Origin of the sequence: Burkholderia sp. Ax-1719 (genome assembly GCF_011753055.1) — a bacterium.
Taxonomy (GTDB): Bacteria; Pseudomonadota; Gammaproteobacteria; order Burkholderiales; family Burkholderiaceae; genus Paraburkholderia.
The window spans coordinates 1-92,834 of sequence record NZ_VWWJ01000027.1; the positions used below are offsets into that span (position 1 = coordinate 1).

The 92,834-nt window shown below is 64.1% G+C and carries 63 protein-coding genes and 2 pseudogenes; 31 read left to right on the plus strand and 34 right to left on the minus strand.

Features of this window, described 5'->3' with window-relative positions; genetic code table 11:
• From F3J17_RS30660 to F3J17_RS30700, 9 genes and pseudogenes are all read left to right on the plus strand, one after another.
• Window positions 1-769, plus strand: a pseudogene (locus F3J17_RS30660) (hypothetical protein); the annotation flags it as partial.
• The gene (locus F3J17_RS30665; protein ID WP_167068432.1) at window positions 766-1,689 is read left to right on the plus strand and encodes a polysaccharide deacetylase family protein; all 924 of its coding nucleotides are present in this window, start codon (window positions 766-768) and stop codon (window positions 1,687-1,689) included. The pseudogene F3J17_RS30660 and the gene F3J17_RS30665, both read left to right, overlap by 4 nt.
• A 55-nt stretch (window positions 1,690-1,744) precedes the next feature.
• Window positions 1,745-2,965 (plus strand): beta-ketoacyl-[acyl-carrier-protein] synthase family protein, encoded by a 1,221-nt coding sequence (locus F3J17_RS30670; protein ID WP_167068435.1) that lies wholly within the window; start codon window positions 1,745-1,747, stop codon window positions 2,963-2,965.
• A 27-nt stretch (window positions 2,966-2,992) separates the two neighbouring features.
• Window positions 2,993-3,829 carry a beta-ketoacyl synthase chain length factor gene (locus tag F3J17_RS30675; RefSeq protein ID WP_167068438.1) on the plus strand — a complete coding sequence of 279 codons (837 nt, stop codon included), beginning with the start codon at window positions 2,993-2,995 and terminating at the stop codon, window positions 3,827-3,829.
• Window positions 3,826-4,353, plus strand: coding sequence for a hotdog family protein (locus F3J17_RS30680; RefSeq protein WP_167068441.1), 528 nt, complete (start codon window positions 3,826-3,828; stop codon window positions 4,351-4,353). The genes F3J17_RS30675 and F3J17_RS30680 overlap by 4 nt, the downstream gene beginning before the upstream one ends.
• Window positions 4,350-4,661: a hypothetical protein gene (locus F3J17_RS30685; RefSeq protein ID WP_167068443.1), complete on the plus strand. Its 312-nt coding sequence runs from the start codon at window positions 4,350-4,352 to the stop codon at window positions 4,659-4,661. The genes F3J17_RS30680 and F3J17_RS30685 overlap by 4 nt, the downstream gene beginning before the upstream one ends.
• A gap of 298 nt (window positions 4,662-4,959) precedes the next feature.
• Window positions 4,960-5,580 (plus strand): DUF2760 domain-containing protein, encoded by a 621-nt coding sequence (locus tag F3J17_RS30690; RefSeq protein WP_167068446.1) that lies wholly within the window; start codon window positions 4,960-4,962, stop codon window positions 5,578-5,580.
• Complete coding sequence (locus F3J17_RS30695) at window positions 5,577-7,421, plus strand: Hsp70 family protein (RefSeq protein ID WP_167068449.1); 1,845 nt, start codon at window positions 5,577-5,579, stop codon at window positions 7,419-7,421. The genes F3J17_RS30690 and F3J17_RS30695 overlap by 4 nt, the downstream gene beginning before the upstream one ends.
• Before the next feature lie 112 nt (window positions 7,422-7,533).
• A complete protein-coding gene (locus tag F3J17_RS30700) occupies window positions 7,534-10,338 on the plus strand; it encodes an Hsp70 family protein (protein ID WP_167068452.1) in 2,805 nt (934 codons plus the stop codon).
• 72 nt (window positions 10,339-10,410) lie between these two features.
• Here F3J17_RS30700 and F3J17_RS30705 read toward each other — a convergent pair whose 3' ends face one another.
• The gene (locus F3J17_RS30705) at window positions 10,411-11,826 is read right to left on the minus strand and encodes an MFS transporter (RefSeq protein WP_167068455.1); all 1,416 of its coding nucleotides are present in this window, start codon (window positions 11,824-11,826) and stop codon (window positions 10,411-10,413) included.
• A 171-nt stretch (window positions 11,827-11,997) separates the two neighbouring features.
• On the opposite strand from F3J17_RS30705, the gene F3J17_RS30710 reads away from it, so the two are divergent.
• Window positions 11,998-12,147 carry a hypothetical protein gene (locus F3J17_RS30710; protein WP_167068458.1) on the plus strand — a complete coding sequence of 50 codons (150 nt, stop codon included), beginning with the start codon at window positions 11,998-12,000 and terminating at the stop codon, window positions 12,145-12,147.
• Between the two features lie 196 nt (window positions 12,148-12,343).
• Here F3J17_RS30710 and F3J17_RS30715 read toward each other — a convergent pair whose 3' ends face one another.
• From F3J17_RS30715 to F3J17_RS30730, 4 genes are all read right to left on the minus strand, one after another.
• The gene (locus F3J17_RS30715) at window positions 12,344-13,486 is read right to left on the minus strand and encodes a porin (RefSeq protein ID WP_167068461.1); all 1,143 of its coding nucleotides are present in this window, start codon (window positions 13,484-13,486) and stop codon (window positions 12,344-12,346) included.
• Window positions 13,487-13,633: 147 nt separating this feature from the next.
• Window positions 13,634-14,461, minus strand: coding sequence for an ABC transporter ATP-binding protein (locus tag F3J17_RS30720; RefSeq protein ID WP_167068464.1), 828 nt, complete (start codon window positions 14,459-14,461; stop codon window positions 13,634-13,636).
• Entirely contained in the window at window positions 14,458-15,486 is a 1,029-nt protein-coding gene (locus tag F3J17_RS30725; RefSeq protein WP_240161223.1) for an iron ABC transporter permease, read from the minus strand. Before F3J17_RS30725 ends, F3J17_RS30720 begins: the two co-directional genes overlap by 4 nt.
• 77 nt (window positions 15,487-15,563) lie before the next feature.
• A complete protein-coding gene (locus F3J17_RS30730; protein WP_240161221.1) occupies window positions 15,564-16,811 on the minus strand; it encodes an ABC transporter substrate-binding protein in 1,248 nt (415 codons plus the stop codon).
• Window positions 16,812-16,945: 134 nt separating this feature from the next.
• Between F3J17_RS30730 and F3J17_RS30735 the strand changes: the two genes are divergently transcribed.
• Window positions 16,946-17,695 (plus strand): response regulator transcription factor, encoded by a 750-nt coding sequence (locus F3J17_RS30735; RefSeq protein WP_167068467.1) that lies wholly within the window; start codon window positions 16,946-16,948, stop codon window positions 17,693-17,695.
• Window positions 17,692-19,143, plus strand: coding sequence for an ATP-binding protein (locus F3J17_RS30740; protein ID WP_345891270.1), 1,452 nt, complete (start codon window positions 17,692-17,694; stop codon window positions 19,141-19,143). The genes F3J17_RS30735 and F3J17_RS30740 overlap by 4 nt, the downstream gene beginning before the upstream one ends.
• Before the next feature lie 22 nt (window positions 19,144-19,165).
• Here F3J17_RS30740 and F3J17_RS30745 read toward each other — a convergent pair whose 3' ends face one another.
• The 3 genes from F3J17_RS30745 to F3J17_RS30755 form a co-directional block, all read right to left on the minus strand.
• Window positions 19,166-21,556 (minus strand): TonB-dependent receptor, encoded by a 2,391-nt coding sequence (locus F3J17_RS30745; RefSeq protein ID WP_167068596.1) that lies wholly within the window; start codon window positions 21,554-21,556, stop codon window positions 19,166-19,168.
• Window positions 21,557-21,887: 331 nt separating this feature from the next.
• On the minus strand, window positions 21,888-24,797 hold the full coding sequence (locus tag F3J17_RS30750) for a winged helix-turn-helix domain-containing protein (protein ID WP_167068469.1): 2,910 nt from the start codon (window positions 24,795-24,797) through the stop codon (window positions 21,888-21,890).
• Between the two features lie 227 nt (window positions 24,798-25,024).
• Window positions 25,025-26,350 carry an FAD-binding oxidoreductase gene (locus tag F3J17_RS30755; protein ID WP_167068472.1) on the minus strand — a complete coding sequence of 442 codons (1,326 nt, stop codon included), beginning with the start codon at window positions 26,348-26,350 and terminating at the stop codon, window positions 25,025-25,027.
• Window positions 26,351-26,544: 194 nt separating this feature from the next.
• On the opposite strand from F3J17_RS30755, the gene F3J17_RS30760 reads away from it, so the two are divergent.
• A complete protein-coding gene (locus F3J17_RS30760) occupies window positions 26,545-27,276 on the plus strand; it encodes a TetR/AcrR family transcriptional regulator (RefSeq protein ID WP_167068475.1) in 732 nt (243 codons plus the stop codon).
• 69 nt (window positions 27,277-27,345) lie between these two features.
• Here F3J17_RS30760 and F3J17_RS30765 read toward each other — a convergent pair whose 3' ends face one another.
• Complete coding sequence (locus F3J17_RS30765; RefSeq protein WP_167068478.1) at window positions 27,346-28,233, minus strand: LysR family transcriptional regulator; 888 nt, start codon at window positions 28,231-28,233, stop codon at window positions 27,346-27,348.
• A gap of 105 nt (window positions 28,234-28,338) precedes the next feature.
• Between F3J17_RS30765 and F3J17_RS30770 the strand changes: the two genes are divergently transcribed.
• Entirely contained in the window at window positions 28,339-28,938 is a 600-nt protein-coding gene (locus tag F3J17_RS30770; protein ID WP_167068481.1) for a short chain dehydrogenase, read from the plus strand.
• Window positions 28,939-28,941: 3 nt separating this feature from the next.
• On the opposite strand, the gene F3J17_RS30775 is transcribed toward F3J17_RS30770, so the two are convergent.
• Together F3J17_RS30775 and F3J17_RS30780 are read right to left on the minus strand one after the other, a co-directional pair.
• A complete protein-coding gene (locus F3J17_RS30775) occupies window positions 28,942-29,898 on the minus strand; it encodes a DUF3592 domain-containing protein (RefSeq protein WP_167068484.1) in 957 nt (318 codons plus the stop codon).
• A 48-nt stretch (window positions 29,899-29,946) separates the two neighbouring features.
• Window positions 29,947-31,449: a SulP family inorganic anion transporter gene (locus F3J17_RS30780; protein WP_167068487.1), complete on the minus strand. Its 1,503-nt coding sequence runs from the start codon at window positions 31,447-31,449 to the stop codon at window positions 29,947-29,949.
• A gap of 354 nt (window positions 31,450-31,803) precedes the next feature.
• Here F3J17_RS30780 and F3J17_RS30785 point away from each other — a divergent pair, with 354 nt between their 5' ends.
• Complete coding sequence (locus F3J17_RS30785) at window positions 31,804-32,241, plus strand: carboxymuconolactone decarboxylase family protein (protein ID WP_167068490.1); 438 nt, start codon at window positions 31,804-31,806, stop codon at window positions 32,239-32,241.
• A gap of 100 nt (window positions 32,242-32,341) precedes the next feature.
• Window positions 32,342-32,704, plus strand: coding sequence for a cupin domain-containing protein (locus tag F3J17_RS30790; RefSeq protein WP_240161224.1), 363 nt, complete (start codon window positions 32,342-32,344; stop codon window positions 32,702-32,704).
• A gap of 43 nt (window positions 32,705-32,747) precedes the next feature.
• Here the strand turns inward: F3J17_RS30790 and F3J17_RS30795 are convergent.
• Window positions 32,748-33,629 (minus strand): annotated as a pseudogene (locus F3J17_RS30795) (LysR family transcriptional regulator); the annotation flags it as partial.
• 181 nt (window positions 33,630-33,810) lie between these two features.
• Between F3J17_RS30795 and F3J17_RS30800 the strand changes: the two are divergent.
• Window positions 33,811-35,400 carry an MFS transporter gene (locus F3J17_RS30800; RefSeq protein ID WP_167068499.1) on the plus strand — a complete coding sequence of 530 codons (1,590 nt, stop codon included), beginning with the start codon at window positions 33,811-33,813 and terminating at the stop codon, window positions 35,398-35,400.
• Window positions 35,401-35,409: 9 nt separating this feature from the next.
• Here the strand turns inward: F3J17_RS30800 and sfnG are convergent, their stop codons facing one another.
• From sfnG to shc, 5 genes are all read right to left on the minus strand, one after another.
• Window positions 35,410-36,513, minus strand: coding sequence for a dimethylsulfone monooxygenase SfnG (gene sfnG, locus F3J17_RS30805; protein ID WP_167068502.1), 1,104 nt, complete (start codon window positions 36,511-36,513; stop codon window positions 35,410-35,412).
• Between the two features lie 118 nt (window positions 36,514-36,631).
• The gene (locus F3J17_RS30810) at window positions 36,632-37,249 is read right to left on the minus strand and encodes a histidine phosphatase family protein (RefSeq protein ID WP_167068505.1); all 618 of its coding nucleotides are present in this window, start codon (window positions 37,247-37,249) and stop codon (window positions 36,632-36,634) included.
• 222 nt (window positions 37,250-37,471) lie between these two features.
• The gene (locus F3J17_RS30815; protein WP_167068506.1) at window positions 37,472-38,425 is read right to left on the minus strand and encodes a chemotaxis protein; all 954 of its coding nucleotides are present in this window, start codon (window positions 38,423-38,425) and stop codon (window positions 37,472-37,474) included.
• A gap of 226 nt (window positions 38,426-38,651) precedes the next feature.
• Complete coding sequence (locus tag F3J17_RS30820) at window positions 38,652-40,277, minus strand: methyl-accepting chemotaxis protein (protein ID WP_167068509.1); 1,626 nt, start codon at window positions 40,275-40,277, stop codon at window positions 38,652-38,654.
• A gap of 283 nt (window positions 40,278-40,560) precedes the next feature.
• Complete coding sequence (shc, locus tag F3J17_RS30825; RefSeq protein ID WP_167068599.1) at window positions 40,561-42,618, minus strand: squalene--hopene cyclase; 2,058 nt, start codon at window positions 42,616-42,618, stop codon at window positions 40,561-40,563.
• A 52-nt stretch (window positions 42,619-42,670) separates the two neighbouring features.
• Here shc and F3J17_RS30830 point away from each other — a divergent pair, with 52 nt between their 5' ends.
• Window positions 42,671-43,378: a TetR/AcrR family transcriptional regulator gene (locus F3J17_RS30830; RefSeq protein WP_167068512.1), complete on the plus strand. Its 708-nt coding sequence runs from the start codon at window positions 42,671-42,673 to the stop codon at window positions 43,376-43,378.
• 15 nt (window positions 43,379-43,393) lie between these two features.
• On the opposite strand, the gene F3J17_RS30835 is transcribed toward F3J17_RS30830, so the two are convergent.
• Window positions 43,394-44,461, minus strand: coding sequence for a LacI family DNA-binding transcriptional regulator (locus tag F3J17_RS30835; RefSeq protein WP_167068515.1), 1,068 nt, complete (start codon window positions 44,459-44,461; stop codon window positions 43,394-43,396).
• A 243-nt stretch (window positions 44,462-44,704) separates the two neighbouring features.
• Between F3J17_RS30835 and ugpC the strand changes: the two genes are divergently transcribed.
• The 5 genes from ugpC (at window position 44,705) to F3J17_RS30860 (ending at window position 51,123) form a co-directional block, all read left to right on the plus strand.
• Window positions 44,705-45,886: a sn-glycerol-3-phosphate ABC transporter ATP-binding protein UgpC gene (ugpC, locus tag F3J17_RS30840; RefSeq protein ID WP_167068518.1), complete on the plus strand. Its 1,182-nt coding sequence runs from the start codon at window positions 44,705-44,707 to the stop codon at window positions 45,884-45,886.
• A 21-nt stretch (window positions 45,887-45,907) separates the two neighbouring features.
• Complete coding sequence (locus F3J17_RS30845; protein ID WP_167068521.1) at window positions 45,908-47,893, plus strand: beta-galactosidase; 1,986 nt, start codon at window positions 45,908-45,910, stop codon at window positions 47,891-47,893.
• A gap of 25 nt (window positions 47,894-47,918) precedes the next feature.
• The gene (locus F3J17_RS30850) at window positions 47,919-49,172 is read left to right on the plus strand and encodes an ABC transporter substrate-binding protein (RefSeq protein ID WP_167068524.1); all 1,254 of its coding nucleotides are present in this window, start codon (window positions 47,919-47,921) and stop codon (window positions 49,170-49,172) included.
• 63 nt (window positions 49,173-49,235) lie between these two features.
• Entirely contained in the window at window positions 49,236-50,261 is a 1,026-nt protein-coding gene (locus F3J17_RS30855) for a sugar ABC transporter permease (protein ID WP_345891271.1), read from the plus strand.
• A gap of 10 nt (window positions 50,262-50,271) precedes the next feature.
• Window positions 50,272-51,123 carry a carbohydrate ABC transporter permease gene (locus F3J17_RS30860; RefSeq protein WP_167068527.1) on the plus strand — a complete coding sequence of 284 codons (852 nt, stop codon included), beginning with the start codon at window positions 50,272-50,274 and terminating at the stop codon, window positions 51,121-51,123.
• 57 nt (window positions 51,124-51,180) lie between these two features.
• On the opposite strand, the gene F3J17_RS30865 is transcribed toward F3J17_RS30860, so the two are convergent.
• From F3J17_RS30865 to F3J17_RS30880, 4 genes are all read right to left on the minus strand, one after another.
• Entirely contained in the window at window positions 51,181-52,908 is a 1,728-nt protein-coding gene (locus F3J17_RS30865) for a ShlB/FhaC/HecB family hemolysin secretion/activation protein (RefSeq protein ID WP_167068530.1), read from the minus strand.
• Between the two features lie 73 nt (window positions 52,909-52,981).
• The gene (locus F3J17_RS30870; RefSeq protein WP_167068533.1) at window positions 52,982-53,341 is read right to left on the minus strand and encodes a DUF6572 domain-containing protein; all 360 of its coding nucleotides are present in this window, start codon (window positions 53,339-53,341) and stop codon (window positions 52,982-52,984) included.
• Between the two features lie 8 nt (window positions 53,342-53,349).
• Window positions 53,350-53,580: a hypothetical protein gene (locus tag F3J17_RS30875; protein WP_167068535.1), complete on the minus strand. Its 231-nt coding sequence runs from the start codon at window positions 53,578-53,580 to the stop codon at window positions 53,350-53,352.
• Entirely contained in the window at window positions 53,577-63,086 is a 9,510-nt protein-coding gene (locus F3J17_RS30880) for a hemagglutinin repeat-containing protein (RefSeq protein ID WP_167068538.1), read from the minus strand. Before F3J17_RS30880 ends, F3J17_RS30875 begins: the two co-directional genes overlap by 4 nt.
• Window positions 63,087-63,617: 531 nt before the next feature.
• Between F3J17_RS30880 and F3J17_RS30885 the strand changes: the two genes are divergently transcribed.
• The 5 genes from F3J17_RS30885 to F3J17_RS30905 all read left to right on the plus strand — a co-directional run bounded on the left by F3J17_RS30885 (window position 63,618) and on the right by F3J17_RS30905 (window position 70,254).
• Window positions 63,618-64,421 carry a DUF3348 domain-containing protein gene (locus tag F3J17_RS30885; RefSeq protein WP_167068541.1) on the plus strand — a complete coding sequence of 268 codons (804 nt, stop codon included), beginning with the start codon at window positions 63,618-63,620 and terminating at the stop codon, window positions 64,419-64,421.
• 10 nt (window positions 64,422-64,431) lie between these two features.
• Entirely contained in the window at window positions 64,432-67,746 is a 3,315-nt protein-coding gene (locus F3J17_RS30890; protein ID WP_167068544.1) for a DUF802 domain-containing protein, read from the plus strand.
• A complete protein-coding gene (locus F3J17_RS30895; protein ID WP_167068546.1) occupies window positions 67,743-68,420 on the plus strand; it encodes an OmpA family protein in 678 nt (225 codons plus the stop codon). The genes F3J17_RS30890 and F3J17_RS30895 overlap by 4 nt, the downstream gene beginning before the upstream one ends.
• Complete coding sequence (locus F3J17_RS30900) at window positions 68,413-69,048, plus strand: DUF2894 domain-containing protein (protein ID WP_345891272.1); 636 nt, start codon at window positions 68,413-68,415, stop codon at window positions 69,046-69,048. The genes F3J17_RS30895 and F3J17_RS30900 overlap by 8 nt, the downstream gene beginning before the upstream one ends.
• A 105-nt stretch (window positions 69,049-69,153) precedes the next feature.
• A complete protein-coding gene (locus F3J17_RS30905; protein ID WP_167068549.1) occupies window positions 69,154-70,254 on the plus strand; it encodes a linear amide C-N hydrolase in 1,101 nt (366 codons plus the stop codon).
• Here the strand turns inward: F3J17_RS30905 and F3J17_RS30910 are convergent.
• The 5 genes from F3J17_RS30910 to F3J17_RS30930 form a co-directional block, all read right to left on the minus strand.
• A complete protein-coding gene (locus F3J17_RS30910) occupies window positions 70,232-71,233 on the minus strand; it encodes an AraC family transcriptional regulator (protein WP_167068552.1) in 1,002 nt (333 codons plus the stop codon). The genes F3J17_RS30905 and F3J17_RS30910 overlap by 23 nt on opposite strands.
• 54 nt (window positions 71,234-71,287) lie before the next feature.
• A complete protein-coding gene (locus F3J17_RS30915) occupies window positions 71,288-72,361 on the minus strand; it encodes a porin (RefSeq protein WP_167068555.1) in 1,074 nt (357 codons plus the stop codon).
• A gap of 91 nt (window positions 72,362-72,452) precedes the next feature.
• A complete protein-coding gene (locus tag F3J17_RS30920) occupies window positions 72,453-72,779 on the minus strand; it encodes a c-type cytochrome (RefSeq protein ID WP_167068608.1) in 327 nt (108 codons plus the stop codon).
• 59 nt (window positions 72,780-72,838) lie between these two features.
• Window positions 72,839-75,016 (minus strand): molybdopterin cofactor-binding domain-containing protein, encoded by a 2,178-nt coding sequence (locus F3J17_RS30925; protein ID WP_167068558.1) that lies wholly within the window; start codon window positions 75,014-75,016, stop codon window positions 72,839-72,841.
• Window positions 74,997-75,440 carry a (2Fe-2S)-binding protein gene (locus tag F3J17_RS30930; protein ID WP_167068561.1) on the minus strand — a complete coding sequence of 148 codons (444 nt, stop codon included), beginning with the start codon at window positions 75,438-75,440 and terminating at the stop codon, window positions 74,997-74,999. Before F3J17_RS30930 ends, F3J17_RS30925 begins: the two co-directional genes overlap by 20 nt.
• 437 nt (window positions 75,441-75,877) lie before the next feature.
• On the opposite strand from F3J17_RS30930, the gene acnB reads away from it, so the two are divergent.
• Both acnB and F3J17_RS30940 read left to right on the plus strand, forming a co-directional pair.
• The gene (gene acnB / locus F3J17_RS30935) at window positions 75,878-78,463 is read left to right on the plus strand and encodes a bifunctional aconitate hydratase 2/2-methylisocitrate dehydratase (protein ID WP_167068564.1); all 2,586 of its coding nucleotides are present in this window, start codon (window positions 75,878-75,880) and stop codon (window positions 78,461-78,463) included.
• 275 nt (window positions 78,464-78,738) lie between these two features.
• Window positions 78,739-79,791 (plus strand): tetratricopeptide repeat protein, encoded by a 1,053-nt coding sequence (locus F3J17_RS30940; RefSeq protein ID WP_205195041.1) that lies wholly within the window; start codon window positions 78,739-78,741, stop codon window positions 79,789-79,791.
• 177 nt (window positions 79,792-79,968) lie between these two features.
• On the opposite strand, the gene F3J17_RS30945 is transcribed toward F3J17_RS30940, so the two are convergent.
• Entirely contained in the window at window positions 79,969-80,295 is a 327-nt protein-coding gene (locus tag F3J17_RS30945) for a hypothetical protein (RefSeq protein ID WP_167068570.1), read from the minus strand.
• A 125-nt stretch (window positions 80,296-80,420) separates the two neighbouring features.
• Window positions 80,421-80,708, minus strand: a complete 288-nt coding sequence (locus F3J17_RS30950; protein ID WP_167068573.1) for a hypothetical protein — start codon at window positions 80,706-80,708, stop codon at window positions 80,421-80,423.
• A 410-nt stretch (window positions 80,709-81,118) separates the two neighbouring features.
• On the opposite strand from F3J17_RS30950, the gene F3J17_RS30955 reads away from it, so the two are divergent.
• Entirely contained in the window at window positions 81,119-82,978 is a 1,860-nt protein-coding gene (locus F3J17_RS30955; RefSeq protein WP_205195042.1) for an EAL domain-containing protein, read from the plus strand.
• A gap of 5 nt (window positions 82,979-82,983) precedes the next feature.
• Here the strand turns inward: F3J17_RS30955 and F3J17_RS30960 are convergent, their stop codons facing one another.
• The 5 genes from F3J17_RS30960 to F3J17_RS30980 all read right to left on the minus strand — a co-directional run.
• Window positions 82,984-83,757, minus strand: a complete 774-nt coding sequence (locus F3J17_RS30960; protein WP_167068575.1) for a response regulator — start codon at window positions 83,755-83,757, stop codon at window positions 82,984-82,986.
• 44 nt (window positions 83,758-83,801) lie between these two features.
• Entirely contained in the window at window positions 83,802-85,238 is a 1,437-nt protein-coding gene (locus F3J17_RS30965) for an efflux transporter outer membrane subunit (protein ID WP_167068578.1), read from the minus strand.
• Window positions 85,238-88,570, minus strand: a complete 3,333-nt coding sequence (locus tag F3J17_RS30970; RefSeq protein WP_167068614.1) for an efflux RND transporter permease subunit — start codon at window positions 88,568-88,570, stop codon at window positions 85,238-85,240. Before F3J17_RS30970 ends, F3J17_RS30965 begins: the two co-directional genes overlap by 1 nt.
• Window positions 88,567-91,674, minus strand: coding sequence for a multidrug efflux RND transporter permease subunit (locus tag F3J17_RS30975; RefSeq protein WP_167068580.1), 3,108 nt, complete (start codon window positions 91,672-91,674; stop codon window positions 88,567-88,569). Before F3J17_RS30975 ends, F3J17_RS30970 begins: the two co-directional genes overlap by 4 nt.
• A partial coding sequence (locus F3J17_RS30980) for an MdtA/MuxA family multidrug efflux RND transporter periplasmic adaptor subunit (protein ID WP_167068584.1) occupies window positions 91,671-92,834 on the minus strand: 1,164 nt, incomplete at its 5' end. The genes F3J17_RS30975 and F3J17_RS30980, both read right to left, overlap by 4 nt.

Below are 92,834 nucleotides of genomic sequence, written 5' to 3' on the forward strand. Positions count from 1 at the left end.
ACTTCAACTCTCGCCTCCACTCTTCCCCTCAACGACGCTCTCCCGCGGCACCTCGATGGCGCTGGCCGTCGACGCCCTGCTCACGCCGCGCGCGGGCGGCGGCTGGAACGCCATGCTCGCGCTGCGCGCGCCCGACGGCGCAACCCAGGCCGATACCTCAAGCCTGAACACCGCGCCGATCCGCGCCGCCGTCGCGCAAGCGCACGTGCCCGGCGCGCTGTTCGTCGATATGAAAACCGAAGCCGACCGCCTTTACGCCAACTACGTGCGCGAAGATTTGCGTCTGTCGCTGGCGGGTTTTGCGGCGATCGCCGTGCTGCTGGCTTTCGCGCTGCGCTCGGTCAAGCGCGCCGCGCGCGCACTCGCGCCGCTGGTGACCGCCGTGCTCGTGGTGGCAGCGGGCTTTGCGCTCGCGGGCGTGGCGCTCACGATCCTGCACCTGGTGGGCATGCTGCTGATCGTGGCGGTCGGCTCGAATTACGCGCTGTTTTTCTGCAAGCACAAGCCAGACGACGGCCATCACCACGCCATTGCGCCGGGCACGCTGGTGTCGCTGCTGGTCGCCAATCTGGCGACGGTGGCGGGTTTTGGCCTGCTCGCGCTGTCGCATGTGCCGCTGCTCGAAACTTTCGGCCTGACGGTGGGACCAGGCGCGATGCTCGCGCTCGCATTCGCCGCGATTCTCGCGCCCCAGACTGCGCGCGCCGCGCCTGCGGGCGTGTCGGCAGTGGGCGCAGGGCTGAGCGCCCGCGAGGAGAAACGCGTATGAACGCCCCGACGCCGCTCCCGGTCACCGCCGCGCCGCGCCGCTGGAAACCCGCGCCGCTGATTACCGGCACCGCCGCGCTGCACGTGGGCGCGGCGGCGGCCATGCTCGCGCAACCGGCCACATGGCCCTGGGCAACCGGCGGCGTGATCGCCTCGCATCTCGTGCTGACCGCCGCGGGACTCTGGCCGAAGAGCGCCTGGCTCGGCCCGAACTGGCGGCGTCTGCCGCGCTTGCATGACGCGCAAGCCGCGCAGGACGGCATCGCCCTGACCATCGACGATGGCCCTGACCCCGAGGTCACGCCGCGCGTGCTCGACCTGCTCGACGCCCACGGCGTGCGCGCGACGTTCTTCTGCATCGGCGAGCGAGCGCTGCGTTATCCGCACATCGTCGAGCGGATGGCCGCGCGCGGCCATGCCGTTGAAAACCATAGCCAGCGGCATCGTCACAACTTCTCGCTGTCAGCGCCGGGTGCGCTGCGGCGCGAAATCGAAGCCGGACAGCGCACGCTGGGCGAGATCACCGGGGCGCGTCCGCTCTTTTTCCGCGCACCGGCCGGCCTGCGCAATCCCTTCCTCGAACCCGTGCTCTGTGACCTGGGCCTGCATCTGGCGAGCTGGACGCGGCGCGGCTTCGACACGCGCGAGCGCGACGCGACCAAGGTCGCGCAACGCCTGCTGCACGGCCTCGCGCCCCGCGACATCCTGCTGATCCATGACGGCCATGCGGCGCGCGGCGCGGACGGCGAGCCGGTGGTGTTGTCGGTATTGCCGCAATTGCTGCGCGCCGCCGCGCAGGCGCACTTGCGATGGGTGACGCTGCGCGAAGCGCTCGAAGAGAGCCTGCCGCATCCGTCGCACGAACACGCGCCACTCCCCGTCCAGAAGCCGATTGACGCGGCTCCGTTTGATAAAATTTGACACATAACAAACGTATGGCCGTGCAGCCCGGCGGCCCTCAACCCAGACGATATTCGTGAACCCACTCCTGCTCTCGCACTACACCGCCACCAGTTGCCTCGGGCGCGGTCTCGACGCGATGCTAGCCGCCCTGCGCGGCCAGCGCGGCGGCCTCGCGCCGTGCGATTTCGAGCGCGCCGAACTCGACACCTGGATCGGCCGGGTCGACGGCGTGAACGACGTGACGATGCGCGCCGATCTCCAGGATTACGACTGCCGCAACAACCGTCTCGCGCAGCTTGGTCTGGAACAGGACGGTTTCGCCGCGCACGTTGCAGCGGCGGTCGCGCGTTACGGCGCGAATCGCGTGGGCGTTTTCATCGGCACCAGCACGAGCGGCATCCTCGAAACCGAGCAGGCCTATCGCACGCGCGACCCGCAAAGCGGCGCGCTCGCGCCCGGCTTCCATTACGCCGAGACCCACAACCCCTATTCCGTCGCGGCTTTCGTGCGCGCGTACTGCGCCCTGCGCGGACCGGCCACGGCGATCTCGTCGGCGTGTTCGTCGGGGGCGAAGGTGTTTGGCTCCGCGCGCCGCATGATCGAAGCCGGATTGATCGACGCGGCCGTGGTGGGCGGCGTCGATTCGCTCTGCCTCACCACGCTATACGGCTTCAATTCGCTGGAGTTGCTCTCGCGCCAGCCGTGCCGCCCGTTTGACGCGGCGCGCGACGGCATTTCGATCGGTGAAGCGGCGGCGTTTGCGTTGCTCGAACGTCTGCCAGGCGATCAGGCACCCGCCGACGATGCCGTGCTGCTGCTCGGCGTAGGCGAATCGAGCGATGCGCACCATATGTCGTCGCCGCATCCGGAAGGGCTGGGCGCGCGCACCGCCATCGAACAGGCGCTTGCCACCGCGGGGCTCACGCCCGCCGACATCGGCTATATCAACCTGCACGGCACCGCGACGCCCAGCAACGACGCCGCCGAAAGCCGCGCCATTGCCGCGTTGTTCGACGCCACGCCCTGCAGTTCGACCAAGGGCGCGACCGGCCACACGCTGGGCGCGGCAGGCGCGCTGGAAGCCGTGGCCGCCGCGCTGGCGCTGCGCGAGCGCTTCATTCCCGCTGGCGTGAACACCACGCAGCCCGACCCGGAACTGGGCGTGAACTACGTGCTGCAAAGCCGCGATGCGGACATGCGCGCGGTGCTGAGTAATTCGTTCGGCTTTGGCGGGACGAATTGCAGCCTCGTGCTTGGTCGTGCGCCTGGTCGTGCGTCCGGTCGTACGCGCTAACCCCCGCTTCATGTGGACGACATTGCGATGAAACTGAACGCCTGCATCGAAAGCATCGGCCTGATCGGCCCGGGACTGCCCGACTGGCCGCACGCCGCCGAAGTACTCGCGGGCCGCGCGCCCTACGAGAGCGCACGCACGGTGCTGCCGCAGCCCGCCTCCCTGCCCTCCGCCGAGCGCCGCCGCACCGGCCCGGTCGTGCGCACCGCGCTGGCCGTGGGCCACGAAGCCGTAGCCGCGAGCGGGCGCGACGCGAACACGCTCGCAACCGTGTTCGCGGCCTCGGGCGGCGACGGCCAGAACTGTCACGCGATCTGCGAAACGCTCGCGGGCGACGACCGCCAGCTTTCGCCCACGCGTTTTCATAACTCGGTGCACAACGCCCCGGCGGGCTACTGGAGCATCGCGGCGCACGCGCAGGCCACCTCGAACGTGCTCTGCGCGCACGACGGCAGCTTTGCGGCCGGTCTGCTGGAAAGCCTCTGCCAGGTCGCGGTGGACGCCGTGCCGAGCCTGCTGATCGCCTATGACGCCGAATATCCCGAGCCGCTGCGCGCGGTGCGCGCCGTAGAGGACGCGTTCGGCGTGGCGCTCGTGCTGGCGCCGCTGGCCGAAAGCGATGCGCAACGGCCCGGCCTCGCTCATATCGAAGCGCAGCTCACCGACGCGCCCGCCACGAAGCTCGCTTCGCCCGCGTTCGAGGCGTTGCGCGCGAGCAATCCGGCGGCGCGTGCGCTGCCGCTGCTCGAAGCAATCGCGCAGCGCCGCGCGGCCAGCGTGGTGATCGACTATCTGCCGGAAACGCGCGTGCGAATCGATCTGAGCTTCCCGCACGCGCCGACACCGTCGGAGCCCGCGCCGTGAGCGCCGCCCCGCTGAACGCCGTGCTGCTCGATCGCGCCTGGATCGAGGCGCATATTCCGCATAGCGGCGCGATGTGTCTGCTCGACGGCGTCGAGGCCTGGGACGACACGCATATCCGCTGCACGGCGACCAGCCACCGCGATCCGCACAATCCGCTGCGCGCGCGTGGACGGCTCGGCTCCGCTTGCGGCATCGAATACGCGGCGCAGGCCATGGCCGTGCATGGCGCGCTGGTTGGCGCGTGCGACGGCGAAAACCAGCACCCGCGCGTGGGCTTTCTTGCCAGCGTGCGCGGCGTGGAAGCCCACGTCGCGCGGCTCGACACGCTCACCGGGCCGCTCATCATCGAAGCCGAACGCCTGAACGGCGACGGCACCAGCGTGCTCTACGCCTTCACCGTGCGCTGCGGCGCGCAGGCGCTGCTTTCGGGCCGCGCCGCCGTGATGCTCGACGCGTCCGGGCGGCTGCCCGGCGGCGACGTCCCGCCCGCGCCCCCGGCCACACTCAAGGGAGAATCCACATGAAAAATCGTTCGCTCAATCTGCGCGGCTCGCTCATCTTCACGGCGCTGCTGCTCGGCCTCACCAGCTCGGCAGCCCACGCCGACCTTCACGAAGTGAAGGAAGACATCAAGCACGACTCGAAAGAGGCCGCCCACAAGACCGGCGAGGCTGCGCGCGACTTCGGCCACGCCACCGCACATGCGGCCAAAACCGTGGGCCACGGTATCGCGCACGCCTCGCGCGAAGGCTGGGACGCCACCAAGCGCACGACCAAGCGCGTGTTCCACAAGGACGGCAGCCGCGAAGAGACGCACGGCGACGACGCGTGATCTCTGAGGCGGCGTGCTGCCCGCGCCGCTTCGACCGCCTGAATCCCTCCAATATCGGCCCGCCAGACCCACAAAATCCGCGAATTTACGGTTTTGCGGGCCCGATTGCCTCTGCCGAACGGCCAATTTGCCCGTCTCGCGCTCACAACAAGGCAAAATACGGGTTTTCGAGCCCGTGCCGGGCTCCTATTTTTCCTGCCGGTTTGGCCCCCGCCCTTAGCAGACGCCGCCCGAGGACGTATCATCCGGGCCTCGCTTGCCCGGGAGGACCGCGCGCGAGCCCACTGGAGTAGCTTTAATGACCGAACCCAAGATTTCATTCGCAGGCCGCCTTTCGCTCGCCTTCGGATCGTTTTTCGCCATTCTCGGCAATGCCGAACTGGCCGCCGGCGTGCGCCGCCTGCGCAACGGCGAGACGTTTGATGCGCCTGTTTCCGCACCCGTCGCTGCGCCCGTTGCACCTGCTGCACCCGTCGCACCGGTTGCGCCCGCACCGGTAGCTGCGCCCGTGGCGCCCGCCGCCAGCGCCATCGAGGAAGCCAGCCCGCAAGCGGCGCTGCAACTGCTCGGCCTGCTTCAGCGCAACGCGCGCTTCGTCGATTTCGTCGAAGAAGACATCGCGGGCTACGCGGACGCCGACATCGGCGCGGCCGCGCGCCTCGTCCACGAAGGCTGCCGCGCAACGCTGCGCGAGCACTTCACGATCCGCCCGGTGCGCACGGAAGCCGAAGGCAGCCGCGTGAGCATCCCCGAAGGCTTCGACGCCACCGCCATCCGCCTGACCGGCAATGTGGTGGGCGCTGCGCCCTTCAACGGCACGATCAGCCATCGCGGCTGGCGCGTCGAGGACGTGAAACTGCCCAAGCTCGTCAAGTCGCACGACGCCAAGGTTCTCGCACCGGCTGAGGTGGAACTGTGAGCGAAGCCCGTTATTCCATTGGCGTCGACCTTGGCACGACGCACTGCGCGCTTTCCTACGTCGACCTCGCCGGCAGTGACGGCGAAAAGGCCGTGCAAGGCGTGCTGCCCGTCACGCAGCTGACCGCGCCCGGCGCGATCGAATCGCCCGAGCTGCTGCCCTCGTTCCTCTACCTGCCCAACGCGGGCGAACTCACGCCCGGCGACCTGACACTGCCGTGGACGGCCACGCGCGAATACGCCGTAGGCGAAATGGCGCGCAGCCGTGGCGCGGGCACGCCGATCCGCCTCGTCTCCAGCGCGAAGTCCTGGCTGTGCCACCCGGGCGTCGATCGTCGCGCGGCCATCCTGCCGAACGACGCGCCGCCCGAAGTCGCGCGCGTGTCGCCGCTCGAAGCCTCGATCCGCTACCTCACGCACCTGCGCGAGGCGTGGGATGCGGCGCATCCTGACGCGCCGCTGCGCGACCAGGACGTCACCGTGACGATTCCGGCCTCGTTCGATCCGGCCGCACGCGAACTAACCGCCGAAGCCGCTCAGGCCGCCGGTTACACGCGCATGACGCTGCTGGAGGAGCCGCAGGCCGCGCTCTATAGCTGGATCCAGAAGAGCGGCGGCGGCTGGCGCAAGGACGTCAAGGTTGGCGACATCATCCTCGTGGTGGATGTGGGCGGCGGCACGACCGACCTTTCGCTGATCGCGGTGGTCGAGCGCGAAGGCAATCTCGAACTGCATCGTGTGGCCGTGGGCGAGCACATCCTGCTCGGCGGCGACAACATGGATCTGGCGCTCGCCCACGTGGTCGCGCGCAAGCTCGCGGCGCAAGGCACCCAGGCCGATCCGTGGCAACTGCGCGCGCTCACCTACGCGTGCCGCTCGGCCAAGGAAACGCTGCTCACCGATCCAAACGTGGACACCGTGCCGCTGGTAGTGCCCAGCCGCGGTTCGAAGCTGATCGGCGGTTCGATCCGCACCGAACTCACGCGCGCGGAACTCACGCAGATCATCCTCGAAGGCTTCTTCCCGCAGGTGGACGCCGCCGCGCGTCCGGCCGTGCGCACCCGCGTCGGCCTCACGCAGCTTGGCCTGCCCTACGCGCAGGATGCGGGTGTCACGCGCCATCTCGCGGCGTTCCTCGGCCGTCAGGTCGCGGCGCTCGCGGAAGTCGAAGGTTTCGGCGCACCCGCCGAAGGCGCGAGCTTCCTGCATCCCACGGCCGTGCTGTTCAACGGCGGCGTGTTCAAGTCGGAACTGCTCGCCGGCCGCGTGCTTGAGATCGTCAACGGCTGGCTCGCTGCCGAAGGCGCACCTGCGGCACGACTGCTCGGCGGCGCGGATCTCGACCTCGCGGTGGCACGCGGCGCGGCCTATTACGGCTACGTGAAGCAAGGCAAGGGTGTGCGCATTCGCGGGGGCACGGCGCGCGCGTACTACGTGGCGGTCGAATCGGCCATGCCTGCGGTGCCGGGTCTGGAGCCGCCGGTGTCGGCGCTGTGCGTCGCGCCGTTCGGTATGGAAGAAGGCACGGACGCGCCGCTGCCCGCGCAGGAATTCGGCCTCGTGGTCGGCGAGCCGGTGCACTTCCGCTTCTTCGGTTCGTCGGTGCGACGTCAGGATCAGGTCGGCACGATGCTCGATTACTGGTCGGCTGAAGAGTTGCAGGAGCTCGAAGAGATTCAGGCCACACTGCCCACCGAAGGCCGCACGCCCGGCGAAATCGTGCCGGTCAAGCTGCACGCGCGTGTGACCGAAGCGGGCACGCTGGAACTCGAAGCGGTGCCGTCCGGCAGCCACGAGCGCTGGAAGGTCGAATTCGACGTGCGCGGCGGCGTGAGCGCCTGACGCGCTTACCACCCATCGAGCGCATTCACCCGGGCGCCGCCCTTGCCTCGCCACATCGGCGTGGCCTGGGCGGCGCCCGTCTCATTGCCAAGCGAGTCAGCATTTGAGCGCGATGAAGCCATACGTCGTCGGTATCGACCTGGGGACGAGCAATACGGTCGTGGCCTACGCCGAAGCAGGCGGCGACGAAATCCGCGTATTCGATATCGAGCAGCTCACCGCGCCCGGCGAAGTGGGTGCGCAGCCGTTGCTGCCGTCGGCGCGCTATCACCCCGCCGGTGGCGAGTTGCCCGCGGGCGCGCTGCAACTGCCGTGGCCCGCATCGCAAGACGCTACCGCCGATCAAGCCGTCGTCGTCGGCAGTCTTGCCCGCACGCTGGGCGCGCAGGTGCCGGGGCGTCTGGTCGCCAGCGCCAAAAGCTGGCTCTCGCATGCCTCGGTGGACCGGCTCGCGCCGATCCTGCCCTGGGGCGCGCCTGACGACGTCGGCAAGGTTTCGCCGGTGGACGCCAGCGCGAGCTATCTCGCGCACGTGCGCGCGGCGTGGAACCACCGTTTTCCCAACGCGCCGCTCGAACAGCAGGACGTGGTGCTCACCGTGCCCGCCTCGTTCGACGACGGCGCGCGTGCGCTCACGCTCGAAGCCGCGCGCCGCGCGCAACTGCCCAAACTGCGCCTGCTCGAAGAACCGCAGGCGGCGTTCTACGACTGGCTGTTCCATCATCGCGATTCGCTGCAGGCCGAACTCGCGCACACGCGCCTCGTGCTCGTCTGCGACGTGGGCGGCGGCACGACCGACCTCACGCTCATTCAGGTGCAGGTCGATGAAAACGGCGAGCCGCGCCTGACGCGCATCGGCGTGGGCAATCACCTGATGCTCGGCGGCGACAATATGGACCTCGCGCTCGCCCATCTGGCGGAAAGCCGCTTAAGCGGAACGCAAGGTCAAGCGGGCCGGCTGTCCGCTGCGAGTCTGTCGCAACTGGTCGAGCGTTGCCGGGTCGCGAAGGAACAGCTGCTCGACGCGCACGCGCCGGAAGCGGTCGGCGTGACGCTGCTGGGCGCGGGCTCGAAGCTGATCGGCGGCGCGCGCAGCACACAACTCACGCGCGAAGAGGCGTCGCGTATTGTCGTCGACGGTTTCTTCCCGGCGGGCGACGCCAGCGATCTGCCACGACGCTCGCGCGCGGCCATCGTCGAATTCGGCCTGCCCTATGCAGCCGATCCGGCGATCACGCGCCATATCGCGGCCTTCCTGCAACGCTTCGCAGCACAGTCGCGCGAGGCGCTGGGCGAGGCCGCAAGCACCGCGGCGCTGCCCGTGCCCGACACGCTGCTGCTCAACGGCGGCGTGTTCAATGCGCCCGCGCTGTCCGCGCGCCTGCGCGACACGCTGGGCGCCTGGCGGGATGCGCCGCTCACGGTGCTGCAAAACGATCACCCCGACGTGGCCGTCGCGCGCGGTGCGGTGGCTTTCGCGCTTGCGCGCAAAGGCCGCGCGCCGCGTATCGGTGGCGGCTCGCCGCGCAGCTATTTTCTCGTGCTCGACGAAGGCGAAGCCAGCGGTGCCGAAACCGCGCAACGCGGCATCTGCCTGCTGCCGCGCGGCACTGAAGAAGGCCATGAAGTAAGGTTGGACGACCGCACGTTCGCACTGCGCGTCGGGCATCCCGTGCAGTTCCATCTGGTGTCGACAGTGGCGGAAACGCGCTGGCAAGCCGGGGAGATCGCCGATCTGTCGAGCACGCAGGCGGGCGATTTCGTGCGCCTGCCGCCACTCGCTACCGTTGTCCCGGCGGACAAAGCCGGGCGCGAGCGCCCCGTAAAACTCAGCGCGCAGCTAACCGAAGTCGGAACGCTGGAAGTGCGCTGCATCGCCACTGACGATCCCGCGCAGCAATGGCTGCTCGAATTCCAGCTGCGCCGCGACGATCACGCGCGTCCGGACGCGGGTGCGCGCGTGCGTCATCCCGCGCTCGACGAGGCCATCGCGCTGATCGAGCGCGTGTTCGGCGCGAAATCCGCCAAGGTCGATCCCAAGGAAGTGAAGCGGTTGCGCGCGCAACTCGAACACACGCTCGGGCCGCGCCAGAACTGGGATAGTCCGCTGCTGCGCGAACTGTTCGGCGCGCTCTGGGACCGCGCGGGACGACGCCGCCGCTCCGCCGATCACGAACGTCTGTGGCTCAACCTCGCGGGTTATTGCGTGCGGCCAGGCTTCGGGTTTCCGCTCGACGAATGGCGCGTCGAGCAGTTGTGGACGCTGTTCGACGACGGTATCCAGCACATCAACGACAGCCAGGTCTGGTCGGAATGGTGGACGCTGTGGCGGCGCGCGGCGGGCGGCCTGAACACCGGATCGCAGGAGCAGGTGCTCGAAGCGATGCGCTGGCTCGAAGACGCGGCCAGCGCCAAACATCACAAGCTGCCGTTCGACCCGGCGAAGCTCGGCAATGCGGATATGACGCGGCTCTACGCGTCGCTGGAGCAGATCGACGCGGCGCAGAAGGTCGAGATCGGCGCACGTCTGCTGGAGCGTCTGCAAAAGTCTGCGGAGAATCAGCAGAGCTGGTGGGCGCTGGGCCGCATCGGCGCGCGTCTGCCTTTCTACGGCAGCGCGCATGGCGTCGTGCCGCCGGAGGTGGCGGGGCAATGGCTCGACGCGATTCTCGCGCTCGACTGGAAAAAGGTCGAACCCGCGATGTTCGCCGCTGCGCAGATCGCGCGCATGACGGGCGACCGTTCACGCGATATCGCGCCTGAGTTGCGCGAAGCGGTGCTGAAGCGGCTGGAGAGCGCGAACGCACCGCACACGTGGATTGAGATGGTGCGCGAGGTGGTGGAGCTGGATAACGCCGATACGGGGCGTGTGTTCGGCGAGGCGTTGCCGGCGGGGTTGAAGTTGATGGGAGGATGAACCTTCCATCGGCACAACGCGCTCCGGTTCTGCAAACCGGAGCGCGTCATCCATCGGCTCAGTGACCGGGCCTCAATGTCCTGCCTGCGCCTCCACGGCCCGCGCCGTTTGCACCACCGGCACCGCCACCGGTTGCGCCATCAGCACCTCCTGCGACAACGCCCACTCCAGCCAGCGCGCACGATGCGCGACCACCAGCCCGAACGCCACCGCCGCCAGACCGCCGAACGTCGCAAAACCCATCTGATAGCTGCCTGTGCTTTCCTTCGCTATCCCCATGATCACGGGCAGATAAAAACCACCGATGCCGCCCGCTGCGCCCACGATGCCCGACATCAGACCCGTGCGCCCCTGCCAGCGACGCGGCACCAACTGGAACGTCGCGCCATTACCCAGACCGAAGCACACATAGGTCAGCGCCAGCAGCGCGATCCCAGCCGCAAACGGCGGCATCCAAGCAGCGAACGCGAAGTCGCACAGCGAAATCGCCGCAAGCAGCAGCACCAGCGCGCGCACGCCAGAAATACGATCGGCGATCAGACCGCCCACTGGACGCACCATCGCGCCCGTGAGCGCCAGCAGCGACATGATCACGCCCGCTTCCAGCTTAGGCACCTGATAGAGCGACACCAGCAGCGTCGTCACATACGAGGACATGCCGACAAACCCGCCAAACGTGATGCTGTACACGAGCATCACCACCCACGTATCGCCTTCCGCCAGCACGCCGCGATAGTGACGCGGCAGCACTGCGATCGCCAGCAGCGCGCCCATCACCGGCAACAGCAGCACGCCCGTCTTGCCCGCGCCGAACACGCCCGCATGCACAGCCAGCACTAGCGCGAGCAGCCCCGCCAGCGTGATAAAAAATGCGCGCAACGCCTTCGGCGCACTACCCGACTTCTGGCCAAGATCCCGCGCCCAGAAGCACACCGCCAGCGCCGCGATGCCGAGCAGCGGCAGCGCAGCGCCCGTTGCATGCGCCCAGCCGATGTTGTTGGCGAGCCCCGGAAACAGGAAACCGTCGAGCACCGCGCCGATATTGCCCGCTGCGGCCAGCCCCAGCACCAGGCCCTGCACTTTCGGCGGATAGTTGCTGCCCGCCATCGGCAAGGCCACGGCGAAGCTCGCGCCGCCCACGCCCAGCAGCACGCCCAGCACCAGCAGCAGCGTGTACGACGGTGCGCCCGGCATCAGCAGCAGCACGACAGCGGGAATCGCCGAAAGCGCGATGCCCATCAGCGCGACCTTGCGGCCGTCGCAGGCCTGATAGAGATTGCCGAGCGTCACGCGCAGAATGGCCGCGCCCAGCACCGGCACGGCCACCAGCAGGCCGAGTTCGGCCGGCGACATGTGGATGTCCTTCTGGATGAACGGCGCGAGCGGGCCGAACATCACCCAGACCGTGAAGCCGGTGTCGAAATACAGGAAACACGCCAGCAGCGCGCGCCAGTTGCCGCTCTTCAGCGAACTCAAAAGGTCTTTCACGAGGCACTCCCCAGGTAATGGATTCAGATGGGCGAACGATGCTTCGGCGCATCTCATCCGTTTAACTTCGCACTCCGATTTATTCAGCGAACCTTGCTTCGGACCGGCCTGCTTCGCGCCTGCGCGCCGCAAACAAAAAAGCGTCCCGAAGCGCGTTCGCATGGAATCTCCATGGGAATCACGCTTCGGGACGCCGTTGCCCCGCGCTGCTGGCTCCTGCTGATTGCTGTTGATCGCAATCCGCCAGATCCGATCGTCGCGCTTGTCTGGCGCGGCGATGTCAATTCGTCGAGACCGTCATTGGCCTCGCTGCATCACTAAGCAATAGCTATGCCACTCATCGTGCACAGGGGTGTGCTGTCGTCGCAAACCCTTGAAATACAGGGCTTGCGCGCGCGGTTGGTGTGCCCGGCGCACAAAAAGAAGGGGCGCATGCGCCCCACCATTCATGTGCGACGCGTGTCAGCGTCTGGTGCACCGCAGCGATCCAGCGCACCAGACGCGAGCACCCACTCGATCAGAAGCGGTGTCGCAAGCCCACGCCCACCACGGTCTGCTGGTCGCCCGAGGCCGTGGACTGGCCGCTCACGTCGGCGGTCAGGCCCGATCCGTCAGCGGAAATGTGTTGCCAGCTCACCTGCGTGTAGACGTCAGTACGCTTGGAGAGGAAGTAATCGGCCTGCACCGACACTTCATGCCACGTCGGGTGATGCTCGCCGCTCGCGGTCGACAGCGCGCCCTGCGTGTAGGTGTATTCGCCCAGCACGCTGAACGACGGCGTGAAGTGATACGAGGCGTTCACTTCGTAGTTCGAGAAGCTCGCGCCCTGGCCGTTCTGCGTCAGGCCCAGGCTGTTCGCGCCGTTGATGGTGTCGAGGCCGCCCAGTTGCGTGCGCGTCCACACAAAGCCCAGGCGCGCATTGCCCGCCAGCCAGTTCACGCCCGCGCCGTAGACGCGCTGCTGCGAAGCGATGAAGGTGCGTTCCGTGAGCGTGATCGCGCCGCTCGTGTTAGTGGCGCTGCCGCCGTTATTCGCCTGCAGATAACCCGCCGCGAAAATCAGCGGACCCGTCTCATACGACGCGCCAACGCTATACACACGGTTGTCGTCGAAGCCCCCTGCTTCGTTCGAGAAACCGTACAGCGCGCCGAATTTCAGCCCCGCGTAGTTCGTGCTGGCGAACTTCACCGCGTTGTTCACGCGGAACGAGTTATTGAGGTTGTCGTTGTCGTACGGGTGCGCGCTCAGGTTGTTGCCGCCCGGGTGGCGGCCCGTGAAGCTCAGCGGCGCGAGATAGTCGACCACCGAGTCGTACTGGCGGCCAAACGTCAGCGAGCCGTATTTCGCGTTGGTCAGCCCCACCCACGACTGGAAGCCGAACAGGCGGCCGCCCTGACGCATCGTGCCGTTCATCAGCGAAAAGCCGTTTTCGAGCTGGAAGATCGCCGCGGTGCCGCCGCCCAGATCTTCGCGGCCAATGATGCCCCAGTGGCTGCCCGTCACGTTGCCGCTGCCGGCCTGATACGACTTCGCCCCGCCGGCATTGCTGTTGAAGGAAAGGCCCGCATCGATCAGGCCATACAGCGTCACACTGTTCTGCGCATGCGCGCCGCACGCCCACACGGCCGCGCACGCGGCTACCAGGAAAGTCTTCTTCATGGTTTCCCTGCTTGATTCGTTTAGTTTCGAGTTGTTTTGGCGTCACGCGGGCGTGCGCAGTCGCACGACGCCGCGCGGTCAAACGCGGCGTCGTGTTCCCGGCGCGAACCGGTGCGTGACGAATTGAACGGGCGTGGCTGGGACGCGCTACTGGCGGCTGGCTGGGCCCTTCCGATCGGCGAGACCGTCGATCAGAACCTGATGGAAGCCACGCGAGCATGGCTCGATGCGCGCGCGGACTCCGAATACTTCGGCGAGACTGGCGGGCGTGACGACATCGGCGGGAATGCCGAAGTGCGCGATGCGCCCGTTGTGCAGCAGCATGGCGCGATCGCACGCGCGCATGGCCGCGTTGATGTCGTGCAGCACCACCACGGTGGCGATGCCGCGCTCGCGCGTGATGTCGCGCAGCACCGCCATCACCTGATACTGGTGATTGAGGTCGAGCGCGGAAAGCGGTTCGTCGAGCAGCAGGATCTGCGGCTCGCGCACCAGCGCCTGGGCAATGCCGACAAGCTGCCGCTGGCCACCCGACAGTTCGTCGAGCGAGCGGTTCGCCAGCGCGCCGATGTCGAGGCGTTCAAGCGCGTCGTGCGCCGCCGCCAGCACTTGCGCGCTGGTATGCGAGCGCAACGCGGGATCGCGTCCGGCGCGCGCGGCCACCAGCACCGATTCGAGCACCTGCAACTTCACGCCCGCGGGCAAGGCCTGCGGCAGATAGACGACGCTATGCGAACGCGCACTCGCCACGCCGAGCGCGAGCGGCGCGCCGTCGAGCGTGAGCGCACCGGCGCAGGGTTTCGCGAGGCCTGCGAGCGTGCGCAGCAGCGTGGATTTGCCGCTGCCGTTCGGCCCGAGCAGCGCCGTGATTTCGCCGCGCGGCAACGGTCCCGCGCTGAGGTTGCACAGCACGTCGCGGCGGCCGTAACGCACGCCCAGATCGTGAATCGAGAGTCCAGTCGCGGTGGTGTTCATTGCGCGGCTCCTTGCGAGCGCACCACGATCGCCAGAAACAGCGGAATCCCGACCAGCGCCGTGACGATGCCCACCGGAATCAGCACGCCCGGCACGATCAGCTTCGACGCAATCGAGGCGAGCGAGAGCATCAGCGCGCCCAGCAGCAGACTGCCCGGCAGATAGAAGCGATGGTCCTCGCCGAACAGCGTGCGCGCGAGATGCGGCGCGATCAGCCCGACAAAACCAATCGTGCCGACAAACGACACCGCCAGCGCCGACAACACCGCCACGCGCAGCAGCGTGGTCAGGCGCAGGCGCTTGATGTCGATGCCGAAACTCGCCGCGCGATCCTCGCCCAGGCGCAGCGCCGTGAGCGCCCACGCGTTGCGCATCGACAGCGGCAAGGCCACCGCCAGCGCCGCCGCGAGCACGCCGATCTTGGTCCAGTCGGCGCGCGCGAGCGAACCGAGCGTCCAGAACACGAGGCCCTGGAGCGCGTCGGCGGAAGCGATGAACTGCATCAGTTCGGTCAGCGCGTGAAACGAGAACACCAGCGCGATGCCCATCAGCACCACGCCCGCAGTGCTCATGCCGCGCCAGCGCGCGACTAGGTCGAGCGTGAGCGCCGAAGCAAACGCGAACACGAAGGCATTCGCTGAGACCACCCACGTCTGCGCCACACCGGGAATCGCCAGATCGAGCACGATGGCGAGCGATGCACCAAACGCCGCCGCCGCCGATACACCGAGCGTATAAGGGCTCGCGAGCGGGTTGTTAAGGATGGTCTGCATTTCCGCGCCCGACAGGCCGAGCGACGCGCCCACCGCGAGCGCCATCACCGCGTAGGGCAAGCGGATCTGCCAGACGATCACGACATCGGCGGGATCGGCATGCGCGCGGTCGAACAGCGTGTGCACGAGCGTCGCGAGCGGCAAGCCCGACGGGCCCGAACTCGCGTCGATCAGCAGCGACCCGGCGATCAGCATCGCCACCACCACGAGCAGCAAGGCGCGACGCCGCGTCAGGCGCGCGTAGGCGCGCATCTGCGCCTGCGCCTGAACATCGACGTCAGCGGCCTCGCCTGCGCGCCAGCCGGAACCGGCTGGCATACGCATGTCGTTCATCGCGCGGCCTCTTTCTGCGCAGCTTGCGTAAGCGGCGCATCGACCCATTCCGCGCCGCTATCCGGCACGGCCAGGAAGCGTCGATACAACTCGTCCTGCGTCGCCTGCACATTCAAAGACTTGAACTGCTGCGGATAGAACCACTTCGCAAACGCCTCAATCGCGACGATGTTGTACGGCGAGTCGTAGTAATTGTGCGAAATACCGTGCACGCGGCCATCGTGAATCGCCTTGATGGTGTCGAAGCCCGGACGCGCGACCAGTTGCGCGAGGCTCGCCTGCGCATCGTGTTCGCTGGTTTCCGCGCCCACGCGCAGGGAGGCCAGGCCCGGCTTGGTGCGGCTGCCAGTGGCGATGTAGACATCCGGCTTCGACGCGATCACCTGCTCCATGCTGATGTCGCCGAGCACGCCCGGCAGCAGACCGGCGGCGATATTGCGCCCGCCCGCCGCATCGACGAATTCGCCGAAGTTGCCCTTGCCCGCCGTATGGCAGCAGCCGGCGTCCCAGACGCCCGCGAGCATGTCGACGAACACCTTCGGGCGCTGGTTCTCGGGAATCGTCTTGACGACGCTCTCCACCGCCGCGAGATGCTGCTGATAGAACTGGATATAGGCATCGGCCTGCTGCTCGCGATGCAGCACCTGGCCCAGCAGCTTGATGCTCGGCAGCGTGTTCTGCAGCGGATGCACGCGGAAGTCGATGAACACCACCGTCGTGCCGGTCGCTTCCAGTTGCTTCACGAGCGCGTTGTAGCGGCTCGGACCGTGGCCCGCGACGCTGAAAATCGCCACATCCGGCTTGAGCGCGAGGGCTTTCTCATCGCTGATGCTGTCTTCGGTGGCCTTGCCGATCAGCGGAATCGTGCGGATTTCCGGGAACTTGTGCGCGTAGGCATCGTAAGTCTGCGGGTCCATGGTCGGCAGATCGCCTTGCCAGCCGACGATGCGCGCGAGCGGCTTCGGCCCTTCGAGCAGCGCGACGGCGGACAGCAGACGGCTCTCGCCCAGCAGGATGCGGTGCGGATTCGCGGGAATCTTGACGGTGCGGCCCGCGAGGTCGGTGACCGTCAGCGCTGCGGCCGGCGAAGTTGCTGCGAGCGTTGCCGACGTGGCAACATTCGCGTCGGCGGGCGCGGCGGGCGTTGTGGCATAGGCCGCACCGGCCATCAAAACCGCGCCAGCGACGGCGGCGGCGCGCATAAGGTGAACGGAAACGCGGCGCATCGGCATGATAGAATTCATAAATGAGAACGATTGCTATTTGCAGCCGACACTTTAGCGGCGCGATGTAATGGCAATGTGTTGAGAAGCGGCCCTTTTGTAATGGAATGTGTTGGCAGCGTTCGCGAGGGCTGCGGCAAAGAAGCGAATCCACGATGGACCACATCCTCGTCGTCGACGACGACCCCAATATCCGCCAGCTTTTGCGCGACTATCTGCGCGACATGGGCTACGAGGCGAGCGCCGCCTGCAACGGCGCGCAGATGAAGCAGATCCTGCGGCAAACGCGCATCGACCTGATCGTGCTCGACCTGATGCTCGACGGCGAGGACGGCCTCGACCTCACGCGCGACCTGCGCCGCGAAAACGCCGTGCCGATCATCATGCTGTCCGCGCGCGGCGGTTTGCTCGACCGCATTCTGGGTCTGGAAATGGGCGCGGACGACTATCTGCCCAAGCCTTTTGATCCGCGCGAACTGGTCGCCAAGATCAAGGTGGTGTTGCGGCGCACGCGCGCCGTGCCCGAACCCGCGTCGAATACGAACGGTACGAACGCGGCGAAAAGCCGTCATGCCGATGCCAGCGCCTTCGTCACTTTCGCAGGCTGGCGCCTGGACACGCGCATGAAGCAGATGCTTTCGCCCGAAGGTGTAGTGGTGTCGCTCGGCGGCTCCGACTACCGCACGCTGCGCACCCTGCTCGATCATCCCAACCGGCCGCTGTCGCGCGAATATCTGCTCGATCAGGTGTTCGATAAAGGCCACACCCCGCTCGACCGCTCCATCGACGTGTGCGTGAGCCGGCTGCGCCATCACCTGAAGGATTCGGCGCGCAATGCCGCGCTGATCCGCACCGTGCGCAACGAAGGCTACATGCTGGTCGCCAACGTGGCCTACGAAGCGTGATCACGACACTGCGCACGACATTGCGCCGCCTCGTGTGGCCGGACACGCTGTTCGGCCGCCTCGTGCTGATCCTCGCGGCGGGTTTGTTCGCCGGCCAGTTGCTCACCAGCACGATCTGGTTCGACACGCACGACAACCGCACGCTGGAGATTCCCGCGCGCCTGTTCGCGAGCCGTCTCGCCGATACGGTGCGCCTGCTTCAGCATGCGCCCGATGCGGCCACGCGCGACGTGATCCGCGACGAATTGAGCGACTCGCGCTACACGCTGCGCTGGATCGCGGGCACGCCGACGGATCTTCCGCCCTTCGCCACGCCGCGATCGCTCACGCTGCGCGCCACGAGCGGACTCATCTCCGGCGTCATCCAGAAACGTCTTGGCGAACCCATCGAAGTACGTCTGCTCGATGCACAGATACGCGACGACGCCGGGCGGCATCGCGGCATCCTGAGCCTGTTCGATTCGCGCATGCCCACAGGTGATTTCCACGTACTCCTGAACGTTCCGGGACAAGGCTGGCTCGACGTGCATTCGAACGAAGGCCAGGCGGGCATGCATTCCGAGCGCGGCGAACTGGTGTTCGACTATCTGCTGCGGATCTATCTGCTGCGCTTCGCCGCGGTGTGCGCGATCGCTTTTGTTGCCGTGCGCTTCGCGCTCGCGCCGCTGCGCCAGCTCACGCGCGCCGCCGAAGCGCTGGGCCGCAATATCCACCGCGCGCCGCTGCCCGAAAACGGGCCGCAGGAAGTGCGCAGTGCGGCACAGTCGTTCAATGCGATGCAGCAGCAATTGATCGGCTATCTGACCGAACGATCGCGCTTTCTCGCCGCTGTTTCGCACGATCTGCGCTCGCCCCTCACGCGCCTGCGACTGCGCGCCGAAATGTTGCCCGACGCCACATGGCGAGAACGTCTACGCAGCGATCTCGACGATATGGAAGCGATGGTGCGCGCCACGCTCGACGTCGTGCAGGGCGTGGAAATTGCCGAGGCGCGCCAGAAGATCGATCTCGATTCAATGCTCGAAGGACTGGTGGAAGATGCGCGCGAAGCAGGTCTGGCGGCCAGCGTCACGGGCAGCACGCGCGCGCCGGTGAAAGGTTTCGCGCGCAACCTTAAGCGCTGTTTGCAGAATCTCGTCGACAACGCCATTCTCTATGGCGGACAAGCGCGCATTAGCGTGCGCGATGAGGGCCATCAGGTGCGCGTGTGCGTGAGCGACAATGGCCCCGGCATTGCCGATGCCGCGTTGCTCGAACGCGTATTCGAGCCGTATTTCCGCATCTCCGCCCAGCACGATGCAAGCAGGAGCGGCGGCACGGGCCTGGGTCTCACGATCGCGCGCAGCATCGCCGCCGCGCACGGCGGCACGCTCACGCTGAGCAATCGCATCGAGGCCGGCCGCATCGCCGGGCTCGATGCCGAACTGATCCTGCCACGCGACGATTGATGAATCGTCGCGCAAAGCCGCCTTAAAACACGTAGCGGGCGCGCAGATAGTAAAATCCGCCGTCGATGCCGATAGGCGAGGTCGTCGTGTCATACACCGCGCCTGCGTATTGCGCTGCGACCGGCAGTTTGCTGGGATAGGCGTTGAACAGATTGCGCGCGCCCACCGCCACATTGAAATGCTTCGTGACGCTGTAGCGCGCCTCGATATCGGTGGTGTATTCGGCCTTGTTGGTGAAAGGAATAAAGACCGTCACCGATCCCGCATTCGGTCCCGTGCGATACGACTCCTGCGCAGACGTGCTGCCATAGCGCGTTTCATGCAGCGAAAGCCCCCATTTCCCGTAATTCCACACGCCGCCCAGAATGATCTTGTTCTTGGGCGTGCCCGTGGTCAGATAGGCGATCTGCTGCGCATTCAACAGCGGCTTGCCATTCGCGCCCGCCGCCAGCCGCGTGAGCGAAGTGGTGTTGAAATTGATGCCCAGATCCCAGTCGATGCTACCGTACTGGCCCAGATACGTGCGATACGTGGCGGCCAGATCGAGGCCGCGCGTGCGCGTATTTGCGCCATTGGTGAAGTAGCTCGCGGATATCGCCGAAGCGGGAATCCCCAGTGGGGTCGAGAATCCCGCCAGCCCGATTGCGCTGATGGCCGCTGCGCCCGTCTGCGAGCCGCCTTCGACAATACGGTCGCGAATATCGATCTGATACGCGTCGATCGTCACGTTGAGATCGCGCGCGGGCGTGAGCACAAGGCCGATGTTATAGCTGGTCGACTTTTCCGGCTTGAGCGCCTGTGCGCCCAGCGCGCGCGCCGCAGCCGAATTGGCGGCGAGCAAGGCGAATGCCGAAGTGGGCGTCGGGCTGATCGTCGTATAGTATTCCTGAGCAAGTGAAGGCGCGCGAAAACCGGTGCTGACGCTGCCGCGCAAAGCGATCCACGGCGTGAAGTCGTAACGCGTGGCAATCTTGCCGTTGGTCGTATCGCCCACATCGCTGTAGTGCTCGAAGCGCCCCGCCAGATCGATGCGCCATTTGCGCGTGATATTCGTCGAGAGATCGATATAAGTGGCCAGTACGTTGCGCGTATTGTTGCTCTCGCTCGCAGGCGGCAAGCCCACCAGCGCGGGTGTGCCGCCATACAGATACGAATACGGCTCGCCCGCGCCCACCGAATACCCTTCGATACGCTGCTCCACCCCAAACGAAACGTTCAGCGGTGCAGGCAGGAAGCCCAGATTGAAGGGCCGCGTGAGATCGAGGTTATTGGTCCATTGCGTATCCGCCTGGCGGCCGATATAGAACTTCGTGGGCGTTTGGCCCGTGGCCTGATAAAGCCCGATATTCGCCGACGACGCTTGACTGAAATTGGCGTTGTCGCCGCCATAGGTCGAACTCAAATCCCATTTCCAGCCCAGCAGATTGTCGCCTTTCGCGCCAAGCGTGACAGAGAAGTCGTTTTCGCTCAGCAGATCCTGCGGCACGAAGCCGTTCGGATAAACACCGGGCAGCACGCTCGCGCCGCGCACGGTCTGATAGCTGGCCGCATCGCGATGTGCGTAGGTGCCGAAGCCGTACAGCTGCACGTTGTCATTCAGAAAATAGCCCGCGTTGAAGCCCACGACCTGGCGCGTGCTGGCCGGATCGCCGATATATTTGTTGCTGGCTTCGCCGGCCAGCGCGCCGGTATGCGCATATTGCTCGGTGCGATTGGTGTGATTTTCGCGCGACACTTCGGCGCTCAGATTCAGGAAGCCGCCTGGGCCTAGCGCGAAACCATAATTCGCGGACGTGCTCTGGCGCAACCCGTCGCCCTGATACGTCTGCCCCGTGAGACTTTCGATGTAACCGCCCTTGGTATCCGATTTCAGAATGATATTGATGACCCCGGCGATGGCATCGGAGCCGTATTGCGCCGCCGCGCCATCGCGCAGGATTTCCACGTGATCGACGGCGCTCACGGGAATCAGGTCGATGTCCACGCCGGTGGAGCCTTGCTGCGGGCCGGGATTGAGCGAGATTGTCGCGGTCGAATGACGGCGCTTGCCGTTGACGAGCACCAGCACCTGGTCCGGCGTCAGTCCGTGCAGCGTGAGCGTATCGACCAGCGCCGCCTGCGCGCCGCCCATCGCCTGCCGCTGGATCGCGGGCGAAAGCGAGACCAGCGCGTCGCGCAGATCGGTCTGGCCCGTGCTCTGCAATTGCGCGGCCGTAATCACGTCGACGGGCGTAAGACTGCGCGTGGCCTTCGTGGCCGTGCGCGTGCCTGTCACCACGACGCGGTCCTGCACCTGCACGTCCTGCTTCGACGACGTTGCGTCTGCCTGTGCAGCGTTACTCGCGTTGTTGCCGCCAGTGTTTTGCGCCTGCGCTGCCCCTGTCCATGCCACTGCGGCGATGGCTATCGACATCGCCCGATACGGTGTTCTCATTGATGCCCCGACCCGAAGATTAGTAAGAGATGCTTCGCTATCTGGAATATGGAATAGCGCGTCATCTTGTCCGGGCTCGGGCCGCCGCTTCAACTAATTAATTCTGCGAAATTCATGATTAAAGCGCGGGATAGTGTCGATGCGGTTTGCGTAACGCGGCGTTTGTCGGGGTGCTCGTGTGCTGCGGCATCTAAAGCGTCCACGATGCCGGCGTCAGGCGACGCCATGATTGCTGATTCGATGCATCGTGCGCACGAATGCGCGAGGCCAGGAGGCTTGCTCGCCGCTGACGTTGCTGGCTGCGTGAGTGTTAGTAAATGGTGTGATTGAGCGAAGTCAGCAGACTCGCAAGACGCTGCGCCTCGGGCATGCCCGGCTGCCCGACGAATGGCGCGTATGGCGTCAGCAATGCAATCGCTTCGCGTGTCGCGCCTTCCTGCGCGAGCGACGCCGCCAGATCGAGGGCCGCACGCAGCGCCAGCAAACGCGCCCCCTGCTCGTGCGCCAGTTCCATCGCTTCTTTCAAGGTGCGCCGTCCCGCATCGATGTGTCGCGATACGCCTGCCCTACCCGGTTTCGCATGCCGTTGTGCCCGCAACAATTCGATCACACCGCGCACGCGCAGCAACTCCGCCGCGAAACCGCTATCGCCGTGCGTAGTGCCGTGCCGCATTGCGGCTTCAAGCATATTCAGCGCGTCGTCGACACGGCCCGCGTCAGCCAGCGCCTGCGCGCAGACGGTCTCCAGCGGCCCCACCAGACGACGGAAATCGCGTGACGCCAGTTGCGCAAGTCCCGCTTCGAGACGCGCGAGACCTCGTGCTTTGCTGCCGGTTTGCAGATCGAGTTGCCCGGCAAGACATTCGCCATAAGCCTGCCAGCCTTCGAAGCGATGCAGCGCCGCCTGCGAGCGCAGCAGCGTCAGATGGCGTTGCGCTTCGGCGATATTGCCGCATGAGAGATGCAGCGGCACGACCACCACCGCCAGCAGATGGCAGAGCGTCGGCTCCAGCATGTCGGCGCGCACGTGATTGAGGGCGCGCTGGCTCAGTTGCAGCGCGAGCGCAGCGTCGCCTTCGAGCCAGGCGATACGCGCAAGCGTGCCGGTGCCGAAGATGCGCGGATCGACGGACAGGTCGCTATCCTCGCGCTGAGGCAGTCCGTTCGCGTACAGGCGATCGAGTTCGGCCAGCGTGCCTTCGAGCCGCTCCCGTGCCTGCCCAAGCTCGCCGAAGCAATGCAGCGAAGCCGCCAGCATCGCGCTCGCGCAGAGCTTCTGCCAGGCCGTGCCGGAGCGCGCGGCGCAGACTTCCAGCCGGGTGGCAAAGCGCAGCGAGGCGTGGATCTCGCCCGCGTTCATCGCCGCGTTCCAGAGTCCCCAGAGCGCGCGGGCGGCAAACGTATCGTCGCCGCACGCCTGCGCGCGCGCGAGCACTTCGCGCCAGTGACGCGCAGCGTCGGCGGGCGCGCCGCCGGTCAACAACATGGTCGCCGCGAAGGCTGCGCGCACGCGCATGGCGCACACCGGATCGACCTTGGCGGCGGCATCGGCCGCCAGGCCATCGAGCGCGGCCAGCGCGCGTGCGGCGCGTTCGTGGCACTCGTGCACCAGCCCGGCGTCGAGCAGCGTGCCCACGAACGATCCGGCCAGCGCCACGCCCAGTACCGCGTCTCCTTCAGACGAAAACGCCCAGTCCCATGCGCGCCGCGCGTCGTCGAGCGAGGGCCGCGCGCGCACGTGCATCGGATTGGGCGTGCGCGATGGCGCGAGCGCGGCGCGATCTTCGATATGAGGTTGCAAATAGCGCAAATGGCGCTCGCCGACGCTGCGCAACGCGCCTTCTTCGCGCAGCTTGCTCATCGCGTACGCACGCGTGGATTCGGTGAGACGGTACAGCGCAATCGCGCCGCGAAACTCCACCGCGAGCAGCGATTTGGCGACCAGTTCCCCGAGCGAAGCGATCACCGCGGCGACGGGATCGTCCGGCTCGGCAGCCACCGCGCACACTGCTTCGAAGGTGAACGCGCCCGCGAAGAACGCGAGATTGCGCAGCAGCGCACGCGCGTGGACGTCGAGCAGCGCATAGCTCCAGTCGAAGGTTGCGCGCAAGGTCTGCTGGCGTGGCGAGGCATCCCGCGGGCCGCCGCTGAGCAGATCCAGCCGCTCGTCCATGCTGTGATGCAGGCGCGCCGCCACGCCCTCGATGCCAAGCGTCGCCACGCGCGCCGCCGCCAGTTCGATGGCGAGCGGCAGCCCATCCAGGCGGCGACAGATATCGGCCACGAGACGAACGCTCGCCGCGTCGTGGCCGCAGGCGGGCGCATGGCTGCGCGCGCGTTGCAGGAACAGCGCGACCGCGCCGTGCGCGAGCATTGTTTCCACGCTTGCACCTTCGGGCGGCACGGCAAGCGGCTCGACGCGAAAGAGCGTTTCGGCGCGGATCGCCAGCGGCTCTCGGCTCGTCACCAGCACGCGCAGCGCCGCGCAGGTCGCAAGCGTTTCGACCAGCGCAGCCGCGATGTCGATCACATGTTCGGCGTTATCGAGCACGAGCAGCGCGCCTTGCGGAGGCAACAGTTCGCGGATCGCTTGCAGCAGACGCGCTTCGCTGCCGATCGCATGCGGACCGATCTGCCACGCGAGCGCGAGCGCCGCCAGCACGGCTTCGCGCGTTTGCGCCGAAGCCAGTTCGACGAAACGCACGGCTCGTGCGCCCGATTCGCCCATCGCATGCGCCACTCGCACCGCGAGCGCGGTTTTGCCGACGCCGCCCGCGCCTGCCAGCGTGAGCACCGGCGCTTCATTGAGTTGGGCAAGGATGCGCGCGACTTCGTCGTCGCGGCCGATCAGCGGCGTGGCGTAGATGGGCAGATCCGCGCCCAGGCGTGGCTCGCCCTGCGCATTCGGATTATTGAAGGCCGCGGGTTCGCCCACGCGCTTGACGAGCAGATAGCCGCGCCCCGTGACGGTCTTGATGAGTTCGCGATCCTCGCCCAGCGCCTTGCGCAGCGCGGCGATATGCACCTGCAGGCGGTTTTCCTCGACGATCTGCCGAGGCCAGACCGCGTCGATGATGTCGTCCTTGGCGACGATTGCGCCATTGGCGCGATACAGCACCTCGAGGATGTCGAAGGCGCGCGAACTGATGCGCAGCGCACGTCCGTCGCGGCGCATCTCGCGTTGCTCGAAATTGATCCGCACGGCGCCAATCTTGATCACTGCCCTCTCCTGGAACCACCGGGATGCAGCGCGGGCATTCAGCCGCGCGCCGGAAAAGGCGAGGCAAGCCTCGCCGCGAACGATGGCGCGAGCGGATTGTAAGCGATCAATTCGCGTGCGTAATGAATTGAAATGCTTTCTGTATCAAATTAGAGGGCGGGATCAGTCAAGATCGGCGCATATCTGCAAATTCAGGCCAGCGCGCCGATTCAGACGGCGGGCGCGCCCTACACTTCGGCCTTGCCCGCGCGCTGCTCGCGCCTGATCGACCAGATCACGCCCAGGTCGCGCAGCGGACGCGGCGGGATATAGCTGGCCGTGCCCTGAATCAGAAAATCGTCGGCCAGTTCGCTGCGCTCGCCAAGCGCCAGTTCCGCGATCAGCCGGCCCGCCGCCGTGTGGCGCACGATCCCCGAGCCGTTGCAGCAGGCCGCCGCATAGACGCGCTCGCTCACCTGGCCGAACGCGGGCGCATGGTTGTGCGAGATGCCTAGCCAGCCCATCCAGAAGTGCTCGATCTCCAGCTCGCCCAGATAAGCGAAGCGGCCCGCCAGCAACTGCGCATGCTGGGCGCGCGCGGCGCTGCGGCGCGCCTCGTCGGTACGTAGCGTTGGCGAATATTCGAAGCCCTGACGAATCAGCAAACGCTTGTCGGGCGTGAGACGCAGTGTCGATCCGGCCACGCCGTGCGCGGGCGTGATGCCCCAGCTCGCGTCCGTGCCGAGCTTCGCCAGCTGTGCAGGCGTGAGCGGCTTCGTGAGGCTCGCGAACAGCAACATCGGAATCTGCCGGTTCTCGAACACGCCGAACGACTGCGCAAACGGATTGACCGCCAGGATCAGCTTGCCGAAGCGGATACTGCCGCGTTCCGTGCGCACATAAGGCGCGTTGCCGCCGGTCTCGATCTCGATCACGGCCGAATGCTCGTAACGCGACACGGTGGCAGGCAGGCTGTCGGCGAGACCACGCACCAGCGCGGCGGGATTCATCAGGCAGGTGCCTGGCGTGTAGATCGCCGAGTGGTAATAGGGCGTGCCCAGACGCTGCGCGAGCGCGTCGCGTGTGAGCGTTTCGTATGGCTCGCGCCAGGCATCCAGATTCGCGGCGTAGCTGCCAAGCGCGCTTGCCGCCACGCCCCCGGTGACTGCCGCGTGATAGCGGCCGCGGCGCTCCCAGCCGCAGTCGATGCCGTGCGTTTTGATCTGCTGTTCCAGATCCGCCATCACGAAACGGTTGACGCGGGTCGCGCGACGGCCCTGCTCCACCGATGTCGCCGAATCGCCAGGTACATGCGGCAGATCGATTGCGAAGCCGGAGTTGCGCCCCGAGGCGTTTTCGCCCACCGCGCCGCTGTCGAGCAGGGCGATCGAGTCGGCCGGGCGGAGTTCGGCCAGCCGCCGCGCGGCCGCGATGCCCGCGTACCCGGAACCGACGATCACCCAGTCGAACGTGTGCTCGCCTTCCAGCGCTGCGCAAGGAGTGCGTTTGGGCAACAGGGCGCTCCAGCCGTTGGTGCGGTCGTCGGCGGGCAAGCGCTTGATGTGGCGAGGCATGGCAAATCCAGAAAGTGCGAGTTGAGGCAGGGCATGACGGGGTCAGAGCATGGAATCCAGGGCGCTCTGATTGCTGCGACTATCGTCACTATACAACAACAATAATTTATTATTGTTATTGTATAGCTACCATACGTCATTGGACGGGCGCGAGGGACTTGTCAGAAAGCAGAAGTATTTATTATTGTTTGCGCATGACAGATCACGCGAAAACCCGGACGACGCCTCCGCACCGCGCGCGCACGCGCGTCCCCCAGACCGAGCGCATCGAAGCCACCCAGCGCAAGATCATTGAATCGGCGCAACGCCTGCTGCGCGAGGAAGGCTTCAAGAGTGCGACGCTGCAAGCCATCGCACGCGGCGCGAAGGTTTCGTTGGGCGCGCTTCAGCATCATTTCGAGAGCCGCGACGCGCTGATGGAACGCCTCGTCGACGAAGCGCTGGCGCCGCTGGGCGGGCGTGACGGCGCGGGCAATGTATGGCCGGACCCGGCGCTGCCCCTGCGAGAGCGCGCGCAATTTTTCGTCGAGCAGTCGTGGACGCATATCTATGGTGCGACCAGCTATGTGACTGCCTGGAGCCTGTTCTTCGGCTGCAAGGCCACGCCGTCGATCTTCAATCGCATCGACACCAAACGCACGGTCGAGGACGAGCGCTTCTTCGGCATGTTCGTCGATGCCTTTCCCGAGCTGCGCGCACATCATCCTTATCCGAAGGGCTTCGCGGCTTCGGTGTTTGCGACGCTGCGCGGCGCGGGCGTGTTCGAACTGTTCGACATCTCGATCGCGGAACGGCACGATGAATTGCAGGCGCTGGTGGAAACCATCGTGCGCGCGTGTCTACCGGTTATGGCCGAAAGCGCCCCGAGGCCGGTGAAAAAATCGCCTGGCTCCGGCGCGCGGCGCAAGAACGGCGCTGCTGTTTGATCACAGCATTGGCCCAAAGCTTAAATTCGAGCAGATCGGGATTCCGATTGGCGCCGTCCTCGATCCCGCTCACCCCAACCACTGCCGCGCCCGCTCCTCCAGAAAGCCCACGAAACTCCGTATCTTCGGCAGCGGTTGCCGGTCTTGCCGATACAGTGCATGCACCGGCCGCGCGGCTGGCGTCGCCTCCTCCAGCACGCTCACGAGCCGCCCGTTCGCCAGATCGTCCGCAACGAGAATCGACGGTTGCAGCAGCAGTCCTGCGCCATGCAGCGCCGCCTGACGCAGCGCGAGGCCGTCGTTCGAAAGGAACGTCGTATCCGCGGGCCAGCGGTTGTCGCCCGCCAGCCGCCAGCCATTGCGCCGATCCCAGACCGAATGCCCCAGGCACCGGTGCGTCTCCAGCTCCGCCAGCGTGCGCGGCGTGCCATGACGCGCCAGATAATCAGGCGACGCGCAGATCGCCATGCGATACACCCCAATCGGCCGCGCGATCAGGTTCAGATCGTCATTCAGTTCGCCGATACGGACCGCAACGTCGAAGCCCTCGTCGACCAGATCGACCACGCTATTGCTTAACTCCAGGTCGATTCGCACCTGCGGATGAGCGTTCTGATAATCCGCCGCGAGCGGCGCAATCACGCACGCGCCCAGCGTGGTCGCAGCGGTGATGCGCAGACGTCCGCGCGGCTCGGCGCGCAGGCTCTCCACCGACGCCTCGGCCAGCGCCAGCTGCTCCAGCACCTTGCGGCTCTCTTCATAGAAGCGCCGGCCCGCGTCGGTGAGGCTCTGCGCACGCGTGTTGCGCTGGAGCAGTTGCGCGCCCAGGTGCGTCTCCAGTTGCCGCACGTACTTGCCCACCATCACCGGGCTCAAGTCGAGTTCACGCGCGGCAGCGCTGAAACTGCCGCGCTCCACGGCGCTCACGAACACCTCCATGCTGCGCAGCCGATCCATGATTGCTAACCCAGAGTTTCAACTGAACGAAATTATCGTCCATTTATTCTTTATGGTGTCAGGCGGATAGTGAGGTTTTCGCCGTTCATATAGGGAGAGTCGCAGATGAAGATCATCGTGGTGGGCGCCAGTGGCGCTGTCGGTCGTGCCGTGGTCGAAACGCTCAGCGAAGGCCATACGGTCCTGACCGTGGGCCGCAATAGCGGCGATTTCCGCGCCGACATCACGCGCGACGACAGCGTCGAGGCGCTGTTCAAGGAGGTCGGCAACGTGGACGCGATCGTGTCGGCGGCCGGGCATCTGCATTTTGGCCCGTTCGCGGAGATGACCACCGCGCAATTTAATTTCGGACTGCAGGACAAATTGCTCGGGCAAGTGCGGCTTGCGTTGATCGGCCAGCACTATCTGAATGACGGCGGTTCGATCACGCTGACGAGCGGCATCGTCGGCGAGGAGCCGATTGCCCAGGGCGTGAACGCCACCACCGTCAACGCCGCGCTGGAAGGCTTCGTACGCGCCGCCGCCACGGAATTGCGCCGCGATCGCCGCATCAACGTCATCAGCCCGACCGTGCTGACCGAATCGCTGGACGCCTACGGCCCGTTCTTCCCCGGCTTCGAAAGCGTGAGCGCGAAGCGCGCCGCGCTGGCCTACAGGCGCAGCGTCGAAGGCGTGCAGACGGGGCGCGTTTTCAAGGTGTATTGAGGTTCAGGTTTGTGCGCGGCGCTTCGCACTCTGTGTGCGCTTGCTTGTGCGTGCGCCGCGCCATGTCACAGCGCAGACGAATACCCCCGCGGCAAGCAATATCGAACTGAGCAACGTGAAGAGCGAAGCCCATATCCATCGATCCCAGAACGCATCCACCATCGCGCGCTGGGGATTGTGCGGGTCATAGAGCACGTCGACTTTGTCGCTCCATCTGCCACCGCTTGAGGACGACCCTTGCGCGAATGTGTATTGGCGGCCATCGGCGGCAACGAATTCGACGATCGCGGAGTGGAGATGGGTCGCGCTCTGTGTTCGACTGACACGCTCCTGACTGTCGACGACCGTGCCTGAAGCGCGCCCGTAGTTGCGCGTTATTTCGATCTGGTGGAAAAACGACAAGGCGGCCGCGACAGCGCCCAATGTTCCGAATGCGATCAGCGCGCAGCCAATCCGCATCACCTCCCGATCGCGCGCCGCGCGTCGCGCCGCCATCGACAGTTTGCTGCTCACGTTACGAACGCCGCCGCGCCGATCCGAAACGCGAACGAACACCCCAATAGCGGCAAACACCACGCCAAGTAGAGCGAGAATGACCACTCCGAACCAACGCTCGCCAAATGAGTCGATGATGACGCTGCGCGCGCCATTCGAGGGGTCGTAATAGATTGTCACTGTGTCGCCAGGGTCGTCGACCGGTTCGGTCGATTCGAGCCGTCCACGCACGCTGACAATCTTGCCGTCCGGGGTGACGCAGCGATAAATGCTTGCGTAGCGATCGAGGCCGACTCCCTCGTGGCTGAATCCTGCGACGACCGCTTCGGTCCGTGTCATGCCGCGCGTGGCGGCAACCGACGACCAGCACCAGATCGCGGCGCCCACCAGCATCAATACGCCCAACCAGAGGAAAACGTTGAGGCCCAGACCTCGTTTGACTGCTTGCGGAGACGGTGTACTCATGAGGAATCAGGCGTAAGAGGCAATCAATACCCTGAAGAATACCTGCCCCTAAGCCGATACCCGCACCTCCGCGTCCGCACGCGCAAGCAGCCCGCTGCAACGCGCCGACAGATTCGCAAACGCCACGTGCTTGCCCGCGCGCTCATAGCGCGCCTGCACCGCTTCGAGCGCGGCAATCGCCGAGTGATCGGCCACATGCAGATGCGCGCAATCCAGCCGCACCGCGTCCGGGTCGCGCGCCGGATCGAACAGCGCCTGGAACTGCGCCGCCGATGCAAAAAACAGCGTGCCGCGCAGCGTATAAACGCGCTCGCCTGAAGGCTCGTCGCGCATTTCGCAGCGGAATTCGCGCGCGTGCTGCCACGCAAAATTCAGCGATGCGATCACGATGCCGCACAGCACGGCAGTCGCGAGATCGGTACAGACGGTGATGACCGTCACGGCAACGATCACCAGCGCGTCGTTGCGCGGCACCTTGTGCAGCACGCGCAGCGAACCCCACGCGAAGGTCTGCCCTGCCACGATAAACATCACGCCCACCAGCGCCGCAAGCGGAATGCGTTCGATCAGCGGCGAGAGGCACAGGATAAACAGCAGGATCATCACGCCGCTCGTCACGCCCGAAAGACGCCCGCGTCCGCCCGAGCCGAGGTTGATGACGGTCTGACCGATCATCGCGCAGCCGCCCATCGCGCCGAACATCCCCGCCGCGATATTGGCCGCGCCCAGCGCCACGCATTCGCGATTAGGCTGGCCGCGCGAATTCGTCACGTCGTCGGTGAGATTGAGCGTGAGCAGCGTCTCCAGCAAGCCGACCAGCGACATCAGCACCGCATAGGGCAGCACGATGCGCAGCGTCTCCAGATTCATCGGCACGGCGGGCAGGCTGAACGCGGGCAGGCCGCCCGCGATGTGCGCCATGTCGCCGAGCGTACGCGCGGGCAGATGCAGCAGCGCCGCCGCCGCGCCCACGCCGACAATCGCCACCAGCGCGGGCGGCACGGCTTTGGTGAGACGCGGCATGACGAACACGATCGCCATCGTCAGCGCGACGAGGCCCACCATCAGCGCGAGCGCCTGGCCGTGCATCCATTCCATGCCGTTCGGCCCTGGCGTCTTGAAGTGCTCGAACTGGGCGCGCGCAATGATGATCGCGAGGCCGTTGACGAAGCCGAGCATCACCGGATGCGGGACCATGCGGATCAGTTTGCCCAGCCGCAGCGCGCCGAACAGGATCATCAGCAGGCCGCCAAGAACGACCGTGGCGAACAGATATTGCGCGCCGTGCTGCACCACCAGCGCGACGATCACCACCGCCATCGAGCCCGCTGCGCCGGAGATCATGCCGGGTCGGCCACCGAACAGCGCCGTGATGGTGCAGATGAAGAACGCGCCGTAGAGACCCATCAGCGGGTTCAGATGCGCGACCAGCGCGAAGGCAATGCATTCGGGCACGAGCGCGAACGACGAGGTGATGCCGGCGAGCAGTTCGCTGCGCACGGTTGTGAAGCGACTGGAGAAACGGCTCAGGCCGGAACGGGCGGATTCCATGGTGCGAGTCGGTTGGCAGATGAGCGTCGATAATGCCGATCACGCGCAACGCGAGCAGGCGCAAGCGCTGTGGCGCTGGCAGCCTCGCGGAGGAGCGACCGGAATCGACGGAGAAAAAAAGCGGCGCGGACGGCATCGGCGATGCGGCGCGGCCTGGACGGACGAAAGCGCGGATTCTACCGGATTCCCGGGCGATGCGCCGCGCGCCTTACAGCAGCGCAAGCCGCACGAGCGGCCCAAGTGGTTACCTGAAATAGCCACAAATTGGTCATTTCGCATAGCCGCATCGACGCCTACCATGCGTTCCATCGACTCCATCGCGCCACCCGGCGCGCTCACTTCCCGAGGAATACCATGCAACAGCGTCTGGACTTCTATCGCGCCAATCCGCCCGCCATCAAGGCTCTGCTCGCCCTCGAAGAACGCATCGAGAAAAGCAGCATTGAAAAGCCGCTCGCCGAACTGGTGCGCCTGCGCGCCTCGCAGATCAACGGCTGCGCCTACTGCGTGGACATGCACGTCACGGACGCGCGCAAGGGCGGCGAAACCGAACGGCGGCTGGCCACCGTGGTGGTCTGGCGCGAAACGCCCTTCTTCACGGAACGCGAACGCGCCGCGCTGGCCTGGACCGAAGCGCTCACGCTGGTCTCGCACGACCATGTGCCCGACGCCGTCTGGGAAGCCGTGCAGCCGCATTTCAGCGAAGCGGAAATCGTCGACCTCACCTTGCTCATTAACGCGATCAATAGCTGGAACCGCTTCGCGATTGCCTTCCGCAAGTTGCCCGCTTAAGGAGCGCGTCATGACGCTTCGCTCTTCTTTCGCGCGCGCCGCCGCGTCGATCATCGGCATGGCCGCGTTGTGCGGCGCGTGTTCCGCCTTCGCGCACGACATGAATGACGCCGATATGCACGCCGACACGGCCAGCGAGAAAATCGCCCCCGTGCTCAAGCAGGCGATTCCCGAAGCGCCCGGCAAGAACGTGCTGATCGCCACCGTTACGTTCGCGCCGGGACAGGACTCCCAGCCGCATATGCATCCGGGTTCGATCTTCGCGTACGTGACGCAAGGGCATATCGAATCGCAGCTGGAAGGCTCGCCCGCACGCGTCTATGGCCCCGGCGAGGCGTGGTATGAGCCGCCCGGCGCGCATCACATCGTCGCTCGTAACGCCAGCAAGACGGAGCCCGCGCAGATTCTCGTGTTCGCTATTGCGGGCGAGCACGATCCCATCAAGAAGCCGCTGCCGCATTGAGCGCGACCACGTTCAGGGCGCGCGCTTCCTGCTCGCGCGCCGCCTCGAACAGGCGCACGCACATGAAATCGACGAAGGCGCGCAGACGCGGCGACGGATGGCGGCTGGACGGCCAGACGATCGAGAACTGGCCAACGGTCGTTGTGTACGCATCGAGTACGCTCGCCAGCGTCCCCGCCGCGAGCGCGTCGCGCACCAGAAAATCCGGCATATAACCGATGCCAAAGCCCGCCACCACCGACTGCATCAGCGCTTCCATGTTGTTGCAGACGAGCGCGCTGCGCAGTGCGGGCAGCGCTTCGCCGTGCGTAGCAAGCTCCCAAAGCTGCAATTTGCCCGAGTCCGGAAAGCGGTAGCGCACGCACGCATGCGCCGCGAGATCGGCGAGCGTGTGCGGTGCACCCGCACGCGCAAGGTATTCAGGCGACGCGCACAGCACATGGCGAAACGGCCCGAGACGCCGCGCCACGAGGCTCGAATCGCTGAGCGTGCCGCTGCGGATCACAGCGTCGAAACCGCCTTCGATGACGTCCACCATGCGGTCGTTGAAGTCCAGATCCAGTTCAATCTCGGGGTAACGCGCAGAGAAATCGGGTAACGCTGGCAGCAGAAAGCGATAGCCGATAGCGGGCAGACTCACGCGCAGCCGCCCGCGCGGCGTCTGCGTAGACGCGGTCAGCACCGCCTGCGCATCGCTCAATTCGGTAAGGATATGGCTGCAACGCTCGTAAAAAAGCCGCCCTTCTTCGGTGAGCGATATTTTGCGCGTGGTGCGATGAAAGAGCCGCACGCCCAGCGACGCCTCCAGCTTCGCGATGGCCTTGCCGACCGCCGACGCCGAAATGCCCAGCGCCCGTCCTGCCGCCACGAAGCTCAGCGCCTGCGCGACGCGCACGAAGGCAACGATTGCGTTGAGATTGTCCATATCCGCTATTTTCGCTGTCGATCCGGGAATTCGATTCCGCAATGTTCGGAACGCCGCCCTGTTTTTCCGGCGTCGCATCGGCATTATCGTTCGTCGCTCCAGTGGCGCGCTTTGAAACCCTGCATGTAATCCGCTTTTCACGGCCGCCGAAGCCACTTCACAAGTCACTTCAGGAGCCACGATGGCGCACGAACCCCTCCATGATTCCAACGCCGATTCAAGACGCCGCGTTGCGATTCTCGCGGCGGTCTGCGTGGCGGCGCTGGCCATGCCGCTTGCGTTTTCAGGCGGCGCGGTGGCCACGCCCGCGATTGGCCGCGCGCTGGGCAATTTGGGCACAATCGCCACGCCTGGCAAACTCGCCGATCCCACCGCGCTGAACTGGATCACCAACGCCTTCATGCTGAGCTTCGGCAGCTTGCTGATGGCGGCAGGCGCGCTCGCCGATCTGTATGGCCGCAAACGCGTGTTTATCGCCGGTCTTGCGGGCTTCGTGCTCTGTTCGCTCGCGCTCGCCTGTGCGCCCACGCTCCTCGCCGTCGATTGGCTGCGCGGCGCACAAGGCGCAGCGGCCGCCGCGGCCTTAGCGGGCGGCACGGCGGCGCTCGCGCAGGAATTCGAAGGCCATGCGCGCACGCGGGCCTTCGGCGCGCTCGGCGCGACTTTCGGGCTGGGGCTGGCCTTCGGCCCGTTGATCGCGGGCGTGCTGATCCAGTACGCAAGCTGGCGCGCGATCTTCCTGAGCGGCGGCCTCGCCTGCCTGCTCTCACTCGCTTTTGGCACGCGCTATCTGCGCGAATCGCGCGACCCGCACGCACGCGGTATCGACTGGCCCGGCACGCTCAGCTTCACGCTTGCGCTGTCGAGCTTCACATTCGGCGTGATCGAGGCGCCTGTGCGGGGCTGGACGAGCGTGCCTGTCATCGCCCTGCTTGCGGCGAGCGCTCTGCTGGCCTGCGTCTTCGTCATCGTCGAAACGCGCAGCGCGCGGCCCATGCTCGATCTCTCGCTGTTCCGCTATCCGCGTTTCGTCGGCGTGCAAGTCCTGCCGATCGCCACCTGCTACTGCTATATCGTGCTGCTGGTCGTGCTGCCGCTGCGCATGATCGGCGTGGACGGGCTGCGCGAGATCGATGCGGGCTGTCTGATGATCGCGCTCTCCGCGCCGATGCTGGTGGTGCCGTTCGTGGCCGCGGCGCTGACGCGCTGGCTGTCGATGGGCATACTCTGCGCGGCGGGGCTGGTGCTGGCCGCCGCAGGACTGCTCTGGCTAGCCGTGGCGTTGCGCGCGGGACCGTATGCGGCCATCGCGCCGATGGCGCTGATCGGCATTGGCGCAGCGTTGCCCTGGGGATTGATGGACGGACTTTCGGTGAGCGTCGTGCCGAAGGAGCGCGCGGGCATGGCCACGGGCATCTTCAGCACCACGCGCGTGGCTGGCGAAGGCGTGGCGCTCGCAACCGTCAACGCTGTGCTGGCCGCGCTCACCGCGACGCATCTGGCGCAGCGCGTGCCAGGCGACCCGCTGGCGCTAAACGAAGCCACCGCCCGGCTTGCGAGCGGCGACCTTGCACAAGCCACGCTCTGGCTACCTGTTGCAGACACAACGACCTTGCAGCACGCCTATTCAGAGGCGTTCGGCACCGTGCTGATAGGACTTGCGGCGATTACGCTGCTCTGCGCGGTCATTGTGTTGGTCTTTCTCGGCGGACGGACGCGCACGGGCGACGCGCAAAGCGATGTGCTTGCGCAGGAACGCCAGCGCGCATGAACCCTCTGCTTACGCGGGCTGCGCCTCGCGCTCACGCTCCAGTTCGCGCACGAGCGGCAGCACCTTCTGGCCGAAGTACTCCACTTCCTCGATGAAATGCAGGAACCCCGCGAGCACGAGATCGACGCCAATTGCCTTCAGCGCAACGATGCGCTGCGCGATCTGCAAAGGCGTGCCGATCAGGTTGGTGCGGAAACCGTCGTTGTACTGCACCAGATCTTCAAAAGTCGACTTCGCCCAGTTGCCCTCGCCTTCGGGCGAGGCCTTGCCCGCTTCTTTCGCGGCGTGGCCGAAGGCCTGCACGGCCTCCACATGCGCGTTGCGCACGATATCGTCGAGCACGGCGCGCGCTTCTTCCTCGGTATCGCGTGCGATCACGAAGGCATTCACGCCAATGCGCACGCTATGGTTGTTATGCGCCGCCTTCACGCGAATATCGTCGATCTGCGCCTTGAGATTTTCGACCGTATTGCCGTTTGTGAAATACCAGTCGGACACGCTCGCGGCGTTGTCGCGCGCGGCGCGCGAACTGCCGCCCTGGAAAATTTCCGGATGCGGTTTCTGCACCGGCTTCGGGCTTAGCGTGTAATTGTTGAAGCGATAGAAGTCACCCTTGAAGGTGAAATCGTCCTCGGTCCAGATGCCGCGAATCGCGCGAATGAATTCGTTCGAGCGGCGATAGCGTTCGTCGTGTTCGAGCCACGGCTCGCCAATCGAGGTGAATTCGTCCTTGAACCAGCCGCTCACCACGTTAATGGCAATGCGTCCGTTCGAAATATGGTCGATGGTGGCCAGTTGCTTGGCAACCACGGCCGGATGCCACGGTCCCGGCAGAATCGCCGCGATTACCTTGAGTTTTTCGGTGGCATGCAGCAATGCCTGGCTGAACGAAACAGATTCGTGCTGATATTGCGCGCCGTACCCCGCGGTGAAGCGGATCTGGCTGAGCGCATAGTCGAAGCCCGCCGCCTCGGCTGTGCGTGCGAGCTTCTGGTTGTATTCGAGGCTCCAGTCGGTGCGCTGCTCGATCTTGCTGACGACAAGTCCGCCGCTCACGTTGGGCACCCAGTAGGCGAACTTGATGTCGTCGGCAGCAGGGGCGTTCTGGCTCATGATCGTGTTCCGTGCAGAGTTGCGATCACGCCATCTTTCGGGATTTGCACGCCGGGCTGAACGATTTTGTTCTGCTTTGGAAAGTTGAATTGCTGCTAATTGCGGCTTTCAGCCACATTCATTCGCAGCCTTCGGGTTTGGCGTTCCAGCGGCGAATCGCGCGATTCTCGCGGTCGAAACCCAGAATGCTGACCGACGCCGTATCCAGATACAGATGCGCGCCCAGCGCCGCCGAATCGCCCATCCAGCAGGCCGCCAGCACGCGCAGAAAATGCGCATGCGAAAACACGGCAATACGCCCGCCGTCGCCGAGCATCGTCAGCAGACTGTCGACCACGCCGCGCGCACGCGCTTCGATCTGCGCGAGATTTTCGCCTTCGGGAATGGCCGAATGCCAGACGCTCCAGTCGGGTTCGGTCTGGCGAATATCGGCGGTCTTGCGGCCTTCGTAGACGCCGTAGTTCCATTCGTGCAGATCAGCCGAGATCTGCACGCGCTCGCCCAGGCCTGCCAGTTTGCAGGTCTCGATGGCGCGCGACATGGGGCTGGCGAGCACGGTATCGAAATGCTCCGCAGCGAGCGGCTTCGCGAGCGCCTGCGCCTGTTCGCGGCCACGCGCCGTAAGCCCAATATCCGTGCGGCCTGTGTGCTGCCCGCTGCGGCTCCACTCGGTTTCGCCGTGACGGATCAACCAGACTTCGCGGGATGCGGGATGCGCGTTCGATTCTGCGGCCATGGGTTCACTCCGTGATGACTTCGACAGGGCCAATGATTTTACGGCAGCATGCCGCCTGCCGCACCCAGGCCACCCATTTTCATCGGACGAAAAAAACCGGCCATAAGGCCGGTTCGGAGAGGCTCCGGAGCGATGCTGCCTGCATCCGGAACCCGAGAGAATCGTTTTTCTTCTTGATCGCGTGTGGTTTTTAGCGGTTACTGCAACGGGCTTTGAGCCTGCTTACGCGGCCAGCGCCTTGCGGATCGCAGCCGACAATTCAGCCGGTGCGAACTTGGTCACATAGCCATTCGCGCCAGCGTTGCGCGCGTGCGTTTCATTCGCCGCGCCCGTGAGCGACGAGTGAATGATCACCGGAATATGTTTCAGACGCGCGTCGGCCTTGATTTTGCGCGTCAGCATGAAGCCGTCCATTTCCGGCATTTCGAGGTCGGTGATGACAAGAGAAATCTTCTCGCGCACCGGCACGTTCTCATTGGCGGCTTCTTCGGCGATTTTCAGCAACATCTGCCATGCCATTTCGCCGTTCGATGCGATCACATGCGGTGCATCCAGCGCGGTCAGCGCCTGACCGAGCAGCGCGCGGGCAAAGCCCGAATCGTCCGCGGCAAGAATCCGGCCGCCTTCCGTGCGCAGCGCGTCGCCCACCGCTTCCGGCTTGACGTCTTCGTGCTGCTCCGGGAATACATCGCGCATCACCTGTTCGACGTCGAGCACCTGTGCGAGGCGTGTCTTGCCCTCGCCCGCGTCGATGCGCGCGATCCCCGTGACATAACCCGAGGTGCCACTCGACTCCGCGCTCAGCACTTCCTTCCATTCGAGGCGGATGATGTCCTCCACCTCGTCCACCGCGAACGCCTGCGTGCCGCGCGAGAATTCGGTAATCAGCAGAATGGGCGGGCGCTTGTCCGAAGGCGAGCCAATCAGCGAAGCGATGTCGATCACGGGAATGATCTGCCCGCGAATATCCACCGCGCCCACCAGATGGGCGGGCGAACCGGCGATCGGCGTGACTTCGGGCATCGTGACGATCTCGCGGATCTTGAACACGTTGATGCCATACAGACCGCGCCCTGCCCCCGGACGCGCTTCGCCCAGACGAAACAGCAGGAGTTCTAAGCGGTTGTTGCTGGTCAGCGTGGTGCGTTCGTCAACGCCAGGTTGCATCGTCTTCATGGATTTTGTCTGATGAATTGCGTCGTCTTGCGCATCGTCTTGCGCTTTGGGGCGAACCTGAAAGCAGGCTGGTCTTGCGATTACCCAAATCGCACGCGATCCGTCCCCGCTCGAAACGCGTGCATTCTGGGTGTGTTGAGCCTGCTTTCACCCCGCCCCAATCCTGATATCGGCAGGGCGCGGCGAAGCTTGAACGGGACCAACCCTGGTAACGTTGAATTCAGGCTCAGCCGTAGCTCGGTTGCGTCTGCTGGGCAGCGTGGCCGTACTGGGCTTGCGCCGCGCCCGCAAAGGCGTGGCGGGCCGCCTGCGCGAAACTGAACACGCCCACGGCGCGCTTGAGCGTGTCCGCCTGCTGTTCGAGCGACTGAGCGGCGGCCGCGGCCTGCTCGACCAGCGCGGCGTTCTGCTGCGTGACTTCGTCCATCTGCGTGACGGCCGAACTGACCTGTTCGATCCCTTTGCTCTGCTCTTCAGACGCCGACGAAATTTCCGAAACGATATCCGAGACGCGCTTGATCGCCTCGCGCACCTGCCCCATTGCATCGCTCACTCGCCCGGCCTGCTGCGCGCCGCCTTCGATCATCGTGACGGAGGAGGTAATGAGTTCCTTGATTTCGCGCGCCGCGGTGGCCGAACGCTGCGCCAGGCTACGTACTTCGCTCGCGACCACCGCAAAGCCACGGCCCTGTTCACCGGCACGCGCCGCTTCGACCGCCGCGTTGAGCGCCAGAATGTTGGTCTGGAACGCAATGCCTTCGATCACGCCGGTAATTTCGGAAATCTTGTGCGAACTGCCGCTGATCTGCTGGATCGTGCCGACCATTTCGCGCACTGCTGCATCGCCGCCGCTGGCGAGATCGTTCGCGTCGCCCGCCAGACCGTTGGCGGCACGCGCGTTGTCGGCGTTCTGCTTCACGGTTTCGGTGATTTCGGTCATGCTCGCGGCCGTTTCTTCCAGCGAAGCGGCCTGCTCTTCGGTACGCGCCGAAAGATCGAGGTTGCCTGCCGCGATTTCGCGCGCGGCCAGCGCCACGGATTCGGTCGAATGCTGGATGCCGCGCACGATGCCCGCAAGCTGACCATCCATGCGCTTGAGCGCACTGAGCAACTCGCCGAATTCGCCGCCGATATTGGCGTCGATTTCGCTCTCCAGGCAGCCGCCTGCGATCGTATTGGCCACCGTGATCGCGCCGTTCAGCGGGCGCATGATGACGCGCAGCAGGAACACCGACGCCGCGAATGCGACCGCAAGGCCAGCCAGCACCAGTACGACGGCCACGATCAGCGCCGTATGTGCGTGGCGTTCCGAATCGGCCGAAAAGGCACGGGCTTCGTCGTCATTGACGGCGATGTCCTGATTCACGAGGTCGAGCAGGTTCTGCGCGAGCGCCGCGTGTTCGATTTCGAGTTGCTGGCCGCCGTCGAAGTCGCCAGCGTTGAAGCGCTGCAGGCTTTGGGTCGCGGAATCGCGGAATGGCCCCATGGCGGCGTCGATCTTGTCGGCGATCGCGCGCTCATTGGCGTCGGTCACGCGCGCCGGGTAATAGTCCGCCCATGCCTTGGCCAGTTGCGCGAGATCCTGGTCGGCCAGTTGGGCAGCCGTGCGGGTTTTCTGTGCGTCGCGGCCCAGCGCGATGCGGCTCAGTTGCAGCCGCGAATCGATTGCCGAGGCGCGCACGTCGCCCAGATCGCGAATCGGCACGACCGTGCCGGAATATTCATCGAGTACGGTCTGATTCAGCCCCGAAATTGTCGATGCGCTATAGGCGCCGATGAGCGCGATGATGACGACGCAGATCGCCATCGCCGCGATGATCTTGAAGCGTACCGTTTGAAGCAAACCGTTCATGTTCCTCGCCCTTATGCCGGCAACGATGCGCCGGTTGTCGACGCACTCCAAAGCTTTATCGACATTTCAGGCCGAACAATTAGGCTTCTTTTCGAATTTTTATTGCGCCTTTCCGCAGATCATTACATCGCTTTCATATTCACAACAAAATATTTTTGAAAGCATTTATTCATCCAATGCCTTGCGTTTCACACAAGTCTTCCAATTCCTTCCATGACGACATTTGATTAGTATGTCGAACTATTTATCGCATAAAAAAAGCCACCCTGCCGGGTGGCTCTGCTCAAACGGCCAAGGCTCTTTCTTTGGCGTTTTCGCTTGTATTCACGGGTGATTTCGCCTGCGCAGCGCTCACCAGACGGCGATAACGCGACAATGCCCAAAGCGGGAAGTACGCGGTATAGCCGTGATACTTGAGGTAATAGATGCGCGGGAAACCCGGCGCATTGTGCGAGCGATGCCACCAGAAGCCTTCGCCATCCTGCACCGAAAGCAGATAAGCGATGCCGCGCTGCACCGACTCCGACTCGTAGTCACCAAACGCCATCTGGGCGAGCAGCGCCCACGCCGTGAAGTTCGACACGCTTTCGCCGCCATTCGTGCCAGCCAGCGCCGGATCGATATAGCTGTCGTTGGTCTCGCCCCAGCCGCCGTCGGCATGCTGGCGCGCACGCAACCACGCCAGCGCGCGGGCGATATACGGCTGCTTCGGATCTTCGCCCGCCAAGGCGAGGCCCGCCAGCACGCTCCACGTTCCGTAGATGTAGTTGGTGCCCCAACGGCCCCACCAGCTGCCGTCCGCACACTGCGTCGCCTTGATGTAGTCGATACAGCGCGCGAGCGAGGCCTTGTCCTCTTCGCGCCCCGTCACACCAAAGCACAGCAGCACACGGCCCGAGACGTCCTCAGTGGGCGGATCGAGCAGCGCGCCGTGATCGGCGAACGGAATCGCGTTCAGATAGAGACGGTCGCAATCCGCGTCGAAGGCGGCAAAACCGCCATTGCGCGATTGCAGCCCACGCATCCAGTCGAGCGCCAGCGTCACGCGCGCCGCATACGGGTCAGCGCCCGTGATCTGCTTTTGCAGACGGCCGCGACGATGCAACATCGCCACGACAACGGCGCTATCGTCGATATCCGGGTAATACGGGTTCTCATACTGGAACGCCCAGCCGCCTGGCGGCACGTCGGGCTTGACGTTCTCGATCCAGTCGCCCTTGATATCGTCCACCTGACGCGCAGCGAGCCAGTCATAGGCAAGCGCGATCTGTTGTTCGAGTTCGGCGCGCGGGATATTCGTTTCAGTCGATTCCTCTGCGGGGGTATCCGGCACCGTCAGCGCCTGCTCCAGCGCCATCGTGCTCCATGCCGTATCCCACACCGGCGAGAGGCAAGGCTGGCAATACACGCTGCCGTCCGGACGTTCGACCAACAGCTTTTCCAGCGCATTTTCGCAATCGCGGCGCAGCGGATGATCCTCAGGATACCCAAGCACTTCCATCATCTGGTAGCTATAGACGATGGGCGGAAAAATGCCGCCCATACCGTCTTCGCCGTTCATGCGCTCGGCGCACCAGGCTTCGGCGTGCTTGATCGCGCGCTTGCGCAGCGCGCCGGGAATCAGTGGATCGACATGGCGCAGCAAGCGGTCCATCGCCAGAAACGCGCGTCGCACGCCCTTGCCGCGCGCGAAATATTCGCGCTCCTGCTCAGGCGGCGTGACGAACAGTTCGGCGATCGACACGTTATGCGGATTCTTCGCGCGCGCCTTGAGCGAGCACAGCACCAGCAGCGGCACCATGGTCGTGCGCGCCCAGTAGGCCACCTTGTACATCGAGATCGGCACCCACTTGGGGAACAGCACGAACTCGATCGGCATGAACGGCGTGGCGCGCCACGGCACCTGGCCGAAGGTCGCCAGCAGAATGCGCGTGAACACGTTGGATTTTGCCGCGCCACCCAGCTTCAGAATGGCTTCGCGCGCGCGCACCATGTGCGGCGCATTTTCCTTGTCGCCTGCGGCCTTGAGCGCGAAATAAGCTTTCACGCTGGCCGATACATCGGGGGCGCCATCGACATACAGATCCCACGCGCCATGCGTTTCGAGACGCTGGATATCGCGCAGGTAGCGCGCCATTTTCTCCTGGCGCACGGTGTCGATCTTCGCCATGAAATGCATCATGAGGATGTATTCGGCGGTGATCGTCGCATCGGATTCAAGCTCGAAACACCAGCTCCCTTCGGGCTGTTGCCGGCGCGCAAGTGCGTTGCGTCCCCGGACGATAGCGGCGTCGAGCAGCGCCGCGAATGGCAGGTCGGATTTCTTCATGGCGCGAATAATACCATCCAGACGGAATGTTTAGCCTTCACGGCCGCAATGGTAAGATCCGGTCATGAAGAACACTTCCGCCAAAGCCCCAGCCGACGCGGCTGGCCACGCCGAGGCCACGCCGCCGACCGCGCAAAATCCGCTTAGCCAGAGCATCCCGACCAGCGCGCCGGAAATCGGGGCGGCATCTCCTGCTCCTGCTTCTGGCACCCGCCGCAAGAAGGCGCCGGTGCAGGTGCGCGCGCAGTTATTACAGGCGGCTTCCGATATCGCCACCGACCACGGCGTGCCCTCCGTCACGCTCGACGCGGTGGCCGAGCGCGCGGGCGTCACCAAGGGTGCGCTGCAATATCACTTCGCAAACAAGCAAGGACTCCTTGACGCTTTGTTCGAGCAAACGCTCGAACGCTTCGAGCGTCAAATGGAAGCGCGTCTCGCCGACGATCAGGACGATGCCGGCGGCGCACGGGCGCGTGCCTATCTGCATTCGAGCATCGATGAAATGAGTCCTGCCGCCAGTACCAATGTGCTGCGCGTGCTGGTGGCGGCGATGATGACCGACCCGGAGATTCGCGAGCGTTACGCCGCGCCGATGCGCAAATGGACCCGGCCCGATCCGCTGCCGCTCGAAGAAGCTGCGCGCCTGATGATCTGCCGTCTGGCCGCGGACGGTTTGTGGATTTCAGACCTGCTCGGCTATCAGGACATGTCGCCGGAAATGCGCGAAGAAGTGGTGCGCCAGATCGAAAAAATGACGTTCAATGCGGCCTGAAGCGCTGCAATCGCATTAGCGGGAAGCGGGCGCAGTCGATGCGCGCACAACCAGATGCGGCGGCGAAGCCACGCAGACTTTCGGCACGCGCTCGGGCTGCCCGCCTGATTTTCCCGCGCTCGCAATCAATTCCCGCAATAGCGCCACGCCGAGTTCCGCTGCCTCCACGGTCGGCACCGCCACCGTCGTCAGCGCGGGCCGCGATTCGCTTGCCAGCTGAATATCCGTGATGCCGACCACCGATAGCTGCCCGGGCACCTCGAAACCGAGATCGGCGGCGGCCTGCATTGCGCCCAGCGCAGGCAGATCGTTGGTCGTGAATAGCGCGGTGAGATCGGGATGGCGCGTGAGCAGTTCGCGCGCCGCTGCGTACCCGCCTTGCGTGGTGTCGATTGCATGAATCACGGGCGCAGATGCAGGATCAAGCCCCGCCGCTTCCATCGCGGTCACGAAGCCGTCGTAGCGGGCGGCATGAATGCCGTACGCCTTGCTGCCCACGATTGCGCCTATGCGCCGGTGCCCCAGATCAATCAGATGACGCGCAGCCAGTTCGCCCGCAAGATGAAAATCCACTGCCACGCACGGTAAGCCAGGCGGTTCCAGCGGCTTTTCCCACATGCAAAGCACCACGGGCGCACCGCGCAATTCGGTGAGACGCAGATCGTCGAAGTCGAGGTTGGCGTTCATCACCAGCACGCCCGCGGATAGCGTACCCGCGAGTTGTTCGAGATATGCGCGGCCTGTGTGCGGATCGCCATCGGTATTGCAGATGATGAGGAACTGCCCGCTGCTGCGCAGCGCATTTTCCACGGCAAGCGCGAACTCGGGATAGAACGGATTGGCGATGCTCGCCACCATCAGCGCGATGGTGGGCGCACGCCCTTCCGCAAGCGCGCGTGCGGGTAAATGCGGACGATAGCCAAGCGCTGCGATGGCTTCGAGCACACGCTGGCGCGTCGCCTCGCCAACGCGGCCACGGTTGCGCAGCACGTTCGAGACCGTCGCGGGCGTGACGCCGGCGTGACGGGCGACTTCAGCAAGCGTGGGCGCTGACGAATGGGGGGATGTGGGCGTCGTGGGCATCGCTTTTTACATCTCAATATTTGGGAATGCATTTCAACATTTGCCTGATTGGCTCAGGCAGCGGCACCATTGGCCTCGCATTCCAGCGTTGCACTCGCCCACGAGGTAACGCAATTAATCCAACGAAATCGGAGACACCGCATCTGGCAACCAGCGATCGCGCCCACGATCGATTTTTTTAGGTTGCCTGATTAAGCGCTTAATCGCTAGCGCTGCGCCGATTAGAACACGGAGACGGGACGAATGGCGAGCATTTCCTTGCGAGGCGTGCAGAAGGCCTACGGCGACAATGCGCCGGTAATACGCAATGTCGATCTGGAAATCGGCAAGAACGAATTCTGCGTATTTCTCGGGCCTTCGGGTTGCGGCAAATCCACCCTCTTACGTATGATCGCGGGCCTTGAAGACGTCACCGACGGTGACGTGTCGATTGGCGGAAAGCTGGTGAACGACGTCCCCGCCGCGCAGCGCGGCGTGGCGATGGTGTTCCAGAGCTACGCGTTGTTTCCGCATATGACGGTGTACGAGAACATGGCCTTTGGCCTGAAGCTCGCAAAAACGCCCAAGGCCGATATCGACCGCAAGGTGCGAGAAGCCGCGCGGATACTTCAGCTCGAAGCGCTGCTGGAGCGTCATCCCAAAGCCCTTTCCGGCGGACAGCGCCAGCGCGTCGCCATTGGCCGCGCGATCGTGCGCGAGCCGGGCGTGTTCCTGTTCGACGAACCGCTATCGAATCTCGACGCTACCTTGCGCGGCCAGACTCGCATCGAAATCGCGCGCCTGCACAAGCAGTTCGCCGAAGCGAGCGTGGTCTATGTGACCCACGACCAGATCGAGGCAATGACGCTCGCCGACAAGATCGTGCTGCTGCATAGCGGTAAGGATACCGAAATGTACGGCAGTATCGCGCAAGTGGGCGCGCCGCTCGAACTCTATCACCGGCCCGCGAGCCGCTTTGTGGCGGGATTCATCGGCTCGCCGCGCATGAATTTCCTGCCCGCGAAGGTCAATAGCGTCGATGCACAAGGCGTCAGCATCACGCTCGACGGCAGCGGAGAAACCGTGCGCCTGCCGCTTCAAGCGGGCGCGCTGACGGCGGGTGCGCCGGTCACGTTTGGCGTGCGGCCCGAACATCTGGAATTGATCGCATCGAGCAGCGGGAACGCCGCACGCCCCGGCGAATCGCTCACGCTCGCGCGTAAGGTCACGCTGGTGGAAGCGCTCGGCGAGCATAGCTATGTGCATCTCGATCAGCCCGGCGGCACGGTGCTAATCGCCAAGGCGCCCGGCGATGCGCAGTTCTCTCACGGCGACACGGCCGAATTCCGCGCGCAGGCCGCGCAATGTCATCTGTTCGCGCAGGACGGCTTTGCACTCGCGCCGCTCGCCGCACAACCCCTTGAATCCGCCGCGCAACGCGCATAAACCATCGACGAGGACACAGGCATGCGTCTTGGAGTCTGCTATTACCCGGAGCACTGGCCCGAAGCAATGTGGAAGGATGACGCCGCGCGCATGAAGGCGCTGGGCATCGAACAGGTCCGCATCGCCGAATTTGCGTGGAGCCGCATCGAACCGTCGCCCGGCGAATACGATTGGGGCTGGCTCGATCGCGCCATTGATACGCTTGGCGAGGCTGGACTCAAGGTGGTGATGTGCACGCCCACCGCCACGCCGCCGAAGTGGCTGATCGACCGCCATCCCGAGATTCTGCCGGTGGGCGCCGATGGCCGTGAGCGTGCATTCGGCTCGCGACGCCATTACGACTTCTCATCGCCCGCATGGTACGAAGCATCGCAGCGCATTTGCGAAGCGGTTGCACAACGCTATGGCCAGCACCCCGCCGTCGCTTACTGGCAAACCGACAACGAATACGGCTGCCATAACACGGTAGTGAGTTATTCCGAGGCCGCAATCAAGCGCTTTCGCGGGTGGCTCGCGAAGCGCTATGGCAGCATCGGTGCGCTGAATACGGCGTGGGGCACGGTGTTCTGGAGTATGGAGTACCGCAGTTTCAGCGAAATCGACGCGCCTGTCGGCACCGTCACGGAAGCGCATCCTTCGCATCGGCTCGACTATCGCCGGTTCGCGTCAGACGAAGTGCAGCGCTATAACCAGATGCAGGTCGACATCATTCGCGCGCATTCGCCGGGCCGTCCTGTTGCGCACAACTTCATGCAGTTGTTCACGGAGTTCGATCACTACAAGGTCGCCGCGGATCTGGACGTCGCGACGTGGGACAGCTATCCGCTAGGTGCGCTCGAAGAACAGTGGTACGCGCCGGATATCAAGGCGCGCTATCTGCGTACCGGCCACCCGGATTTCGCTTCGTTTAATCACGATGTGTATCGCGGTATGTCGAAGCTGCCGTTCTGGGTCATGGAGCAGCAGCCGGGCCCTGTGAACTGGGCGCACTGGAATCCCGCGCCGCTGCCCGGCATGGTGCGGCTGTGGAGTTGGGAAGCCTTCGCACATGGCGCGGGCTGCGTCTCGTACTTCCGCTGGCGTCAGGCGCCGTTCGCGCAGGAGCAGATGCACGCGGGTCTCAATACGCCCGACAACCGGCTCGATATCGGCGGCAGCGAAGCCGCGCGCGTGGCCGAGGAAATCCGCACCGTGCTGGCCGATCCGCAGGCCAATGCGAATGCGCATGTCGACACCCGCGTTGCGCTGGTGTTCGATTACGAAGCAAAGTGGCTATTCGAAGTCCATCCGCAAGGCGCTGACTTCCACTATCCGCGCTTTGCCGTCGAATATTATTCGGCGCTGCGTTCGCTTGGTTTTGATGTCGATATCGTGCCCGCCGACGCGCCGCTCAACGGCTATCAACTTATCGTGGTGCCGCCCCTGCCGGTCGTGCCCGACGATTTCGCGCAACGTCTCGCACAATCGGGCGCGCAAGTTATCCTCGGGCCGCGCACCGGCTCCAAAACCGTGGACCTGCAGATTCCTGCGAACCTGCCGCCGGGACCGCTGGCCGCGCTGCTGCCTTTGCGCGTGTGGCGGGTGGAATCGCTGCGGCCCAATATCACCGAAGCTGTGACCTTCGCCGCCGATACCTTGCCCGAGGGCCACGCGCGTCACTGGCGCGATCTGATCGATATCGATGCGGGCGCAACGGAAGTGCGCGCGAGCTTTAGCGACGGCCATCCCGCATGGCTCACGCACGGCAAGATTCATTACCTCGCCAGCCTGTTCGACGACGCGACCACTGCCGCGCTGTTCGCGCAGATTGCGAGCGCAGCCGGTCTCAATCCGACTCCGCTTGGCGACGCGCTGCGCGTGAGCCGTCGCGGCGGCCTCACCTGGGTATTCAACTACGGACCCGGCGCGCACCGCATCGACGCGAATATTCCCGATTCAGCCATCGTGATCGGCCAGCGCGAGATCGAAGCGCAGGGTGTCACGGCTTACCGCACGCAGCACAAATAACGACGTAAAACATAGGAGACAGGCCATGACAATCCAACTTCGCACCCTGTTCGCCGCTGTCGCGCTTGCGACGGCCACGCTCACGGGCGCACTCGCAACCACGGCGCAGGCCGGCACACTGGAAGTGAATATCGCGTTCAAGGGCGCGAGCCAGCGCGCGGTGTGGACGCAGGTGATCGACCAGTTCAAGAAGACGCATCCGGGCACGGACGTGAAGGTGTCTTTCGTCGATGAAGAAGCCTACAAGGTGCAATTGCCGAACTGGCTCACGACAGCCCCGCCCGATATCGTGAACTGGCATGACGGCGAGCGCATGGCCTATTACGCGCAGCGCGGCCTGTTCGAAGATCTGTCGCCCGAGTGGCAAAAGAACAACTGGGACAGCATGTATGCGTCGACGAAGGAAGCTTCGTCGTACAAGGGCAAGCAATATGCCGCGCCAACGGTGTATTACTCCTGGGGCATGTTCTATCGCAAGGACCTGTTCCAGAAGGTCGGCATTGCGAACGAACCGAAAACCTGGAATGACTTCCTGGAAGACTGCAAAAAGCTCAAGACGGCTGGCATTGCGCCGATCGCCGTGGGCGGACGCGATGCGTGGACGCTTGCGGGCTGGTTCGATTATCTCGACCTGCGCCTGAACGGCAACAAATTCCATCAGCAGTTGATGGCTGGCGACGTGCCGTACACCGACCCTCGTGTGAAGAAGGTCTACACCACGTGGAAGCAATTGATCGACTCGGGCTATTTCATCGACAATGCGCTGTCCTACGATCTTGACGCCGCCCAGCCGTTCCTCTTCCAGGGCAAGGCCGCGATGATGCTGATGGGCACCTTTATCACGGGTGGTTTCAGCCCGACGGTGAAGCAGCAAATGGGCTACTTCCAGTTCCCGATCATCGATCCGAATGTGCCGACCGCCGAAGACGGTCCGGTCGAATCGCTGCATATTCCGGCCAAGGCGAAAAACAAGGCCGATGCACGTGCCTTCCTCGCGTTCACGCAGACGCCGGATATTGGCGCGCAACTGGCCAAGGGGCTCGGTTCCTTGTCGGCCAACAGCAAGTCGCCGGAACCGGACGATCCGATTTCGAAGATCGGTTTCCAGATTCTCGCCAACACGAAGGGCGGTATCGCGCAGTTCTATGATCGCGACATGACCAAGGAAATGGCCGATGAAGGCATGAAGGGCATGCAGCAGTTCATCGCCGATCCGACCAAGATCGATTCGATCCTCGCGCAACTGGAAGAGACGCGTAAGCGCATTTACAAGAAGTAAATGGCGGGCGGCGCGGCGCCCAATAGCGTCGCGCCGCCACGCGGATTGCTTTGGAGGTAAGCAGTGACGCCCTCAACGACTCATCCCTCAAGCGGCCGCGGTACAGCGCTCGCGACCCAGACCGTGGCGCACCGCGCAGACAGCGTGCCGGGCAATACGCCCGGCCCCGCCGGCGATGGCCGCACCCAGGCGCCGCGCGCCACGCAGCCGCACGGCAAACCGCGTCGGCGCGTCTCGCCCACCGCACGCCGCCAGCGCCGCGCCGCTGCGCTCTTTCTCGCGCCGGCTTGCATCATGGTGGCGATCTATGTGGTTTGGCCGATTCTCTCGACGATCCGCATATCGTTCTACAACTGGGACGGCATGAGCGAGCCGAGCTTTATCGGCCTGGCCAATTACGTGGAGCTGTTTCATGCCGCCACGTTTTATACCGCGCTCAAGAACAACGTAATCTGGCTGCTGCTGTTTCTGCTTGCGCCGCCCATGGGTCTGGCGATTGCGCTGTATCTGAATCAGGCGGTAGCGGGCATTCGTATTGTCAAATCGCTGTTTTTCGCGCCTTTCGTGCTTTCTGGCGTCGTGGTTGGATTGATTTATTCGTGGTTCTACGACCCGACCTTCGGCTTGCTTGCGGTGCTCATCGGCCACGGCATTCCGGTGCTGGGCGACCCCCATTACGCTACACCAGGCATCATTTTCGCCGCGCTGTGGCCGCAAACCGCCTACTGCATGATCCTGTATCTCACCGGCCTCACGACGCTCAATAGCGAACAGATCGAGGCCGCACGCATGGAAGGCGCAAAAGGCTGGACCCTGCTCTGGCACGTGATCCTGCCGCAATTGCGACCCGTCACCTTCATGGCGGTGGTTGTGACGGTGATTGGCGCGCTGCGCAGCTTCGACCTGATTTCGGTCATGACGGGCGGCGGCCCGTTCGAAAGCTCAACCGTGCTTGCCTATTACATGTACGACCAGGCGATCAAGTACTACCGGCTTGGCTATTCGGCGGCAATTGCGGTCGTGCTGTTTGCGATCATGCTGCTGTATATCGTCTATCACCTGCGCCGTCTGCTGAAAAACGAGCACTGAGGTTATCGATATGTTTCCGATTCCCATCGACAAATGGAAGCCCGCGCCGCGGCGGCTCTACAAGCTCTCACTGCCCATCGCGCTGCTGATCTGGCTGCTGCCGATGATCGCCGTGATGGTGACATCGATACGCTCTACTGATGAACTGAGCGAAGGCAATTATTGGGGCTGGCCGAAGCATTTCGCGCTGATCGAGAACTATCGAGAAGCGCTGACGACTTCGCCGATGCTGCACTACTTCTGGAATAGCGTGCTGATCACGCTGCCCTCTGTTGCGTGCGCGATTGCGCTCGCGGCGATGGCGGGTTTCGCTCTGGCGATTTATCGCTTTCCGGGAAATTCGGCGCTCTTTGCGGCTTTTGTTGCAGGGAATTTTGTGCCGATTCAGGTGCTGATGATTCCCGTGCGCGATCTCACGCTGAAGCTCGGACTGTATAACTCAGTGGGTGGGCTGATTCTGTTTCACCTGTCGTTTCAGACGGGATTTTGTGCACTGTTTCTGCGCAACTTTATCAAGCAGTTGCCGTTCGAACTGGTGGAAGCAGCGCGTATCGAAGGCGCGAACGAGTGGACGGTTTTCTTTCGCATCATTCTGCCGTTGATCCGGCCGGCGTTGGCTGCACTCGCAATTCTCGTGTTCACGTTCGTGTGGAACGATTACTTCTGGGCACTATGTCTGACGCAAGGCGATGATGCCGCGCCGATTACCGTGGGCGTGGCTGCGCTTAAGGGGCAATGGACGACGGCGTGGAATCTGGTATCGGCTGGGTCGATTCTGGCTGCGCTACCGTCGGTTGCGATGTTCTTTGCGATGCAGAAACACTTTGTCGCGGGGCTGACGTTTGGGGCGACGAAGGGATGAGGGGTGGTATTTTAGATCGCGCGGCGCTTAACCGCGCGATCTTATGCGAGATCCGCGTTAGAACTGTCCGGTAATCTGGAACCCGATCGTCCATCGGGCGGTGGGAAAACTTTCAGGCTTGTAGATCGGCGTCCCTGCAAACAGGTCGTAGGAGACGCCAACATACTTTGTTGGCACGGCGCCGCGAATACCAATCACGGCTCCCGCCAGTTGCGTCCCCGCCAGTAACACCGTGTTCGGCCCGAACACGCGCCCGTAGTCGATCCCCGCATACAACGTCTGCCCCGTCTGAAGGACCGGCCATTGCAGTTCGTTGCGCCAGTAGAATCCGCGTTCGGCCGCGAGCATCGTTTCTCCGTCGAAGCCGCGCACGGTGTACCGGCTGCCGATGGTCAGGTCGTCGATGTAGAAAAGCGTGTCGTTGGTGAACTGGCCGTGAAACGTCGTCACGTAACGGAACGCCTGATTTGCGATGGCGAATGGGATCGACAGGTTCGCGTCGAGAACGGCCATGTGGAAGCGGTACGTTGGGCCGTCGATATAGGGGTCTGGCGTTGCGCCAAGCCCGCCGATGCCCTGTCGGTAGGCGAGCGTGCCGTCGAACTGCGCAGCGCCGAAGTAATGCCGGTCGGTCGCGCCAAACTCCAGAAACGTGTTGTTGCGCGCCTGCGTCGGTATCGTCGTATCGTCGATGAAACTGTCGCCGAAGCGCTTCGATAGCTGGACGTATCCGCCGAGCACGTCGTTCTTCCCGCGCGAGAGCACGCGCGCGATACGCAGCGCGGCCGTCTGTGAATTGCCGCTTGAGACGGCGGTATCGTTCACGAGCGCGATGTTCTGGTAGTAGGTGTTCGTGTTGCCCGACAGCGTCGCCGTCCAGTATCCAAACGGAATGGAGTACGAACCATTGAACCCGTGCGAACCGAGCGACTTGTTGCCGAACGATAAATCCTGATTCGCGCCGACCGTGAATACGTCGTTCAGGCCAAGCGGGTTATCAATGCCAAGGCTGATGTTACCTTGCCACTTGCCCGTCGACGACGTGCCCGAATTGTCGACCGACGCAACGAACGTCCAGGGCTTCGTGCGCCTGACCGATACAACGACATCGCTTTCGCCTGCGATATCGGTCGGCTCGATCTTCATGTCCACGTCCTGACTCGCGACGCGCTTCATCTGCTCCAGACCCTGCTCAAGATCGCGCATGTTCAGCAGGTCGCCGCCGCTGACCGGAAACGCGTTCTTCCATGTTCCCCACATGGAAGGGTCGGTCAGTCGGATCTGTCGCACGAGACCCGGCACGAGCGCGAACGACAGCGTGCCGTTCGTCAAATCCTGCTGCGGCACGAGTACGCGCGTGGTCACGTAACCGCGACTCAGCACGGCCTGCTGCAATGCCTTGCTCAGTATGTCGATGCCTTGCTTGCCGACGCATTGCCCCTTGTAGTGGTCGAGCCATTCGCGCGCGAAGGCGAAGGGATCGAGCGGCAGCGCGGACGCGCCTTTTGTGTGCGCCGCGGCCGGGAGCGTGTCAGGCACGTCGAGCGCGAAGCGGTCGATGCGAAAGCACGGCGTTTCGGTAGGCAGCGCAGGAAAGGCTTCGATCTTCGTCACGGTCGAACGCACGGCAGGCGCCGATACGGCGGCTTCGCGCTGCTGTGCGTCGCGCCGCTGCTGCTGGTTCTGTTCGGTTTCGATGCCGCCGAGGCTTTGTCCCTGGACGTTGGACGCGAGCGCGACCAAAGCCGTTAGCGGCAGCGCCGCCAGGCTCTTTCTGATTTTCATAGGAGATGCGAGATAGAGCCGGACTCCGACAGGAGTCCGGCGTACTTTTTAAGCGTTTAGCGTCTGTAGATATTCAATGAGTGTCGTGTGCCTGAGAAGTGTCACCAGACGCAGGAACCTTGTAGGTAAGTTCAAAGCCAGCCCCACGGACAATAGCGCGTGCTTCTTTGAAAAAGTCCAATACCCGGGGAGAAAGGTCGTACTTCGAGTAAATTTCGATGACGAATTTGCAATCTCTCGTATTGGGATTGTTTTCGTAAACCTGTCCACTTTCCAGATAGACCAGATATGTGTTGATCTTGCTTTGAAGCAATTCAAGATGAACCTGTTCCTCCTGATCCCATTCCAGATGATCGGATATTCCCAAACAAGTGATGCCGTTGGGTGCGTCGATGCCGATCACATCAACAACGTATGTGTCTTGGATGGACATTCTCCACATCAACTACTCATACCCATCATTTTTCCTGCAGCTAGCAACGATTCTGGATGGGCAATCTGTAATTTATCAAGAACGCACGTCAGCAGTTCATAGGCCACGCCATACTCGCCGAAGTCAATGTATTCCGCTACGTCGTTGCGGTCACGTTCGGAGATTTCGCTCCCAGTCTGTTCAAGAGATTCGCGCATCAGTCGCTCAATCTCGCCATAAGGCTCTTGCTGCATAGTCATTTAGGATTTCTCGGGACATTTGTTGGGAATGCCGTGACGATCCCGCCACCCTTGCTAGCCGGTTCGATTACGACACGAATGTCGATACCATCCCGAGTACCATTCTTAACTATTCTGCCGTTAGCTTGAACAGTTTCAGCAATGGTCGGGTCAGTGGCGATATCCGAGACTGCGTCCATAATCTTCGAGGCTGGCCAATTCTCCGGGAACACGGACTTACCGGGGCCGCCTGGCCATTGATGGCCTCCGCCGGTTGCATCTCCGGTAAGTATATGAGTCGTTCTATCAGGCGATGCCAGATTAACATCGCCCGAAGCACTGCCACCGGCTTCGCTATCGTTGTTCCCGCTATTCAACGTCGCGTTGCCCGGGGCGTAACCTGCGGTTCCCGACGTCGCTGCCGGTACCACCGTACACACCGGCGGCACACACACCGCTACCGGAACCGCTGAACCACCCGTTGCCGGCGGCTTCGAGCTCCCGCCCGGACCGTTCAGGTCATCCGGACTTAAATACGGACCCTGCGGCCCGTTTGCGTTCACCAGCGCCGCGAACTGGTTCGCCAGATTTTCCGCGCCACGTCCTGCGCTCGCAAGCTGACCACCGATCCAGTCCAGAACCTGGCTACCCGTACCGCCCTTGCCATCGCCGTTGCCAGTGCTCCGGTTGTACAAGTCTACGTTGGCCGCGGTGAACGCACCCGTGCTGCCGCCAACCAGTGCGCCACCCGCACCCGCGAGCACGTTCGCCATGATGTTACCCGCAAGCATCGAGCCTGTTTCGCCGCCGATTCCATCGGCCAGGCTGTTCAGCTTCCCGGCAAACGCCGACGCAATGCCCCCGCCCGCCGCGCTTTGCGCCGCGCTTCCAATGCTTCCACCGCCAAGGCCCGCCACCAGCGCACCACCGGCGATGTGCAGGGCAGTGCGGTCCAGGCCACCCTCGGCCCACGCCGCATCCCCCGTTTCCTTCTGCTTCATGTCGGCGTATTCGCCGATTCCCTGCGCCACCGTCTGGCCCGCCGCACTGGCCGCCCCCATCATTTCCGACTGCCTGTCCAGCAGATCATTCACATCCGGCGTTTTCGTGACCGTGCCGTTCGTGTTCGTCGTGTCGCGACTCAGGTTCGCCACGTCCTGCGTCTCGTGGGCCGTGTCGTTGATCGTGATGGTGCCCGCGCTCACCGCGCTGCGCGTCGTGCCGTTTTCATTACCGCTGTCGTGCTGGCCCATCATCGGCGTGACGCCGCCCGAGCCGCTCACCGACGCCGGACCCACTGCCTTGTCCGGCGCTCCCATCGCACCGCCTGCGCTGAAGCCGCTGCTCGAGGCGCTGAAATCGCTGTGATTCTGGATATCGGAGAAGCTGAGCGTGCCGGTAGTGAGGCTGCTTTTCTCCGCATCCGCCGTGCTGGAGATCACCGCGCCCATCAGGCCCGTGTTCCCCTTCACATTGATATCGAACCCACCGTCGCCCGCATTGATTCCGGCCTGCTCTGTGACGTTGGCGTAGTTGCCATGTCCGTCTCCATGCTGTGTGCTGAAGCTTGCTCCACCTCCACCCTGGCTGATGCTGAAGCCACCACCAGAACTTTGTTGATGAGCATTACTTTGTGTGGTGTCCTGCACGCTCGTGATGTTCAGGTTGCCGCCCACGTCGGCCGCGATCTGCTTGCCGTTGATCTGCGAGCCGATGATGTTGGTATCGCCGCCCGATATCACCGTGACGCTGTTCGCGCCGTTCACATGCGAAGCGTTCTGGATCGACGCGTCGCTGTTCGCATCGCCGTGAGCGTTCGACATCGCAGCAGAGACGCCAAAGCCGCCGCCCGTGGTGTACTGCACGCCGATACTTGCACTGCTCGAACTGTTCGAGCTACGCGTCGAATCCGTGTCGGTCGTGTTGATGACGTTGACCTGATTCTTTGCCGCCAGAATGACATCGTTCGCGCTGACGTTCGACCCGGCGATAGTCACATCGCCATTGGTCGCGACGAATCCCGCCGTGCCGCCTGCCTGCACACTGGAGCCGCGTTGCATCGTCTGGTCTTCAGACGACTGGCTTTCGCTCTTGCTCGATCCAATGCTGACCTTGACGCCGATATCCGGCGTGCCGTCCTTCGTCATGCCAGCCTTGGTGAAGGCCGCCAGACCAATATCGCCCGCAGCAGCAATACTGTGCAGCGCTGCCGCGCGGTCGTTGCCGGTGCGGGTCGAATTCTTCGCCGCCTGACTTTCCGAATACGCGTTATTGATCGCATCGCCTACCGAACCGGCCAGGCCAATTGTGAGTCCGCTGCTGCTGGTCTTCTGCGTCTGCGCCTGGTGCGACGTATCGGTTACTGCGTCGATGATGACGTTCGCCGCCGTACCCGCGAGGTTTTTGCCCGCGACAAGGTCGCTGCCGGTAACGTGCAGGGTATTGCCCGCGTTGATCGACAGGTCGCCATTCAGCGATCCGACCGTGCTTGCGTTGTTCGTGACGCTCGATGCTTCATTCGTCGTCGCGAGCTTGTTCGTGCCGACCGTCACTGACAGGCCGGCCGTCCCCAGGCCCGTGCTTTTCTCCTGGTAGCTGCTCGACGACTGCATGGTGTCCTGCGTCGTCGTGATATTCACGCCATGCGCAGCATTCAGCGCGACATCGTTCGTGCCGACGATCGTGCTGCCCGCGACGTTGATATCCTTGCCGCTGCTGATCGCCACGCCGTCCGCCGAAACCATGCTGCCTTGCGCGAGCGTCGCGGTGCTGTTGCTCGAACTCGCGACTTCCTTGCCGCTCACGACGTTGCTGTGCTTGTGCTGTTCCTGTTCGTTGTCGACGTGCGTTTCGGTCGCTGCGCCGATGTTGACGTTACCTGCTGCCGCGAGCGTCGCCGTTCCCTTGTCGAGACTGATTGCGCTGCCCGTGACATTGATGTCCTTGCCCGATGCTACGGTCAGCGAATTGCCCGCATTGAGCGTGGTTGCAGTCAGCGTATCGTCCGAGCGGTGCGACGACTCCGAGTAACTGCCGTGTCCGTCGCTACCCGAACTGTTGCTATCGACCGTTGACGTGGACTTGGCCGCCTGAAGGTTCACGTTGCCGTTTGCCGCCAGTGTGCCGCCGCCCGCGAGATTGATGTTCGCGCCGGTCGCCGTCAGGTCGCCGCCGACGCCAATCGCCGACACGCCGCCGACCTTGATCGAACTGCCCGTCGTCTGGTTGAGGTCGGTATTCGACACGCCGTTCGCGCGCTCGACGATCTTGTGTTCGCCGGTCTGCACCGAGCCAATGTCGTAGTTGCCGCCGACCGACATGCCGAGACTGCCGCCGACGTTCAGGTTGCCCGCGTTCTGCTCGACATTGCCGCCCGTGACAATCACGGCGTTGCCCGCCACGTTCAGGTTCGCGATGGGGCCAAGCGTCGTCGTGGTGCGCGTCGCGCCAGTCGCGCTGACCTGGTCAACGGTCTTGACTGTCGTGTTCAGCAGCAGGTCGCCGCCCGCATTCAGCGCGAGACTGCCCGCATTCACGGTCGCCGAAGTCAGGTCGACATTCCCCGCGGTTGTCAGCGACATGAGGCCGCCGCTTTGCAGCGAGCCGAACGCGTTATTGATCTGCGCCCCCTGGATCGACATCGTGTTTGCAGCCTGCACGGTGCCGCCATTCGTGAAGGTCTGCGCGTTCTGGATGTCGATGTCGGTTGCCGCAATCAGCGGGCCGTTCATGTTCTGCTGGCTGGCCTTGGCGAGATAGACGACCGGCACGAGTACCTGCTGACCGTTGACGGTTTTGGTCTGCATGATGATGACGTTGCTCGTGAGTGCCGCGACCTGTTCAGGCGACAGGCTCATGCCAAGCGGCAGGTCAAGCGACTTCGACAGCGACGCGCCTGCTGCAAGCAGCGATTCGTACATGCCCTGAAGATCGGTGTACGGCCCAAGCACCACCTTGCCTGTGAGTGACGTAATCTGGTTGCGCACAAGCTGCTGCTCGTAGAACCCGTCACCCAGGCGCTTCTCCGTCGTCTGCGGATTCAGGCCAAGCTGTTGCAGGTAGTAGTCGCTCGAAATGAACGTCTTCGCGTTCGTGAATGCCGGGTTCGATTCGATGAGGTACGTTGCGCCCGGTGCGGTGGCGGGGCTGAACAGGCCGCCTGGCGGTATCGACAGGTTTTGCAGCACGTTCTGCGCCGTGGCGCTCGCGATGGTCGGGTCGACCATGCCGCCGCCGCCCTTGACCGACGCCGCGCCTGATTTCCCACCGCTCGCGCTGCCTTGCGCGGCCGACGCGCTACCGGCGTCCGCGCCACTCGCATTGCCGCTCACGCCGTTGATGTTCACGCCAGACATGGCCTGACCAGGCGCGAGATTCAGCGAAGGCACGCCCGCATTGCCCGCCGTGTTGTCGATGCTGATTCCGTTGCCCGACAGCGTGCCGCCCGCGACAAAACTCGACTCATACGAGGGCAGCGCATAGTTGCGGATATCGGCGGGCGCGGCCTGCGTATAGCCGCCAGGATTGTTGCCGATGAACGGCGCGTTGCCGAACGGCAGCGTCCAGTCCGCGATGCTGTGGTCGTAATTCGTGTAGTGGTAATAGCCCGAGTACGTGACCTGCACGCCAGGCGCGGCCTGGCCTTGCCAGCTATTCTGGTCGAGCGTCTGGGGAGCAGCGATATTGCCGACCGCCGCGACCGCGCTCCAGTAATTCTGGAACGTGCCGACATTCAACGCATCGAGATTGCCGCCTGAGACGATCTGCGCCTGAGGGCTGATACCTGCAATCAGGTTCGCGAGCGCGACGCCCGTGTAGATCGTGTACTGATAGCCGCTGTTCCACTGGCCGCCGTGCGGCGGAATGGTATAGGCGCCGCCGATGGCGTTCGGATCGCCCTGGGTCGTCCAGCCGACGTAGGGATGCCCCTCGGAGCACGCATTCATGTCCAGCGCCGTGCAGCCCGACAGGCTGATTCCAAGCTGTGCAAGCAGGTCAGGATCGACGGACTGGTTCAGGCCCGTCGTCGTCATCGTCGTGCGCGTGTTCGTGACCTGGCCGGCGTGCAGTTCCATGTCGCCGGCCGATTCAATCAGGCCCGACTGGTTGCGGATCAGGTTCGCATTCGTGTAGTTGCCGCTCGCATCCTTGCCGCCTGCGAGTACGACCTTGCCGAGACCGTAAATCGCCGTGGTCGCCTGCGTATCGGTCGCCGTCGTGTCGTCGCGGTTCTCGATGTCGTTCGACAGCAGTTCGAGCGTGCCGTTACTGTCCGTCGCGCCAATGAGCGCGGTCGGCCCGGTGTTCGTCAGCGACTGCGTCGCATTGAGCGAGACGCTGCCGCCGACCATCGTCCCGGTGTTTTCCAGCGTGGTCGACTGCGTCGAGAGCGTGCCGCCCGCCATCATCACGCCGTTGTTCTGGACATCGGCCGCGTTGATGTTCAGGTTGTTCGCGGCCTCGACGAGCGCGTTATTGCTGAATGTACCCGGCAGGGTAAAGGACAGGTCATGACCCGCGTTGAACTGGACATCCGGCGTCGGCGCAAAATCGCCCTGAACGCTGACCGCGACATCGTTGGCCGCGCTGTAACTACCGCCGCCCGTGAGGGTCGCGGCATTCACGTCAAGGTCGTGCGCCGCGCCAATCTGGCCGTTCGCATTGGTGACCGTGCCCGTCGTCGTGATCGCGACATCGCCGTTCGAACCGGCGAAGCTGCCAATCTGGCCGCCGCTGTTGTCGACGGTATCGCCGTGCACCGTGACGCTTGCGCCGCTGATCTGGCCGTTCTGCGTGTTCGAGAGCGCCGACGTATCGACCTTGACCGCGCCGTTGCCCGTGATAACGCCGCCGCTGTTGACCGTCTGGCTGCCGCCTTGCACGGTCGTATCGCCCGTGCCGAGATTGCCGACGAGGCCGTTCGTGTTGTCGACTGAAGCGGCCTGAACCGCGAGCGTGCCTGTGTCGCCGGTCGTGCCCGTGCCGGACTGGATTTGCCCGTTCGTGTTCGAGAGCGTGCCGCCGCTCGCGAGCGACAGCGACGAGAGCGAACGAACCGACCCTTGCGTGTTGTTCAGGTCGCCCGCGATGTTCGCCGCGATCCGGCCTTGCGCGGCGAGCACGCCGTTCGCGTTGTTCAGGCTCGCTGCGCGTGCCGCGATCTGGCCAGCCGCGATGATCTTGCCGCCGACATTTGAAATCGTGCCCGAGCCGTAGCCGGGTGCAATCGTCAGCGTGCCCGTGCCGGCGTCGATGATCGAGCCGTCATCGTTGTTCAATGCGCCTGGCGCGAGCGTGAAATCCGTGCTGTTGGTTTGCAGCGTGCCGCCGTTCGAATTGTCGAACGTGCCACTGACGCTGAAGCCCATCGACGACGTGCCATATTGCGTGATCGAGCCGCCACGGTTCAGCAGGTCTGTCGCGGTCAGGGCGAGCTGGTTCGCCTCAATATCGCCGCCGCTGTTGTCGAGCGTCGCGCCCGTCGTCAGCGTGAGGTCAGGCGCGACAATCGAGCCGCCGTTATTGGTCAGCGATCCCGTGCTGATTGTCTCGCTCGTGGCCGCACCGATCTGGCCGCCGTCGTTGTTCAGCGAGCCGCTGGAAATGCCCGTGTCCGTGTTCGACAGCAGTTTGCCGTTCCCGTTGTCCAGCGCGCCGCTGACATTCGCCGTTAGCCCCTTCTGACCGGAAACTGAACCCGCTGTATTGTTGAGCGAACCGCCCTGAAGCGCGACCTTGCCATTACTGACAATCGTACCGGCCGCGTTCGATATCGACCCCGAGCCGTTGCCGGCGTCAACCGTCACGTTGCCCGTCCCCGCGTGCGTAATCGTGCCGCCGTCGTTGTCGAGCGAGCCAGGGGCAAGCGTCAGGTCGGTACTACTCGTCTGGAATGTGCCGCCGTCCGAATTGTCGAACGCGCCGCTCACATTGAAGCCCATCGCCGTTGCGCCATACTGCGTGATGGAACCGCCGCGATTCGTGAGGTTGGCGGCCGTCAGCGAAAGCTGATTGGCTTCAATATCGCCGCCGCTGTTGTCCAGCGTCGTACCGGTCAGCGTGAGATTCGGCGCGACAATCGTGCCGCCGTTATTGAACAGCGAACCTGTGCTGATTGCCTCCTTCGTGCCTGCACCAATCTGGCCGCTGGTGTTGTTGAGCGTGCCGCTTGTGAGACTGGTATCCGTGTTCGAAAGCAGCTTGCCGTTGGTGTTGTCGAGCGTGCCGCCAATCGCTGCGTTCAAGCCGCTTTGCGCCGCGATCGAACCACCCGTGTTGTTGAGCGCGCCGCCCTGAAGGGCGATCTGCCCGTTACCGGCAATCTTCCCGCCGACATTCGATACCGTGCCGGAACCGTTGCCCGCGTTGATCGACAGATTGCCGGTTCCCGCGTGCGTGATGGTGCCGCCGTCGTTATCGAGCGTGGCCGGAGCAATCGTCAGGTCGGTGCTGTTGGTCTGGAGCGTGCCGCCCGCCGAATTGTCGAGCGTGCCGGTCACGTCGAGCGTCGTCGCACCGGTTCCGGTCTGCGTGATCGTGCCGCCATGGTTCACCAGATTCGCCGCGTGAAGCGTGAACTGGTTCGCGCTCACCGCGCCGCCGCTGTTATCGAACGTCGCCGCAGAAAGCACGAGCGAACGCGCCGCGCCGAACTGGCCCGCGTTTGAGAGCGTCGTCCCGGCTGAAAGCGTCATGTCCGCATCCGTTGCGAACGTGCCGCTGTTGAACAGGGTCTGCACGGCCGACGCAATCAGACTCTGGACCGCCGTTATAGAACCCGCGTTAGCGATCTGTCCCGCACGCACGCTGACCGCGCCATTGCCGCCGATACTGCCGCCCGCGCCGTTGTTGAGCATGCCGCTCGACGAGATAGAAACGCCGTCTGCGTTCAGCGAGGCGACGGTGCCGCCCGAGTTGTCGAGCGAACCACTCGATGAGGCGAGCGCGCCCGCGGCCTGCATCGTGCCGCCCTGATTGTTCGTCGCACCCGTGACGTTTTCGGTCAGCGTGCTACCCGAGACGATCTGCCCGCCGCGATTCGAGAGTGCGCCCGCCGCGATGGTCTGCGCGCCGCCTGACGACATCGCGCCGTTGTCGTTCGTGAGCGTGCCGCTCGCGCGCGCGTCGAGCGTACCGCCCGCGGTCGTGGTTGTGCTCGACAGGTTCAGATCGCCGGCGCTCGCTGTGAGCGCAAGCGCGCCGTTAGCGGAGTTGGTCGCGCCCGCGAGATTGACCGACGCGCCGCTGATGCCCGCATTGCCGCCCGCGACATTGCGACCGGTCGCCGTGACCGCGCCCGATGCGCTCACGCTCAGGTCGCCCGACTGCGCAAGCGATCCATCATTGTTCACGCCGGCAGCGAACGTGCCGGTCGAACTCACAGAAGCAGCGCTTGCCGTCGTGTTCTGTTGCGCGGCAACCAGGCCGCTGTTCGTCAGCGCACCCGATGCGCTCAGGCTGACGCTCTGCTGCGCGTAGGTTGTGCCGCTGTTGTCGATGCCGCCCGTTGCATTCGCAACGATATTGCCGCTTGCGTTTGCCTGGCCTGCCAGCACCAGTTTGCCCGCCGAAGTCAGCACGAGGTCGCCGGATTGCGCTGCCGTGACTCCCTTGAGCGACACACCAACGCCCGCCTCCGTGCCAACAAGCACGATGCGATTGGCGTACATGCTGCCGAGACTGCTGACGTCAATCGAGACCCCAGGCCCTGCGCCGTCGCCCGCAATCAGCGTGGCGTTGAGCGTGTTGTATTCGACGCTATTCGCACCGGTCACGACCTTGAGGTTCCTCGCGTAGACCGCCGCATTGGCCTGCACGGCGCGCGCCAGCAGATCGACCTGATCCACGCCCGACGCGTTCAGGCCCGCGCCAGTGATCGCGATGTTGCCGCCAGTGACATTAAATCCCGACACGGAGCCATCCGTCGCGTAATTCGGCGTGCCGGTCGTGAGGGTCGCGCGACTCGTGTTGATGAACGTGCCACCGTTGACCGAAATCCCAGACGGATTTGCCAGAATGACATTCGCGCGCTGGCCCGCAACTTCGAGCGCCCCATTGAATTGCGATGCGCTCGCGCTGCTGACCTGGTTGACGATGACCTTCGCAGCCTGACCCAAATTAAAATTAGGATTGCCATTGATCATGCCGCCGAGTTGCGACTGCACCATCGTCGGCGAGTTGTTCAGGATCGCGCCTTTCGACTGCACATCAAACTGGCTATAGGAATTGACTGATACGCCAGCGCCAGAAGGCCGGTTGATGTTTATCTGATCGAGCCCGTTGGGCGTCTGGATAACGTTGGGTGCGTGCGCACCGCCCGCTACGATCTGCGCGAATGACAGCATCGGTGCGAGTGCGATCAATGCAGCAGGGAAAAGGCGACGCAGCGGTTGACGAATACAGGATAGCAGCGAAGCGCGCGCGGCTGCCCGTGTTTCCCCCGTCTTGCCTGCTGCCGCTGCCGTTTCTTCGACAGCAACCAGCATATTGCGCGCGCAACTATAGACCAGCCTGTAACTGCGATTCATCGAACCAACCCCGTATTTTTCTATCCGGCGATTCTTACCGGGCAAGGAAAAGTAATGGGTCAAGGATTGTCAAAACCCATCCTTTTTAGGAGTTGTCCGGAAGATGGGCATGCGTGGCGCATAAACATCGTTGCAATCAGCCCATAGAAAAAAGAAGCCCGCGATACGCGGGCTATAAGGGAAGGGGCAAGCCATGAAGACCCGCCCCGACTTGCGGAGCGTCGTCGATGCCAGGCGACGACGCGCTCATCAATCTACGCAGGCGTCTACCAGGGTGCCATACGAAAGATCTCAATTCCCCGCGGCTTCACGCCTCACTCGCAGGCGCATCGACATAACATTCTCACCACGGGTTTTCCCGACCCGGCAATCGCGATGCCCACGTCACTTGACGACGCCAGGTTGTTCATGCCCCCTCCCGCCATTGGCCCACCGCCCCCGCCCCACTTAAAATCCCCCGCCTTCCGGCCACAAAAGCGCGATTCAAGGCGCTGCGCCGTGTAAACTGCTGCCTTTTTTATCTCTTGTGGTATGGTCCATCCCCCGCAGCGGACGGCCCTGACCGGTCCGGCCCTCGTTCGTCTGCTTGCGCGTATCGCTGAAACCGACGCGCAGGCCTCGCAGCAGCCGCTCGCCGACCGGCTGAGCCAATGGCTCGGCTGGACGGACGCGATCGCGCTCTCGACGGTGCTAAGCGCGCCTGCGCCCGCCGAAGGCGGCCTGGTGGGCACGCCCGCGCGCGGCAACGGTGAAGACGAGGCGCAGCGCTGCCTGAGTTTGCGCTCGGCGCTGTCCAAGGCCATCGTCACCGATGGCGTGCTCGCGCCGCCGCGCCAGAACGCAAGTCATGCGCGCCACGCCCGGACGCAGCCGGTGCAGGACATGCCAGAAATGCCTGCCGATTACACGCTGTTCCGCCAGAGCTATCTCGCGCTCCAGCAGAAAATGGAAGCCGATATCGGCGACCTGCGTACGCGCCTGCGCAACCGGCTCGCGGCCCAGTCGTCGGCGATGGCAAAGCTGGCTGCGCTCGATGCGGTGATGGAGCGCTCGCTTTCCGTGCGCGAGCGCACGCTGCTGGGCACGGTGCCCGGTCTGCTGGGCAAGTATTTCGAGCGTCTGCGCAAGGCCGCGCAGGCGGCCGAAGCCGTTGCACAAGCTCAGGCCGAAGCCCAGCCCGAAGGCGCGGCCGACGCCCAGGCAGACAGTAAAGACAGTACAACCGGCGCGTGGCTCACCACGTTCCGCAAAGATATGCAGAGCCTGTTGCTCGCCGAACTCGATGTTCGGTTCCAACCGGTCGAAGGGTTGCTCGCCGCCCTTCGCGCCCGCTAACGCAGACACTATGTCCAGACTTCGCATCGATCTTGTTGTTTTCATCGCCGGCCTGCTCGCGGTTTGCTGGATCGGCGCCGCCTATGTCGGCTCCAACCCGCTCGCGCTGGCCGTCACGTTGCTGATCGGCGCCTGTTATATCGCCGGGGCGCTCGAATTGCGCCGCTACCGGCAGGCTACCGGCAGCCTCGCGCTGGCCGTGGACGCGCTGGCCGCGCCCTCGGCTGCCGCGCCCGCCACGCTCAACGCATGGCTAGAGCGCCTGCATCCGTCGCTGCGCAGCGCCGTGCGCGCGCGCGTCGAAGGCGAGCGGGCGGCCCTGCCCGGTCCGGCGCTCACGCCCTATCTGGTCGGCATGCTGGTGCTGCTGGGCATGCTGGGCACCCTGCTCGGCATGGTGACGACGCTGCGCGGCACCGGCATCGCGCTCGACGGCGCAACCGATCTCGACGGCATCCGCACCGCCCTCGCCGGTCCGATCCGCGGTCTGGGCTTCGCGTTCGGCACCTCGATCGCGGGCGTGGCCAGCTCGGCGATGCTGGGCCTGCTGTCGGCGCTGTGCCGCCGCGAACGCATCGAGGCCGCCCAGCGCCTGGACGCGCAGGTCGCCACCACGCTGCGTCCGTTCTCGCACGCGCATCAGCGCGAGGCGAGCTTTGCGCTGATGCAGCGTCAGGCCGAAGCGCTGCCGCTGCTGGCCGAGCGGCTGCAGTCGATGATGTCGGCTATCGAGCGCCAGAGCGCGTCGATGGGCGAGCGTCAGATCGCCAGCCAGGAAGCCTTCCTCGGCAATGCCGAAGCGACGTATGCGCGCCTCGCCTCGACGGTGGGCGATTCGCTCAAGGCCAGCGCCGCCGAAAGCGCGCGCGCTGCCGGCGCGGCCTTTGCGCCGGTTGTCGAAGCGACGATGGCGGGTCTCGCGCGTGAAAGCGCCGCCCTGCACGGCACGCTAACGCAGGCGGTGGAGCGTCAGCTCGACGGCCTCACGTCGGGTTTCGAGGCCAATGCCACTCGCGTAGCGGGCATCTGGAACGCCGCGCTCGACGAGCAGCGCCGCGCGGGCGAAGCGCTTGCCGACGATCTGCAGGGCGCGCTGGAGCGTTTCAGCGCCACATTCGAAACCCGTTCCGCCCATCTGGTGCGCGACGTCGATGCGCGCCTCGCGGCTTCGGCGGCGGGGGTTTCGCAGTCGTGGCAGGACGCGCTCGCGCGTCAGGAACAGGCGGGTGAAAAGCTCGCGGGCGATAACCAGCAGGCGCTGGCCGCCGCCGCCGCGACCTTCGAGCAGCATGCGGCGACACTCGTGCGCACCGTGGGCGAGGCGCAAGCCAGTCTGCAAACGCAACTCGCGGCGCGCGACGAGGCGCGCCTTGCAACCTGGCGCGCCACCCTCGACGACATGAGCACCGCGCTGCGCGACGAATGGCGCGCGGCGGGCACCCAGGCCGCCGACCAGCAACAGGCGATCTGCACGACACTCGCGCAGACCGCGGACGAGATCGTCGCGCGCACCGAAGCGCACGCGAACAGCACGCTCGCCGAAATCGCCCGCGCCACGGAAACGGCGGCAGCAGCCTGGCAAACGGCCAGCACGCAGGCGGCGCAGCGTCAGCAGGACGTTTGCGAAACGCTCGCGAGCACCGCCGGCACAATCGCGGCGCAGGCCGAGGCGCATACCAACAGCACCATCGCCGAAATCACGCGCGTCGCCGAGGCTTCGTCGACCGCATGGCAGACGGCGAGTGCACAGACGGCGGAACGTCAGCAGGCGATCTGCGACACGCTCGCCCAGACGGCAGCGGCCATCGCCGCAAGCACCGAAACGCACGCCAGCGGCACGATCGCGCAAATCGCCCGTGCAGCCGAAGCGAACGCGAACGCATGGCAAGCGGCAAGCACGCAAGCCGCCGAGCGCCAGCAAGCGATCTGCGATGCACTGACGCAAACCGCTACCGCGATTTCGATGCAAACCGAAGCGCACGCCAGCGGCACCATCGCTGAAATCGCCCGCGCCGCCGAAGCGAACGCAAGCGCGTGGCAAGCTGCAAGCACGCAAGCCGCCGAGCGCCAGCAAGCGATCTGCGATGCACTGACGCAAACCGCCACCGCGATTTCGATGCAAACCGAAGCGCACGCCAGCGGCACCATCGCTGAAATCGCCCGGGCGGCTGAAGCGAACGGCAACGCATGGCAAGCTGCAAGCACGCAAGCCGCCGAACGCCAGCAGGCCATCACCGAAGCGCTGGCGCAGACGGCCAACGCCATTTCGACGCAGACGGCTGCCCACGCCAAGGGCACGATTGAAGAAATCGCCCGCGCAGCCGAAGCGAACGCGAGCGCATGGCAAGCCGCCAGCACGCAAGCGGCCGAACGTCAGCAAGCCATCTGCGACGCACTCGCACACACCGCCAACGCCATTTCCGCGCAAACGGAAGCCCACGCCAAGGGCACGATCGAAGAAATCGCCCGCGCCGCAGAAACCAACGCGAACGCATGGCAAGCCGCCAGCACGCAGGCCGCCGAACGCCAGCAGGCCATCAGCGAAGCGCTCACGCAAACCGCCAACGCCATTTCGGCGCAAACCGAAGCGCACGCCAGCGGCACCATCGCTGAAATCGCCCGCGCGGCTGAAGCCAACGCCAACGCATGGCAAGCCGCCAGCACGCAGGCCGCCGAGCGCCAGCAGGCCATCTGCGCGGCGCTCACGCAGACCGCCAGCGCCATCGCGGCGCAAACCGAAGCGCACGCCAACGGCACCATCGCCGAAATCGCGCGCCTCGTGGAAGCGGCATCGGAAGCGCCGCGCGTGGCCGCCGAAGTCGTCGGCGAACTGCGCCAGAAGCTCCACGAAAGCATGGTGCAGGACACCGCCATGCTGGAAGAGCGCGGCCGCCTGCTCGCCACCGTCACCACGCTGCTTGACGCCGTGAATCACGCCAGCACCGAGCAGCGCGCGGCCATCGGCGCGCTCGTCGATACGTCGGCGGCTCTGCTCGAACGCGTGGGCGCGCGCTTCGACCAGCAGGTCGAAGCCGGGGCGCAGACGCTCGAAGGCGTCGCCGCGCAGGTCACGGGCAGCGCCGTCGAAATGTCGAGTCTGGGCGACGCCTTCAGCGTGGCCGTGCAGCACTTCGGCGCGTCGAACGACAAGCTCATGGCGCAGCTCGAACGCATCGAAGCCGCGCTCGACAAGTCGCTCGCCCGCAGCGACGACCAGCTCGCCTACTACGTCGCCCAGGCGCGCGAAGTGGTCGATCTGAGCCTGCTGTCGCAAAAGCAGATCGTCGATAGCCTGCAACGTCTGGCCGGAAGCGAAGCCGCATGAACGACGAAATCGACGGCGGCGTAGAGCCTACCGCGCCAGTCTGGGCCGCGTTCGGCGACCTGATGGCGGCGCTGCTAGGCGCGTTCGTGCTGATACTCGTCGGCGTGATCGGCATGCAGATGGAAGCGTCCTCGCGTCTCGCGCACGAGGTCAAGGCGCGCCAGCTCGAAGCGCAGCGCCGCCAGACCCTGGAGCAGGCGCTGGCCGGCCCGCTTGCGGCGGGGCGCGTGACGCTCGTGAACGGTCGTATCGGCATTAGCGGCAGCGTGCTGTTCGCGCTCAATTCCGACCAGTTGCAGCCCGAGGGCCGCGACCTGCTCAAGACGCTGGCTGGCCCGCTCACGGCGTATCTGCACGATCGCGACGAAATCCTCATGGTGAGCGGTTTCGCCGACGACCAGCAGGTCCACGCGGGCAATCGCCGCTTCGCCGACAACTGGGAACTGTCCGCCGAGCGCGCGCTGACCGTCACGCGCGCGTTCATCGATGCGGGTGTGCCGGCATCGTCGGTGTTTGCCGCGGCTTTCGGGTCGGAGCAACCGGTCAGCTCGAACGCCGATGAAGCCGGGCGCGCGAAGAATCGCCGGGTGGAAATCGCGCCTGTGCCGCGTTCGTCGAGCATGAGCAACGCCGCGGCGAAACATCAAGACGCCGCGCAGAACGCTCATGAATGACCGCATGCAAAACGTTGCGCAGGCATCGAATCCGCCTTGCACCGATTGCGTGAGCGACGCGCGCGCGACGCTCGACGGCTGGCGCGCGCAGGGCGCGGATCGCCTCGATCCGGTGGGCTTCGCAACGCTCGACGCGCTGGAAAAGCGTGCGCAGGCGCTCACAGGCGCGGCGCGCGACGTGCTCGATGCGCGCATCGCGACGCGTCTTGCTGCCTATGCACAGCAGATCGAAGCACAAGGCAATGCGTCGGCGACGGCTCAAGACACGTCAGCAAACAACGCCTTCGCGGCGTTGATCGAAGCGATGTCGCGCGAAGCACGCGACGGCGCGCCCGGCGCACTGCTCGATTATTTCCGCGACGTCTGGCAGAAGGTCAGCGCCGACCAGCAAGTGCAACAATCGCTCGACCAGGTGCCCAAAAACGCGGGTCCGCTCAATTCGAGCAGCCTCGTGCACCGCGCGCTCTTTCTGATGCGCGATCTCTCGCCGGGCTATCTGCGTCAGTTTCTCGCTTACGCCGATGGACTGGCGTGGCTCGAAGACCTCAACGCGGCCATCGCGCCGCCTGCCGCTCAAGCCGCGCAGGCCAGCGCCACCAAAAAGCCCCGCCGCACACGCGCACGGTAAGGCTGCACGAGCACTTCCGCGTCGTCCTTCGCGCCTTCCGTGGCATGATCGCAGCGTCCTGCTGCATCCCTCCCGCCATCGGTTTCGTTCAACGGAGCGCGCAACATGTCACGATCCCTGTCCCGCCTCGCCGGCGTCTGCGCGGGCGTCCTCGCCTGCGCCGCGCTGCTCACGGCCTCGGTGGCGTTCTCCTGCACGCGCGCGCTCTACGTGGGCGATAGCGGCCTCGTCATCACGGGTCGCAATATGGACTGGTCGGAAGACATGCGTTCGAATCTCTGGGTTTTTCCCGCTGGCATCGAACGCGACGGCAACGCCGGACCGAAGTCGCCGCGCTGGCGCGCGAAATACGGCAGCGTGGTGGTATCGGGTTATGACATCGGCAGCGTGGACGGCATGAACGAGCGCGGCCTGGTCGCCAATGCGCTGTATCTCTCGGAAACCGATTACGGCAAGCCCGACCCGAAGCGCGCACCGATGGCGATCAGCCTGTGGGCGCAATATGTACTCGACAACTACGCGAACGTCGACGAAGCCGTGCAGGCGCTCGCCAAAGAGTCGTTCCAGATCATTGCGCCGCCGCTGCCCAACGGCAAACCCATCACGATCCACCTCTCGCTTTCGGATGCCAGCGGCGACTCCGCGATCCTCGAATATCTCGACGGCAAGCTCGTGATCCATCACGGCAAGGCTTATCGCATCATGACCAATTCGCCGATCTACAGCGAACAGCTCGCACTCGACACTTACTGGAAGGGTATTGGCGGCCTGAGCTTCCTGCCGGGCACCAACCGCGCCGCCGACCGCTTCGTACGTGCGTCTTTCCTGCTCGATGCGATTCCGAAGAGCCCGGATCCCAACTACATGGCCGGCGTGCCGCAGCAGAACGGCGCGTATCAGCAGGTTGCGAGCGTGATGAGCCTGATGCGCTCGGTGAGCGTGCCGCTGGGCATTCGCACGCCTGAAACGCCCAATCTGTCTTCGACGATCTGGCGCACCGTGGCCGATCAGACCGACCTCGTCTACTACTTCGATTCAGCCACGCGGCCCGATACATTCTGGGTGTCGCTGCGCAAGCTCGATCTCAAGCCGGGCGCACCGGTCTTGAAACTCACGATCGAATCGGGGCAGATGTTCTCGGGCGAAACCGCCGACAAATTCGTGCCCACGCCCTCGTTCAAGTTCATGCCTGCGCCCGCTCCGTAACGTCACCACGCGCGGTGGTTGCGGGCTTTGGCGCGTCGTAGGGGTCTTTCACGCTGCGCGCGTATTGCTTGGGCGCCATGCCCGACCAGCGCCGGAACGCACGAATAAACGCCTTCTCCGACGCATAGCCCACGCTCGTGGCGATCTCGATCAGACGCCGCCGCGAGTCGCGCAGCGCGCCGCTCGCCACATACATGCGATACGCCGTGAGATGGCCGATGGGCGTTTCCTCGACCAGTTCGACAAAGCGTGCGCTAAAGCGCGAACGCGACATGCCCGCAGTGGCTGCAAGCGATTCAACAGTCCATTCGCGTTCCGGGTAGCGATGCAACTGCGCGATCGCTCGGCCGATCTGCGGATCCATGAGACCACGCAGCCAGCCCGTATGACTGATCGCCGACGATAGATGCGCGCGCAACAACTGCACGAACAGTACATCGGCGAGACGCGCCGCCGCCACGGCCCAGCCGGGCTGGCACGCCATCGATTCGCGGATAAACGCCATCAGCGTATCCGCCAGCCAGGGGCCCACAGCCGGGTCGCTGGCGCGCACGTGAATCAGTGGCGGCAGCACGGAGAAAAGCGGATTGCGCACGGCCTCGCGATAAAAAATGATGCCCGTGTACAACTCGCTCGCGAGGCCGCCGCTGCCTACATTCAGCCGCAACGGCGTGTCGAAGCGCGCATGGATGCCCGCTTGCGCGACGAGATCGTCGAAAGGCACAGGCTCGACACCCGGCGCCGAACTCAGCACGTGGGCGTGACCGTGCGGCAGCAGCACGAAATCGCCTACCTCGACGCGCAAAGGCTCCATCCCGTCCGTTGCAATATAAAACGGGCCGCCGAAGCCCGTTCGGAACGCCGCGCCCTCCACGGCCGGTTTGGCGATCGCCCACGGTGCATTGAGCAAGAAATGCCCTGTCACCACGGCGTCCGCGCGCAGGTCCGCCAGCGCGGCGCTCAGCAGGTCCATCGCCATTGTGTCGTCTCCGTCATGTTTTTCTGGGCGCGGCGTACCGCTGCGGGCAGAGTGTTAAAAGCGCTGCTGGATACCCATCATCGCGCCAAGCTGGTTTGCGCCCGTTGTGACCGTGCCTGCCGCCGCCACCGCATTCGCCGCCTGCGCGCTATTCATCATGTAACCCAGCGAAGCATAAAGCGTGGTGCGCTTCGAAATAAAATAATTCGCGCGCGCAATTAGCAGGGTCGAATTCGAATGCTCGCGCAAGATGTAGCGCACGGTCTGCGCGTCGAGCGAGAAAGTGGGCACCACGTACCAGGTAGCGCCGAGGAAGAAAATATCGGATTGAGCGTGCTCCGCCGCCGAGGTATTGCGGCGGATCCAGCCGCCGCCCAGCTTCGCCGGGCCGTATTTCACATACGCATCGACGATGGTGCGTTTATCCACGTCCGCGCTGCTCACGAGCGGCGCCGAAGCGCCTGGGCCGCCGTACATCACGTCATAGGATGCCGCCGCGCCGCCCCACGCGTTGTCGTAGGCCAGCATCATCGTGTACTGGCGGCAGGCGACGGCGTCGCCGGGCAACTGGCCCGCGCAATTGGTCGCCGAAGGACCGGCCGGACCCGCCGCGTCGCGCCCGAAGCTATACGTGCCGCCCAGCGTGACACCATGAAATTTGCCCATGTAGCCCACGGCATTGTCGCTGCGCGCGTTGGGCAGATAGCTGTCGAAACTGGCCATCGAATGAATCGACGGGCCGATTACGTCCGCGTTGAACAGCGCGTACATCGACATGTTCATCTGCCGGCCCAGCGTGAGCGTACCGAATGTGCTGCTCACGCCCACATTCGCCTGACGCCCAAACAGGCGGCCGCCATAGTTGAGCGTCCCGCTGCCGGGCGCGAAGCCGCTTTCCAGCACGAAGAAGGTTTTGTAGCCGCCGCCCAGATCCTCCTCGCCCTTCAGCCCGAAGCGTGACGGCACTTCGCCCGTGAGCGTGGGCATGCCCACGAACGAGCCGCCCTTGGCGGCGTTGTTGTAGTACTCGATACCCGTATCGACGATACCGTAGAGGGTCACACTGCTTTGTCCCCATGCCATGGCCGATGCCACGGCCAGCGTTGCCGCCACGAGAGTTCTCTTCATTGCGATCTCCGAACCATTATTCAGTCATGCTGATTTATTGGAATGCGTGCCGGTCCTGATTCGAGGTCCGGCACGGTACTGCGGGTGCGATTCAGTCGGTCTTGCTGCCCGCCAGAATCCACTGCACGACGGTTTGCGCGTCGCTCTGGCTGATGGCGTTGGCGGGCATCGGCACCGCGCCCCAGACGCCCGAACTGCCGTTCTGGATGTGCGCGACCAGCGTCGTCACGGCGTTCGCCTTGCCGTTGTAGCGCGCGGCCACATCGCGATACGCCGGGCCGACAAGCTTTTTATCGATGGCATGGCAGCCGAAGCACGCGTGCTGCGTGGCGATCTGGCGGGCGCGCGCGGCGTCTATGGCAGGCTCGGCCAGCGCGCGGGTAGCGCCAGCAACGCTGGTGAACGCAGCGAGAGAGATCAGCAGATGACGGAGTTGGATCACGTTGGATTCCTGTTTTTGTGGGGAAATGAAGCGGTTCAAGCGAGTTCCTGTTCGAGCGGCATCGTGCGCAGCCGCGTGCCCGTCGCCTCGAAAAGCGCAGCGGCCACGGCGGGCGCAACGGGCGGCAACGACACCTCGCCACAACCTTGCGGCGTACGCTCGCTCTCGACGATCTCGACTTCGATCTTCGGCATCTGCGCGAGATACAGCAGCGGGTAGTCGGCGAAATTCTGCTGTTCGACCGCACCGTCCTTGAAGGTGATTTCGCTCTTGAAGGTGTTGGTGAGCGCAAAGCCAATGCCGCCCTCCACCATCTCGCGGATCAGCATCGGATTGACGGCGCGCCCGCAATCGACGCCGCACACGATGCGTTCGAGCTTCGCGCGGCCCTCCACCATGCGTAGTTCAACAATGGTGGCAACGTAGGTCGTGAACGCGCCGCCGCGTCCCGTATACAGGCAATATGCGAGGCCGCGATACAGACCGGCAGCCGGCTTGCGCGACCAGCCCGCGCGCGCCGCCGTGCGTTCGAGCACGCGCACCGCGAGCGGATCGCCGCGCAGCAGCGTACGCCGATAATCGAGCGGATCGATGCGCGCGGCCCGCGCCATTTCGTTCACGAAGCTTTCGAGAAAGAACACGCTGGACGTACTGCCGACGCTGCGCATGAAGCTCACGGGAATGTGCTGATCGACGCTCACGGAGTCGACCAGCAGGTTCGGCACCGCGTAGCCCAGGTCGTAGAGACCGTCGAGCATGGTCTCGTCCCAGCCGCCCGCTTTTTCGAAGTAGTCGCGCTTGATCGACCAGTAAAGCGACTGCCCCACCACGCGCAGATGCATGGCGGTGGGATAGCCGTCCACGCCCAGTACCGCGCGCATGCGCGCCGACGCAGCCGGCCGATAGAAACCGTGACGGATATCGTCCTCGCGCGAGCGGATCACCTTGACCGGACGACCCACGGCCTTCGATGCAACCGCTGCGTGAATCACGAAATCGGGCACGTATTTGCGCCCGAAACTCCCGCCCAGAAACGTGGTGTTCACGATCACTTTTTCGGGCGGCAGTTTGAAGATGCTGCCGAGCGTCCAGCGCACCTTGTCTTGCCCCTGGATCGGCCCCCACACTTCGATCTCATGCTCGCGCACATGGACACAGGCGTTCACCGGCTCCATGGTCGCGTGGACGATATAGGGCGTGTGGTAATCGGCTTCGACTATCTTCGCTGCCTTGTCGAACTGTGCGGGCGCGTCGCCGATGCGCGTGGCCACGACCGCTTGCGGCGCCATCAGCGCGGCCTTGTTCTGCGCGCGGATCGTCGCGCTATCGGCGGGCGGCGCGGCGTCCTGCCATTGCACGTCGAGCGTATCGCTGGCCTTTTTTGCCTGCCAGTACGTATCGGCCACGACGATCACGGCGTCCTTCGCCATCACCACGTCGACCACGCCCGAGAGCGCGCGCACGGCGTCGCGATTGCGCACTGCCACGGGCTTGCCGTTGAGCGTGGGCGCCATCTTCACGAAGCCCGCGAGCATGCCCGGCACCTGCACGTCGATGCCGAACACGGCGCTGCCGTTCACCTTGGCGGGCACATCGAGTTTGTGCAGCGGCTGGCCGATCAGCGCTCGCGCCGATTCGGGCTTCAGACCCGGTTGCGGATCGAGCGGCAACTTCGCGGCATCGGCGAGCAGGTCACCATAGCCGAACGAGCGGCCCGTCTGCATGTGGATCACGCGACCGCTTTTCGTCGTGCATTGCGTGGGCCGCACGCCGAGCCGCCGCGCGCCCGCTTCGAGAAACACCTGGCGCGCCTGCGCGCCGGCCACACGCAAACGCGCATGGAACATCGTCACCGACATCGACGCGCCCACGAACTGCTGCGGATGCTCATTGGCCGCGCTGATGCGATAGGCGTCGCGGCCCGTGACGAATTCCACGCTCACGCGCCGCCAGTCGGCGTCCATCTCGTCGGCGAGAATTTGCGGCAGGCCCGTGTAGACGCCCTGCCCAACCTCAGCCTGCGAGAGCCCGATGATGGTGCGGCCATCGGGATCGACACGCACCCAGTCGTTGATCTCGCGATACGCCGAGCCGTCCGGCGCGGCCTCCACCTGTGCGCTCAACGACAAGGGCAGAACGAAACTGCCCGCTAGCGCAAGACCCGCCTTCAGAAAATCGCGACGCCCTGCGCGTTCAGTGGTCTGCTGCGGCATGCACGGCCTCGCGGATACGGTGATAGGTCGCGCAGCGGCACAGGTTCGTCACGCCCTGATCGATCTGCGCATCGGTGGGATGCGGATGCTGCTTGAGCAGCGCCGCCACGGCCATCACCATGCCCGACTGGCAATAGCCGCATTGCGGCACGTCTTTCGCGATCCATGCGCGCTGCACGGGATGCGTGGTATCGGGCGACAGCCCTTCGATTGTGGTGATGCGCCGTCCCGCCACCGCCGACACCGGCAGCACGCACGAACGCGTGGCCTCGCCTTCCAGATGCACGGTGCAGGCGCCGCACGCGCCGATGCCGCAGCCGTACTTGGTGCCGCAGAGTCCGGCCGTCTCGCGGATCACCCACAGCAGCGGCGTGTCCGGATCGCCATCGAAATCGAATGGCTGGCCGTTGAGTGTGAATTGCATGCGCTGTCTCCTCTCGAATCGCCTTGCCGTGCGGTGCGACGACCGTCGGCTATGGGATGCATTCTTGGCCTGGACAAAAAGCCCGGCAATGGCGCGGAGACCCAAAAAAGTTGCTGATCGTCTCTTTCGTTTTCTTGATTTTAGAAACGATGTTACTGGCGAAAAACTCCATCAAATCACTGTTTTTATTGATTATTTGAATATTTAACCCTATCTGATTCGCCCTGAAAATCGTTCAGATAAGATTCCTCGTTCCATAAGTGGAACATCATGAGGATGAATGATGCTACCCCGTCTTCCCAATGGCAGGCGTTCGTCGCTCAACTCTTATATAAGACATAAGACATTTGACGCTGGAGTCGCTTGTCAATTAGAATCGTGGCTGCAGTAGTCCATGGAAAGCCTTCCCCTGAAACGCAATACCAGCAGGTCCCCCCATGCTTGAAAATTACCGTGCTCATGTAGCCCAGCGCGCCGCGCTTGGCATCCCCCCCCTGCCGCTGACGGCCCAACAGACCGCCGAGCTGGTTGAACTGCTGACGAACCCGCCCGCAGGCGAAGAGCAGACCCTCGTCGACCTGATCACCAACCGCGTACCGGCTGGCGTGGATGAAGCCGCTCGCGTGAAGGCTGGCTTCCTGGCCGCTGTGGCCAAGGGCGAAACCGCCTGCGCGCTGATCTCGCGCGCTCGCGCCACCGAACTCCTCGGCACCATGCTGGGCGGCTACAACATCGCCCCGCTGATCGCGCTGCTGGCTGACGCCGAAGTCGGCACGGTCGCCGCAGAGTCGCTGAAGAAAACCCTGCTGATGTTCGATCAGTTCCATGACGTCAAGGAACTGGCCGATCAAGGCAACGCGAATGCCAAGGCCGTGCTGCAAAGCTGGGCCGACGCCGAATGGTTCACGAGCCGTCCGGAAGTCCCGCAAAGCCTGACCATCACGGTCTTCAAGGTCACGGGCGAAACCAACACCGACGACCTCTCGCCGGCACCGGACGCCACCACCCGCCCGGACATCCCGCTGCACGCGCTGGCGATGCTCAAGAACGCACGTCCTGGCATCACGCCGGAAGAAGACGGCAAGCGCGGCCCGGTCGCGTTCATCGAATCGCTGAAGGAAAAGGGTCACCTCGTTGCCTACGTGGGCGACGTGGTCGGCACGGGTTCGTCGCGTAAGTCGGCGACCAACTCGGTGCTGTGGTTCACGGGCGAAGACATCCCCTTCATCCCGAACAAGCGCTTTGGCGGCGTGTGCCTCGGCGGCAAGATCGCCCCGATCTTCTACAACACGATGGAAGACGCCGGCGCACTGCCGATCGAACTCGACGTGTCGCAGATGGAAATGGGCGACGTGGTCGAACTGCGCCCGTACGAAGGCAAGGCACTCAAGAACGGCGCAGTGATCTCGGAATTCACGGTCAAGTCCGACGTGCTGTTCGACGAAGTACGCGCCGGTGGCCGTATTCCCCTCATCATCGGCCGTGGCCTGACCGCCAAGGCGCGTGAAGCGCTGGGTCTGGCGCCGTCGACGCTGTTCCGCCTGCCGCAAAACCCGGCCGACAGCGGCAAGGGTTTCTCGCTCGCGCAGAAGATGGTTGGCCGTGCATGCGGCCTGCCGGAAGGCCAGGGCGTGCGCCCGGGCACGTACTGCGAACCGAAGATGACCTCGGTGGGCTCGCAGGATACCACCGGCCCGATGACGCGCGACGAACTGAAGGACCTGGCATGCCTGGGCTTCTCGTCGGACCTCGTCATGCAATCGTTCTGCCACACGGCAGCGTATCCGAAGCCGGTCGACGTCAAGACGCACCAGACGTTGCCGAACTTCATCAGCACGCGCGGCGGTATCGCGCTGCGTCCGGGCGACGGCGTGATCCACTCGTGGCTCAACCGCATGCTGCTGCCCGACACCGTTGGCACCGGCGGCGACTCGCACACGCGTTTCCCGATCGGCATCAGCTTCCCGGCAGGTTCGGGCCTGGTCGCCTTCGCGGCAGCCACCGGCACGATGCCGCTGGACATGCCGGAATCGGTGCTGGTGCGCTTCAAGGGCAAGATGCAGCCGGGCGTCACTCTGCGTGACCTCGTCAACGCCATCCCGCTGTGGGCCATCAAGGAAGGCACGCTGACGGTCGCCAAGCAAGGCAAGAAGAACATCTTCTCGGGCCGCATTCTGGAAATCGAAGGTCTGCCCGATCTGAAGGTCGAGCAGGCGTTCGAACTGTCGGATGCATCGGCAGAGCGTTCGGCAGCCGGTTGCACGGTGCACCTGAACAAGGAACCGATCATCGAATACCTCAACAGCAATATCACGCTGCTGAAGTGGATGATCGCGCAAGGCTATCAAGACCCGCGCAGCCTGCAACGCCGTATCAAGGCGATGGAAGCGTGGCTGGCCGACCCGCAACTGCTGCAACCGGATGCGGACGCTGAATACGCTGCCGTCATCGAAATCGATCTGGCCGACATCCACGAACCGATCGTTGCCTGCCCGAACGATCCGGACGACGTGAAGACGCTGTCGGACGTTGCAGGCGCAACGATCGACGAAGTGTTCATCGGCTCGTGCATGACCAACATCGGTCACTTCCGTGCGGCTTCGAAGCTGCTCGAAGGCAAGCGTGACATCCCCGTGAAGCTGTGGGTTGCTCCGCCGACCAAGATGGACCAGAAGCAGCTGACCGAAGAAGGCCACTACGGCGTATTCGGCACGGCTGGCGCGCGTACTGAAATGCCGGGCTGCTCGCTGTGCATGGGTAACCAGGCACAGGTGCGCGAAGGCGCGACGGTCATGTCGACGTCGACGCGTAACTTCCCGAACCGTCTGGGCAAGAACACGAACGTGTATCTGGGCTCGGCGGAACTGGCAGCGATCTGCTCGCGCCTTGGCCGTATCCCGACCAAGGAAGAGTACATGGCCGATATGGGCGTGCTCAACGCCAACGGCGACAAGATCTATCAGTACATGAACTTCGACAAGATCGAAGACTTCAAGGAAGTCGCTGATACGGTGCAGATGTAAATTGCACGCGTTGCGGGCGCTACGGTGTGGTTTGAGTCGTAGCGCTACGTGATGTGAATGGCGCCGCAGGGCTTAGGCTCTGCGGCGTTTTTTTGTAAACGGGGTTGGCGTGTGCCTGAATAATTCTTCAGTTATGCGAAATAGATGCGCATACAGCCAACGAAACGTCTTTTCTTGCTCGAAACATCGTCGCATTGAGTTTGCATTGGCACCTGGCGGGAACACCGCGGCTGTTGAAGCTATATTAGTTCGCTGGCGCTTCCATGAGGATTCGAATGAGAACGAAACTCGTTGTGTATGCGATGGTTTGCAGCCTTGCGGTATTGGCCGGTAGCGGCGCGCAAGGTGCCGACAACACGATCGAAGCTTCTCAGGCGACGCCGGAGGCCTTGCTGCCGCTTGCGAAGCAAGGCGATGCTGATTCGCAACGCAGACTCGGCGTGTTGTATGCCTACGGTAAAGGTGTTCCGCAGGATGACTCGCAGGCGCTATTCTGGATTCGAAAGGCCGCTGACCAGGGAGACGCCCGGGCGCAACGCGATCTGGGGGTGATGTATAGCACAGGGAAAGGCGTCTCCCAGAGCGACGAGGAAGCCGTCAAATGGTTTCGTCTTGCCGCAAGCCAGGGTAACGCATACGCGCAGGACAACCTTGCCCGGATGTTTCTCCTCGGCCGGGGCGTTGCGCAGGACGACAAGGAAGCGGCCAGGTGGTATGGACTTGCCGCCGACCAGGGGAATGCGCACGCCCAGCAACAACTTGGGTTGCTGTACGCCATCGGGCGTGGCGTTCCACTCGACCTGAACGCAGCGAAAAAATGGGAAGGCCTGGCTGTTGCACAAGGGGATGTACAGGCGAAGGAAATTCTTGCCAGGCTGATGTCCACGTATCAGGACGCCTCGCAGGCGGTGGACGAAGGCTATGAGCGACACCCGCCGCCAGATGCGTCTTCGCCGGAAGCAGCGATTGCGATGATGCACACGACGACGCGAATCGCGGATGAGCTGAAAAACCAGTGCATCAGTCGCTATCCCGACATGCAGCAGGAAATAGAGCAGAGGCTTTCGAGCTGGAAGTCAGCGGAGGCGCACGCTATCGAGCAAAGTGACGTTCGATGGCTCGCGTTGATTCACGCGCACCCCGAGCTCGCGACGATCGAAACAGCGGGAATTGGCCTGAGTACCCAGGCGTTTATGAATCAATTCAAAGCCCCCGGCAATGAGTTGATTGGTCCGATTTTGTGCAAGAAGTACTTTTCCGATCTTGAATCAGGAGCCTGGCGCAAGAGGACACCGAAGATGTACGGCTTTCTCGATCAAATGCACTGACGATCCCAGCCAGCCGGAAACCACCGCGCCAGGCCTCACCCACGTCTTATCTGCAACGACGTATCCGTCGTTTCGCCCTTTTCGGAATTTCTTCCTGGCCGGCTGCCAACCTAAGCGCGCGGCATAGGTGCCTCTATCAGCCCCGACGCATCCGGCCACCAAACGACAAGCCTCCACTCACATCGATTGCAAGCGATAGCAAGCCAGTCCAATCAGCACGATGAACACCAGTGCGGCGAAGCCACCGACAAGCACTCCCGCTCGGGCAATGCGGGCCCACCTATCGATTTCCGGGTCGTTCAGCGTCCTATGGTCACCATTGAGCAGCCAGATGGTCGGAGCGTAGTTAAATCGACTGTCGACGCCAAGGCGCGCACTTTCTGCCGGATAGTCTGTCTGCAACTTCGCCGAGATTTTGCTCTGCATAAGCGCGCTGACTAGCAGGCCAATTGTCGCGAGGGCGATCAGCGCCTCGAAAACGTGCATAACGTCGGCGGGAGTCATATCGTCAAATCACCAACCCGTTGAATCGGCGACGCAATTGAGTAATCAAGAGCGCTCCTTTTACACGTCAACCTTTTGGCCAACATCCGCTCATGCACGCATCCGACTTCATACCTGCGAAAGCCTCACTTCCCCGCGCGATACCAATCCGCATAGCGCGACGCGATGGTTCTGAAATCGGCATTGCCTAGCGCGCTTACGTCGCGTCCGTTCGCCACCGCAGACACAACCTTCCTGAAATCCGCGTCGATCTTCAACAGCATGTCCAGAACGCCGATGCTTTGAAGTACGGCGACCTTCGGCGCAGAGTTGCCGATAGATGCCATCGGCAGACCTGCGGGGTACGCTTCGACGACGAGAGGCCAGTGGGTCTCAAGCAGGCAAGCGAGGTCTTCTTGTTGGGTAAGGTCCATAAATTGTTCGGCATCGGTTACGGAGTTTGGCCACCCGACAATCGGGAGCAAAACGAGCATCCATTCGGGCAATCGAGCCCCATTGCAGCAGCCCGGAAATGCAGGGTTCGAACGGATTGTCGGCGATTGCAGACCCCATGTCGACTGTCCCTTCAAATACTTCAATGGAGCGACTGGAGCAAATAGATCCTTACACCTACCCGACGTCCCCCCGCAATTCTGACCAATACTAACCATCTGGTTCAATTCGACTCCAGAAAATGCGCAACGGGTCGTAAACGAGGAATGACCCGAGGAACAACCTCTCGTTCGCGCAGCAATGCGCAACCGTGCGCAAGATAATGCTCGACCTTCTGATTCAATATTGGGGCACCATACAGAGTCGTTCCTCAACGGGCGACAGTGCTGCCTTGAAGCTCGCCCAGCTGCGCATCATGATCTATCAGTTGCCCATGATGTACGGGCTGCTGATCGTCAACACATGGGGCATGGTGCTGCCGCACGAAAGCCATTTCCCGTATTGGCAGGGCGTCACCTGCCCCTTGCTGCTCACGGCGTTCTGCCTCGTTCGCATCATTTCGTGGCTGCGGCTGGCAAGAACCCACGTCAGCGCACAACAGGCGGCGTCTGTGTTGCGCAGTACGCGCAGACTCGCGTGGGTCTTCGCGATCGTCTTTACGACCTGGTCGTTGTCTCTCATGCCGCTCGGCGACGAGGCATTCAAGCTTCATGTCGCGTTTTACATGGCCATTACCGTCATCGGCGTGATTTTTTGCCTGATGCACGTGCTGTCGGCGGCCTTTACTGTAACGGCCATTGTCAATGGCGCGCTCGTGACGACCTTTCTGGTGTCGGGCAATGACGTATTTCAGGCGGTGGCAATCGACACGTCGCTCGTGTCGGTGGCGATGTTAATCGTTTCGTTCACGCATTTCCGCAATTTCGCCGATCTGGTCGCGACGCAAAGCGAAAATCGCCGCCTGGCGAATATCGACAGCCTCACCAATCTGCCCAACCGTCGCGCGTTTTTCGATGCACTCGATCTGCATTTCGAAAGCGCCGCTGCGCGCGGCCACCGGCTTGCAGTGGGGCTGGTCGATCTCGATGGCTTTAAATCGGTCAACGATATTCACGGCCATTCCGCCGGGGATCAGGTGCTGGCAGAAGCGTCGGCGCGTCTGTCCTCGGCCTGCGTGGGCGCAACGGTGCTCGCGCGGCTGGGAGGCGACGAATTCGGCCTGGTGGTCACGGGAGACTGTTCGGATAGCCGCCTGGCGCTCTTTGGCCGCAATATTGCCGATGTTTTTTGCGACCCCGTGATCGTCGGCGACAGTTCGGTGCGGCTGGGCGCGACCATCGGCTTTTCGACTTATCCGCACAGCTCGCGCAATAAAGCCGATTTATTCGAAGCCGCCGATTACGCACTTTACGAAGGCAAACGGCGCGCGCGTGGCTCAGTGACCGTGTTTTCACAAGCGCATCGCAACGCGATCATCCGCGAATCGCAGATTGCCCAGGCGCTGCGCTCACCTGATCTGGACAACGAACTATCTGTCGCATTCCAGCCTATCGTTTCGCTGGAAGAGTCGCGCACGGTCGGCTTCGAAGCCCTTGCGCGCTGGCATAGCGCAACGCTGGGCACCGTCCCACCCGGCGAATTCATTCCCGCCGCCGAACGCAGCGGCATCATCAACGATATGACGCTCGCGCTTTTCAGCAAGGCATTGGCGTGCGCGACACAATGGCCGACGCGTATCGGCCTTTCCTTCAATCTCTCCGCTCATGATTTCGCCGATGAGCGCGTCGTGGAAGGGCTTGCGCAGCGTATTCTGGAAAGTGGCATCGACCCGGCGCGGCTGGACTTCGAAATTACCGAAACCGCCATGGCGCAGGATTTCGAGCAGGTGCGCAATGCCGCCGAAGAATTCCGCAGCCTGGGTTGCGGCCTCTCCGTCGACGATTTTGGCACCGGCTATTCAAGTCTCTCGTATCTTTGCAAACTGCCGCTGAGCCGCCTGAAAATCGATCGCACCTTCGTCAGCGGTCTCAAGGAAGGCACCACGGCATTTACCGTCGTGCGCACGTTGCTCAATCTCAGCCGCCAGATGATGCTCGAATGCGTCATAGAAGGCGTCGAAACGGCGACGGAGTTGCAAACGGTCGCCGGCCTCGGCGCAACGCTCGTGCAGGGCTATTATTGCTCCCGTCCAATGGACGCTGGCGCGATTGCCTCGTATCTGGCGAGCGAGCGCCCTGCACTATCGGCCTGATACATTCAGCTATCCGTATCAATCGACGTTCCGGTTACGCTCAGCGTGTGCGCAGGATCGGGCACGAAGCGGTAGCCCTCTCCGCGCACAGTGCGAATCCAGTGCGGTTGAGCCGGATCGCAAGGCAGCATCTCGCGCAGCCGCGCAATCGCCACATTGACGCTGCTCTCGCGAATGCCGCCTTGCAGCAGCACCGCAATGCGGCTGCGCGAGAGCGTGGCCATCGGCCTTTGTGCAAACACCGCAAGCAGCGCGAACTGGCTTTCCGTGAGGCATTGCGGCACGCCATCGCGCAGCACCGTACGCGACGCATACACCATGCGATACGGACCGAAACACACGTCGGGCTGTTTATACTGGCCGTAACCTGGCGTGACAGGCGCATCGGGCTGCGTGCCAGCCAGCGTGCGCCGCAGCACCGCGCGGATGCGCGCCAGCAATTCGGATGGCACGAACGGCTTGGCCAGATAATCGTCCGCGCCCAGTTCCAGACCGATCACGCGATCGATTGCATCCGCCAGCGACGACATCACGATCACCGGCGTCGCGTCGCCGTGTCCGCGCAACTGCTTGAGCGCGGTGAAGCCATCGAAGTCCGGAAAGCGCCGCTCCATCACCACAAGATCGGGCATTGTCGAGCGGATATCCACCGGCAATTGCGCGGCCCGATGCAGCGCGGAAACGCGATAACCCGCGTCGCCCAGAAAGCGCGTCAGCAATTCGCATAGCGCTTCATCGGCATCAACCAGCAGGATGCGCGGCGAAAGGGATGTCATCATGGAGGCCGCGTTCGTGCGCACAGGCACGGGTTGCATATCGAGTCTCAACGCTGCGCCTGCTTCGTGTCCTGCAACTGCGAGGCGTCCCAGCCGCCGCCCAGCGCCTTGATGAGGCTCGCGCTCGCAATCAGGCGATTGGAGCGCACCTGCAGGGCGGTCTGCTCGTTCGAGAGCGCCGTGGCCTGCGCGGTCACCACAGTCGTGTAGGCGACCGTACCCGCTTCGTACTCGTCCAGCGCGATCTGCACCGACTGGCGTGCGAGTTTCACGGCGTCGTCCTCGGCGACGGCCTGCTCGCCCAGCACGCGCAGATTCGAGAGTTCGTCTTCGACATCGTGGAACGCGGTGAGCACCGTCTGACGATAATTGGCGACGCTCTGGTCGTATGTCGCGCGCGCCGAATCCACCGCCGCCGAACGCGAGCCGCCGTCGATCAGCGTTTCGCTGCCGCTGGCCGCCAGCGACCACAGCGCGTTGGCGGCCGTCAACAACGGTGCGGCGCCCGAGAAGCCCGCCGCGCCCGAGAGTGAAATCGTCGGATAATACGCCGCCACAGCTACGCCGATCAGTGCGTTTTCCTGCGCCATCGTGCGCTCGGCTTCGGCGATATCGGGGCGGCGTTCGAGCAGCGCCGACGGCACCACGAGCGGCAGGTCCGGCACGCTCTGCGCAAGTTCCGCAGGCGCGATCGTCAGCTCCGATGGCGGTCTGCCGATCAACAGCGCGATAGCGTGTTCGTACTGGTCGCGCAATTCTTCGGCGGCGATAGCGGATGCCTTCGTCGTGGCCAGCGTGGTCTGCGCGGTCACCACGTCCGAGCGCGAGGCCACGCCCGCTTCGTACTGGTTGCGCGTGATATCGAGGCTGCGCTGATAGGCCTTCACGGTGTCGCTCAAGAGACGCGTGAGCGAATCCTGATAGCGCATCGAAAAGTAATCCGAAACCAGCGATTCCTGTGCGGATAGCGTGAGGTCGGCAAGCTGTGCGGCGCTCGCCTGCGCGCTGGCCTTGTCGCTTTCGATCTGGCGGCGCACCTTGCCCCAGAGATCGAGATCCCAGGAAGCGCTCGCTTCGAGCGAGCCCGTGGTTGCCGTCGCACCGCTGCTGCGCGCACGCGTCACGCCCGGTGCAACCGATACGGTGGGCGAAAGATTGGCGCGCGCTTCGCGCACCACGGCCAGCGCCTGACGGTACGCGGCCTCGTAGGCCTTCAGGTTCTGGTTATTGATGGCCACTTGCGGCACCAGCGAATCGAGCAGGGGATCGTGATAAACGCTCCACCATTCGCCGCGCGCGTTGCCATCGGCAGGCACGGCGTTCTTCCAGCCTTGCGGCGCTTCCTTGAAGGCCACGGGCGTCACCACATCCGGACGCCGGTATTCAGGGCCGACCGTGCAGCCTTGCAGCGCAAGCAAGGTCGCGCCCAGCGCGATGGTCGTGCACAGCGTCGTACTGATTCGAAGAGGAAAAAGCTTCATCATTAGGAGTCCGTCATTGCGCTGCCTGAGGAACCCGACGTACCGGGTATCACGCGTTGCCAAAGGGCGCGCGCACGATGGCGCAGGCGATCGAGATAGAGATAGACAACGGGCGTTGTATAGAGCGTGAGCAACTGGCTCACGACCAGCCCGCCGATGATGGCGATGCCCAGCGGGCGGCGCAGTTCAGCGCCCATGCCCTGATCGAGCACGAGCGGCACCGCGCCGAACAAGGCCGCGCAGGTCGTCATCATGATCGGGCGAAAGCGCATCACGCAGGCCGCGCGAATCGCTTCAGCGGGCGCGAGGTTCTGGGTACGCTGCGCATCGAGCGCGAAATCGACCATCATGATCGCGTTCTTCTTGACGATGCCGATCAGCAGAAACACGCCGATCAGCGCGATCACGGAGAACTCGGTGTTGGTCGCGAGCAGTGCGATCACCGCGCCCACGCCCGCCGAAGGCAGCGTCGAGAGAATCGTCAGCGGATGCACATAGCTTTCGTACAGGATGCCGAGCACCGCATAAACCGCCAGCAACGCCGCGCCAATCAACAATGGCATCGCCGATGCCGCAGCGAGCGCGCTGCCGGCCGTGCCCGCAAACGCGCCGTGCACCGAGTTCGGCATGTTGAGGTCTTTGACGGCCTGATCGACGGCGGCGGTGGCATCGGCAAGCTGGTAGCCCTGCGCGAGATTGAACGAGATCGTCGCAGCCACGGCCTGGCCCTGGTGATTGACCGAGACTGGCGTATGCGCCTCGACGAGCTTCGAGAATGCGGAAAGCGGCACCATCGTGCTGCTCGACGTGCTGACGGCCTGCCCTGTCGATACGGTGCCGCCCGTGCTGGTGGCGATCGAATTGGTCGCGGCGTTGGTGCTCGCGCTCGATGTGCTGCTGGAAGACGACGATGAGGATGACGAAGTAGATGTTACCGTGCCAGAAACCGCATTGGTCGACGACGTGCCGCTAGCGGATGCTCCCGATGTGCTCACATAAATGTCGTTGAGCGACGACGGGTCCTGCAACCACTTCGGCGCAATCTCCATCACCACGTGATACTGATTCTGCGCCTTGTAGATGGTCGACACTTCGCGCTCGCCAAAGGCATCGTAGAGCGTTGCATCGATGGTGTCGGGCGTGAGGCCGAAGCGCATTGCCGTCGCACGATCGACCACGACCCTGGCGGAAAGGCCGCCATTCTGCTGATCGGAACTGACGTCGGCGAGCGCGGGCACGTGCTTGAGCGCTTCGGTCAATCGCGTGGCCCATTGCTGGACCTGCGCGGTGTCGTCGCCTTGCAGGGTGTACTGGAACTGCGCGAAGCTCTGACGTCCGCCCACCATCAGATCCTGGCGCGGAAACATCATCAGTTGCGCGCCAGGAATCGCCGCGAGCTTCTGGCGCAGACGCGCCATCACCGTGAACGCGGAATCCTTGCGTTCGTCGAGCGGCTTGAGCGTGACGCTCGTGAACGCCTGATTGGTGCCGTGACCGCCGGTGAAACCCACCACCGTTTGCACGGCAGGATCGGCTTTGACGATGGCGAGCGCCTGCTTGACCTTGAGGCTCATCGCCTGAAAGGAGATGCTCTGGTCGGCCATCATGCCGCCGCCCATCAGCCCGCTGTCCTGCTGCGGAAAGAGACTCTTGGGCACCACCGTATACAGCACGATATTGAGCGCAACCGTGGCGATCAAGGTGGCCAGCACCAGCGCCGGATGACGCAACGCCGCGCCCAGCGTGCGCGCGTACATCTGTTCCGCCGCATCGAAGCAGCGACCCAGCGCCTCGCTCACGCGCGCGAAGAAACGCGTAAAGCGATTATCCCTGCGCGGCTTCGACGCGCCATCATGCGCGCCACGCAACAGCAGCGCGCACAGCGTGGGCGTGGTGGTGAGCGCCAGCACCATCGATACTGCGATCGAAATCGACAGCACGATCGCGAATTCGCGGAAGATGCGCCCCACCAGCCCGCCCATCAGCAGGATCGGCAAAAACACGGCAATCAGCGACACGCTCATCGATATGACCGTGAAGCTCACTTCCTTTGCCCCTGCAAATGCCGCCTCGAAACGCGATGCGCCGCGTTCGCGATGACGCTCGATGTTTTCCAGCACGACGATGGCGTCGTCCACCACGAAGCCAGTCGCAATCGTGAGCGCCATCAGCGAGAGATTGTCGAGGCTGTAGCCGAACAGTTTCATCGCGCCAAAGGTGCCGAGAATCGACACGGGCACGGTCACGGCGGGAATCAGCGTCGCGCGCACGTTGCGCAGGAATGCGAGCACCACCAGCACGACCAGCACCACGGCGATGATGAGCGTGCGCTCGGTATGCGAGAGCGAAGCGCGAATCGTGCTGCTGCGGTCGTCGGAGAGCGTGACTTCGGTGCCCGGCGGCAGCGCCGCCTGCAATTGCGGCAACACGGCCTTCACGCGGTCCACCACGTCGACGATATTGCCGCCCGGCTGTTTGAAGATCCACAGCATCACAGCAGGCTTGCCGTTCACATAGCCCACGTTGCGCAGGCTCTCAACCGAGTCGTTCACCTGCGCCACGTCGCGCAGGAATACGGGCCGGCTATTGCGCCACGCCACGACCAGATTGCGATATTCGTCGGCGCGTTCGGCCTGATCGTTGGCGTAAAGCTGCCAGCGCAGCTTGCCGTCGCTGACCATGCCCTTCGCGCTGTCCGCGTTGGCGGCGGAAAGCGCGGCGCGCACGTCTTCCAGGCCGATGCCGTATTTGAAGAGCGCGCCCGCGTTCAGTTCGACGCGCACCGCAGGCAGCGAACTGCCGTTCAGATCGACATTGCCGATGCCGTCGATCTGCATGAGCCGCTGTTGCAGCACGGTCGCCGCGCTATCATAAAGCTGGCCCGGCGTGAGCGTCTTCGAGGTGAGCGAGACGATCAGGATTGGCGCGTCGGCGGGATTGAACTTACGGTAGGTCGGGTTCGATTTGAGCGCGCTCGGCAAGTCCGCGCGCGCCGCGTTGATCGCCGCTTGCACGTCGCGCGCCGCACCGTTGATATCGCGGTCGAGACCAAACTGCAGGATGACGTCGGTGGAGCCTACGCTGCTTTGCGAAGTCATTTCCGTGACGTCGGCGATCTGGCCCAGGTGGCGTTCGAGCGGCGCGGCCACGGTGGCCGCCATCGTTTCGGGGCTTGCGCCCGACATTTCCGCCTGCACGCGAATGGTCGGAAAATCCACCGCGGGCAGCGGCGCGACTGGCAGATGGCCGAACGCCAGCGCGCCGGCCACGGCAATCGCGATCGTCATCAGGATCGTCGCGACCGGGCGGCGAATGAAAATCGCGCTCAGGTTCATGATGCGCCCCGCTGCGCGTCGTTCAGCGTCCAGCCACGCGCGCGCAGCCATGCCGCCATGCGCTCCATCGCCAGATAAACCGCGGGCGTGGTGAAGAGCGTGAGCGCCTGACTGAACACCAGGCCGCCGATCATCGCGATCCCCAGCGGATGACGCAATTCGGACCCGCTACCCGTGCCCAGCGCGAGCGGCACGGCGGCAATCAGCGCGGCCATCGTCGTCATCAGAATGGGGCGCAGGCGCAGCAGGCACGCGCGATGAATCGCCTCGCGCGGCGTGAGCCCTTCGTCGCGTTCTGCGGAGAGCGCGAAGTCGATCATCATGATCGCGTTCTTCTTCACGATGCCGATCAGCAGCACGATGCCGATCACGCCGATGATGTCGAGATCGGCGCCCGTGATCACCATCGCGAGCAAGGCACCCACGCCCGCCGAAGGCAGCGTAGAAAGAATCGTGAGCGGATGCACGAAGCTCTCGTAGAGCACGCCCAGCACCACATACATCACCAGCACGGCCGCCAGCACCAGATACAGTTCGCTGGAGAGCGACGACTGGAACGCCTCCGTCGCGCCCTGGAAGCGCGTTTCAAAGCTGTCCGGCAGCGCCACGGCGGCCTCTGCGCGTTTGACGGCCTTCACCGCCGCGCCCAGCGACGCGTCCTTGGCGAGGTTGAACGAGATCGTCGTAGCCGGGAACTGGCCCAGATGCGAAATCTGGATCGGCTTTTTGCTTTCGACGATGCGCGCGACGGCCGACAACGGCACCTGCCCGTCAGTCGCGGTGGACGACGGCAGATAGATCGAGTCGAACGCATTCAGGCCGCGCGCAAGCTTCGGATCGATTTCCATGATCACGCGCTTCTGGTCCGACTGCGTGAAGATGGTGCTGACGATACGTTGTCCGAAGTTATCGTAAAGCGCATTGTCGATGGTGGCGAGCGTGATGCCGAAGCGCGCGGCCGTGGCGCGATCGACCTGCACCGTGGCGGCCAGACCCGCGTCCTGCAGATCGCTCGTCACATCGGCGAGTTCTGGCTGTTTGCGCAATTCGGCGATGAGCTTCGGCGTCCACTCGCTGAGCGTGTCCATCGACGGGTTGTCGAGCATGAACTGATACTGCGTTGCGCTCACCTGCGTATCCACGCTCAGGTCCTGCACCGGCTGCATATGCAGCGTGATCCCAGCCACATTGGCGGTTTCGGTTTGCAGACGCCGGATGATCTCGCTGGCCGAGGCGCTACGTTCGTCCTTCGGCTTCAGGTTGATCTGCAAGCGGCCCATATTGAGCGTCATGTTGCTGCCATCCACGCCCACCGCCGAAGACAGACTCACCACATCGGGATCCTTGAGCACGGCATCGGCAAGCTGGGTTTGCAATGCGCTCATACGCTCGAACGAGATCGATTGCGAGGCCTCGGTGATGCCCTGGATCACACCCGTGTCCTGGGTGGGGAAGAAGCCCTTGGGGATCAGCACGTAGAGCGCCGCCGTGAGCGCGAACGTGCCTACCGCCACCACCAGCGTGGCTTTCTCGTGATCGAGCGCGAAAGTGAGCGCGCGGTCGTACTGCTTCATGACCGGGCCAAACCAGTCGCGGCCTTTGCGTTCGGGCTTGCTTTCATGCTGCGTGGGGCGCAGCAAACGCGCGCACAGCATCGGCACCAGCGTGAGCGAGACCAGCGCGGAAATCACGATCGCCACTGCAAGCGTTACCGCGAACTCGTAAAAGAGCCGCCCGATCACATCGCCCATGAACAGCAGCGGAATCAGCACCGCCAGCAGTGAAACCGTGAGCGAGATGATGGTGAAGCCAATTTCGCGCGAACCCTTGAGCGCGGCGTCCATCGGCGTCATGCCCGCTTCCACGTGGCGGCTGATGTTCTCGATCACGACGATGGCGTCGTCCACCACGAAGCCCGTGGCAATCGTCAGCGCCATCAGCGAAAGATTGTCGAGGCTGAAGCCCCACAGATACATCGCCGCGAAGGTGCCCACCAGCGAGAGCGGCACGGAAAGACTCGGGATCAGCGTCGCGGGCACATTGCGCAGGAAGACGAAGATCACCATCACGACCAGCGCGACCGCAAGCGCCAGCTCGAACTGCACGTCCTTCACGGACGCGCGAATGGTGGTCGTGCGGTCCGTGAGCAGCGCCACATGCACGGACGACGGCAGATCGCGCGTGAGCGCGGGCAGCATCGCCTTGATCGAATCGGCGACCTTGATGACGTTCGCGCCGGGCTGGCGCTGCACGTTGAGCAGGATCGCGGGCGTGTCGTTGCTCCATGCGGCAAGCTGCGAGTTTTCCGCACCCGCCACCACGTCCGCCACATCGCGCAGGCGCACCGGGCGGCCGCTGCGATACGCAATCACGGTATCCAGGTACTGCTGGGGATCTTCGATCTGATCGTTCGAATCGATGGTCCACGCGCGATGCGGGCCGTCGAGCGAACCCTTGGGCGCGTTGGTGTTGACGTTCGTGAGCGTGGTGCGCAGATCGTCCACGTTCAGGCCGTAGGCCGCGAGCGCGCGAATATTCGGTCGCACGCGCACAGCGGGCTTATGGCCGCCCGAGAGCGTGACGAGGCCCACGCCCGACATCTGCGAAATCTTCTGCGCGATGCGCGTATTGGTGAGCGCCTGCACGTCCGTCAACGGCATCGTCGGCGAGGTGATGGCGAGCGTGAGAATGGGCGCATCGGCCGGATTGACCTTGGCGTAGACGGGCGGCGCGGGCAGATCGCTCGGCAGCAGGCTGTCGGCCGCATTGATGGCGGCCTGCACCTCCTGCTCGGCCACGTCCATCGACACGGCCAGATCGAATTGCAGCGTGATGACCGATGCGCCCGCCGACGAATGCGAGGCCATCTGCTTGAGGCCCGCCATTTCTCCGAGTTGCTGTTCGAGCGGCGCGGTGACGGCGGACGTCATCACGTCCGGGCTCGCGCCCGGATAAAAGGTCTGCACCTGGATCGTCGTGTATTCGACCGAAGGCAGCGCGGAAAGCGGCAGGAAACGCCACGCCACCAGGCCGACGACGAGCAGCGCCGCCATCAGCAAGGTGGTGGCGACGGGCCGCAGAATGAAGAGGCGCGACGGATTCATGACTGCGGGCCGGCCTTCGCGTTTGCGGGGTTCTGCGCCGCAGTGTTTGTTGCCGGTTTATCCGCGTCCTGCTTCGGCAAGCGGATCTTCGCGCCATCGCTCAGATGGTCCGCACCATCGACCACCACGCGATCGCCCGCCGCGAGGCCAGCGAGCACGGCAGTGTGGCCGTCGGCGGCTGCGCCCGTGCGGATCTTGCGCAGCGACACGGTCTGGTTGTCGTTGACGCGATAAACGAAGGTGCCAGGCGTGCCCGTCTGCACGGCCTCGGACGGAATCGTGACCGCGCCGTGCAGCGTGTCGAGCAGCAGCGAGATATTGACGAACTGGTTGGGGAACAGCGCACCATCGGCGTTCTTGAAGAGCGCGCGCAGCTTCACAGTGCCGGTCGTGGTGTCGATCTGGTTGTCGACGGTATCGAGCACGCCGTCCGCGAGCTTTTCGTCGCCAGCGCGGTCGTAGGCAACCACGGCCAGGCGGGCGCCGCTCGCGAGACGCTGGTTCAGTCGGCGCAGATCGTCTTCGGGCAGCGTGAACACCACCGAGATCGGATCGGTTTCGGTGACGACCACCACGCCGTCCGTATCGGACGCCGTTACATAGTTGCCGACATCGACCTGACGCAGCCCGACGCGCCCGTCCACCGGCGAGACGATCCGGCAGTACGTGAGGTTGAGCTGCTGCGCGTCCACCTGCGCCTGGTCCGTAAGCACGGTGCCTTCGTATTCGCGCACGGTGGCCTCGGCGGTATCGAGCGTCTGCTGCGCGACCGAATCGGTCTTCGCCAGGCGCTGATAACGCGCGAGATCGAGGCGCGCGTTATCGAGCAGCGCCTTGTCCTTGACTACCTGTCCCTGATATTGCTTGAGCGCGACCTGGTACTGGCGCGGATCGACCTGCGCGAGCACATCGCCCTTCTTGACGTGCTGGCCTTCGCGGAAGTTGATCGACTGCAAATAGCCGCTGATCTGCGACTTCACGGTGACGGTCGCCAGCGAGGTGACGGTGCCAAGCGAGGTCAGCCGCACGGGCACATCGCCGGTCGCGGCGGCGGCAGCACCGACCGCCTGCGCCTGACCACCACCCATTGCACCGGGCGCGCCCGGAGGACCGCCAGGCCCGCCCGGGAAGCCCGCCGGGCCGCCAGCAGGCGCGCCGTG

What these genes read in the sequence shown, in the direction of transcription:
- F3J17_RS30665 (WP_167068432.1), top strand. Translation starts at nt 766, where the DNA reads ATGAACGCCCCGACGCCGCTCCCGGTCACCGCCGCGCCGCGCCGCTGG.
- F3J17_RS30675 (WP_167068438.1), top strand. Translation starts at nt 2,993, where the DNA reads ATGAAACTGAACGCCTGCATCGAAAGCATCGGCCTGATCGGCCCGGGA.
- F3J17_RS30685 (WP_167068443.1), top strand. Translation starts at nt 4,350, where the DNA reads ATGAAAAATCGTTCGCTCAATCTGCGCGGCTCGCTCATCTTCACGGCG.
- F3J17_RS30690 (WP_167068446.1), top strand. Translation starts at nt 4,960, where the DNA reads ATGACCGAACCCAAGATTTCATTCGCAGGCCGCCTTTCGCTCGCCTTC.
- F3J17_RS30700 (WP_167068452.1), top strand. Translation starts at nt 7,534, where the DNA reads ATGAAGCCATACGTCGTCGGTATCGACCTGGGGACGAGCAATACGGTC.
- F3J17_RS30710 (WP_167068458.1), top strand. Translation starts at nt 11,998, where the DNA reads ATGGGAATCACGCTTCGGGACGCCGTTGCCCCGCGCTGCTGGCTCCTG.
- F3J17_RS30715 (WP_167068461.1), bottom strand. Translation starts at nt 13,486, where the DNA reads ATGAAGAAGACTTTCCTGGTAGCCGCGTGCGCGGCCGTGTGGGCGTGC.
- F3J17_RS30720 (WP_167068464.1), bottom strand. Translation starts at nt 14,461, where the DNA reads ATGAACACCACCGCGACTGGACTCTCGATTCACGATCTGGGCGTGCGT.
- F3J17_RS30725 (WP_240161223.1), bottom strand. Translation starts at nt 15,486, where the DNA reads ATGCGCGCCTACGCGCGCCTGACGCGGCGTCGCGCCTTGCTGCTCGTG.
- F3J17_RS30730 (WP_240161221.1), bottom strand. Translation starts at nt 16,811, where the DNA reads ATGAATTCTATCATGCCGATGCGCCGCGTTTCCGTTCACCTTATGCGC.
- F3J17_RS30735 (WP_167068467.1), top strand. Translation starts at nt 16,946, where the DNA reads ATGGACCACATCCTCGTCGTCGACGACGACCCCAATATCCGCCAGCTT.
- F3J17_RS30745 (WP_167068596.1), bottom strand. Translation starts at nt 21,556, where the DNA reads ATGTCGATAGCCATCGCCGCAGTGGCATGGACAGGGGCAGCGCAGGCG.
- F3J17_RS30755 (WP_167068472.1), bottom strand. Translation starts at nt 26,350, where the DNA reads ATGCCTCGCCACATCAAGCGCTTGCCCGCCGACGACCGCACCAACGGC.
- F3J17_RS30760 (WP_167068475.1), top strand. Translation starts at nt 26,545, where the DNA reads ATGACAGATCACGCGAAAACCCGGACGACGCCTCCGCACCGCGCGCGC.
- F3J17_RS30765 (WP_167068478.1), bottom strand. Translation starts at nt 28,233, where the DNA reads ATGGATCGGCTGCGCAGCATGGAGGTGTTCGTGAGCGCCGTGGAGCGC.
- F3J17_RS30770 (WP_167068481.1), top strand. Translation starts at nt 28,339, where the DNA reads ATGAAGATCATCGTGGTGGGCGCCAGTGGCGCTGTCGGTCGTGCCGTG.
- F3J17_RS30775 (WP_167068484.1), bottom strand. Translation starts at nt 29,898, where the DNA reads ATGAGTACACCGTCTCCGCAAGCAGTCAAACGAGGTCTGGGCCTCAAC.
- F3J17_RS30780 (WP_167068487.1), bottom strand. Translation starts at nt 31,449, where the DNA reads ATGGAATCCGCCCGTTCCGGCCTGAGCCGTTTCTCCAGTCGCTTCACA.
- F3J17_RS30785 (WP_167068490.1), top strand. Translation starts at nt 31,804, where the DNA reads ATGCAACAGCGTCTGGACTTCTATCGCGCCAATCCGCCCGCCATCAAG.
- F3J17_RS30790 (WP_240161224.1), top strand. Translation starts at nt 32,342, where the DNA reads ATGAATGACGCCGATATGCACGCCGACACGGCCAGCGAGAAAATCGCC.
- F3J17_RS30800 (WP_167068499.1), top strand. Translation starts at nt 33,811, where the DNA reads ATGGCGCACGAACCCCTCCATGATTCCAACGCCGATTCAAGACGCCGC.
- sfnG (WP_167068502.1), bottom strand. Translation starts at nt 36,513, where the DNA reads ATGAGCCAGAACGCCCCTGCTGCCGACGACATCAAGTTCGCCTACTGG.
- F3J17_RS30810 (WP_167068505.1), bottom strand. Translation starts at nt 37,249, where the DNA reads ATGGCCGCAGAATCGAACGCGCATCCCGCATCCCGCGAAGTCTGGTTG.
- F3J17_RS30815 (WP_167068506.1), bottom strand. Translation starts at nt 38,425, where the DNA reads ATGAAGACGATGCAACCTGGCGTTGACGAACGCACCACGCTGACCAGC.
- F3J17_RS30820 (WP_167068509.1), bottom strand. Translation starts at nt 40,277, where the DNA reads ATGAACGGTTTGCTTCAAACGGTACGCTTCAAGATCATCGCGGCGATG.
- F3J17_RS30830 (WP_167068512.1), top strand. Translation starts at nt 42,671, where the DNA reads ATGAAGAACACTTCCGCCAAAGCCCCAGCCGACGCGGCTGGCCACGCC.
- F3J17_RS30835 (WP_167068515.1), bottom strand. Translation starts at nt 44,461, where the DNA reads ATGCCCACGACGCCCACATCCCCCCATTCGTCAGCGCCCACGCTTGCT.
- ugpC (WP_167068518.1), top strand. Translation starts at nt 44,705, where the DNA reads ATGGCGAGCATTTCCTTGCGAGGCGTGCAGAAGGCCTACGGCGACAAT.
- F3J17_RS30845 (WP_167068521.1), top strand. Translation starts at nt 45,908, where the DNA reads ATGCGTCTTGGAGTCTGCTATTACCCGGAGCACTGGCCCGAAGCAATG.
- F3J17_RS30850 (WP_167068524.1), top strand. Translation starts at nt 47,919, where the DNA reads ATGACAATCCAACTTCGCACCCTGTTCGCCGCTGTCGCGCTTGCGACG.
- F3J17_RS30860 (WP_167068527.1), top strand. Translation starts at nt 50,272, where the DNA reads ATGTTTCCGATTCCCATCGACAAATGGAAGCCCGCGCCGCGGCGGCTC.
- F3J17_RS30865 (WP_167068530.1), bottom strand. Translation starts at nt 52,908, where the DNA reads ATGAAAATCAGAAAGAGCCTGGCGGCGCTGCCGCTAACGGCTTTGGTC.
- F3J17_RS30870 (WP_167068533.1), bottom strand. Translation starts at nt 53,341, where the DNA reads ATGTCCATCCAAGACACATACGTTGTTGATGTGATCGGCATCGACGCA.
- F3J17_RS30875 (WP_167068535.1), bottom strand. Translation starts at nt 53,580, where the DNA reads ATGACTATGCAGCAAGAGCCTTATGGCGAGATTGAGCGACTGATGCGC.
- F3J17_RS30880 (WP_167068538.1), bottom strand. Translation starts at nt 63,086, where the DNA reads ATGAATCGCAGTTACAGGCTGGTCTATAGTTGCGCGCGCAATATGCTG.
- F3J17_RS30885 (WP_167068541.1), top strand. Translation starts at nt 63,618, where the DNA reads ATGGTCCATCCCCCGCAGCGGACGGCCCTGACCGGTCCGGCCCTCGTT.
- F3J17_RS30890 (WP_167068544.1), top strand. Translation starts at nt 64,432, where the DNA reads ATGTCCAGACTTCGCATCGATCTTGTTGTTTTCATCGCCGGCCTGCTC.
- F3J17_RS30895 (WP_167068546.1), top strand. Translation starts at nt 67,743, where the DNA reads ATGAACGACGAAATCGACGGCGGCGTAGAGCCTACCGCGCCAGTCTGG.
- F3J17_RS30900 (WP_345891272.1), top strand. Translation starts at nt 68,413, where the DNA reads ATGAATGACCGCATGCAAAACGTTGCGCAGGCATCGAATCCGCCTTGC.
- F3J17_RS30905 (WP_167068549.1), top strand. Translation starts at nt 69,154, where the DNA reads ATGTCACGATCCCTGTCCCGCCTCGCCGGCGTCTGCGCGGGCGTCCTC.
- F3J17_RS30910 (WP_167068552.1), bottom strand. Translation starts at nt 71,233, where the DNA reads ATGGCGATGGACCTGCTGAGCGCCGCGCTGGCGGACCTGCGCGCGGAC.
- F3J17_RS30915 (WP_167068555.1), bottom strand. Translation starts at nt 72,361, where the DNA reads ATGAAGAGAACTCTCGTGGCGGCAACGCTGGCCGTGGCATCGGCCATG.
- F3J17_RS30925 (WP_167068558.1), bottom strand. Translation starts at nt 75,016, where the DNA reads ATGCCGCAGCAGACCACTGAACGCGCAGGGCGTCGCGATTTTCTGAAG.
- F3J17_RS30930 (WP_167068561.1), bottom strand. Translation starts at nt 75,440, where the DNA reads ATGCAATTCACACTCAACGGCCAGCCATTCGATTTCGATGGCGATCCG.
- acnB (WP_167068564.1), top strand. Translation starts at nt 75,878, where the DNA reads ATGCTTGAAAATTACCGTGCTCATGTAGCCCAGCGCGCCGCGCTTGGC.
- F3J17_RS30940 (WP_205195041.1), top strand. Translation starts at nt 78,739, where the DNA reads ATGAGAACGAAACTCGTTGTGTATGCGATGGTTTGCAGCCTTGCGGTA.
- F3J17_RS30945 (WP_167068570.1), bottom strand. Translation starts at nt 80,295, where the DNA reads ATGACTCCCGCCGACGTTATGCACGTTTTCGAGGCGCTGATCGCCCTC.
- F3J17_RS30950 (WP_167068573.1), bottom strand. Translation starts at nt 80,708, where the DNA reads ATGGACCTTACCCAACAAGAAGACCTCGCTTGCCTGCTTGAGACCCAC.
- F3J17_RS30960 (WP_167068575.1), bottom strand. Translation starts at nt 83,757, where the DNA reads ATGATGACATCCCTTTCGCCGCGCATCCTGCTGGTTGATGCCGATGAA.
- F3J17_RS30965 (WP_167068578.1), bottom strand. Translation starts at nt 85,238, where the DNA reads ATGATGAAGCTTTTTCCTCTTCGAATCAGTACGACGCTGTGCACGACC.
- F3J17_RS30970 (WP_167068614.1), bottom strand. Translation starts at nt 88,570, where the DNA reads ATGAACCTGAGCGCGATTTTCATTCGCCGCCCGGTCGCGACGATCCTG.
- F3J17_RS30975 (WP_167068580.1), bottom strand. Translation starts at nt 91,674, where the DNA reads ATGAATCCGTCGCGCCTCTTCATTCTGCGGCCCGTCGCCACCACCTTG.